The sequence below is a fragment of the Streptomyces sp. Z423-1 genome, from assembly GCF_013009255.1.
GTDB classification, from domain to species: domain Bacteria; phylum Actinomycetota; class Actinomycetes; order Streptomycetales; family Streptomycetaceae; genus Streptomyces; species Streptomyces gossypiisoli.
This window is the reverse complement of record NZ_CP053109.1, coordinates 2104368-2219710: the sequence shown is the minus strand read 5'-3', so window position 1 is coordinate 2219710 and position 115343 is coordinate 2104368. Positions and strand designations below refer to the sequence as shown.

Genomic DNA, 115343 nt, shown 5'->3' with positions numbered 1-115343 from the left:
TCGCCGGGTGCGTCCGGGCCGGCGGTGGCGGTCGGGGCGTCGGCGGGGGCGGCCGCCACGGCGAGCGGCTCGCCCTCCCCGGCGGGCTCGGCCTGGTCGGCACGGGCCTGGCGGGTCTGCTCGACGGCCGCGCGGCTGTCGCCTTGCGGCGGCGAGGAGCAGCCCCCCGCGAGCAGGAGGGCGGCTGTGGATAAGGCGGGCAGGAGGGCACGCGTGTGCCGCTTGCGTCTGCGCAAGGTGAGTCCTGGGGGTGGTGGGGGGTGACATGAGAGGATCCGGCGGGGAGATTTCCTACCCGCCGGTAACCGAGCATGAGCATGCCATGACCGCCCCGCCGGAACTCCACATTCTGGCTGTCTCTCCGAGTGACGTGGGCCACTGAGCCGGGTCTGCGGCGCTGCGGTGGACCACCCTCGGTGGCGCCCCCACCCGACAGACGACTCAGTCCCCCACCGGCGCCTCCGTCTTGACGTCCTCCTCCCTGACGTCCTCCTCCCGGCGAACCGGCCCGGACGCACCCTTCGAGCGGCCCAGCCAGCGCATCGCGAGCGGCTCGGTGTAGCGGGCCGTCATGGGGCCGAGGATGACCAGGATCAGGACGTACGCGGTGGCCAGGGGGCCCAGGGACGGTTCGATGCCGGCCGTCACCGCCAGGCCCGCGATCACGATCGAGAACTCGCCGCGGGCCACCAGCGCGCCGCCCGTGCGCCAGCGGCCCTTGACGGAGATTCCGGCGCGCCGGGCCGCCCAGTAGCCGGTGGCGATCTTGGTGAGGGCGGTGACGACGGCCAGGGCGAGGGCGGGCAGCAGGACCGGCGGGATGCTCGCCGGGTCGGTGTGCAGGCCGAAGAAGACGAAGAAGACCGCGGCGAACAGGTCGCGCAACGGGCTCAGCAGAGTGTGCGCGCCCTCCGCGACCTCCCCGGACAGCGCGATGCCGACCAGGAACGCGCCCACCGCCGCCGACACCTGCAACTGCTGGGCGATGCCCGCGACCAGGATCGTCAGCCCGAGGACGACCAGCAGCAGCTTCTCCGGGTCGTCGCTGGAGACGAACCGCGAGATGACCCGGCCGTAGCGCACCGCCGCGAACAGGACCAGCCCCGCCACGCCCAGCGCGATCGCCAGCGTCATGCTCCCCGCCGCCAGACTGACCCCGGCGACCAGCGCCGTGATGATCGGCAGGTACATGGCCATCGCCAGGTCCTCCAGGACCAGGACGCTGAGGATCACCGGCGTCTCGCGGTTGCCGATCCGGCCCAGTTCGCCGAGCACCTTGGCGATGACACCCGAGGACGAGATCCAGGTGACGCCCGCCAGGACCACGGCGGCCACCGGGCCCCAGCCCAGCAGCAGCGCGGCCGCCGCCCCCGGCAGGGCGTTGAGCGCGAAGTCGACCAGGCCCGCCGGGTAGTGGGCCTTGAGGTTGGTGACGAGGTCGCTGGCCGTGTACTCCAGGCCGAGCATCAGTAGCAGCAGAATGACGCCGATCTCGGCGCCGATGGCCACGAACTCCTCGCTCGCCCCGAGCGGCAGCAGACCGCCCTCGCCGAAGGCCAGCCCGGCGAGCAAATACAGAGGGATGGGGGAGAAGCCCAGTCGGCCCGCCACCCGGCCCAGCAGGCCGAGGCCGAGCAGGATCGAACCGAACTCGATCAACAGGACCGCGGAGTGCACCGGCTCACTCCCGCCCGAGTATCGCCGCGGCGGCGTCGACGCCCTCGCGGGTGCCGATGACGATCAGCGTGTCACCGCCCGCGAGCCGGAAGTCCGGCGCCGGGGACGGGATCGCTTCGGCCCGCCGCAGCACCGCCACGACGGACGCGCCGGTCTCGGTGCGCATCCGGGTGTCGCCGAGGACGCGGCCGTTCCAGCGCGAGGTCCCGCCGACCTCGATCCGCTCGGCCACCAGACCGAGGTCCGTCGTGGACAGCAGGTTGTTGCTGTGGTGCGACGGCTGCAGCGCGTCGATCAGCACACCGGCCTCCGGGGCGGTCAGGTGCAGCGAGTGGGCGCAGGCGTCCGGGTCGTCGGCCCGGTAGACGTTGACCGTCCGAGTGCCGTCGCGATGCGCCACTACGGACAGATGGCGGTGTTCCCGGGTGACCAGGTCGTACTGGACCCCGATGCCCGGTAGCGGCGTCGCCCTCAGGCGTGGAGCAGACACGTTTCTCCTCTTGCTGATCGTCCTGCTGATTGCTCTGCTGCTGGCTGTTCTGCCGGTTGTTCTGCCGGCTGTTCTGCTGATTGTTATGTTGCTGGATCGTTCTGCCGGTCGTCCCGGCGGCCCGTGGCCCCGCCATGCTGCCATCCGCCCATACGTTGGCGACATGGGTGTCATGACCGAGGGACGCCACAGGCGGAGGAGATCGGGCCCCCGAGGAGCTGCGGGAGGAGGTCGGGCAGGCGCAGGACGCCAACCGGGCGGGGCTCGACGAGATCGAGGCGAGGCAGGGTTCAGTCTGCGTGGCGGCCGCTCCGGCGGGCGGCGCGTGCCCTGGCCCTGTTGCCGCAGGCGATCGAGCACCATGCCTGGTCCTGTCTGCGGGCGAGGAAGAACATGCCGCAGCTGGGTGCGGGGCAGCACCGCAGCCTCGCCTGTTCCGGCCCGGCGGCCAGTACGAGGGCCTGCCGCGCCACCACCGCGGCGACCGGACCGCCGGCTTCCCGTTCCGTGAGCCGGCCGGCACCGTCGACGTGAAAGGTCACCGGCGCGCGTGCGGCGAGGGCGTTGAGGCGAGTGCGTGCCGGTCCGGGCAGCGGAGCCTGCCGTGCCGCCGCGTCCAGTGCGCCCCGCACCGGATCACGCAGATCCGTCAGCTGCCCCAGGGGCAGGTCCGCGAGTTCACGGTCGGCGGCTTTGGCCCGCCAGGACGCCAGCAGCTCCGGATCGGCCAGCAGGTCGATGTCGCCGCCCGCGGTTCCCGCGCCGAGCAGGACGGTGTTGGCCAGGTCCAGTACCGGCAGTTCTCCGATCCACGGCATCGCGCGCAGGCTTTTGAGGGTCATGGCCTCAATCTACCGGGATCACGGATTCGGGCAGTCGAATCCGTGATAGCTTCCCATCACGGTTTTCCCGTAGTGAATCCGTGACGCGCTTTCCGTCTTGAGAGACTTGAGAGGAACGTCCCCATGAGTGCCACCATCGAATACGTCCGCTTCGACACCACCGATGCCGAGAAGCTGACCGCGCAGCGCGACCGACTGGTCTCCCTCCTGCGTGAGCGCTACGCGACGGACTTCCTCGGGGCTCATCTCGCCCGGTTCGAGGACGGCTCCCTGCTCGACTTTCTGCTCTGGGCCTCGCCGGAGGCCGCCGAGCGCGCGGCGCGGGAGATGCCCGGCGATCCCGCCGCCGCCGGGTTCTTCAGCCTGATCGGCGAGGTCCACGAGATGCGGCATGCCCAGGTGCTGCACAGCGTCCAGCCGTAGCCGAAGGAGCCATGGCCGCGCCCCGGCCGAAACGGGCGGCGCGGCCATGGCCGGAACCCGACGAGGAGGGGCAGCCGTGCCCACGGCCGACGAACTGATCAACGCACGCACCACACACCAGCTGGCCTCCGTCATGGCGGAAGCGGGTGGCGGGCCGGCGTCCGCGATCCGCGACTGCGGAACCTCACTGGAGGGACTGGCCTTCAGCCGGCGCGTCACCGCCGTCAAGGAGGCCGTCCTCGCCGACCTGCCGGACGACTATCCTGCCTTCGCCGCCGTCATCCGTGCGGCGCTGCTGCAATCCGGCTTCACCGGGTGGATGACCTTCCCTGTCAACGCTGCGGTCGCTGAACGCGCCCTGACAGGTGGTGTCTTCGAACCGGCGCTCGACCTGCTCGCCGAGCTCACTCCGCGGCTCACCGCGGAGATGGCCGTGCGCCCCTTTCTCGAGGGCGATCTCCCTCGGGCCCTGCAACCGGTCCTGACGTGGACCGGCCACCCCGACCCTCACGTGCGTCGGCTGGCGAGCGAAGGCACGCGGCCTCGTCTGCCCTGGGCACCGCGTCTTGCCGCACTTGTCACCGACCCCGCCCCCGCCCTCCCCGTGCTGGACGCGCTGTACCGGGACTCATCCGAGTACGTCCGGCGATCGGTGGCCAACCATCTCAACGACATCAGCCGTGACCACCCGCGCACGGCCGTCGCCGTCGCCGCCCGCTGGCTCGCCGAGCCCGCCTCCACGACACCGTCCCTGGTCCGCCATGGTCTGCGTACGCTCGTCAAGGCCGGTCAGCCCGACGCCCTGACGCTTCTCGGCTACGATCCCGAGGCGTCCGTCCGGGTCGCCGGTCCTGACGTCCGGACACCCGAAGTGCACATCGGTGAGCACCTGGTGTTCGGCTACGAGGTGACCAACACCGGCCCCCGCACGGTCCGTGTCGTCGTCGACTACGTCGTCCACCACCGCAAGGCGAACGGCGGCCTCACCCCCAAGGTCTTCAAACTGATCACCCGGGACCTCGCCCCGGGAGAGAGCTGGTCGGGGGTCCGCCGTCACCCCCTCCAGCTGCTCAGCACACGCCGCTACCATCCAGGCGTCCACCGGGTGCACCTCCAGATCAACGGGCAGCCTCACGGGTTGGGGGACTTCATCCTCCGCGCAGGGTGAAGCCTCGGAGTGTCAGTCCGGGCCTCCTTTCGTCAGGGAGAGTGACCGGCCTCCTTCCGTCAGGAGAGTGTGTCCGTCCCGGTGCTGCGCCTGCCGGCGACGCCGGAGCGGAACAGGGCGGCCACGTGGGTGGCGTACTGGTCGTAGAAGGCGCGGACGGCCGCGGCGGCTTCCTGGTCGTGTGCGGCCAAGGCCCAGACCTCGGTGAACAGCCGTACGAGAGCGGGGTCGTCGTTGTCGGAGAGGACGCCGTCGAGGAGGGCGGAGCCACCGGACGACGTGAGGACGCGTTCGGCCGCGTCCAGCAGAGCCGTGCGCCGCTCCCTGCCCTTGGGCGTCGGCCCGGTGCTCATGCGGCGACCCCGTCCCGGGCGGGTGCTGCTCGGGGAACACCAGGCCACGAGGGGCGGGGAAGCCGTCGGCGCCGAGGACGCGGTGCAGTCCCAGCACCGCTCCGACCGCGGTCAGGTGGTGCCGTCCGCGGGGATCGGTGACGGTCGCGGAGCGGGTGCGCCCTCGCCGGGGGAGTGGAGGAGGGCCCAGCGCAGCGGGGCCCAGCGTTCCCCGGCGGCCCAGCGGAAGAACCCACTGCGCAGCGCGAGGAGTGCGAGGGTCGTGGCTGCCGAGCTGAACCCGATGATGTCGACGTAGGGCACACCCGCGGACACCGCGGCGCCCACACTCGGTCATCCGGGTCGTTGACCGAGCTGATGACGGCCCGTACGTCCGCGCGGAAGGGCGCCGGGGGAACGCCGGTGAGCAGCACCGGAGCGTCCACGGCGACCATCCGGCGATCTCGGCTCCCACGGTGCCGTATCCGCCGGTGGCGCAGGCCCGGTGCGCACCTCACCTTGCGGCATACGGGCCGGCTCCGCAGATGCACGCACGTCGCGTCAGCCGCTGTTGCCAGATGCCGATGAAGGGGGTTCCCGCGACCGCCTACCCTTGAGCCATGACCAGCAGCAGCGACCGGAGCCCGGCAGTGGACGTTCGATCATCCAGGACCTACGAAGTTCGCACCTACGGGTGCCAGATGAACGTCCACGACTCCGAGCGATTGGCCGGGCTGCTGGAGGACGCGGGGTACGTACGCGCACCGGAGGGCTCCGACGGCGAGGCGGACGTCGTCGTCTTCAACACCTGCGCGGTACGTGAGAACGCCGACAACCGGCTGTACGGCAACCTCGGCCACCTCGCGCCGAAGAAGGCCAGGCGGCCCGGCATGCAGATCGCGGTCGGCGGCTGCCTCGCGCAGAAGGACCGCGACACCATCGTGAAGAAGGCGCCCTGGGTGGACGTCGTCTTCGGCACGCACAACATCGGGAAGCTGCCCGTCCTGCTGGAACGCGCGCGCGTGCAGGAGGAGGCGCAGGTCGAGATCGCCGAGTCACTGGAGGCGTTCCCGTCGACGCTGCCGACGCGGCGCGAGAGCGCGTACGCGGCCTGGGTGTCGATCTCCGTGGGCTGCAACAACACCTGCACCTTCTGCATCGTCCCGGCCCTGCGCGGCAAGGAGAAGGACCGCCGCCCCGGCGACATCCTCGCCGAGATCGAGGCCCTGGTCGCCGAGGGCGTCTCCGAGATCACGCTGCTCGGTCAGAACGTCAACGCGTACGGCTCCGACATCGGCGACCGTGAGGCGTTCAGCAAGCTGCTGCGGGCCTGCGGGAGGATCGAGGGCCTGGAGCGCGTCCGCTTCACCTCGCCGCACCCGCGCGACTTCACCGACGACGTCATCGCCGCCATGGCCGAGACGCCGAACGTGATGCCGCAGCTGCACATGCCGCTCCAGTCCGGCTCGGACGCGGTCCTGAAGGCGATGCGCCGCTCCTACCGCCAGGAGCGCTACCTGGGGATCATCGAGAAGGTCCGCGCCGCCATCCCGCACGCGGCGATCACCACCGACATCATCGTGGGCTTCCCGGGCGAGACCGAGGAGGACTTCGAGCAGACCCTGCACGTGGTGCGCGAGGCGCGGTTCGCGCAGGCGTTCACGTTCCAGTACTCCAAGCGGCCCGGCACCCCGGCCGCCGAGATGGACCACCAGATCCCCAAGGAGGTCGTCCAGGCGCGCTACGAGCGTCTCGTCGCTCTCCAGGAGGAGATCTCCTGGGACGAGAACAAGAAGCAGGTCGGCCGCACCCTGGAGCTGATGGTCGCCGAGGGCGAGGGCCGCAAGGACGGCGCCACCCACCGTCTCTCCGGCCGCGCCCCCGACAACCGCCTGGTCCACTTCACCAAGCCGGAGCAGGAGGTACGCCCCGGCGACGTGGTCACGGTCGAGGTGACGTACGCCGCCCCGCACCACCTCCTCGCCGAGGGCACCGTCCTCGGCGTGCGCCGCACGCGCGCGGGCGACGCCTGGGAGAAGCGCAACGCCGTCGAGGCGGCCAAGCCGGCGGGCGTGCTGCTCGGCCTGCCCAAGGTGGGCGTCCCGGAGCCGTTGCCGGTGGCTTCGGGCAGCGGATGCGGCTGCGACTGAGGTCGGGGCGCTGACCGAAGGGCCTGCGGGGTTACGCTGCCGATCATGCTTGTCGCCGCCGCAGTCTGCCCCTGTCCGCCGCTGCTCGTGCCCGCGGTCGCCGCGGGTGCCGCGCCCGAGCTGGACGCCGCCCGTGCCGCGTGCACGGACGCGCTGGGAGTGCTCGCCGCCGCCCGGCCGGACCGACTGATCGTCGTCGGGCCCACGCGGCAGGGCGAGGTCGAGACCTACCCGGAGGGCACGCACGGCTCGTTCCGCGGCTTCGGCGTCGATGTCGACGTACGGCTGGGCCGGGAGAAGGCGGCCGACGCGGACGTACGGTGGGCCCTGCCGCCGTCGCTCGCCGTCGCCGCGTGGCTGCTGGACCGCACCGGGTGGTCGGATGCCCCGATCGAGGGACTCGCCGTGGGGGAACTTCTCGCGCCCGAGCGGTGTATTCGGATCGGCAGGGACCTCGCCGCCGAGGCCGAGCGGGTGGCGCTGCTGGTGATGGGCGACGCCAGCGCCTGCCGCTCGCTGAAGGCGCCGGGCTATCTCGACGAGCGGGCGGAGCCGTTCGACGCGGCGGTCGGGCGTGCGCTGGGGTCGGCGGACCTCGCGGCTCTGGAGGCACTCGATGTGGAGCCGGCGCGCCGGCTGATGGTGTCGGGGCGCGCGCCCTGGCAGGTGCTCGCAGGGGCGGCCGCGGGCGCCGGGCTCGGCGGTGCGCTGCTGTACGAGGACGCGCCGTACGGAGTGGGGTACGTGGTGGCGTCCTGGTCGTAAGGGCGGCGTCCCGGTCCGTAAGAGTGGCGTCCTGGTCGTAAGGGCGGGGCGGGGCGGCGGGGCAGGGTGCGAGGGGCTGCCGGGAACGGCGGACGGCCGGGAGCGCTGTGCTCCGCGGCCGTCCGTCGTGCCGTATGCCCTGGTCTGCGCTTGCCGTCGGCTCCGTGTCGGCTCGGCCCTCGGCTCTCTCTGCTCTGCCGTCGGCTCTCAGCTCCCGGCTGTTCAGGAGGCCGGCGGCGGGCCGCTCGGCGGCGTGGTGGTGCCGCCTCCCGTGTCCCTTTCGTCCTTGTGCGCGAGCCGGTCCATGGCGCCCTTGGCCTTGTCGGTGCCCGAATGGATCTTGTCGCTGTACTTGCCCTTGGTCCGCTCGTCGACCACCTTCGCGGCCTTGTCGATGCCGTGCTGGATCTTGTCCTCGTGCCGCTGCGCGAGGTCGGAGACCTTGCCCTTGGCCGGGGCGAGCTTGCCCTTCAGATTGTTGAAAAGACCCATGGTTCACCTTCCCTCGCGGGGCTGCTACGTCCGGGCGCTTTCATCGGCCTCACTGTCGGCGGCCTTGCCGGGGGACTGCTGCTGGGGGATCTCGACGGCCTCGGGGGCGCCGTCGTCGTCGCCCTCCTTCGCCGCGGCCGGCTCCGTCCCGGCCCCGGCGTCGGTCTCGCCGGATTCCTTCGCCTCCGCAGTCCCGTCCGCCTCGGACGCGGCCGACGGCTGGTCGGCCTGAGCCTCGGCGGTCGACGCCTCCTCCTTCTTGGTCTTCGACCTGCGGAGAAGTCGCGCAAAAACGCCCATATCAACTCCATACGTTACTCGTGCGGGCGAAATCCCGCGTCGGCTTGCGGTCCCCTTCCCGGGTGAAGCCAAGGAGCTCGGGGGAGCGTCCGTTTGCATCACCCGGGTCGCCGCTTCCGAGAACCGGCGGCGTGAACCACGCAACGGGCAACGACTCCGGGTCGCCGCCGTCACGTAACTCGTTCGTGGGCGGGGTGCGAGGTTTGCGAGACTGGTGCGGTGAGCAGCGCACTTCCCACCCCCCGAGTCATCGCCGTGGTCGGACCGACCGCGGCCGGAAAGTCCGATCTGGGCGTTTACCTGGCCCAGCAGCTCGGCGGGGAGGTCGTCAACGCGGACTCCATGCAGCTCTACCAGGGGATGGACATTGGCACCGCCAAGCTGACGCCCGAGGAGCGCGCCGGCATCCCGCACCATCTGCTGGACATCTGGGACGTGACGGTCACGGCCTCCGTCGCCGAGTACCAGCGGCTCGCCCGGGAGCGGATCGACACCCTGCTCGCGGAGGGACGCTGGCCGATCCTCGTCGGCGGCTCCGGACTGTACGTCCGCGGGGCCGTCGACAACCTGGAGTTCCCCGGCACCGACCCCGAGGTCAGGGCCCGGCTGGAGGAGGAGCTCACGCTGCGCGGCTCCGGCGCGCTGCACGCCCGCCTCGCCGCCGCCGATCCCGGGGCCGCGCGGGCGATCCTGCCCAGCAACGGCCGCCGTATCGTCCGGGCGCTGGAGGTGATCGAGATCACCGGCATGCCCTTCACCGCCAACCTCCCGGGCCACGACTCGGTGTACGACACCGTGCAGATCGGCGTCGACGTGGCGCGGCCCGAGCTCGACGAGCGCATCGCGCGCCGGGTCGACCGGATGTGGGAGGCGGGGCTCGTCGAGGAAGTGCGCGCACTTCAGGCGCAGGGGTTGCGCGAGGGGCGTACGGCGTCGCGCGCGCTCGGCTACCAGCAAGTGCTCGCGGCGCTCGCCGGTGAGTGCACGATGGAGCAGGCCCGGGCCGAGACCGTCCGGGCCACCAAACGCTTCGCGCGCCGTCAGGATTCATGGTTCAGGCGCGATCCCCGGGTGCATTGGCTCAGTGGGGCCGCGGCGGACCTCACGGAACTTCCGCGGCAGGCCCTGGCATTGGTCGAACGACCGGTTACAGCCTGATCACGTGATGGCATCGGGACGCTCCGGCCGTTATCCGGGCCCCCGGCGCCGTGCCATCATCGTGCTTCGATCGACCAAGTGGAGTCCTAGTTGGGAGGGCGCGTGGCGATGGAGGCCGGCCCTCGCGACACTGCACAAGGCGCCGAGCACGCCACCACCGGGAGTGGCGAAACGGAGCGGGACGACGAGGGTCGTCCGAGCACCGACGGGGACGCTCGTCTGAGCCCCGACGGGCCCGACGATGCGCCGGACGGTGTGACCGACGACGGTCCCGAGCCGGACGAGATGTTCGTGGGCGGCCCCGAGGTCGAGGTCGAGTTGCGCCCGCAGCGCCGACTGCGGATGTGGCAGCTGGCCCCGATCGTGGGCCTGGGCGCGCTGGGCTCCCTGATGTTCGCGTTCCCGCTGGCCTTCGACTTCGGTGACAGCGGGGCGGTGATCGCCATGCTGGGGCTGTTGATCTGCTCCTGCGCGGCGGGCTGGGGGATGATGGCCGCCCGCAAGGTCGGCTACACCTGGCCGGGGCTGCCGCAGCGGGCGTCCGGACGGCGGCCGGACTGGCGGGTGGTGCTCGCGTACGTGGTCGTGGTCGCCGCGGTGGTCGTGCTGGCGGTGTGGCGGGTGGCTCGGCTGCGCTGAGGCCGGGGCTGCGGTGGGTGGGGCAGGTGTCCGCTGACGCCCGGGCGTCAGCCGGTGCCCCGGCCGCGACGGGGTGTCGTAGCCACCCCGTACGATCGAGGAATGAGCACGCGGATCGCCTTCCTCAAGGGTCACGGCACCGAGAACGACTTCGTGATCGTCCCGGACCCCGAGAACGCCATCGACCTGACCCCGGCCGCCGTCGCCGCGCTGTGCGACCGCCGCGCGGGCATCGGCGGTGACGGCCTGCTGCACGTCGTGCGGTCCGCCGCGCACCCCGAGGCCAAGGAGCTGGCGGCCGAGGCGGAGTGGTTCATGGACTACCGCAACAGCGATGGCTCGATCGCGGAGATGTGCGGCAACGGCGTGCGGGTGTTCGCGCGCTACCTCCAGCGTGCCGGTCAGGTGGCCGAAGGGGACATCGCCATCGCCACGCGCGGGGGCGTGAAGACCGTGCACCTCGCCAAGGACGGTGACGTCACCGTCGGCATGGGCAGGGCACGGCTCCCCGAGGGAGACGTCACGGTGAGCGTCGGCGAGCGCAGCTGGCCCGCGCGGAACGTGAACATGGGCAACCCGCACGCCGTGGCGTTCGTGGACGACCTCGCGGACGCCGGCGACCTGCTCTCGCCGCCGCCGTTCAGCCCGGCCGCGGCCTACCCGGACGGGGTGAACGTCGAGTTCGTCATCGACCGCGGCCCCCGGCACGTGGCGATGCGCGTGCACGAGCGCGGCTCCGGCGAGACCCGCTCGTGCGGTACGGGCGCGTGCGCCGTCGCCGTGGCCACGGCCCGCCGCGACGGCGCCGACCCGGCCGTCACCGGCACTCCGGCGACGTACACCGTGGACGTCCCCGGCGGACGCCTGGTGATCACCGAACGACCCGACGGCGAGATCGAGATGACCGGCCCGGCGGTGATCGTCGCCGGGGGCGAGATCGACGCGGAGTGGCTTGCGGCTGTGGTCGGCTGACGGGGAATGAGCTGTTCGGGTGCACGGCCCGCTGAGTGTCGACGCCCGGCCGCCCCAGTTCATGCCGTGCCCAGGCATAAACATCCAAACCGTCGCTCGAATGGGTGATCCGTTTCACGCTGGGCGAGAGGCGGTCAGGAGCGCGTGGTCGGCTCGATAGCATCAAGCACCGGCCCGGACGGGGGAGAAGTCGCCAACCCCTGAGCCGTGTCCGCCATGGGGCACCCCGTTCGCCGGTCCACGCAGCCGGAGGTGCCCATGAGTGCGGAGGCCACGAACCCTGCGACCCCAGGCGTTGTATCGGGCCCGATGACAGGCCCATCAGGCCCGATGACAGGCCCCGCGCCCGCGTCGGCGCCCCGCAGACGGTCGCTCCCCAGGATCGACCTGCGCCGCCTGGGCCGCGCCGCACTGCTCGGCTCCGCCACCCGCGACCGGCTGCCCGACGCCATCGGCCATGTCGTCGACGCGCATCGCGCCCACCACCCCGACGCCGACCTCGAACCCCTGCGCCGCGCCTACGTCCTGGCCGAGTCCTCGCACCGCGGCCAGATGCGCAAGAGCGGTGAGCCGTACATCACGCACCCGCTCGCCGTCACCCTCATCCTCGCCGAACTCGGCGCCGAAACCACGACCTTGACGGCCTCTCTCCTCCACGACACCGTCGAGGACACCGACGTGACCCTCGCTCAGGTGCGCGAGCAGTTCGGCGAGGAGGTCCGCTACCTCGTCGACGGCGTCACCAAACTGGAGAAGGTCGACTACGGCTCCGCCGCCGAGCCCGAGACCTTCCGCAAGATGCTCGTCGCCACCGGCAACGACGTCCGGGTGATGTCGATCAAACTCGCCGACCGCCTGCACAACATGCGCACCCTCGGCGTGATGCGCCCCGAGAAACAGGCCCGCATCGCCAAGGTCACCCGGGACGTCCTCATCCCGCTCGCCGAACGGCTCGGCGTCCAGGCGCTGAAGACCGAACTGGAGGACCTGGTCTTCGCGATCCTCCACCCCGAGGAGTACGAGCACACCCGCGCGATGATCGCCGAGAACGCGGCCCGCCCCGACGACCCGCTAGCCGAGATCGCCGACGAGATGCGCGCCGTACTGAACGAGGCCGACATCCCCTCCGAAGTCCTCATCCGCCCCCGTCACTTCGTCTCCCTGCACCGCGTCTCCCGCAAGCGCGGCCGACTGCGCGGCTGCGACTTCGGCCGGCTGCTGGTGCTGGTGAACGAGGACGCGGACTGCTACGGCGTCCTGGGCGAACTGCACACCTGTATGACGCCCGTCGTCTCGGAGTTCAAGGACTTCATCGCCGTACCGAAGTTCAACCTGTACCAGTCGCTGCACACCGCCCTCGCCCGCGCGGACGGCCAGGTCGCCGAGGTCCTCATCCGCACCCACCAGATGCACAAGGTGGCGGAGGCCGGCGTCATCGCGCTCGGCAACCCCTATGCGCCGCCCGCCTCCGACGACCCGGCCGACGGCGAGCGCGCCGACCCCACCCGTCCCGGCTGGCTCTCCCGCCTCCTCGAATGGCAGCGGGCGGCGCCCGATCCCGACACCTTCTGGTCCACCCTGCGCGAGGACCTCGCCCAGGACCGTGAGATCACCGTCTTCCGCCCCGACGGCGGCACCCTCGGCCTGCCCGAGGGCGCGACCTGCGTGGATGCCGCATACGCGCAGTACGGCGAGGACGCGCACGCGTGCATCGGCGCCCGCGTCAACGGCCGCCTCGCGACGCTGAGCACCGTCCTGAAGGACGGCGACACCGTCCAGCTCCTGATGGGCCAGGACCCCGCGTCGGAGCCCTCCAGAGAGTGGCTGGAACACGCCCACACACCGGCCGCCCGGATCGCCATCCAGCGGTGGCTGGCGGCGCATCCGACAGCTGCGGAGACAGATGCGCCGGAGACGAGCTTGAGGGGCGCAGGGGAGAGGAGCCCCAGGGGCGGTGTGGAGCCGAGCCCCGGAGGTGCCGCGGAAAGCCCCGCCTCGCGGACTCCACTGGCCACTTCCGCCACTGCCGCTTCGGGAGCCTCGGCGCCCACCGACGCCGTGGTCGTCGACCGACCCGGCGCGAGCGTCCGGCTGGCCCGCTGCTGTACGCCCGTACCGCCCGACGAGGTCACCGGCTTCGCCGTGCGCGGGGGAGTGGTGACCGTCCACCGCGTGGGGTGCGCCGCGGTGGCGCGGATGAAGAGCGCGGGGCGCGCGGAGGTGGGCGTGCGCTGGGGGGAGACGACGGAATGCCGGGTCACGCTGGTCGCTGAATCGTTCGGCCGCCCACACCTCCTCGCCGACCTGACCGAGGCCATCGCCCTGGAAGGCGCCGAGATCGTCTCGGCCACCGTCGAACCCCCGACCCAGCAGCGGGTGCGGCACACCTACACCCTCCAACTGGCGGACGCCGCCCACCTGCCCGCCCTTATGCGCGCGATGCGCAATGTGGCGGGCGTGTACGACGTGAGCCGGGCGCAGCATCACGTGTCGGCGTGGTGAGCGGGGCGTGGCCTGACTTGTCGCCCTCATGAGACGCATCAGACCCGCGAGACGCACCAGACGCGTGAGACGCACCAGACAGCGTGAGCCGCACCCACGCGCGCGTGCGGCGCCCCGGGCCGCGCCCCTACCAGCGCGCGCGTGCGGCGCCCCGGGCCGCGCCCCCCTCTGGGCGGCCGCCTGTCAGACCCCGCCCGCACCCCGTTCGGGTGCGCCCGGCGCGCGTCGTCGTCGTGTGGCACGCGCGCGCTGGTAGCCGTAACCCATGCTGCTCACCTCCCACGACAGGGCTCACCGGCCCGCCGCCGACGCCCCCAGAACCCGCACCGACGCCCCCGGAACCCGCACCAGCGCCCTGAAGGCCCGCCTCGGCGCCCTGAAGGCGCCCCGTCGGCTGAAAGCGGCCCTGGTCGCCTCCGCCGCCTCCGTCTGTCTCGTCGCCGCGAGTGCGTCGCCCACCCCGCTCGGCGTCGGCGACCGCCTCTTCCCGCATCTCGGCAACCCGGGATACGACGTGACGGCATACGACCTGTCCTTCACGTATCCCGGCACCAACGACAAGCCGCTCCAGGCCGTCACCACGATCGACGCCGTAACGACCGCGCCCTTGTCGCGCGTCAACCTCGATTTCGCCCGCGGCAAGGTGTCCTCGGTCGAGGTCGACGGTGAGCCGGCGTCCTTCGCCGCGGCCGGTGAAGACCTGGTGGTCACGCCGGGCGAACAGTTGTCCCTGGGGCAGCGGGTGCGCATCACCGTGCGGCACACCAGTGACCCGCTGCCGTCCGGCGGACGGGAGGGAGGCTGGATCCGTACCGCCGACGGCCTCGCCATGGCCAACCAGGCCGACGCCGCCCACCTGGTCTTCCCGAGCAACGACCACCCGTCCGACAAGGCCCGCTTCACCTTCCGGATCACCGCCCCCAACGGCTACACGGCCGTCGCCAACGGCCTGCCCACCGACGTGCGGCCTGCCGGCGCCACGACCACATGGACGTACCGCACCCGGCACCCCATGGCCACCGAACTCGCCCAGATCTCGATCGGCCGCTCCACAGTGGTACGCCGCACAGGCCCGCACGCGCTCCCCTTGAGGGATGTCGTCCCGACCCGGCACAGGGCGGCGCTCGAAAAGTGGCTCGCCAAGACCCCCGACCAGATCGCGTGGATGGAGAGCAAGGTCGGGCGGTACCCCTTCGAGACGTACGGCATGCTCATCGCGGACGCCTCCACGGGCTTCGAGCTGGAGACGCAGACGCTCTCTCTCTTCGAGAGAGAGCTCTTCAACGACCCCGCCTTCCCCGAGTGGTACGTCGACTCGATCATGGTCCACGAGCTGGCCCACCAGTGGTTCGGCAACAGCGTCAGCCCCCGCACCTGGTCCGACCTGTGGCTCAACGAGGGGCACGCGACCTGGTACGAGGCGCTGTACGCGGAGGAGAAGTCGAACCGGCCCCTGCAGGCACGGATGCGCGCGGCGTACGGCGCCTCCGACCGCTGGCGCGCCGCCGGCGGCCCGCCCGCCGCACCCAAGGCGCCCGAGTCCGACAGCCGCCTGGGGATCTTCCGGCCGAACGTCTACGACGGCGCCGCCCTGGTCCTCTACGCCCTCCGCCAGGAGATCGGACGCCCGGCGTTCGAGGACCTGGAACGGGCCTTTGTGAAGCGCCACAAGGACGGCACGGCGACCACCGCCGACTTCGTGTCCCTGGCCTCCCAGATGGCCGGACGCGATCTGAGCGGCTTCTTCCAGGAGTGGCTGTACGGCGAGAAGACCCCGCCGATGCCGGGCCACCCGGACTGGAAACCGACGGCGGAGGAGCCCACGGCTGGGCCCAAGGCCATGGCGCCCCGGAAAACGGCGGCGGAATAACACGGTGACGAGACGGGGCGTGCCGTGCGACCATCTTCAGGTCGGCGGCACGGGTGACGGGAATCTCCCAGGACACTCGTACGTTGTGCAAGGTGACGTGGACCAGCTCCGCAAGTGGTCCGAGAACCTCTGCCTGCGGTGCGCCCCGTCGCCGCACATACGGAATCCCCAACGACGTTAAGGACCCAATGACCTCCTCTTCTTCCTTTTCCCAGGACACCAAGCGCCTCGCGCACGACTTTCCCGAAGGTCTTCGGGCCGATGCCCTGATGGAAGAGGACGTCGCCTGGAGCCACGAGATCGACGGAGAGCGGGACGGCGACCAGTTCGACCGCTCCGAGCGCGCGGCTCTGCGCCGCGTCGTGGGCCTCTCCACCGAGCTCGAGGACGTCACCGAGGTCGAGTACCGCCAGCTCCGCCTGGAGCGGGTCGTCCTCGTCGGCGTCTGGACCTCGGGGACCGTGCAGGACGCGGAGAACTCCCTCGCGGAGCTCGCCGCCCTCGCGGAGACCGCGGGCGCGCTCGTGCTCGACGGTGTGATCCAGCGCCGCGACAAGCCCGACGCGGCCACCTACATCGGCTCCGGCAAGGCCGAGGAGCTGCGCGACATCGTGCTCGAAACGGGCGCGGACACCGTCATCTGCGACGGTGAGCTCAGCCCGGGCCAGCTCATCCACCTCGAAGACGTCGTCAAGGTCAAGGTCATCGACCGCACGGCCCTGATCCTCGACATCTTCGCCCAGCACGCCAAGTCCCGGGAGGGCAAGGCGCAGGTCGCGCTCGCGCAGATGCAGTACATGCTGCCGCGGCTGCGAGGCTGGGGTCAGTCGCTGTCCCGCCAGATGGGCGGCGGCAAGGGCGGCGGCCTCGCCACCCGTGGTCCCGGTGAGACCAAGATCGAGACGGACCGGCGCCGGATCCGCGAGAAGATGGCGAAGATGCGCCGGGAGATCGCGGAGATGAAGACCGGCCGCGAGATCAAGCGCCAGGAGCGCAAGCGCCACAAGGTGCCCTCGGTCGCCATCGCCGGCTACACCAACGCGGGCAAGTCCTCCCTGCTCAACCGCCTGACCGGCGCCGGTGTCCTGGTCGAGAACGCCCTGTTCGCGACCCTGGACCCGACCGTCCGCCGGGCCGAGACCCCGAGCGGCCGGCTCTACACGCTGGCCGACACCGTCGGCTTCGTCCGGCACCTGCCGCACCACCTGGTCGAGGCGTTCCGCTCCACGATGGAGGAGGTCGGTGAGTCCGACCTGATCCTGCACGTGGTGGACGGTTCGCACCCGGACCCGGAGGAGCAGCTGGCCGCCGTGCGCGAGGTGATCAGGGACGTCGGTGCCACCGACGTTCCGGAGATCGTCGTGATCAACAAGGCGGACGCGGCCGACCCGCTGACGCTCCAGCGGCTGCTGCGGATCGAGAAGCGCTCCATCGCCGTCTCGGCCCGTACCGGCCAGGGCATCGGCGAGCTGGTCGCGCTCATCGACAACGAGCTGCCCCGCCCTTCCGTGGAGATCGAGGTGCTCGTGCCGTACACCCACGGCAAGCTGGTCGCTCGCGCCCATGACGAGGGCGAGGTGATCTCCGAGGAGCACACCCCGGAGGGCACCCTGCTCAAGGTGCGGGTGCACGAGGAGCTGGCGGCCGAACTCGCGCCGTACGCTCTGACGCCGGCGGCCTGAGCCGTCGTCATCCTGCCGTGAAGCCGTAGAAAGAGGCCCGCCCCTGGTGTGAGGGGCGGGCCTTCGCCATCGGTGCGTCACTGACCGCCGTAGGTCATGCGTGCGGTTGAACGGCGGTGCGGTGGTGAAGGTTTCCCTCACACCACCCCACCGCCGTTCCTATGGCACCGTCACTGGTCCGCGAACTTGCCGCTCGCCGCCTCGAACACGCCCTTGGCCTCATCACCCAGCCGCGGCCCCGCCAGCCAGCCCGACGTCACCGGGCCGATCGAGGTGTTGGACACCAGCGCCGGCTTCCCGTCCGAGCCCGTCGCGACCCAGCCACCGCCGGACGAACCGCCGGTCATCGTGCAGCCGATCCGGTACATCGTCGGGTCCGACGCGTTGATCGACAGGCGCCCCGGCTTGTCCTCGCACTGGTACAGCGTCTGACCGTCGTACGGCGCCCCCGCCGGGTAGCCCGTCGCCGTCAGGCTCTCCATCTCCGGCACGGCCGGAGCCGCGAAGTCCACCGGCAGCGCCGAACCCACCGTCTCCTCCAGGGACTTGCCCCCGCTGCCCTCCTCCGGCGTCACATGGAGCACGGCGAAGTCGTACGCCGCTCCGTCCCCGCCCGTCGAACTGCCCTGCTCGATCCACTGGTCAGAGGTCTGCACCCAGTCGGCCCACCAGACACCGTACGGAGCGACCTCCTCCTTCGTGGCGCTCTGCAGCTCCGCGGCCGACAGGGCGGCATCGTTGTACGACGGCACGAACGCGATGTTGCGGTACCAGCCGCCGCTCTTGCCGGCGTGCACACAGTGCCCCGCCGTCCACACCAGGTTCGACTTGCCCGGGTTGGCCGGGTCCTTCACGACCGTCGCCGAGCAGACCATCGTGCCCTCGGGCGAGTCGAAGAGCAGCTTCCCCGCCTCTGCCGCGTTCGCGTGGTACGACGCGGGCACGGCTTCCGCCTCCACCGGCTTCGGCGTCGGGTCGGTCACCCCCTGGTCTCCGGAGAGGTCACCCTCGTCGACGGCCTGCTCCGGCTCCTGGGCCTCCCGCATCCGGTCCGGATCCCACAGGTCCTCGATGATCGGGTTGATGAAGTCCTCGGCCTCGCGCAGCCAGTCGTCCCGGTCCCAGTTCTTCCAGGCGCCGTTCCGCCACTTGTCCAGGTCGATCCCGTGTTCCTTCAGCCGGTCCTTGATGTCGTCCGGGATCTGGATCTTTCCGTCGCCCTCCGCGGCCGCCGAGGCCGACGCCTGGGCGTCCGCCGCGGGGTCACCCGACTCACACGCGGTGACGGTGAGTGCCAGCGCGGAAGCCAGCGCAACGGTGGGCAGCACGGGGGAGGTTCTGCGACGCGCGCTCCTCTCCCGGCGAGCGGTGAACGACGGCCGTATGGATCGCATGGTGTTACTCCCCCTGGTGATAACGGACTTGGCGCCTGTCACACTATGCGGTCGCTGTGGGGGACTTCCCATGGAACGGCAACGGTTTCGCTACGGGCTGTCTGACCTGGCAACCGTTGGTCCAGCTGCGGGAGCACCTCACCGGCGATGAGTTCCAGGTGGTCGAGGTCGGTGAAGTCGATCAGTCCCAAGGATCCCGCGGCTGTTCGGCTTCACCTCCGCGATCTCCCGCAAGAGCCTGCGGGTACCGGGAGCTGGGGGCCTGGGGCGAGTCCGTGTCTCCGATTGCAGTACGCCAAGGCATCACTCGCTGGCCTGCCGGGCAGGCAAGACGTTGTTCAGTGCGGAACGCCTCAGGGGGAGCCATCGTGTCCACAACCCCAAGGGATGCCGCTGCTTCGGCGGGGGATGGGGACGAGACCCCGCTGCGGCGGGCCATCGGTCCCGGACTGCTGATCCTGTTCGTGATCGGCGACATCCTCGGTACCGGTATCTATGCCACCACCGGCCAGGTCGCCGGCAAGGTGGGCGGGGCCCTGTGGCTGCCGTTCGTCATCGGGTTCTTCGTAGCCATCCTGACAGCCGCCTCGTACGTCGAGCTGGTCGGCAAGTATCCGAAGGCGGCCGGCGCCGCGCTCTACACCCAGAAGGCGTTCCTCGTCCTGCGCCGCGACCGCGTCGAGCACCACCACTTCCGTACACCGACGGCCCTGCCGGTGCTGGGCGCGGTGACCGCCCTGATCCTGGCCGGCCCGCTGTCCGACCGGTCCGCGGACGTCTACATCCGGGCGGGCGTACTCCTGGCCCTCGGAATCGGGTTGTGGGCGCTCAACAAGATGGTGATGAAGGTACGCGGCGAGGCGTGAGCGGCACCGTCTTCCGGGTGGGCGCGGTGCGATCACGGCGCCACGGGCAAGGCGCTTGCGTCCATCGGTGCCCGGCACCCCTGCCTCCGCCACTCATGCCCGTGCCGACACGGCAAGGCCGTTTGGGCATCGGGCACCTGCGGAAACGACGCCCACGGAAGTGGTGGAGTGCTGCTGGCCGTTGAGGACACTCGGAGGGTCATCGCGGTGTGGCGCAGCAGCCACCCCGGCCACTCGGTATCCACACAGATCTGCACCGTCATGGCCTGCTGGCACATGTGTGGGGCCGGCACCGGTTCCGTCACGGCAAGGATCTTGGAGCAACCCGTAACCCGGTGGCCGGACCACGGTTGGTAGCGGTGGTGGTAGGGCGCGGGGCCGGTGCTGGGTGCCCGTGGTCTGCCTGCGTTGCCTCGGGAGGTGTGCTGTCGGGACTGGCCGTGCAGAGGTGCGACGCGGGCGTGGGCCCTTGAGCGGGCGAGCGGGTGTGCGAGCCCTTCGGGGGCCGGTGGCCCGGCCGCCGAGTCATGACGCACCGGGCCGCGCCGCCGTAGGCGCCGGACAGGTGCACGGCGGCCGGACGCGAGGCATTCGGCCAGTCGGCGAGTGACGCGTGCCATTCGGTCAGTCGGCGGGTGAGGGCGCGGGAAGCGGAAGCGGGCGATCGGCGGCCGGTTGTGAAGAGCGCGAGACCAACTCGTCGCCTCACACCGGCGAAAGGCCGCCCCGGAGCGGGAGGACAGGGAGCGGTGGCAGTGACCGAGGGGATCCCGCGCCGCCAGCCGGCGCGCGAGTCGGCGGCGCGGACCTACCCGCGCGCCCTGCCGATCGTGCCGGTCCGCGCCCGCGGCCTCACCGTCGAGGGCGCCGACGGGCGCCGCTACCTGGACTGCCTCTCGGGCGCCGGGACCCTCGCCCTCGGCCACAACCACCCGGTCGTCCTCGAAGCGATCCGCAAGGTCCTCGACTCGGGCGCCCCACTCAACGTCCCCGACCTGGCCACCCCCGTCGAGGACGCCTTCGTCACGGAACTGAAGCGCACCCTGCCACCCGGACTCGCCGAGGACGCACAGGTGCGGTTCTGCGGCCCTTCGGCAACGGAAGCGTTCGAGACCGCCGCCGCCCTCGTACGCGCCGCGACCGGCCGCTCCGACATCGTCGCCCTCACCGGCGCCGACCACGGGATGCCGCCCGAGGTGCCGCGGACTTCCGGCGAGGCAGGCCGGACATCGGACGCCGGTCCGCCCTCCCCGCAGGACCGCCGCTGCCCCTTCGGCACCACCGGCGCAGACGCCGCCGAACTGGCCGCCCGCTGGACCGAGGCCACCTTCTCCTCCTCGTCCGAAGCGACCAGCCCCGCCGGAATGCTCCTCGAACCCATCCATGGCGAGTGCGGGGTGATCCCCGCGCCCGACGCCTGGATGCGCGAGACGAGGCGTATCACAGCCGCCCGCTCCATCCCCCTCATCGTCGACGAGACGCAGACAGGGGTCGGCAGGACCGGTGCCTTCTGGGCCGTCGAGCACAGCGGGGTGACGCCCGACGTGATGATCCTCTCCGAGGCCATTGGCGGCAGCCTCCCGCTGGCCGCGGTGATCCACCGCGATGGCCTCGCACTCCGCCACCCCATCGCTCCGGTGGGCCCGTTCCGCGGCAACCAACTCGCCCTCGCCGCAGGCACGGCAACCCTTGCCCACGTCCGCCAACACCGCCTGGCCGAACGAGCAGCGGCCATCGGCTCCCGCATGCTGTCCCAACTCCGCACTCTTGCCCGGGAGTTCCCCTGCATCGGCGATGTGCGCGGGCGGGGACTGATGATCGGTGTCGAGCTGGTGGTGGCTTCGGACGCGGCGGGTAACCATGCCGTCCGGGATGAGGCCGGGACTCCGCGGCTCGGCGGTGCGACCGGGACGCCGCCGAGTCCGGGAGGACGCGCTCAGAGCATGCATCCCACCGCATTCGAACTCGCCGCCGCCGTTCAACGGGAGTGCCTCCAACGGGGTCTGATCGTCGGACTCGCCCGCCGGCACCCGAGTGTCGTACGGCTGCTCCCACCGCTCACCATCAGCGACGAGCAAGCCTCCGCAGTACTCGACCGCCTGGCCGACGCACTCACCGCGGCGGCCCGCGCCCACCCCTATGACGGCGACCGCCCAGCGCGCAGCTCGGAACAACAGCCTTACGACCACACCGATCACGCCGACCATGACCACGCCGACCGCGCCGAGCGGTCGCGATAGCGGGAGGGCGGACACAGATGCGCCCTCATACGTCGCGACGCGCGCCGTCGCACGAATGCCACTGCCACGACCGGGTCGGCGCCCCCTGCCAAACCAATGCCCCACCGGCTGAACCACTCCCATCACCCCTCAGTCAGAACGCCCCACTTACTCAGCCCCACCACGCCCCGCGCCTCGCGCAGCCCTGTTCGAAAGCACCACCCAGCTGTCCCACACGAGAGCACCACCCGGCTCGTCCCACCCGGGCCAGATCGACCCCAGAGGAAGCGTCTTGACCACCACCCCCACACCTGACCGCCGTTTCCGCACTCCCGCACAACGTCGCTGCGGGTCCCACACCACGCCCGCAGCGACGACCGCAACCGTCCCCGGACAACAGGGCGGTCGACAGCAGCCGGAAGGGTTGTACGGCAGCGCCGCGGACCTCCTGGACCACCCAGACGCCCATATGGTGGCCCAGGCGGCGGCCGTGGAGAATCTGCTGCGCTGCTGGGTGCGCGAGACCCGCCTTCCCGCCCCTGACCACGGCACCCTCCGCATCCCGCTCCCCGCAAGCGGCACCGTTCTGCTCGCCCCCGTGCACTACTGGTCCCGCACGGGCTGGCACCGCTTCGGCCTGCCCCATGTGGCCGACGCCCCGGAACCGTCCCAGCCCCTCGACGCGGTCACCCTCGCCGCACTGCTCGCCCGAGAGACGGCCGGGAGAGGGACGATGCGCGGACGGAGCGAAGGCACCGACCTCGTCGCGCGTGTCGCCGACTCCGTTCGCCGTGTCGCCACCTTCATCAGCGACCGCAGACAGCGCCCCGCGGACCAACCCGACCTCTTCCTGGCAGCCGAGCAGGCACTATTGCTCGGACATCCACTGCACCCCACCCCGAAGAGCCGCGACGGCCTCACCGAAGCCGAAGCGCGCATCTACTCACCCGAACTGCGCGGCTCCTTCCCCCTGCACTGGATGGCTGTCGCTCCTTCCGTCCTCGCCACCGACTCGTCCTGGACCGAGCGTGGCCGCGCCGTCCCCGCGGCCCGGCTCACCGCTCACCTGGCCGGAGCCGACCTGCCCCTGCCCGATGGCTACACCGCGCTGCCCCTGCACCCCTGGCAGCTGCGCGAGCTCCGGCACCGCAGCGATATCGCCGCCCTGCTCGACGCCGGACTCCTCCGGGATCTCGGGGCACACGGCTCCGCATGGCACCCCACCTCCTCCGTCCGAACCGTCTACCAGTCCCACGCCCCAGCCATGCTCAAGCTGTCGCTGGGCCTGCACATCACCAACTCCCGTCGTGAGAACCTCCGCAAGGAACTGCACCGTGGTGTCGAGGTCCACCGCCTGCTGCGCACCGGGCTCGCCCAGCAGTGGCGGTCCGCCCACCCCGGCTTCGACATCGTCCGCGACCCGGCCTGGCTCGCCGTCGACGGACCGGACGGCAGCCCCGTACCCGGACTCGACGTGATGATCCGGCACAACCCGTTCACGCCCACGGACGATGTCTCCTGCGTCGCCGGGCTCACGGCGCCCCGCCCCCACGCCCAACCGGGCCCGTCCACTGGCCGCCCGCAGCCCGACCGGCCGTGGCAACGGTCCCGGTTGGCCGACGTCGTCACTCGGCTCGCCGGCCGGACCTGCCGTCCGCGCGGGGCCGTCGCGGCCGAGTGGTTCCTGCGCTACCTCGAACAGGTCGTCCGTCCCGTGCTGTGGCTGGACGGCGAAGCCGGGATCGCCCTGGAGGCCCACCAGCAGAACACGCTGGTCCTGTTGGACCGCGATGGCTGGCCGACCGGCGGCCGTTACCGCGACAACCAGGGCTACTACTTCCGTGAGTCCCGGCGCGCGGAACTCACCGCCCGGCTGCCGGGCATCGGCGAGCGCAGCGACACCTTCGTCTCCGACGAGGTCACCGACGAGCGTTTCGCCTACTACCTGGCGATCAACAACGTGTTCGGCCTCATCGGTGCTTTCGGGTCACAGCAGCTGGCCGACGAACGGCTGCTGCTCGCCGCCTTCCGCCGCTTCCTCGAAAGCGCCGCCTCCGGCCCGGCGCGGCTGCGCACGTCGCTGCCCTCCTGCCTCCTCGACTCACCTGTCCTGCGCTGCAAGGCCAACCTGCTGACCCGGCTGCACGGCCTCGACGAACTCGTCGGCCCGGTTGACACCCAGTCCGTCTACGTCACCATCGCCAACCCCCTCCGCACCTGATCAACGCCAAGTCCCATCACCCGCAGTCCCTTCCACCCATCAGTCCCTTCACCCACAAGGAAGACGCCCCGACACCGCCTTTTGAGAGGAGCCCCAAGTGCCTCCGACCGACGCGAGCGCCGACGCCAGTACCGCACCCGTCACGGACAGAAGTCCCGGCCCGGGCGAGAGCAAGGCCACGCCCGAGGACACCGACGCCGAGGACACCCTGGACCTGCGTCTGCCCAGTGAGTTCATCGCGTTCCTCGCCGGAAAGGAGCCCGAAGCAGACAGCCCATCGGGTGCCTCGGCCCCACGGCTCACAGCCGTCCGGCCCGAGCCCGACGACCTGCTCGACCATGTCGGCGATTGGGGCCCGACCGACACACCCGCGGGCGTTTTCCAGCTCGTCCCCGTACGTGTCGAGCGGGACCTGCCGCTCATCGGCCGTTGGATGAACGACCCCGCCGTGGCAGCGTTCTGGCGGCTCGACGGCTCCCAGGACGTGACCGAGCAGCACCTCAAGACTCAACTGGCCGGCGACGGACGCAGCGTCCCCTGCCTCGGCGTGCTGGACGGCACGCCGATGAGCTACTGGGAGATCTACCGGGCCGACCTCGACTCACTGGCCCGCTACTATCCCGCCCGGCCTCACGACACCGGTATCCACATTCTCATCGGCGATATCGCCAAACGCGGCCAGGGACTCGGCAGCACCCTGCTCAGATCCGTCGCGAACCTTGTCCTCGACAGACGGCCCGCCTGCGCACGCGTCGTAGCGGAACCCGACATTCGCAACACCCCCTCCGTGGCCGCGTTCCTCAACGCCGGTTTCCGGTTCGCCGCCGAGGCCGACCTGCCTGCCAAACGGGCCGCCCTCATGATGCGAGACCGGTCCCTGCGCCATCTGATGTAGCGCTGTGTCACAGCGTCATCACTCTTGGAACGCGGCCGACGGCGATCCAGTTCCCACTCGGATTCATCGAGTTCGTTCCACGGCACGCGGCAACCCGGCCAACCGATCTCAACCGCCCGACCCCGCACAAGTCGATCAACAACCGCTCAACCCCGGCACAAGCTGATCCGCAACCGTCCCGCCCTGCGCAAGCCGACCCTCAACCGTCTCGCCCCACCCAAGGCCGATCCCTATCGATCTTCACCGATCCCATGCCGCACCCAACCGATCCAAAGCCCACTCCGCCGCCACCCCTGACCCCACGAACCCCTGTTCCTGATCCCACCCCGGCTCCCGCCGTGGTCACCCGTTTGTCAGTGCCGGGCCGTAGGGTGGTCGAGCTATGACGAAGCCCTCACTTCCCGAACTCCTGCATGCCGCCGTCACAGCCGTCGGCGGTACGGAGCGCCCCGGCCAGGTGACCATGGCCGAAGCCGTCACGGAGGCGATCGACGACGGCTCCCATCTGCTGGTCCAGGCCGGCACCGGCACCGGCAAGTCGCTGGGCTACCTCGTGCCGGCACTCGCGCACGGCGAGCGTGTCGTCGTAGCGACCGCCACCCTGGCGCTGCAGCGCCAGCTGGTGGAGCGGGACCTGCCGCGCACGGTCGAGGCGTTGCACCCGCTGCTGCGCCGCCGCCCGGAGTTCGCGATGCTGAAGGGCCGGTCGAACTACCTGTGTCTGCACCGCCTCCACGAGGGCGTGCCGCAGGACGAGGAGGAGGGTCTCTTCGACCAGTTCGAGGCGGCCGCACCCACCAGCAGGCTGGGCCAGGACCTGCTGCGGCTGCGGGACTGGTCGGACGAGACCGAGACCGGCGACCGGGACGATCTCACCCCGGGTGTCTCCGACCGCGCGTGGGCCCAGGTGTCGGTCTCGTCGCGGGAATGCCTGGGCGCCTCGAAGTGCGCGTACGGCGCCGAGTGCTTCGCCGAGATGGCCCGGGAGCGCGCGAAGCTCTCCGAGGTCGTCGTCACCAACCACGCCCTGCTCGCCATCGACGCCATCGAGGGCGCCCCGGTCCTTCCGCAGCACGAGGTGCTGATCGTGGACGAGGCGCACGAGCTGGTCTCCCGGGTCACTGGTGTCGCCACCGGCGAGCTGACCCCCGGCCAGGTGAACCGTGCCGTACGCCGCGCCGCCAAACTCGTCAACGAGAAGGCCGCCGACCAGCTCCAGACCGCCGCCGAGGGCTTCGAGCGGCTGATGGAGCTGGCCCTGCCCGGCCGGCTCGAAGAGATCCCGGAGGATCTCGGCTATGCGCTGACGGCGCTGCGCGACGCCTGCCGCACGGTCATCTCCGCGATCGGCGCGACCCGCGACAAGTCCGTCCAGGACGAGGATGCGGTCCGCAAGCAGGCGCTGGCCTCCGTGGAGACCGTGCACGACGTGGCGGAGCGCATCACGCACGGCTCGGAGTGGGACGTCGTCTGGTACGAGCGCCACGACCGCTTCGGCGCCTCTCTGCGCGTCGCCCCCATGTCGGTCTCCGGCCTGCTGCGCGAGAAGCTCTTCGCGGACCGCTCCGTGATCCTCACCTCCGCGACATTGAAGCTGGGCGGCGACTTCAATGGCGTCGGCGCATCCCTGGGACTCGCCCCCGAAGGCATGGAAGGCGACGACTTCCCCAAGTGGAAGGGCGTCGACGTCGGCTCGCCCTTCGACTACCCGAAGCAGGGCATTCTCTACGTCGCCAAGCACCTGTCCCGCCCCGCGCGGGACGGTGATCGCGCGGACATGCTCGACGAGCTGACGGAGCTGATCCAGGCGGCGGGCGGGCGCACCCTCGGCCTGTTCTCCTCCATGCGGGCCGCCCAGCTGGCCGCCGAGGAGCTGCGCACCCGTGTCCCGGAGTTTCCGGTCCTCCTGCAGGGCGAGGAGACCCTGGGAGAGCTGATCAAGAACTTCGCGGCCGACCCGAAGACGTGTCTCTTCGGCACGCTGTCGCTCTGGCAGGGCGTCGATGTGCCCGGCCCGAGCTGCCAGCTGGTGGTCATGGACAAGATCCCGTTCCCACGGCCCGACGACCCGCTGATGAGCGCCCGCCAGAAGGCGGTGGAGGATGCGGGTGGCAATGGCTTCATGGCGGTTGCCGCCACCCATGCGGCCCTGCTGATGGCACAGGGCGCCGGTCGCCTCGTACGGGCCTCGGGGGACCGCGGTGTGGTCGCCGTACTCGACCAGCGGCTGGCCACGGCTCGCTACGGGAGCTATCTGAAGGCGTCACTGCCCGACTTCTGGTACACCACGGACCGTAATCAGGTCCGGAGGTCACTGGCCGCGATCGACGCGGCGGCCAGGCAGCAGGAAGCACAGTCGGCCACTTAGGCCGAACGCGGTGAGAGGCGGGTTGGCATGACGCGCGATGTGTCAGGCCGACCCGCCTCTCAGAATCCGCCGGCATGGGCCCGCACAGCACAGGACCCCGGAACCGGCGCAGGGGTCCCGGGGCCCGGTCAGGGGAGGGCGGTGGCGACAGGGCCGCCCGCGGATGCCATCACACCCGCCGCAGAACAGCGACCACCTTGCCGAGGATCGTCGCGTCGTCGCCCGGAATCGGCTCGTACGCCGAGTTGTGCGGCAGCAGCCAAACGTGGCCGTCCTCGCGCTTGAAGCGCTTGACGGTGGCCTCGCCGTCGAGCATCGCGGCCACGATGTCACCGTTCTCGGCGACCGGCTGGCGGCGGACGGTGACCCAGTCGCCGTCGCAGATCGCGGCCTCGATCATCGAGTCACCGACGACCTTCAGCACGAACAGCTCACCGTCACCGACGAGCTGCCGGGGGAGCGGGAAGACGTCCTCGACCGACTCCTCGGCGAGGATCGGGCCACCGGCGGCGATGCGGCCGACCAGCGGGACGTAGGACGCGGCGGGCTTGCCGGCGGTGTCCGTGGGCTGCACGGATGCGGCCTGGTCGGAGCCGCGTACCTCGTACGCGCGCGGGCGGTGCGGGTCGCGGCGCAGGAAGCCCTTGCGCTCCAGTGCCATCAGCTGGTGCGCCACGGAGGAGGTGCTGGACAGGCCGACTGCCTGGCCGATCTCCCGCATCGACGGCGGGTAGCCGCGCCGCTGCACCGAGTCCCTGATGACCTCGATCACCCGGCGCTGCCGGTCGGTCAGCCCGGAGCTGTCCGCCCGGATGCCTGGAGGTCGGCCCGGCAGGGAGCGCTTGGGCCCCTCTGGATTCGTGGCTTCGTTCATCGCATGCACCGGCTCGAGTCGGCCCTGGGAGCGGTCCTGGGCAGTGATGGTGGCACTGTCTGCGGTGGTGGTCACGTCGGCCCCTCTCGATGGTCTCCCTGCTGGACAACGGTAGTTGCTTTCGAAAGGTTGCGCCAAACACACGTTCGAGTGAAAAAGTGCGAATCACCGGACGCGATCACGTGTCTGGGTGTATGGCCAACGCGGTGTCCCGCGGGCGAAAGCGCCCCATTGTTGTACTCTTCACCGCCGGGGTGAGCCCTCGTGGGGCGCCGCCCAGTCTGCCACCCTGCGCCCCGTCAACCGGGAACCGGCCCCCGTCTGCGCGGGAGTCCTACGTCTTCTCCCTGTGGCGCTCACGGTATCTCCCCACGTGCCGCCGCGATACGGCTGTGCGCCGACGAGTCCGCCGTGCCGCACGCGCGCGTGGCGTGGGCATGTGTCCGGCGCGCCGCACGCGCGCGTGGCGTGCGCTGATGCGCCCGCCGACACGCGAGGCTGGCTGTATGTACGAGTCAATCCCCACATCTAGTGGTTGGATGGCTACAGCAGCCCAGAAGTTGTGGTCCCCCCGGTCTTCGGCCGCGCGATCATCGCCTATGCTTGTGGTCGCTTCGAGGGGCCCACGGGTCTGTTGAGGCTATTGAGTCTGCTGTGAGGAGGGTTGGGAATTCATGCACTGCCCCTTCTGCAGGCACCCCGACAGCCGCGTGGTCGACAGTCGTACGACCGACGACGGCACGTCGATCCGCAGGCGCCGCCAGTGTCCTGACTGCTCCCGTCGTTTCACGACCGTGGAGACGTGCTCGCTCATGGTGGTCAAGCGGTCCGGAGTCACCGAGCCTTTCAGCCGTACCAAGGTCATCAACGGCGTGCGCAAGGCATGCCAGGGACGGCCTGTCACCGAGGACGCACTCGCCCAGCTCGGCCAGCGGGTCGAGGAGGCGGTGCGGGCCACCGGGAGCGCCGAGCTGACCACCCATGACGTGGGGCTGGCCATACTCGGCCCGCTGCAGGAGCTCGACCTCGTCGCCTACTTGCGATTCGCGTCCGTCTACCGGGCGTTCGAGTCGCTGGAGGACTTCGAGGCGGCGATCGCGGAACTCAGGGAACAGCCGGGACGCCCCGCCGCGGACGACGAAGACGGCGGTACGGGGAGCCAGGAAGACGACCGCGGGTCCGGAGGGGCCGGCCGGCTCCCCGAGCCCGCCCGCGCCGCCGACTGATCGGCGGGCCGGGTCCGGGGGCGGCATCCGGAGCCGGTGCGCTCGGCGGCGATCGAAGACCTGTTGCGGGCGGCAGCGAGAGGGTCCCGCAACACAAGACACAACACCGTGCCACGGGAACATCGTGGCACTTCAGGGCGTTTTAGCCCGTACAGGGAGGCGGCATGACAGAGACGGCGAGCGGTCCGGCACGAGGGTCCCGAGCAAAGGGCACCAAGGCCAAGGGGCTGCGTATCGAGCGCATCCACACCACTCCCGGCGTGCACCCGTACGACGAGGTGGCCTGGGAGCGCCGTGACGTCGTCATGACCAACTGGCGCGACGGCTCGGTCAATTTCGAGCAGCGTGGCGTCGAGTTCCCCGACTTCTGGTCGGTGAACGCGGTCAACATCGTCACCAGCAAGTACTTCCGCGGTGCCGTCGGCACCCCGCAGCGCGAGACCGGCCTCAAGCAGCTGATCGACCGCATCGTGAAGACGTACCGGAAGGCCGGCGAGGACCACAAGTACTTCGCCTCGCCCGCCGACGCCGAGATCTTCGAGCACGAGCTGGCGTACGCCCTCCTGCACCAGATCTTCAGCTTCAACAGCCCCGTCTGGTTCAACGTCGGAACCCCGCAGCCCCAGCAGGTCTCCGCCTGCTTCATCCTGTCCGTCGACGACTCCATGGAGTCGATCCTCGACTGGTACAAGGAAGAGGGCATGATCTTCAAGGGCGGCTCCGGCGCCGGCCTGAACCTCTCGCGCATCCGCTCCTCCAAGGAGCTGCTGTCCTCCGGCGGCAACGCCTCCGGCCCGGTATCCTTCATGCGGGGCGCCGACGCCTCGGCAGGAACGATCAAGTCGGGTGGCGCCACCCGCCGCGCGGCCAAGATGGTCATCCTCGACGTCGACCACCCGGACATCGAGGACTTCATCGAGACCAAGGTGAAGGAAGAGGAGAAGATCCGCGCCCTGCGCGACGCGGGCTTCGACATGGACCTGGGTGGCGAGGACATCACCTCGGTCCAGTACCAGAACGCCAACAACTCGGTCCGTGTCAACGACGAGTTCATGAAGGCGGTCGAGCAGGGCGGCAAGTTCGGCCTGCGCGCGCGTATGACCGGCGAGGTCATCGAAGAGGTCGACGCCAAGGCGCTGTTCCGCAAGATGGCCGAGGCCGCCTGGGCCTGCGCCGACCCGGGCATCCAGTACGACGACACCATCAACCACTGGCACACGTGCCCGGAGTCCGGCCGTATCAACGGCTCGAACCCCTGCAGCGAGTACATGCACCTGGACAACACGTCCTGCAACCTCGCCTCGCTGAACCTGATGAAGTTCCTCAAGGACGACGGCAAGGGCAACCAGTCCTTCGAGGTCGAGCGCTTCGCCAAGGTCGTCGAGCTGGTCATCACCGCGATGGACATCTCCATCTGCTTCGCGGACTTCCCGACCCAGAAGATCGGGGAGAACACGCGCGCGTTCCGCCAGCTCGGCATCGGCTACGCCAACCTCGGCGCCCTGCTGATGGCGACCGGCCACGCGTACGACTCGGACGGCGGCCGCGCCCTCGCCGGTGCCATTACCTCCCTGATGACCGGCACGTCGTACCGCCGCTCCGCCGAACTCGCCGCGGTCGTCGGCCCGTACGACGGCTACGCCCGCAATGCGCAGCCGCACCTTCGCGTGATGAAGCAGCACGCCGACGCCAACGACAAGGCCGTCCGCATGGACGACCTGGACACGCCGGTCTGGGCCGCCGCCACGGAGGCCTGGCAGGACGTGCTGCGCATCGGTGAGAAGAACGGTTTCCGTAACTCCCAGGCGTCCGTCATCGCCCCGACGGGCACCATCGGTCTGGCGATGTCCTGCGACACCACCGGCCTCGAGCCCGACCTCGCCCTGGTCAAGTTCAAGAAGCTGGTCGGCGGCGGCTCGATGCAGATCGTCAACGGCACCGTCCCGCAGGCCCTGCGCCGCCTGGGCTACCAGGAGGAGCAGATCGAGGCGATCGTCGCCCACATCGCCGAGCACGGCAATGTGATCGACGCCCCCGGCCTCAAGCCCGAGCACTACGAGGTGTTCGACTGCGCCATGGGCGAGCGTGCCATCTCCCCGATGGGCCACGTCCGCATGATGGCCGCGATCCAGCCGTGGATCTCCGGCGCCCTGTCCAAGACGGTCAACATGCCGGAGTCGGCGACCGTGGAGGAGGTCGAGGAGATCTACTTCGAGGCCTGGAAGATGGGCGTCAAGGCGCTCGCCATCTACCGCGACAACTGCAAGGTCGGCCAGCCGCTCTCCGCCAAGACCAAGGAGAAGGAGAAGGCCGAGATCACGGAGAAGGCCGAGGCTGCGATCCGTGAGACGGTCGAGAAGGTCGTCGAGTACCGCCCGGTCCGCAAGCGCCTCCCGAAGGGACGTCCCGGCATCACCACGTCCTTCACCGTCGGCGGCGCCGAGGGCTACATGACCGCCAACTCCTACCCGGACGACGGTCTGGGCGAGGTCTTCCTGAAGATGTCCAAGCAGGGTTCGACCCTCGCGGGCATGATGGACGCCTTCTCCATCGCGGTCTCCGTCGGCCTGCAGTACGGCGTGCCGCTGGAGACGTACGTCTCGAAGTTCACGAACATGCGCTTCGAGCCGGCGGGTATGACCGACGACCCGGACGTCCGCATGGCCCAGTCGATCGTCGACTACATCTTCCGCCGCCTGGCGCTGGACTTCCTGCCCTTCGAGACGCGCTCGGCGCTCGGCATCCACTCCGCCGAGGAGCGTCAGCGTCATCTGGAGACCGGTTCGTACGAGCCGCTGGAGGAGGACGTCGACGTCGAGGGCCTGGCCCAGTCGGCGCCGCGCGCCCAGGAGCTCAAGGCCGTCGCCGCCCCGAAGGCCGACATCGAGGCGGCCAAGCCCGCCCCGAAGCAGGCCCACACCAGCGCCGAGCTGGTGGAGATGCAGCTGGGCATCCAGGCCGACGCCCCGCTGTGCTTCTCCTGCGGTACGAAGATGCAGCGCGCCGGCTCCTGCTACATCTGCGAGGGCTGCGGCTCGACGAGCGGGTGCAGCTGACAAAGCGCGGAATCGCGTTGGCCGCACTGTCCGACGCGTTCGCTGAGCAGTGACGACGTGAGGGGCGTCAGCCTGTGGCTGATGCCCCTCGCTGTCGTCGACAACCGGCCGGGGCGCGGCGTGTGTCGCCGCAGACTTCAGCCGGCGGTGAGCAACGTTCGGGCCAGGGTGCGGAGTTCTTCGTCCTGATGGCCCTGCCCCGAGAAGGGCGAGTCACTGAGCAGGCGGAGCGGGGAGAAGGCGAAGGAGCGAAGGGTGGGGCGGAGCTCCTCGGGGACCTGGCCGGTGGTGGCGAGAGCCTTGAGGGCGCGGAGGCCGACCGGGGTCGGGCCGACCAACTCGACGAGCACGGGGACGGCGCGGTCCGTGGATCCGGTGATCCAGTGGTGGGCCTCGGCGGCCGCCATCCGGGTCCACTCGTACCCCGCTTCCAGCAGAGGCTCGATCAACGGCAGCAGCGGAGCGGCGGTGCTGCCCAGCGGCTGCAGGCTGCTCAGGTGCCAGTGGGGCTGGTTCCGGGCCGAAAGCAGCCCCTTGAACACGTCGAGCGCCGGACCGGCGTCACCGGTCAGCCGGTAGTGCGCCACGGCTGCCGCGGCACTCAGCGAGGAGTCGTTGCTCTTCGCGGCGTTGCGCAACAGGTCGGTGACTTCACGCGTCTGTATGCCGTTGAGCCCGATTTGGCGGGCGGCGACGATGGCCGCGCGGCCGGTCCGGAAGCAGTCGACCAGTTCGGGTTGGGCCTGTCGGGCGGCGGCACCGAACGGCGCCAGGGCCCCGACAAGGGCGATGCCCGCGTTCCCGGTGGCGCCCGATGCCAGCTCTCGGCGGATGACGGGTATCAGCCGGCCGGCTGCCTCGGGGAAGTGCCGCGCCGCCGCTTCGAGCAACTTGGCACTGGGCCGGCGCAGCACCAGCTCCAGGGCGCGGGGGTCGCGGGAGCGCACCAGGGCGAGGAGCGCCGGCTCGGCGGTCTCGTCGTCGGCACTCGCGTGCCGGTACAACGCGTCCCGGAGGCCGGCGCCCGGCTCGGGCAGATGCTCGATCCAGTGGCCGATGGTGCGAAGGCGGCCGGCGAGGCCGCGGATGTCCTTCTGGTGGGGCAGGGCGGACAGCAGCAGGTCCAGGACCTCGGGCTCCCGGTCGCGCCAGGTCTCGGCGATTTGCTCGGCCAGCCAGGATCCGCGCGAGCCGATGTCTCCGGCCGCGATCCAGCGGGCGGCCACGGCGAGGCCGGCGTCCGCATCCCGAGTGAGCAGGCGTGTGAGCTGCTCGTCCGAGGACGTCGCGCCCGACCACGGGAAGTCGTCGTCCCCCGGGTCGGGTTCGGCACCGTCCTCGGCGATGACCTTCACAAGCTCAGCCGGGTACGGGGGCCCGGACCGCTCGGCACCGAGCATGGCCGCGGCCAGCCTGACTTCGGGCAGTGGGCTGTCCAGTGCCGCTGCCGCCGTCTCCCGGCCGAACCGGGCCAGGACGACCATCGCGTCCGCCCGCACCGCTGGGACGGGATCGGTGGCGTAGAGCTCCTCGATCCGATGCTCGACGGAGGTCCGCAGCTCAGCCGGGAGGAGCTCGGCCACGGCCGCGACTACCCGGAGCGCTGCCCGGCGCACCACTCGCTCGGCGTCCTCCAGACAGGGCAGCAGCTCCGGGAGCACCCCGCAGAGCTCCGCGCAGACGCCGGCGACCGAGCTGCCGGGCCAGTGCGGCGATTCGATGTCAGCCGGGTCGTGGTCGGCGAGGACGGCGAGCAGCATCAGCAACTGGTCGCGCCTGCCCGGGGCGTGCCGGACGGCGTGGGCGAGGAAGGGGACGGCGGGTGCCGAAGCCGGGTAGACCGTGCCTTGGTGGTGGATGTTGCCGAAGAGCTCGTAGATCGCCTCGTCGGCCGTCTCCTCGTCGCCCTGATAGAGCGCCATGATCAGCTCGGGCACGTCCTCTGCGGAGCCGTAGGCATGGGTCAGGGCGTGCCATGGGACGGCGTCCAGCTCGGCCGGAGACTTCATGGTCAGCACTCCTCATCTGATCAGGTGCGCCGACCATATCGATCACCACTGACAGTGCCGCGGCGAGACGAAACGATCGCCGGATGTGGAGGGGGTCAGGGCAGCGAGCCGTCCGAGTTCGCGACGACCATGAGAAAGACGGCGAAGGCGATGAAGGCGGCAAGGAAGACCAGTGCGCAGCCCATGCTCGCGGCGAGTTTCCCTGGGGCCGGGACTCTGGCGGTGGCGCGTTCGGGACGGTCCGGCAGATAGTGCACGGTGACGATGTCGCCCTCGACCGTGGTCGACGGCCCGCCCTCCTCGTCGAACCGGATGACGCGCCCGTCACGGGTTGTGAACTCGTACACGTGGTGCAGCGTCGTGCGCACCATGCTGTCTCCGCCGCCGTTGGTCGTCGTGTACGACCGGACGCACCGAGCCTCGGCCGTGATTCCGCTGGACCACGCCCTGCTGACCTGGCGGGAGCGGCGGAGCACGACGACGGCACCGCACACCGCAACGGCGATCAGGAGGAGAGGTACGACGTTGAACAGAGCTTCCATGGATACCCCGAGGTCGTACGCCGGCCGTGATTGACCGGCGTGCCAGGGAGCATATCCGGACGACCGGCGGGTCCGTCTCTGGGCGGAAAAGAAATTGACGGGTGGTCAGGGCGCTGGTGGGAGCCCCATCGTCCTGGTGAAGGTGGCGGGGTCGTCCTCGAAGCCGTGGATACCGGCGTGGAAGTCCCACACCCCGGAGTCGCCGCGCACGAACTCCGCGACCTTCGCCGCCGTGGAGCTGAGGACGCTGCCGAAGTCGTCCGTGGTGAGGTCGGTGTAGCCCTCGCGGATCCGCAGGGACGGCTTGATCACGCTGACGAAGGTGCGGCGGGCGGGGCGCTGCTGGATGATGACGCCGACCACCACGCGCGCGTAGCGCGGGTCGAGCCGGTCGAGTTCGACCGTGAGGACCTCGTCCCAGCCGAAGCCCTTGCCGTCCTTGCTGTCCCGGTTGAGGGTGATGGTCCCGTCCGGGGAGCGGCTGTCGAAGTGGACCACATAGGCGGGATCGCCGTACGGATCGCTCCCCAGGTAGGTCGCGGCGACTATGTCCAGATCGGTGGGCGGCTGACCGGCCGTACTCGGGTCCCACTTCACCGCGATCTCGACCTTGCGGATCCCCTTGGTGATGTCGCTCATCGGACGTCCCCCTTCCCGTGTGACCGCAGCCCTAACTGCCAGGCGGCCCAACCCGGTTGTCCATCCTGCCACGCGCGCGGGCAGGTGTGCGCGAGTGCGCCCGCGTCCAGACGTGACCGGCGCCACGCCCGTGGCCTTACGATGGCGCGGTGCTGGTCAAGTGGATTCGCTGCACCGTGGTGGACCGCCGCGGTTTCGAGCGGGGGCAGCGAAAGTGGGCGGGGCTTCTGGGAGAGCCGGGATTTCGGGGACAGGGCGGAGGCTGGAGCCGGGGGCGGCCCTCGGTGGCGCACATTTTCGCCTTCTGGGAAAGCCGTGCCTTCTACGACTCCTTCATGGCCCGCTCCCACGACCGGCTGGCGTCGGCCCAGTCCGGCACCTTCAAGGACGCCCAGGCCAGGCTGTTCGACTACCGCTTCGACGTGAAGACGGGCTTCGAACCGCGCTTCACGGATGCCGACCTCATCAGGGTCGCCCTCTGCCGCGTCCACGAGGAGCGCGTCGAGAACTTCACGCTGATGCAGGAGAAGGTCTGGAATCCCGCGATGGCCGGCTCGCCCGGGATGATCCGCGGGCTGTTCGCCGAGGCCCCGGGGCACGAGTTCATGGTCCTGTCGATGTGGCGGTCGGCCGCCGAGCACGGCAAGTACCGCACCGAGCGCGTGGAGCGGCTCGCCCTGCGGGCCCAGACAGAGGCGGACATCGCGGCACTCACGGGCGACATCGTGGAGCTGGAGCCCACGTGGACCGTTTGATATCCGGACCCGCCAAAGGCCGAATCCGACCCGTCAAGGTTTGAAATCCGGACCCGCGAAAAGTGCGCCCCATGTGGCGCATGGTGCGGGAAGTGTGTGACCTACGCCGTAAGGAGCTCGTACGAGTGCTCGACATGCCGTCGCCCGATCTAGGGTTTTGGCATGGCACGACCACGGCGCATCGTCCTTGTCCGGCACGGCGAGTCAAGGGGCAATGTTGATGACTCCGTGTACGAGCGCGAACCCGACCACGCACTGGCACTGACCGAACGCGGCTGGCAACAGGCCGAGGAGACCGGCAAACAGCTCCGAGACATCTTCGGCCGGGAACGCGTCAGTGTGTACGTCTCCCCCTACCGCCGTACCCACGAGACGCTCCGCGCCTTCCACCTCGACCCCGACCTCATACGCGTCCGCGAGGAGCCCCGGCTGCGGGAGCAGGACTGGGGCAACTGGCAGGACCGTGACGACGTACAGCTGCAAAAGGCCTACCGCGATGCGTACGGGCACTTCTTCTACCGCTTCGCGCAGGGCGAGAGCGGCGCCGACGTGTACGACCGGGTCGGCGGCTTCCTGGAGAGCCTGTACCGCAGCTTCGAGGCGCCGGACCACCCACCGAACGTGCTGCTGGTGACGCACGGCCTGGCCATGCGGTTGTTTTGCATGCGCTGGTTCCACTGGACGGTCGCCGAGTTCGAGTCGCTGTCGAACCCGGGGAACGGGGAGATACGGATGCTCGTTCTGGGGGACAACGGCAAGTACACGCTTGACCGGCCGTTCGAACGCTGGCGCGATCCGGAACCGTACGGGATCACTGAATAGAGTGGCGGGGCAATGACTGACTCCTCTTCCGGCGGGCGCGTGGACCGCGCCCTGGCCAGCCTGCGCGGACTCGCGGTGGGGGACGCGCTGGGCTCCCAGTTCTTCGTGCCGGTGAACTATCCGCTGCTCAAGCGCCGCGAGCTGCCGCCCGGGCCCTGGCAGTGGACCGACGACACGGAAATGGCCTGCTCCGTGGTTGCCGTCCTCGCCGCCCACCAGCGCATCGACCAGGACGCCCTCGCCCGCTCCTTCGCCGAGCACCACGACTTCGACCGTGGCTACGGGCCCGCGGTCAACCGGCTGCTCCGGCTGATCCGGGAAGGCGGCGACTGGCGCGAGCTGTCCGCCGCGCTCTTCAACGGCCAGGGCTCCTGGGGCAACGGCGCGGCGATGCGTATCGCCCCGCTGGGCGCCTGGTACGCGGACGACCCCGAGCAGGCCACGCACCAGGCGGAGATCTCCGCGTACCCCACGCATCAGCACCGCGAGGCCGTGGTCGGCGCCATGGCCGTGGCCGCGGCCGCCGCGCTGATCGCGGCCCCCGGCGGACCGTCCAGCCCCGAGTCGCTGCTCGACGACGTGGTCGCGCTCGTCCCGAAGAGCGCGGTCGGTGCCGGGCTGCGCCGGGCCCGGGACATGCTCGACTACGGCGACCCGGCCACGGTCGCGGCGGTCCTGGGCTGCGGTCGGCGTACGACCGCCCATGACACCGTGCCCTTCGCCCTCTGGTCGGCCGCGCGCTCCCTGGGCGACTACGAGCAGGCGTTCTGGACGACCGCGCAGGCCGGCGGCGACGTGGACACCACCTGCGCCATCGTGGGCGGAGTGCTTGCCGCGGGGAAGGCGGGGGCGCCGCCCGCGGAGTGGGTGGGGCGGACGGAGGCGCTGCCGGACTGGGTGGGGGTGTCGGCCTAGCGCGCTGCGGTGATGTGGCGGCGTCGGGAAGCTGTGGCCTGGTCCGGGCCCCTTGACGTAGTGGCTGAGCGTGACTTCGCGAGCCCCGTTCCATCATGGCTCCGTGGATCTGCCGCTTCGCAAGCCCGCGCCGCCTTGGCTCCTGTTGCCTGTCGCTCCGCGGCCTGTGGCGCCGCCGGCCGCTCAGGCGGCCTCCTCCCGCAGGCGCGGTGCGATGGAGGGCGTGGCAACGCGTGCGCAGACCGGCAGGTCGCGATCTACCGTCCTTGGCCGTCCAACGAGGACCTCGTCGCCGACGCGCTGCGGACCGGACTGCCGCGGACAGAGTCCGCTCGCGTCCCGGCTCCGTGATTCACGAATGCGACAGCGTCCAGGCTGAGCGCTTCCGCGACGTCATCGTGCAAGGCGTGGTGGAGTCCACGGCCAAGGTGCTGCACGAGGTGATCGACCGCGGAATCGAGCGGGGAAGAGGCGCGGACCGACGCGGCGAGCGGATACGGCTACGACGCCATGCCGGCGGTGATGATGTACCGGTCGAAGGTATGCGGGAGCGAATGGTCGGACCAGGACATCGAGGAGATGGTCGACCAGTTGATGGTCCCGCTGCTGCGCCGACCCGGGTGTGATGCCGGGCCGTTGCGGTCCCGGTGGTGGCTTGGGCGAACCGGGGTGTCGCAGGGGGTAGCGGGCGGCGTAGTCTAAGGGCGCCATGCCGTACGAACCGCCTACTCACACCGTCGAGCGCTCCCTTCGCGCAACGACCGGAGCGAAGATCATTGCCGGTGTCGACGAGGTGGGGCGCGGCGCCTGGGCCGGGCCCGTCACCGTCTGTGCGGCGATCACCGGACTGCGCCGGCCTCCCACGGGCCTCACCGACTCAAAGCTGCTCACCGTGAAACGGCGGACCGAGCTTGCCGACGAGTTGCGGACCTGGGTGACGTCGTACGCCCTGGGGCACGCGTCCCCGGAGGAGATCGACGACCTCGGGATGACGGCGGCGCTGCGGATCGCGGCGGTACGTGCCCTGGAGGGCCTGCCGGTCCGCCCCGACGCGGTGATCCTCGACGGCAAGCACGACTATCTCGGGACGCCGTGGCGGGTCCGTACGGTGATCAAGGGCGATCAGTCGTGCGTGGCCGTGGCGGCGGCCTCGGTGATCGCCAAGGTTCAGCGCGACAAAATGATGGCCGAACTGGGTATCGACCATGCAGACTTCGGTTTTGCGGACAACGCCGGGTATCCCTCACCCGTGCACAAGGCCGCACTGGCGGAGCGGGGCCCCACACCCCACCACCGGTTGTCGTGGGCGTATCTTGATGCGCTGCCCCAGTGGCGGCACCTCAAGAAGGCCCGCAGCTGGGCGGACGGAAGCGTTCCGGAGATCGAGGGTCAGCTCGGCTTCGATTTCTGACGGTTCCGGTCGTACGTATGTGCCACCCACTGGCGCGAGCCGTACCAACGTTTGATAGACATCAACTCATGCCTCTCATCCCCGAGGAGCCTCAGATTCACGAGAGTGCCCAGGGTCCCCGCGCCACTCCGGCCAGCGGCCGTACCGCGCCGACCCCCCGTCCCGTACCCGGCCCCCGCCCCGCGGCCCCGCCGCGTCCTGGTCGTCCCGGCCCTCTCCGTCCCGCGCCGCCGGCGCAGCGTACGGGCGGGTCCGGGCCCAAGCCCGGGCCCGCGGGCCCGGCCCCAACTGCCGCCGCTGTGGCGTCCGCTCCGGCTTCGGCTCCGGCGACTCCGCAGATCCAGCTGATTCCGGCCCCGGCCGACGGTGCGCTCGACGCTGCCGAGGAAGCCGTGGACCTGCTGCTGGAGTCCGGCCGCGCCCCCGGTGACGTGCTGGTGATCACCACCGGCGAGCCGCACCCCTGGGCCGCTCACGAGCTGTCCTTCGGTGAGGCGTCCTACTGGGCGCAGCACGATGCCCGCGACGACGTCTTCTATGCCGACGCCGCCGTGGCCGACCGTGCCGCGTCCCGGCCCGTGGTCGTGGTCGCCGTCAACGGTGGTTCCGACACCGCTGCCGCCACCGCACTGCCCCTGGCTCTCACCCGGGCCGGCGCCCTGCTGATCGTCTGCGGCGACCCGCAGCAGATCAACTCGGTGCTGGGCGCGGGCGTCTAGCCGGTTCCAGCAGATCGGGGCGTTGGGTCGGCGAATGCGCCGTCCCGGCGGCAATTGCCCGGCGTGGCCTGTGGCATGCGCGGACGACGGGCGTGCGGGTGCCCTCCGGCCGGTGTCAGGAGAGACGCCGTGTCGGCCGTGCGTTCGTACGCTGGTGGTCTGCCGCGTTGGTCCGGTCTCGTGGTCGTGGCCCTCAGCGGGCTGCCACGCGGCTCAGCACCTCGGAGGCGGCACCCCCGGTGCGCGGCGGCGGGGGCGGTGTCTCGGACGTCGCGAACGGCTCGGGCGCCGATGCGGAGTTGGGGCGGCGGCCGCCTCGGCCCTCGCCGAGGACCTGCCAGCCGTCGCGGGTCAGCGTGATGTACGCCCCGCAGCGCAGCCCGTGCAGTGTGCAGGCGTCACGCAGGCCCCACATCCACGCGCCGTCCTCCTCCGTCCAACGCGCGTCGCCGTCACGGCAGTAGAGCAGCACGGCGGTGCGCACCGGCGTGCGGCGGCGCAGGTCGTGCGGGATGACCCGGCGCAGCTGGTCGAGCAGCGCGTTGCGGAACATCCAGCCGTCGGCGAGCACCGGACGCCTGGTGAACGAGGCACTCGCGCACAGTCGTTCGTCCACGTCGAGTACGGCCACGATCGCCGTCGACGGCTCGGGGCGGTGTCGCGCGTGCAGTCCGCTGACGACTTCCCGGGGGTTGCGCAGCAACGGGATTCCCGCGGCGGCCCACTCCGCGGGCTCCAGCACTCGGGCCACGGCGTTGGCGGATGCGGCGGAGGCCGACGTGGCCGCCGCGGAGGACGGAGCGAATCCGAAGGTCACGTTCCTCCCTTCGGCTACGCGCCCACACTGCGGGCGGGGTCTGGATCGGGGGAGCGCACACCGCAGCGGAGCCCTACCTGGTCGCGGGACGAGCCGTGCGGGGAGCGGACTTCAATTCTTCCTGTCGAACTTGGATGCGGCAACGAGCAATTGGGGCGACCAACCCTTATTGACTGGTCTGTGGCTTATATCCGTACCCGGTGGGGCGTTGCCTGATGCCGGGCGATACGGCGCAGGTAAGAGATCTCCGTCGAGTTCGGCTGAGTACTGTGCGTGAACGGTGTGTCGCCTTGAGTGAGGTGGCTGACTGTCCTTGCGATCGGGTTGCATGGGGAGCATGGACGATCTGGAGCTCCGCGCCGAAGCCGATGCCATCCTTGCCGAGCTTGTCGGTGACCCGGCGGGGTCGGCGCGGTTGCGCGAGGACCAGTGGCAGGCGGTGGCGGCACTGGTGGAGCAGCGTCGGCGCGCGCTGGTGGTGCAGCGCACCGGCTGGGGCAAGTCGGCGGTGTACTTCGTCGCCACCGCGCTGCTGCGCCGACGTGGCGCAGGCCCGACGGTGATCGTCTCGCCGTTGCTGGCGCTGATGCGCAACCAGGTCGAGTCGGCGGCACGGGCCGGTATCCGGGCGCGCACCATCAATTCGGCCAACCCTGAGGAGTGGGACATCATCCATGAGGAGGTCGAGCGCGGCGGGACCGACGTTCTCCTGGTGAGCCCGGAGCGTCTCAACTCCGTGGATTTTCGCGAGCAGATGCTGCCCAGGCTGGCGGCTACGACCGGTCTGCTGGTGGTCGACGAGGCGCACTGCATCTCCGACTGGGGGCACGACTTCCGTCCTGATTACCGCCGGCTGCGAGCGATGCTCGCCGACCTTGCGCCTGGGGTGCCGGTGCTGGCCACCACCGCGACCGCGAATGCGCGGGTGACGGCGGATGTGGCCGAGCAGTTGGGTACCGGTGTCGGCGACGCCCTGGTGCTGCGCGGCCCGCTCGACAGGGAGAGTCTGCGACTGGGTGTGGTGCGGCTGCCGGATGCCGCGCATCGCCTCGCCTGGCTGGCCGAGCACCTGGACGAGCTGCCGGGCTCGGGGATCATCTACACGCTGACGGTGGCCGCCGCGGAGGAGGCCACCGCCTTTCTGCGGCAGCGCGGCTTCCGGGTGGCCTCCTACACGGGGCGCACGGAGAACGCCGATCGGCTGCAGGGCGAAGCCGACCTGCTGGAGAACCGGGTGAAGGCGCTGGTCGCGACCTCGGCGCTGGGCATGGGCTTCGACAAGCCGGACCTGGGCTTCGTGGTCCATCTCGGTTCGCCGTCCTCGCCGATCGCCTACTACCAGCAGGTGGGGCGTGCGGGTCGCGGGGTGGAGCACGCGGACGTCCTGCTGCTGCCCGGCAAGGAGGACGAGGCCATCTGGCGCTACTTCGCCGACACCGCCTTCCCGCCCGAGGCGCAGGTCCGCCAGACCCTCTCGGCTCTCGCCGATGCGGGACGGCCGCTGTCCGTGCCCGCTCTGGAGGCCCTGGTGGACCTCCGGCGGACCCGTCTGGAGAGCATGCTGAAGGTGCTCGACGTGGACGGCGCGGTCAAGCGGGTGAAGGGCGGCTGGATCTCCACCGGGCAGCAGTGGGTCTACGACGCCGAACGGTACGCCTGGGTCGCGCGGCAGCGGGCCGCCGAGCAGCAGGCCATGCGCAATTACGTGAGCACATCCCAGTGCCGGATGGAGTTCCTGCGCCGGCAACTGGACGACGAGGGAGCGGCCCCCTGCGGCCGCTGCGACAACTGCGCCGGGGCCTGGGCCGACTCCGCTGTCTCGGCGGAGGCGCTGGCGGGAGCCGCGAAGGAACTGGACCGCCCGGGGGTGGAGGTCGAGCCGCGCCGGATGTGGCCGACGGGCATGCCCGCACTCGGTATCGACCTCAAGGGACGTATCCCGGCCAAGGAGCAGTGCTCCACCGGGCGCGCCCTGGGACGGCTCTCGGACATCGGCTGGGGCAACCGGCTGCGCCCCCTGCTGGCCGAGAACGCAGCCGACGGCCCGGTCCCCGACGATGTGCTGCAGGCCGCGGTGGCCGTCCTCGCCGACTGGGCGCGCTCTCCAGAAGGCTGGGCGTCGAATGCCGCCGACGCTGCTGCCCGGCCGGTGGGGGTCGTCGCTGTGCCGTCCCTCACCCGTCCCCAACTGGTCGGTTCACTCGCCCGGGAACTCGCGGCCATCGGCCGCCTCCCCTTCCTGGGCACTTTGACGTACACCGGATCGAACGGCGCGCACGCGGCACGACGCAGCAACTCCGCCCAACGCCTCAGGGCCCTGTCCGGCGCCTTCACCGTCTCCGAGGATCTGGCCGGTGCCCTCGCCCGCACTCCCGGACCCGTCCTGCTCGTCGACGACTACACGGACACGGGCTGGACCCTCGCGGTCGCTGCCCGCGTCCTCCGCCTGGCAGGCAGCGCACAGGTTCTCCCGCTGGTTCTCGCCGCGACAGGTTGAGGGGGCAGTGGTGGCCGGGCGTTCGCGTGTGGCGCGGGCTGGGCGGTCATGAGCCGCTGTCCGTCACCGACTCCGGTTCCTTGCCGGGCCAGACGGTGGTGACCACCGGCCAGATCAGGCTGTAGACGAGGACCTTGGTGAGCGGGTTGAGCCAGACCAGCAACGGGGCGCCCCTGTCGAGTCCGCCGACCAGCAGCACCAGCCCGAAGATCAGGCCGACGCTGATCGCATAGGCCAGCAGGAACCTGAACCAGGACTTCCACGCGTCCGCCATGGCGGCGCGACCGTAGAGCTTGGGGCGCGGCGCGGCGGCGACCCCGCCGTAGCGGCGGGCGAACTTCGCGTCGGCCCAGCGGACGGTGCGGTGGCCGTACACCACGGTCAGGCCGAGATAGGCCGCGGACAGGCCGTGCCAGACGGTCGGCTCGTGGCCGTCCCGGATGCTGAGGACGGTGGCCGTCAGCAGTACGACGTCGATCAGCGGAACGCACAGCAGCAGCGCGCCGCCCAGGGTCCGCAGGCCGGCGGCGTAGCGCGCCGCCAGACCGCCCACGAGGAAAACCCAGAACAGCACATCACAGGCGAGAACCAGATAGAGGATGGCAAACCCCCTTGCGTGAAGAATTCGATCGTCATTGTCCCGGGCGGCCATGATCCGGTGTCCGGTTCCGGCCAGGCCGATTCAGCCGGACGGTGCCGGATCCGGGGCGAGCAGCGTGGTCAGGACCGTGGCCACGATGCCGCCCCGGGCGTCGCGCAGCAGGCTGCGGAACACGACGCGGTCACGGCCGGCCCGGGTGTCCATGGTCTCCGGGGTCACCTCGGCCCACAGCGTGTCGCCCGCGTGGATCGGCCGTGCGTGCAGGAACCGCTGCGCAAGATGCACTGTCCCCTCGGGGCCGAGCCCGAAGGCGGGGTCCTCCAGCAGCGGCCAGTACGCATTGCCGGCGACCAGCGCGGCGAAGGTGGGTGGGGCAACCAGGTCCGGGTAGCCGGCCGCGCGGGCGGCGTCCGGGCTGTGGTAGACGGGATGGGGGTCGCCGATGGCGTCGGCGAACGCGCGCACCGCGGCGCGGGTGACCTCGTACGGCTCCGTCGCGGGGAAAAGTCGGCCGAGATACGTCCTGTTGAGCGCCATCGGCATCAGCTGCCGCCCACGGCGTGCGCGCCGCCGTCCACATGCAGGATCTCGCCGGTGGTGGCCGGGAACCAGTCCGACAGCAGCGCCACGCAGGCCCGCGCGGTGGGCTCCGCGTCCGCCGCGTTCCACCCCAGCGGCGCGGCCCTGTCCCAGAACTCGCCGTCGAACCCGGGGACGTTGCGGGCGGCGGTGGTCGCCAGTGGTCCGGCGGCCACCAGATTGACTCTGATGGCGCGCGACCCCAGTTCGCAGGCGAGGTACCGGGCGCAGGACTCCAGCCCCGCCTTGGCCACCCCCATCCAGTCGTAACCCGCCCACGCCCGGGAGGCATCGAAGTCCAGGCCGACGATCGAGCCGCCGGTGCCCATGAGCGGCAGCACCGCCATGGTGAGGGACTTGAGCGAGTACGCCGAGACGTGGACCGCGGTGGCGACGTCCTCCCACGGCGTCGTGAGGAAGTTGCCGCCGAGCGCGGACGGTGGCGCGTACCCGATCGAGTGCAGGATCCCGTCGAGGCCGTCGACGTGTTCCCCCACGCGGGCGGCGAGCGTCGCGAGCTGGGCGGTGTCGGTGACGTCCAGCTCGACCACCGGGGGCGGTTCGGGCAGGCGTTGTGCGATGCGGCGCACCAGACTCGGTCTGCCGTGCGCGGTGAGCACGATCCGCGCACCTTCGGTCTGGGCGACCCGCGCCACGTGGAAGGCGATGGACGCCTGGGTGAGGACGCCAGTGATCAGGATGCGCCGGCCTTCGAGGATGCCCATCAAGTCTCCCTTGCGACGGTACGGGGGCTCAGTGCCCCATCGAGGAGCCGCCGTCGACCGGGATGACGGCTCCGGTGACATAGTCAGCGGCGGGCGATGCCAGGAACCCGACGACCCGGGCGACTTCGGCGGGCCGGGCCATCCGGCCGAGCGGGATCTGCCGGACGTACTCCTCGCGCAGTTCCGGGGAGAGCTGCGCGGTCATGTCGGTGTCGGTCAGGCCGGGCGCGACGATGTTGACCGTGATGTTCCGCGGCCCCAGTTCGCGCGCCAGGCTGCGGCCGAAGCCGATCAGCCCCGCCTTGGACGCCGCGTAGTTGGCCTGTCCGGTGGCCCCTTGCAGGGCGACCACCGACGAGACGAGAACGACGCGTCCGCGGCGCAGGCGCAGCATGCCCCGGGTCGCACGCTTCACCACCCGGTAGGCGCCGGTCAGGTTGGTGTCGAGGACGTCGGCGAAGGTCTCCTCCGGCATCGCCGCCAGCAACTGGTCCCGCACGATGCCCGCGTTGACGACCAGGACCTCCACCGCGCCCTGCTCGGCCTCGACGGCACGGAAGGCCGCGTCGACCTGCGCGGTGTCGGTGACATCGCACCGTACCCCGAACGTCCCGTCGGGCGGCGAGCCCGTGCGGTAGGTGACGGCGACCCGCTCACCCGCCGCGCGGAGTTCCTCCGCCACGGCCCGGCCGATGCCCCGGCTCGCGCCCACCACCAGGCAGGAACGGGGCATCAGGCGCTCCGGACCGCTTCGGCGGCGGCGATGCGCTCCGCGACGTGGCGGTTCAGCCGGTAGGCGCGGAGCACCTCCGGGGCGGCGGCGCGCGCACCCGCGACGGTGCCCAGACATTCGGCCGCGCCGCACAGGCAGTCGAACGGGGCGACCATGTCCCATTCGGTGGAGGGGTAGAAGAAGGCCAGTTCCTCCCCGGCGGCGATCGGCCGCAAGGCGCGTACGTCCATCCGCTCGGTGTCCACGTACACGTTGGGCGTGCAGGAATGGTTGAGATAGCGCACCTGAGGGCCGTCTATGTGCCGGTCACCACCGACGTCGATCGTGTAGACGGACGGGGCCTCGGCGATTGCGCACTCGCTGAGGTCGGCGACGACCTCGCCCTCGGCCAGCGGGCGGCCGGCGACGACCCCGGCTCCGTACGGACGGTCCTGGACAATGACGAAGGCGGTCTCGGACATGGCGGTTCCCTTCTTCCCACCGCGGGCGGACGTGCCCGCGGTCTGTGTGCGAGGTGGGTGGCGGCAACGGGGCGAGCGGGGCTGCGGTTCACTCCGCCCCGGTGTCCTCCCGATGCCGGAGTACGGCGTCCGCGAGGGCCGTCACCGTTCGGTGCGGACTGATCGCGGCCAGGTTCAGCCCGGGCGCCAGTACTTTGAGGCGTCGCAGGACGGTCATGGTCATCAGCGAGTCCAGGCCGTACGCGCGGAAGTCGGCGTCCGGGTCGAGTGCCTGGGGCCCGTCGAGGTCCAGGGCGCGGGCGACGGTCGCCCGCACATGGGCCACGACGATCTCCCGGCGCCGGTCCGGGGTATGCGCGGCGGCCAGCAGCGCCGCCACCTCGTCCTCGGCCCAGGGCGCCGCCCCCTGCGCCCCGGAGTGCCCGGATCCGGCGGGAGCAGCGTCGGCGTCCTGGTGGAACTCCGCCAGGAGCGCCACCGGGGTGCGCATGGCGTAGGCGGCGGCTACGGCGGACCAGTCCGCGTCGGCGACGACGAGCTGTGCCGCGTCCCCGCCGAGGACGTGGTCCAGGGCGGCAGCGGCCCGCTCACCCGGCATCAGGCGCATGCCGGTCGCGGTGACGGCGTCGCGGACCTCGGGGGCGAGGCCGTCGCGCCAGGGCCCCCAGTTGACGACGTGGGCCGGTGTTCCGGCGCGCCTGCGCTCGTGGACGAGGGCGTCCACGTAGCAGTTCGCGGCGGCGTAGTGGGCCAGGCCCTGGGAACCGAGCAGTGCCGTGGTGGAGGAGAAGCACAGGAAGTGCTCCACCGGATGGTCGGCGCTGAGGCGATGCAGCAGGGCGGTCCCCGCCACTTTGGGTCGTAGAACGGCCGTCACCCGTTCGGGGGTGAGATCCGCGAGGAGAGCGACGTCCTCCACGAACGCCGCCTGAAAGATGCCGCGCAGCGGCGGGAGTTCGCCGCCGAAGCGGGCGAACAGCGCTTGCATGGCGTTCTCGTCCGCGACATCGGCGGCCGCCTCGTGCACCGTGACGCCCGTGGACCGCAGCCGTTCCACGGTCGGTGCCGCGCCCCGCGCCTCGCCACGCCGGGAGACCAGCACCAGATGCCGGGCGCCGAGTGCGGCGAGCCTGGTCAGCAGGGCGGGACCGGTCCGGCCGGTGGCGCCGACGACCAGATGCACGCCGTCCGGGTCCAGCCGGACGGCGGGACCACGGGTCCCGGCGAGCCGTCGCGCGGTGAGCCGGGGGACGTGGCGCACGGCGGCACGGTGTGCGCTCTGCGTCCCGGCACCGGGCCCGGCGGCAAGTTCGGCCGCCAGCGCCCTCGCCGAGCCGTCCGCGTCGTCCCGCCCGGACGGGGCTTCCAGGTCGACCAGGCCGCCCCACGCCGAGGGGTGCTCCAGGGCGGCGGTGCGGCCGATGCCCCACAGGGCGGCGTGGCCCGGGTCGAGCACGTCGCCGGTGCGCACGGACTGGGCCTGCACGGTGGCGAACCACAGCCGGGGCCCCTCGGCTCCGGCGACGGCGCGGACCAGCCGGACGGCGTCGAGGGTCAGACGGACCGCCGACTCCGGTCCCGTACCGGGAGCGGGCAGGTGGACCACGTGCCGGACGTCGCCGTCCAGGCCGAGGTGCCGGCGCAGCCCGGTGACGGTGCGGTCGGCCGCGCTCAACCCGGGCACGGACCGGCACTCCACGCCGAGCCGCCGCAGGCGCTCCGCCAGGGCGTCGGCGAGCACGCCGGTCCCCACGACGACGACCGGGCCCTCCGGCACACCGTCGGACGGAGGCGCCGGCTGCCACGTCAGCCCGTGCAGCCAGGCGGCCGGCGCTCCGCCCGCATGCGCGTCCGTACGGCGCACCCGCACGCCGCGTGCCCGGGCGACCGGCACGCCGGACCGGTACCAGTCCAGCTCCGCGACGAGCGCCGGCCCGTCCGGATCGCCGGTGATCCGGGCCCGCACCGTGAGCGGCCCGGGCGCGGTGTCCGGGCGCTGGACCAGGCTGTCGAGCCCGGTCACCGTCCAGCCCGCCGACCCCGGCAGCACGGCGGGCAGCGCCTGGAACGCCGCGTCGAGGGCGCCGAGGGAACCGGCGTCGGTGTCCGGCCGGGCCTCGGCGACGGCTTCGCCCGGGCCGCCCCGCAGCCACCGCAGGACGCGCAGGGCAGGGCCGTAGGAGAGACCGGCGGCGGCCAGCTGCGCGTAGTGTCCGGCGGCGTCGGACCGCTCGAACTCCTCGGCGGCGTCGGACCGCTCGAACTCCGCTCCGGCGTCGGACCGTTCGAACTCTTCGGCGGCGTCGGGCCGTTCCGCGCGCTCGGCGCCCGTGCCGGGCAGGGCGTGGGGATCGTCGTGCAGCCGGGCCGAAGCGTGCAGGTGCCAGTGCCCGGCCGGGTCCAGGGCGTGGATGTCCAGGTCGGCGGGCGCCCCGGGGGCGTCACCGGCGCGCAGGGTGATCTGCAGGGCGCGGACCGTCTCGTCGAGGACCAGAGCGCTGTGGACGGTCAGATCGCGTACAACCGGATCGCCGAGGCCGGCTTCCCGGGCGGCGGCCAGCGCGAGATACGCGTAGCCCGACAGGGGCACGACTTCCTGTCCGTGCAGGAGGTGTTCGCGCAGCGGGCGGAACGCGGGCCCGTCCAGCGGCGGCTGCCACAGCCGCGTGCCGGGCCAGGCGGCCGGGGTGGTGACCGGGCCGAGCAGGCCGGCGGTGGCGGGATCGGCGGTGGGCGGGGCGCCGCCCGGTGCCGGAGCCTCGGTGAGCGCGCGGCTCGCGGCCACGGCGGGGACGGCCGTCCAGTGCCGCGTCCGCCGCCAGGACATGAACGGCGGGTCGACCGTGCGGCCGTCCGGCGTGAAGCGCTCCCAGGCCGGTTCCAAACCGTGGCAGTACAGGCGCCCCAGCGCGGCCAGGAAACTCTCCTGGGCGTCCTGATCTCTGACGAGGGTGCCGGTGACCAGGACGCCGTCGCTGTCGCCCAGGGTGGCCGCCGTGTCGCGGGTGAGCACGGGATGGGCACTGACCTCGACGAACGCGGTGTGCCCCGCGCGGAAGGCGGTGCGCACGGCGTCGGCGAAACGGACGGGGGCGCTCAGGTTGTCGCACCAGTACGCCGCGTCGCAGGCGGGCGGACGGTCCTGTCGCCCGTCGACGGTGGAGAAGAAGGGAATCCGGGGCGGCCGCGGCGTGAGATCGGCGAGTTCCGCGGTGAGCGGCTCCAGCAGCACGTCCATCTGGGGCGAGTGCGATGCCACGTCGACCTGGACGAGACGGGCGTTGACCCCTTCCGTCTCGTAGGCGTTCGTCAGCTCCCGGACACCGTCGGGGTCGCCGGCGATCACGGTGGAGCGGGGGCTCGGCACGACCGCCACGGTCACCGAACCTGCCTCCGTCCTACCGCCCAGCCGCTCGGTGACCTCCTCGACAGGGCTTTCGATCACCGCCATGGCGCCCTGGCCCGCCACCTTCAGCAGCAGCCGTGACCGTCGGCAGATCACCCGGACGCCGTCGCGGACGTCGAGGGCGCCCGCGACGACGGCCGCGGCCACCTCGCCCATGGAGTGCCCGATGACGGCGGCGGGCCGCAGCCCGTGCTCGCGCCACAGCTCCGCGAGGCCGAGCTGCACCGCGAAGATCAGCGGCTGCACCACGGAGACGTCGGTGGCCACCTCCGTGGCGCCGAGCGCCTCGCGCAGGGAGAACCCCGCCTCGGCCGCGATCAACGGCTCCAGTTCGTCGATCACCCGCCCGAAGGCCGGAGCGGTGCCCAGCAGTGTCCGGCCCATACCGGCCCACTGGGAGCCTTGGCCGGAGAACAGCCAGACGGCGCCCTGCGGTTCGGCGGCGGCCCGGCCACGGGCCAGCCCCGGGACGGCGGTGCCGCTCCGGTGGGCGGCCAGCGCCCGGCGCAGACCGGGCGTGTCCCGGGCCGGGACGGCGAGCCGCTCCGGTTCGTGCGACCGGCGCAGTGCGAGGGTGTGCACCAGGTCGTCGAAGGGCACGTCGGCCCCCCGCCCGGCCAGCCAGTCCTCGAGTCGTCGCAGCCGGTCGTCCAGCGCGTCCGCCGATCCCGCGGAGACCGGTACCAGGAGGACATCGCCGGAACCGGCACGACCGGAGCCCCGGCGGGGCGCCGCGGCCGGCGCCTCCTCCACGACGGCGTGCGCGTTGGTGCCGCCGAACCCGAAGCTGCTCACGCCGGCCCGGCGGGGGCGCCAGGTGCGCGGCCACGGGGTGCGCCGCGTGACGACCCGCATGCGGAGTTCGTCGAAGGGGATGAGCGGGTTGGGGCGGTCGAAGTTCAGGCTGGCCGGCAGCGTGTCATGGCGGAGGGCCAGCACCACCTTGATCAGCCCGGCGATGCCCGCCGCCGCCTCGAGATGGCCGATGTTCGTCTTCACGGACCCGATGAGGAGGTCCCGGTCGCGTCCGTCGAGGAGGACCGCGCTCAGGGCGGCTGCCTCGATCGGGTCACCCAGGGCGGTCCCCGTTCCATGGGCCTCGACGTAGTCGATGTCCGGTGCGGACAGTCCGGCCGCGGCCAGTGCGGCGCGCAGAAGTTCTTCCTGCGCCTCGGGGTTGGGGGCGAGCAGCCCGTTGGACGCGCCGTCCTGGTTGACCGCGCTGCCGCGGATCACGGCCAGCACGCGGTCGCCGTCGCGCTGGGCTGCGGACAGCGGCTTGAGCACCACCACACCGCAGCCCTCGCCGCGGCCGTAGCCGTCCGCGCCGGCGGCGAAGGTCTTGCAGCGGCCGTCGGAGGCCATGACTCCGGCCTCTTCGAAGTTCACCGTGACCGCCGGGGAGAGCAGCAGGTTCACCCCTCCGGCCAGCGCGAGGTCGCTCTCCCCCGACCTGAGGCTCTGTACGGCCTGATGCACGGCGACCAGCGAGGAGGAGCAGGCGGTGTCGACGACCAGGCTCGGGCCGCGCAGCCCCAGGACGTACGAGACCCGGTTGGCGATGACACCGAGCGCGGAACCGGCGCCGCTCCAGGCATTGATGCCCGGCAGGTGACTCATCTGCGCCGCCCCGTAGTCGGAGACGGAGGCGCCGATGAACACCCCGGTACGGGAACGGGCGAGGGAGCGCGGGGGGACACCGGCGTGTTCCAGCGCTTCCCAGACGACCTCGAGCATGAGGCGCTGCTGTGGGTCGGTGGCCGCGGCCTCGCGGTCGGACATGCCGAAGAAGGCGGCATCGAAGGCGGCCAGGTCGTCGCTGAGATAGCCACCGCGGGCGGGTGTGCGGTCCAGCACGGCTCGGGCGGTGGGGTCCAGGCCTCCCAGCAGCTCCCAACGTCCGTGCGGCGCGTCCGAGATGGCGTCCCGGCCGGCGCTCAGGAGGTCCCAGAAGGACTCGGGAGTGGCCACGGCGCCGGGCAGGCGCATGCCGAGGCCGATGACGGCGACGGGCTCGGCCTCCGGTCCGGCGGCAGGTCCCTCCCCGGGGGTGAGCGGGGCCGGGCCCGCGTCTTCGGACGGGTCGGGCCCGACGAGCCGCCGGACGAGCGCGTGCACGGTCGGTGCCTCGTAGATGAGGGCGGGCGACAGTGGGCGGTCCAGCAGGTCCTCCAGGGTTCCGGAGAGTTCCACGACCTGACGGGAGGTGAGGCCCATACCGGCCAGGGGCCGGTCGGGAGCGATGTCGTTCTCGGCGACGCCGAGGTGCTCCGACAGCCAGGAGACGAGCCAGGCTCGCAGGCTCTGCTCGTTCACGACGTCCACCACTCCGTCTCCAGGTAGTCCAGCGTCCCGAGGCGGTGACGTTCCGCGCAGGCGTGACGCCGTACCTTGCCGCTGCTGGTCCTGGGCATGGCGCCGGGTCGCAGGAAGACGACCTCGTACGGTTCGACGCCGTGGCGCCCGCCGACGGCGCGGCGCACGGACCGGACCGCTTCCTCGCGTGTGACGGGGGCGACGGCCCCCGGGGCCCGGCGCAGTTCGACGGCGACGACCAGCCGTTCGCCCTTCTCGTCGATCAACGGGAAGGCGGCGGTGGTCGCGACCGGCATGCCGTCGAGTGCGCTCCGGACGGTGACCTCGATGTCGGACGGATAGTGGTTCCGGCCGTCGATGACCACGACGTCCTTGATCCGCCCCGTGACGAACAGCTCGCCCTCGTGCAGGAATCCCAGGTCACCGGTGCGCAGCCACACGGGAGCGGTCGGCCTGCCGTCACGGTCGAGCAGATCGGCCCCGAAGGACCGTCGCGTCTCCTCGGGGCGGCGCCAGTAGCCCGGGGAGACGTTGGGGCCGCTCACCCAGATCTCGCCGACCCGGTCCGCGGGCTGCTCGGCGCCCTGGTCGGCGATGCGCACCTGCACCCCGGGCAGCGGGGTGCCACATCCCACGAGCTGCCAGGCCTGCGGCGCGTCCGGCGGGCAGCGGCGGACGTGGCCGTCGGCCAGCTCGGCCCGGTCGAACGTGCGGATCGTGGCGCCGTCCAGGGCCGAGGTGACGCCCAGGGTCGCCTCCGCGAGGCCGTAGCCGGGGGCGTTGCCGGAGAGAGCGAAGCCGCAGGCCGCGAACTTCGCGGCGAAGGCGAGGACGCTGTCCGACCGCACCTGCTCACTGCCGTTGCACAGGGTGTGCAGGGTGTCCAGGCGCAGGGTCGCCATGTGGTCGCCGGTGATCCGGCGCACGCACAGGTCGAGGGCGAAGTTGGGGGCGGCGGTCCAGGTGCCGCCGTAGTCGCTGATCAGGCGAAGCCAGCGGTGCGGCTGCTGCACGAAGGCCATCGGGGCCAGGTGCACCGCGCGGGCGCCGGCGAGCAGGGGCATCGCGATGCCCGTGATCAGACCCATGTCGTGGAAGTACGGGAGCCAGGAGACGATGACGTCCTGCTCGGTCAGCCCCGACTGCTCGGCGCTCTGCCGGGCGGCGGCCGCAAGGTTGTCGTTGCCGATGAGCACGCCGCGCGGGGTCCGGGTGGAGCCGGAGGTGTACTGCAGGTAGGCGATGTCGCCGGGAGCCGCCGGGCCCGTGTCCGCGGCGGCCCCGTCTGCCGGGGGCGGGTCGTCCAGGCACAGCACTGTCGTGGCGTGCCCGCACGTGGCGCGGGTCAGCGCCGTGACCTCCTGGGCACCGGCCAGAGTGGTGAGCACGCACGACGGTTCGGCGTCCCGCAGGACCGCCTCCAGCCGGTCGTTGCTGCGGAAGAACTCCGGGGCGTACAACGGCACGGCGACCGTACGGGCGTACAGACAGCCGAGGAAGCCGACCACGTAGTCCAGGCCGTGCGGGGCCGTCAGCGCGACGCGGTCCCCGGGCCGGCAGTGCACGGCCAGGGCCGCCGCGACGGCGGACGCCCGCCGGTCCAGCTCGGCATAGGACAGTGTCGTGGCCACGCCCCGGCGGTCGGTGCCGTAGTCGACGAACGTCAGCGCCGGGGACGCACCGCGTAGGGACGCCCAGTGCCGGACAGCGCGTGGCAGGTCGTGGAACTCGGTGCCGCGGACGGCGGTCGCCGGTGCGTGGGAGGGCATGGGTCGGGCCTCTTTCATCCAGGATGCTGCGGTGCGCGCCTGCTGCGGCGCGGCTCAGCGGCGTTCGTAGACGTCGCGCAGGTATCGGGCGTCGGTGCGGTCGAGGTGCTCCAGGAACAGCCGCCGGGCCTCGGCTTTCTCCGTGGCCGGTACGACGTCGGCGGCCAGGCCGAGTTCGGAGGTCCGCGCCAGGGCGTAGAACTCCTCGCGCAGCAGGGAGCAGACGACGGCGTCCCAGTGCCGGCCGTCGAGGAAGAAGTAGTCCCTGAGCACCCCTTCGAGGGTGAAGCCCCCGTGCGCGATGATCTGCACCATCTGCCGGTTGTGCAGTCCCAGGGTCAGCTGGACCCGGTGCGCGTTCTTCGCGTGGAACAGGTAGTTGAGCAGCAGGACGTTGGCCTCGACTCCGTGGCCCTGCGTCCACAGCCCCGAGGCGCCGATCGCCGAACCTATGGTGTAGCTGCCCTCGTAGGCGAGGGGCCCCCAGTTGACCGCGCCGACACGAGCGCCGTCGTGCGTGGCGATCATGAGGTAGTGCATGCCGCCCTGGCGGACGGCCTGGCGCAGTTGGTCCGCGGAGAGGAACTGCGGCGATCCGGAGGAGTAGGTGCTCACCGTGCTCGCGGACCAGTCCGAGATGAGCTGGAAGTCGTCGTCGGTGCACGCCTCCAGCGAGACGAGGTCTCCGCGCATCACGGCTCCCAGCGGCGCACGGCGAGCACGGCGTTGTGGCCGCCGAATCCGAACGAGTTGGTCAGCGCGGTACGGACCTCATGGCGCTGCGCCTCGTTGGGCACGAAGTTGAGTTCCGTGTCCTCGGGGTCGTCGCAGTTGAGGGTGGGCGGCACGATCCCGGTGGCAAGGGTGCGCAGTGTTGCGATGAGTTCCACCGTGCCGGCACCGCCGATCAGGTGCCCGATCATCGACTTCTGCGAGCTGATGGGGACGCGGCGGGCGGCGTCGCCGAAGACGCGGCGTACGGCGGCGATCTCGGTGGCGTCGTTGAGCGCGGTGCCGGTGCCGTGGGCATTGATGTAGTCGACGTCCGCGGGCCCGATCCCGGCGTCGTCCAGCGCCATCCGCAGGGCGCGCTGGGCGCCCAGGCCCTCCGGGTGCGGGGCGGTGGCGTGGTAGGCGTCGGTGGTCGCGCCGTAACCGATGATCTCGCCGAGGATCGGCGCGCCGCGGCTGATGGCGTGCTCGGCCTCCTCGACGACGACGATCCCCGCGCCGGCTCCGAAGACGAATCCGTCACGGCCCCGGTCGAAGGGGCGGCTCGCGCGGGCGGGTTCCTCGTTGCGCCGGGACAGGGCGCGGACATTGGACATGGCCGCGACGTCGAGGCGGGTGATCGGGTCGTCGGTGCCACCGGCGACAACGGCGTCGACCCGGCCGGAGCGGATCATCTCCACGGCCTCGCCCACACACGTGGTGCCGGTGGCGCAGGCGGTGATGATGGCGCCGGTGGGGCCCTCGATCCCGTAGCGCATGGCGATCTCGGCGGACGGGTTGTCCGGGGAGCCGCCGATGGCGTAGCCGGTGGGCACGCCGCGAGGGCCGCGCTCACGCAGGCGGTCGACCGCGTCGATGCCGGCGACGTTCGCCCCGTACCCGGATCCGATGAGGGCACCGATCCGGGGACCGCGGCCGTCGTCGGCGGAGAGTTTGGACTGTTCCATCGCCTCCGCGGTAGCGGCAACGGCGAACCAGGCGAAGCGGTCCATGCGGCGGGCGGCGATCCCCGACATGTACCTGGTGGGGTCGAAATCCGTCACTTCCGCGGCGATGCGCGTGGGCAGGTCGGACGCGTCGAAGGCGGTGATCGGGCCGACCCCGCTGCGCCCGTCGACCAGCGCGGACCAGTACTCGTCGACCGTGCGGCCGGTCGCTGTGACGGCTCCGGCGCCGGTGACGACGACGCGCCGGCGCGGCGCACCCTCAGCGTTGCGGGACATGGGACCTTCCATTTCGTTCGTTCCGGTCCGGACGGGCCGCCGGTATTCGGATCCGGTGCTCCAGGGTTTCGACGACGTGGGCGGTCAGAGCGGGCACGTCGACCTTGCCGCGGTGGGTGACGGGGAAGTCGTCGACCACCACGAGGTGATTGGGCTGCTCGAAGGGGGCGAGCAGGGCGCAGATCCGCTCCCGCCAGTGCCGGGAGTCCCCGCCGTCCGGATCCGCGACGACGAAGACCAGCTCGTGGCCGCGCCGGGGGTCCTCCAGCGGGATGATCTTCACCGGGCGTCCGCAGGCTGCGGCGCGGTGTTCCAGCACCTCGGGGTACAGCGTGTGGCCCAGCCTGTGGACGGCGGACGCGCGGCCCAGGACGAACAGGTTGCTGGCCGTATCCAGGTAACCGAGATCGCCGGTCCGGTAGGGCCCGGCCGCGGGCGGGCTCAGGGCGCCCGACCCGGTCAGGTGGCCGACCATCAGATCCGGTGTGTCGAGCCGTATCTCGCCGATCTCGCCGGGCGGCAGCGGCGTGCCGTCGTCGCCGGTGACGAGCACCTGGATGCCCTCCAGTACGCGCCCGCAGCCGACCGGATTGCCGGGGGTCGCGAAGGCGACGTTGCCGGCCTCCGTGCTGCCGTAGCCGTCGAGCAGCGGTGCGCCGACGGTGGCCGCGAAGCGACGGCCGAGCCCGCCGTCCATGGGTGCGCCACCGGTGCACCACAGTCTGACCCGGTCCAGCGCGGCGAGGAGTCCCGGCCTGCGGTCGTCCAGGTTCAGCATGCTGAGGTAGGTGGCCGGGGTGGCGTCGACGACGGTGGCTCCGTGCGCGGCGCCGAGCCGAAGTGCCCGGTCGAGGCGGGCGTAAGGGGTGATCAGCAGCCCCGCACCGGCCAGGCGGGCGAGCAGGAGCAGCGAGAGCCCGTACTGATGTGAGAAGGGCAGCAGGGGCAGGAAGACGTCCCGCGGGCCGTACCCCATCAGGCACCGGGTGCGCTCCAGGTTCTCCAGGACGGCCCGGCCCGACTTGACGATGCCCTTGGGCTCGCCCGTGGAGCCCGAGGACCACAGGACGAGGGCGTCGGCGCGCTCCCGCCAGCGGCGATCCGACAATGCCGTCAGTGCCGTCGGGGGAGTGGCGGGCAACCGTGCGCCGGCGTCGGCCGCCAGTTCCGCCGTGGACAGGGCGGTGACTCCCGCCGGTGCCGGATCGGCACCCTCCAGCACGGCGAACCGTACCCGGGCCAGACCGGCGAACCGATCCGTGGCCTGGGGGGTGTGCTGGCCGTCGAGCAGGACGACCGAGGCGTCGAGGTGGATCAGCGCGAACAACAGTGCGGGGTACAGAGCGGAGTTGCCGGCCTTGACCAGGACCCGGTCGCCGGCCCGCACGCCCCGGTCGCGCAGTGTCCGCGCCACGGCAGCGGCGTACGCCTCGGCGTCGAGGCTTGCGGGGGACGCGAGGGGATCGACGATCCTCATGGGGGACATGCGGCTGTCGCTTCCTGGTTCAAGGGTGGTACGGGGCCGGGTCGGGGATGCGGGGCGGGTGGACGGGGTATTCCGCCCTGACGGGATGGCGTGAGCCGGAGTGCAGCCGGCTCACGCCATCCCACGCGGGTTCTGCTAGCGAGCTGTCGCTCAGCAGTTCCAGCTGGACGCGCTGGCCGCCATCAGGGCGGTCTCCTCGTCGGCGGTCTCCAGCTCCTGGAGGTCCAGAATCGACTCGGTCATGTCACACACCTCCTCTTGGGTCTCGGATGTCCGGTGCCGGGCGATGCGGCCCGGTCGGGTTCAGCACTCCCAGCTGGTGACGCTGGCGGCCATCAGGGCGGTCTCCTCGTCAGAGGTCTCCAGCTCCTGAAGGTCGAGAACCGACTCGGTCATGGTGTTGCGCCTCCCTCCGGGGGTCCGGTACTGCGGTGGGCCACCGCGGGGACTCAGCAGTTCCAGCTGGACGCGCTGGCCGCCATCAGGGCGGTCTCCTCCTCGGAGGTCTCCAGCTCCTGAAGGTCGAGAACGGACTCGGTCATGTCACACCTCCTTTCGCGTGTTCAGGGGACGCCGGGCCCGGTCGGGCGCGGCAGGACTGGGGGCGGTCGGCGGACGAGGGCGCGCTACGCGGGCCCGTCCGCCACCGGGCGGGGAGAGAAGAAGGGCAGGAAGGGCCCGCTGCCGTCCACGGCGGCCCGCAGGCCGAGGAGCACTCCCGCGTTCCCGGTCGCCAGGTCCATCGACAGGCGGTACGACTGGTCGCCGGGAAAGGCGAGCCTGCCCCGATAGGCGAGCTTGTGCCAGGTGAGCGCCCTGAGGTGGCGGCGTACCGCGTCCCGGGCCTCGGTGCCGGGGTCCCGGTGGGCCAGCCGGGCGGCGGTGGCCATCAGCCCGCTGCGGCCGTTGAGCAGATGCGGCTCGGCCACGTACTCCGTCTGACAGGCACGCCGGATGGCGGGAAGGACCTCCTCGACGCCGGAGTCGGGCCGTACGGCGAGCAGTTCGTCCGCCACCAGGGCGATGCCGCCGCTGCCCACCTCCAGGTAGGCGAGCGTGCGGATCCCGCGGTCGGCCACCTGGACGCTGCCGTTGGACCGGGTGACGCACGCCTCCAGGTCGCGGTGCAGCGCCTGGAACGCCAGGTCGAGGTGGCGCGGCTCGCCGTCGGCCTCGTACATGCGCAGCAGGAACAGCGCACAGCCGGACCAGCCGTGCATCAGGCCCGCACGGGCGGCCGAGGGAGCACCGGGGTGCTCGGGCTCGCGCAGCAGGCGCTCGATCCGCCCGGCCCGGAGCCGGGCCTGCTCCAGGTGTGCGGCGTCGGCGTGCCGGCGGGCGAAGTGGAGATGGGTCAATCCCTCTCCGGCCGTGCCGCCGTAGAGCCCGGCGTCGCCGGTGCGCGGCGGGTCGCCGGCGTCGGCCAGCAGTTTGGCCGCCTCGTCGGCGTGTCCGAACTCGTCCAGGACATAGGCGATGCCGTACCGGCCGCTGTAGAGACCCCGCCGCAGCACCGGGCCGCGGGCGAGGGCGTCCAGGAGCCAGCGCTCGTGGTGGGGGAACCGTCCTGCTCCGGTGGCGTGCAGGGCCCACAGCACTCCGGCCGCGCCGTGCGCGAGGTTGAGCCCGTCGTGCAGGAACTGCTGGACGTCGCCCGGGAACAGACGGTCCGTCCGCTCGGGAGTCGCGCTGAGCAGGATGGCCTCGGTCAGCGAGGTGCCGACGGCGTCCCAGTCCGGCTCGGGGGCGTCGAGATCCACGTCGAGCGGTGCGTCGAGCAGCTCGCTGCGGCGTCGCACCAGGGCGGCGGGCAGGGGAGAGGCGGCCGGGCGCGCGTCGGTCCCGGTAGGCGCTGCGGTGTCCTCGCGCAGCCGGGTGATGAAGCCGTCCGGCAGATCGGCGAAGCGGCGCTCGACGGTGTCGATGGTCTCCGCCAGCTTCGTCCGGGACAGCGGGAAGAGGCGGTTGACCGGGAGGAACAGCCACAGGCGGAGCAGGGCGAGCGCATAGCGGTCCACATCGGTGCCGGTGACGCCGGGGGGCGCCATGAAGCCCTGGGCGCCGAGGGCCGGGCGGGCGAACTCCTCGGACGCATCGAAGGCCGCCTCGAAATCGATGAGGGACAGGCGGCCGTCCGGGGTGATCAGAACGTTGCCCGGATGCAGGTCCCCGAAGACCACGCCGCGCTCGTGGACGGCGTCGAGGAGCGCTTGGAGCCGTTCCGCCACGCCGACCGCCTCGGCCGTGTACGTGGCCTCGTCCGCCCGGCCGGTGCCGAAGTGGACCATGGGGTGGTAGGTGGCGAGCCACAGCCAGAGCACGTCGCCTTCCATGTACTCCATGGCGATGAACTCGTGGCCGTCGGCCTGGAAGCTGTCGAAGAGCCGCGGCACGCCGGGTATGCCCGCGAGCCGCTCCAGGGCCCAGCGCTCGCGCTCCAGCCGCTCGACGGCGTCCCGGCCGGACATGTCCAGGCCGGCGCCGGGGCGCGCTTCCTTGAGTACCACCTGCCGGCCGTCCGACAGCCGCTCGGCGAGGTAGACACCGCCGCCGTTGGAGAAGTGCAGGGCCCGCAGCACGCGGTAGGGGAAGCCCGCACCGCCGGACTTGCGCCGCTCCAGGTGGGGGCGGAGGAAGCCGGGGATCTCCACCCACGGTGGGGCGTAGTGTCCGGGGCGGCGTTCGTCCGGCACCAGAGTCCCGTCGGGATCCTCGATGGCGAGGACCCGGTCACCCTTGGCATCGGTGCAGAAACGTGGTCGAAAGCCCCCGTACCGCACGTGCAGGGGACCCGCCCCCCACCGCAGGTCGCTGAGGATGTAAGGTCCAGAGGTGCCCTGGAGCAATGACGCCAGCTCCTCGAGCGTGCGCTGCAGCTGTTCGTCGCCGACCGGGTAAATGGTGACGAGTTTTCCGCTCGCCTGCCTCGGCATGTACTTCGAGTTGTACATGCGAAACAAGTGCCGGTCGCGCAGAAATTTGAAGGGTATTTCCCGCTCCGTGCAATAGGACCATGCCACATCCACGATGTGTGCGGCATCGGCGGCGACTGCGGAGATGTGGATTTTCCAGCCCTGCGCGGGCAGTTCGGTGTTGTCCGGCTTGAGCGAGACCCAGACGTCCTGCCCGGCGCGGGCCCACCCGGCCGGCGGCTCCCGGTCGGTCGCCGGGAATCTCTCCTGGTCGGCAGCCCATTCGGCGGGCGACTCGTAAAAGACGAGGTCTGCCCAGCCGTACAGCTGGCGCTGCTCGATCACTTGGCCTCCTGACAGGTCCATGACGCATCCCCGGTACGCGATGGGGCCGCGATCCGGTGCCTGTGATTTCCAGGTGGCAACAGCCTGCAGTTCGGTAGGGGTTGGGCGCGTCATTCCGGCCAGTGAACTCGGCTAATTCTTTGGTTTACATTCCAGGTCACCCGGAAGGAGGATCCCTTTACCAAAAGATCATGTTGGGATGATCGGAGATGGGCGCTCCGGACCCCTCCACCCCACAAGGGGTCGCACGGTGCGTCCACGACTCGGGGGTTTGTTCAATACATGACCATTCGCATACTTGTGGCACACGCAGAAGGACTCGCAAGGGCCGGGATCGTCCGGATCCTGCACGGTGACGAGGAGATGAGTGTCGTCGCCGAGGCCGCGTCGGGCAGTCAGGCCGTGCACCTCAGCAAGCGTCTCCAGCCGGACATCGCCATCATCGACGGCGGCCGGCAGGGACTCGGCAGCCCGGAAGTGATCAAGGACATCGCCGAACTCGGCTCCACCGATGTGCTGATGCTGACGCCACATCAGGTGGAGGACGCGCTCTTGCAGGCCCTGAGCGCCGGTGCTGTCGGGTTCCTGCCGATGGACACCGACGCCCAGCAACTGCTGCACGTCATCCGGCTCATCGCCGGCGGCCTGGGCTTCATGGATCCGACCGTCATCAGATCCCTGGTGAACGCCGCGGCCAACCTGGGGCCCGAGGAACTGGTCACCCTGGACGACCGGTTCGCCCGCGTGCTGACCCCACGCGAGCAGCAGGTTCTCGCCTACGTGAGCCAGGGCTTCTCCAACCTCGAAATCGCCGACCTCCTGACCGTGTCCGAGAACACGGTCAAGACCCATGTCAGCCGCGTCCTGGGGAAGCTCGGCCTGCGCAGCCGGGTGGAAGCGGCACTCAGCGTTCGCAACAGCTGGGTGAGGCAGCGGGCCGGCTGACCGCCCCGCAGCACCTTCAGTGCCCAAACCTACGCACACACAGATGGGAACGAACATGACCACTCACTCCGCCGACACCCTCGACCAGGAGCTGTTCGGTGCCGTCGCCGGCCTTCTCGTGGAGATAGCCGAGATCCCGGCCGAGGACATCACGCCCGAGGCCCGCTTCCGCGATGACCTCGATGTGGACTCGCTCCTGATGGTGGAGTTCGGCGTGTCCATCGAGGACCGCTTCGGAGTGGCCATCCCCGACGACGAGTTCACCCAGCTGCACACCGTCGGTGAACTCGTCGCCTTCGTTCAGCGGCACAAGTCCGCCTGACCGCGCCGACGTGGACCCGAGCCGCGGGCGCCTGCGCGGCGGGCATCCGCGGCTCGGTCGGCGAGACGGCAACGGAACCGTCCGCGGCGGGCAGGACGGCCACCGGAGATCCCGGCGGAGCGGCCACGCCGTGACCGATTCCCGGCGCCGATGGCGGGCTGGGGCCGTGCGGGGCGCTCGCCCAGGCCGTGACCGATTCCCTGTGCCGATGGCGGGCTGGGGCCGTGCGGGGCGCTTGCCCAGGCCGTGACCGATTCCCTGTGCCGATGGCGGGCTCGGACGGTGCGGGGCGCCTGCCCAGGCCGTGACCGATTCCCGGCGCCGACGGCGGGCTGAAACCGTGCAGGGCGCCCGCCCACGCTGCGACCGATTCCCAGTGCCGATGGCGGGCTCGGACGGTGCAGGGCGCCCGTGCTTCGACGCGGCCCGGCGGTCATGGCGGAGGAGCTGCGGACCAGTGCAGTCCCGCCCGTGCTGCGAGCGCGGGCAGGGTCGACGTGCATCGCGGATACGGCTCGATGCTCGCGCGCGGCCGCCTGCTGCGGCCTGTCGTTCGCATCATGCTGCGTCGCGACCCTGGCAGGCGCTCCCTCATGCTCTTTGAGCAGGGGACCCCAGCCACGCTGCCGTCGGTCGGCGACTGTCCCACGCTCGCATGCTGCCCACTCTCGGCTTCGTTCGAGCGGGGGACCCCTATGCGCCGGTGGAGCCCCAGCGCGTATGCGCAGGTTGAGCCTCATCGCGTCGCCGCCCTCCTCCGCCTTGAGCTGCACGCTCCCCACGCTCGAACCAGCTCGCGCGGGGTCACCCCCATCGCCATCGCCCCCGCTCGCAAGCCCTGGGTTCCCTGGCCGCCGGGTGTGGCTGATGGCAGGGACGCACCGTCCTCACATGACGGCATGCGCGAGCGCACGTCCCGCAGGCCGCCGGAGGCCTCCTCGGCGCGGGCCGGACCAGGCTTCGGCGCCTCAACCCGGCTGCATCGCACACCTGCTGGAGGTGCCGGCACCGGCCAACGGGAGCACCGGGCAGGCCGTCGGCACGGTGGCCGACGAGGGTCCGCCGCCGCGTGCGGTCGCCGGTCTCAGGCCGATGCGGAGGCGTCCGCATCCGCTGGTGTCTCCGGCCGCAGGACGGCTGCGGCGAAACGCAGCGTGGTGTGGATGTCGGGCATGCCCGCGGCGACCCCGACCTTCGCCTTGTGGACGGAGACGCCCGGCTGCATGGGCGCCACATGGAACCCGTCGTCCGCCAGCCGGCTCAGATTGCGCTGCACGGACGGCCGCTCGAAGGCCCCCTCGGGGATGCTCGGCGCCAGCACCACCGGCGCCCGCGTGGCCAGTACGGCGCTCAGGGCGAGGCTGTCCGGCATGCCGAGGGCACACTTGGCGACGAAGTTGGTGGTGGCCGGAGCAACGATCACGAGGTCGGCCCACTCCGCCAGTTCTTGGTGCGGCGTCACCCCGCGGGCCGTATCCCAGTCGGGTCCCTCGACCGGCGCCTGCGTGGCGGCGGCCAGCGCCTGGAGCGACACCAACTGGGCCGCGGCGTGGGTGAGGCAGGCCCGGATGTGCCAGCCGTACCACATCCTCATCAGCACCGCCCAGCTCGGCAGAGCCGTGACGCCGAACGCTCCGGAACCCACGAGCAGGAGCCGTGAGCGGGGCAGGTCGATGGCGGGGGGACCCGCCTTCGCCGTGCCGGAGCGGCTCTTTTCCGGTTCTGCGGCCATGTCACTCCTCGGGTGCTTCCTGTTTCTTCGGATCCATTCCATCGAAAGCCCGATAATCCCGGGATCCATCGCGCGTATGACTCCGGTGTCACCTTTCGAACTACCCGCCGCCAACCTTTCTATGATTCACCGCCGAAGACCCGATCTTGGGTTGCCCATGCCGCTTCGGCCCGCTTAATGTTCGAGGGCACCGGGCCAGAACGAATCCGTTCAGCACATGTCAGGAATGAGACCGGTCACCCATGAAATCCGTTGATTCCGCAGGGGATTCCCACGTCTTATGGGAGCTCGAGGAGGTAGTCGAGAGGGAGGTCAACCGGCACCTCTCGGCAACCCGGGAGTGGTTTCCGCACGAATACGTCCCATGGAGCCGCGGCCGCGATTTCGACAGCCTGCCCGGCGGTGAGCCGTGGTCCCCGGAACAGTCCCCGGTCGGCGAACTGGCTGCCATCGCCCTCAAGGTGAACCTGCTGACCGAGGACAACCTTCCGACGTATCACCACCAGTTCGCGACGCTCTTCGGGGAGGACGGCGCCTGGGGCACCTGGGTGCACCGGTGGACGGCCGAGGAGGCCCGGCACTCCGTGGTCATCCGCGACTATCTGCTCACCTCCCGCGCCATCGACCCGGTCGACCTGGAACGGGCCCGGATGGCGCACATGTCCACCGCCCCGCCCGGCAACGACGTCGGCGTGCTGGAGAACGTCGCCTACGTCGCCTTCCAGGAGCTGGCCACCAGGATCTCGCACCGCAACACCGGCCGGGTGTCGGGCGATCCGGTCTGCGAGCGGCTGCTCGCGCGGGTCGCCATGGACGAGAACCTGCACATGGTCTTCTACCGCAACGTCCTGGCCGCGGCGCTGGAGATCGCACCGGACGACACCATGCGGGCGATCACCAACGTGGTGTCGTCGTTCGCCATGCCGGGGGCCGGCATCCCGGGGTTCACCCGGGCCGCGGCACGCATGGCCGTGGGAGACATCTACAACATCCGGATCCACCACGACGAGGTGCTCCAGCCCGTACTGCGCCACCTCGACGCGCTCCACCGCTCCGGACTCGGCGCCGATGGCCGGCGCGTCCAGGACGAGCTGGGCCGCCATCTCGAGGCGGTGGGCACACAGGCGAACCGCTTCGACGAAAAGCGGGCCACGGTGCTCGCCCGCATGGCGGACCGGGAAAAGGCCCGCCCGGAAGGCCGGCCCCGTCAGACGTGAATGCCGCGCCCCTCGCGTCACGCATTCACCGTGCAGACAGCGATGTACCGCACGACGTCCGCACGACCATCCAGTCCCATTTTCCAAGGAGTAGTCCGTGAACGTAGCCACGTACCTGAACGAGCAGGCCGAGCTCCGCAGCGTCGCCATCGACAACGAGGAGGGCGTCGTTTTCAGCCACCAGGAGCCCGTTCTCGCCACCCCGACGCTCATCATGGCCGCTCGTGTCGCCGTCGCCACGGCCCTCGTCTACACGGCCCGGCGCTGACCGAAACAAGAAGGGAAAAACCCTCGTGGACAACTTCGCCGAGTACCTCAACCGGAATGCCCTGCTGAAGGGGCAGGACATCGAGTCGGAAGGCGCGATCCTGGTGGGCCGCCCCGGCAACCCGGTCCTTGCCACCCCGGCCATCACCGTCCGGGTCGCCCTGGCCACCGTGGCCGGTGCCTACACCGCTCACCGGGTGGCCAAGGCGATCAACTGACACCACCCGCGAGCCCCATGGCGGGTGAACTCCGCCGGGCCGGACGGGTGTTCCGGCCCGGCGAGGCAGCCACGGGCACCCCACTCGTTTTCCCATCCCCACCGCGCGTGGTACCGGAGGCCACCCTGTGAGAATTGCCAGAAAGATCGCTTCGGCGTTCCTCGGACCGATACCCGTGTCCCGAAGACGCGCACTGGGGACCTCGGAGCGGCTGGCCGCCGCGACGACGCTCACTTCCTCCCTGGAATACCTCTCCCAGCGCAAGGAGATCCGCAAAGGAGGGCTCAACGACTGGTCCGTGGCCCGCTCGGCCCATGTCGACTCGTCACCCGTCACCCGCAGGTTGCTGGACCTCGTCAGCGGCGAACGGACCACCACCGCGCTGCACATCGCCCGGGTGGCCGTGAGCGCCGGGATGCTCCTGCCCGGCAGCAGCAGGCTCCGTGGCCTCGGCAGCCTCTTCCTCGGCGCGACCACGCTCGCCCTGTACCCCCGGCACCGCTACGGCAGCGACGGCTCCGACCAGGTGTCCACGCTGGTGCAGACGGCCATGGGCGCCGCCCGACTGTCCCGTTCGACGCCCACACAGGACGCCCTGATGTGGTACGTCGCGCTCCAGGGCAACCTCTCGTACGTCGTCGCCGGCTGGGCCAAGCTGCTCGGTGGGTCCTGGCGGGACGGCACTGCCCTGGGCGGCATCATGCGCACCCGGACCTACGGGCACCAACCGACGTACGCGCTCACGCAGAAGTACCCCCGCGCGGCGAAGTACCTCACCCACGGAGTGCTCGCCCTGGAGTGCCTGTTCCCGGTCGCCTACCTCGCCGGCGGCCGGCTCGCGAAGCCGGTGATCGGCGCGGCGGCCGGCTTCCACCTGGCGAACGGCTTCGTCATGGGGCTCGGCAGGTTCGTCACCGCGTTCGTCGCGATGCACCCGACGATCGCCTACACATCGGCGCCGAAGAGCCATCCGTCCGTCGCCGGACGCGATGACCGGGCCCTGCAGGCCGCGGCTCTCGTACTCGCCTCGGCTGCGTCCGTGGCCGGAGCCATCGCCGTACACCGGCGGCTGCGGGTGCTGGAGGGGTGGCCGCGCTCCCTCCGTGTGACCACCCGGCACGGCAACGAGCTCCAGTACGAAACAAGCCACGGAAGCGATCCCGACCAGCCGGTCCTGGTGTTCGCCGCCGGCATGCTCTCGACCTCCGAGCACTTCGGCTGGATCACCAACGGGATCCTCGACGACAACCGTTATGGCTTCCTGACCTACGCCCGCGCCGGATACGCGGGCAGCCACTACCGGGGGCGGGGCCCCTACCGTCTCGCCGAGGCTGTCGACGACCTGGTCGACCTGGTCGACGCCGCCGTTCCGGCGGACCGCGACGTGGTGCTGGTCGGCCACTCCCTGGGCGGTGAACTCGCGCGGCGCGCGGCCGCCGAACTCGGCGACCGGGTGCGAGCCGTGGTCTACCTCGACTCCTCTCACCCGGGGGAGCTCAACCGGTCGCAACAGCAGAGCGCGTCGGCCAAGCCGATGAGCGCGTCTCTCGCCCTCATGGTGTGGTCCCTGCGATTCGGCTCGGGCATCCTGCTGTCCCGCCCCGGCTGGCTGGAGGCCCTTCCCGAGATGTTCCGCAAGCGAGTCTTCGACCAGTACGCGGATGCCCGGATGTGGGTGGCCGGTCACCGCGAGTGGAAGGCCGTGGAGCGCGAGTTCCGCGCCCACGAAGGCGACTTGGCCCCGCTGGGCACGCACGCCCTGGTGGTCTCCGCGCAGCGGACCGTCGACAAGGACCCCGAGCATCTGCTCATGCATCACGAGATCGCCGACGCGCACCGCGCCACCGGACACGCGGTCGAGACCGTCGTCATGGAAGGAGCCGACCACGACTCCCTGCTGACCGACGGCCGGTACGGCGTGGAGGCCGGCCGCCTCATCCTGGACTTCCTGGCGCGCACGGCCGAACCGGCGGACACCAAGGAGCGGAAGGCGCAGGCCGCATGAGGAAGACCCTCGCGGACGCGTTCCGCGGTCCGGGCGCGGCGGCTCGTGCCGCGGGCGCCGCGCTGCTGCTGGGAACGGTGGCGATTCAGCACCCCAACACGGCCTTCAACCGGCTGGAGGCCAGGGACAGGTTCTCCGTCCTGCCCAACTGGCGCTTCTTCGCGCCCAATCCGGCGACGTACGACTACCACTTCTTCTACCGCACCCAGGACACCGCGGGGACGACGTCCGAGTGGCGTACGGTCGATGTGATCGAGGGCCGCAGGTTCCGCCAGATCCTCTGGTTTCCGACGCGGCGGCCGGAGAAAGCGATCTTCGACATCTGCTCCGAACTGCTCGGACCCATGAACGTGGGCGTCAGCGCGATGACCGAGACCACCGGCTACGCCGTGCTCATCGCCCACCTGCGGGAGCGGATTCGCGCCGAGAACCCTCCGGGCGGCATCCGGGGTTTCCAGTTCGGGCTGGCCCGCGCGGCCGGGTTCGCCGAGACCGAGCCCGAGATGATCTTCGTATCACCGTTCACTCCGATGGATCCCGGCCCCACGCCTCCGCGCGTGCGCCGCAAGGCCGCCGCCGCGCGTGCCTGAGAGGGGAGCACTCCTTGAGCACGATCGACGACATCGGATACGGCCGGCAGTTCAGCGACTGGTACGACCGGGTCTTTCCGCGCGACGACGCGGCTCGGCTGACGGCACAGCGCCTGGCCGAGCTGCACAGCGCCCCGGGCACGGCATCCCTCGAACTGGGCGTGGGCACAGGCCGGATCGCCATTGCGCTGGCCGCGCTGGCCGGCCCCGTGACCGGCGTGGACTCCTCGCGCGAGATGCTCGATGTCCTGGCCCGGGAGGCCGAGAGCGCCGGCGTCGCGGTGACGGGCGTCCTCGGCGACATCCGCCGACGGACTGGTGAGGACACATTCGGGCTCGTCTACTGCGTCTGCGCGACCCTGTCCATGCTGCTGACCACGGAGGAACAGCGGGCGGCGGTCACGCACGCCGCCGCCCGGCTGGCCCCCGGCGGCCGGCTGGTGATCGAGACGCACAACCCGGACGCCGTCCTGGAGCTGCACGACGGACACCGGCGCACCAGCTACTTCATTCCGTACCCGGAGCCCGGCACCGGACTGCAGACCTACTCGACCCTGGTCCCGGAATCCGGTCTGTGGCAGGTATCCCACATCTGGCACGAGCAGGACGGCACCAGCCGGGTGGGGACCGAGGCGAGCCGGCTGACAACGCCGGACGAGGTGGACGCGTACGCGACGGCTGCGGGGCTCAGCCCGGTCGGCCGGTGGGCGGACTGGGCGGGAACGCCCTGGGACGCGCGCAGCGCCATGGTCGTCAGCGTCTACGAGCGCGCGGCATGAGCCTGTGGGACATCGCGCGGCGGCACCGGCGGCTGCTGGCCCTCGGTGTCGCCGTCGGCCTGCTGGGGACCGCCGCCTCGCTGGCGCAGCCGCTGGTCATCAGCGACCTGATCGACGCAGCGGGCGGCGGCAGGCCACTCGCCCCGGTGATCGCCCTGGTCGCCGCCCTCTTCTGCGCCGACGCCGCCTTGGCCGCGCTGGAGGCGTACCTCGTGGGCCGGGCGGGCGAGAACACCGTCTTCGTCATCCGCCGCACGCTGACGGCACGGCTACTGCGGGCGACCCTGTCCGGCTACGGGCGTTTCGACCCCGGCGACGTCTTCACCCGCATGGTGGCGGACACCGCCCTCGCCCGGATCGCGATCACCCAGTCGCTGTCCCAGATCACCACGAACGCCTTCATGGTCGTCGGCGGCATCGTGCTGATGGCATGGATCGACCTCCCGCTGCTGCTGCTGACCCTGCTGTGCCTCGGCGCGGCGGCCGCCGTCTCGTTGTTGCTGGCCCGCCGGGTCCGGATCGCCGCCGCGGCCAACCGGGAGGACACCTCGGGGTTCGGCGCCGGACTGCAGCGCGCTCTCGGTGCCCTGACGACCGTGAAGGCGTCACGCGCCGAAGAGCGGGAGACCGAACGCGTCGCCGGCCTGGCCCGCGACGCGCACCGCTCCGGCGTGCGGGTCGGCGCGTACTCCGCGCTGCTCACTCCGGCCATGAACGTCGGGACACAGGTGGCCCTCACCGCCGTGATCGGCTGGGGCATGACACGGGTCGCGTCCGGACACCTGTCCACGGCCGACCTCACCGCCTTCATGATGTACCTCTTCTATCTGATCTCGCCGCTGGTGACGTTGTTCATGGCGATCGGGCAGTTCCAGCAGGGGCGGGCGGCCGTCGACCGGCTCACCGAGCTGGGACGGATCGAGCAGGAGGAGGATCCGCGGCGCGGAGGCGAGAGGGGCGAGAGGGGCGAGAGGAAACGGACGGATCGGAACAGCCGGACAGCACAGCACGCCGACCGGGATGTGCCGGCGGTGGAGTTCCGTGGCGTCACGTTCGGCTACGGCGCCGAACCCGTGCTCCACGACGTGACGTTCTCGGTCCCCGCACGCGGCCTGACCGCCCTGGTGGGCCCCTCCGGCGCGGGCAAGACCACCGTGTTGCAGCTGATCGAGCGCTTCCACCGGCCCGACGCCGGAACCGTGCGCGTCGCAGGCGCGGACGTGTCCACCCTGTCCCTGGACACCCTGCGCGGAACGGTCGGGTACGTGGAGCAGGAACACGCGCTGCTCAGCGGCACCGTCCGGGAGAACCTGTGTTACGCCGCACCCGACGCCGGTGAGGAAGCGATCGCCCTGGCCCTCGACCGGGCAGGGCTCACCGAGGTCGTCTCGGCGTTGCCCGACGGGCTCGACACCGAACTCGGCGACCGCGGCGCAGGTCTCTCCGGGGGCCAGAGCCAGCGCCTCGCCATCGCCCGGACGCTGCTGCAGCAGCCCTCCGTCGTCCTGCTCGACGAGGCGTCCGCCCATCTCGACGGGGAGACGGAGAAAGCTCTGCGCCGGGCTGTCGCCGAACTCGCCCAGCAGTGCGCCGTCGTCACGATCTCCCACCGCATGTCGAGCGTGATCGACGCCGACCGGATCATCCTGCTGGAAGGCGGCCGGGTCAGGGCGGTCGGCGTGCACGATGTACTCATGGCCGAGGACCCGCTCTACCGCCGACTGGCCGGCGCGCACCCCACCGACGGCGGCGACGCGGTCATCGGCACCGGCACCGGCATCGTGGAGGCGGCCCGGTGAGCGCCGTGGACGCCGCCGTCGTGGGCACCGGCCCCAACGGGCTGGCCGCCGCCGTGACGCTGGCCCGTGCCGGGCTGCGGGTCGAGCTCTACGAGGCGGCCGACGAGATCGGCGGCGGGCTGCGGACGCGGGCACTGTTCGACTCGGATGTCGTCCATGACATCTGCTCCGCCGTCCATCCGACCGCTGCCGCCTCCGCCTTCTTCCGCGAGTTCGACCTCGCCGCCCGCGGTGTCGAACTGCTCCAGCCGGAGATCGGCTACGCTCATCCGCTGCCGGACGGGCCGCCCGGACTCGCCTATCGCGACCTGGCCCGCACGTGCGCGGGGCTCGTCCCCGACGGGCGGCGCTGGCACCGCCTCATGGCCCCCCTCGTGGCACGCAGCACCGCCATCGTCGATCTGGTCCTTGCGGGCGGCCGCGCTCTGCCGGCCGATCCGGTCGCCGGTATCCGGCTCGCCACCCGCGTCCTCGCGCACGCGAGCCGGTTCGTCCCGGACGGGTTCACCACCGAGCGGGCCGCCGCGCTGCTCACCGGGGTGGCCGCGCACGCCGTGGGCCCGCTGCCCAGCCTCGCCTCGGCGGGCGTCGCGTTGCTGCTCGGCCATCTGGCCCATGCCTCGGGGTGGCCCCTTCCGCGCGGCGGCAGCGCCTCGATCGCACACGCCCTCGCGGCCGACATCCGCGCGCACGGCGGCGTCCTCCACACCGGTACACGCGTCAACGACCTGCGGGACCTGGGCGGCGTGCCCCTAATCCTGCTCGACACGGGCCCGAAGGAGTTCCTGCGCATCGCCGGTGACCGGCTGCCGCCCGGCTACGTCCGACGGCTCCGAGCGTTCCGGTACGGACCTGCGGCGGCCAAGGTGGACTTCCTCGTCTCCGCTCCCGTTCCGTGGACCGATCCGGAGGTCGGCCGGGCAGGTACCGTCCATCTCGGGGGCACCCGCGCCGAGATGTACCGCCAGGAGACGCTCACCGCCTGCGGTACGCCGACCGGCAGTCCGTTCGTTCTCGTCGTGGAGCCCGCTGCCACGGACCCGGGGCGCGCCCGACCCGGTAAGTACCCGGTCTGGGCATACGCGCACGTGCCCCACGGCGACAGTCGGGAACCGACCGCGCTCGTCAGGAACCGGATCGAGCGCTACGCCCCGGGATTCAGCGACACTGTGATCGCCCACCGGGCGGTCTCCGGCCGGGAGTTCGAGGCGTACAACCCGAACTACGTCGGCGGCGACATCAGCGCGGGAGCCATGACGTTGCGGCAGAGCCTGCTGCGGCCCACCGCCCAACTCGACCCCTACCGGACACCACTGCCCGGCGTGTACCTCTGTTCCGCCTCCACACCGCCGGGGCCCGGAGTGCACGGGATGAGCGGCCATCTGGCAGCCCTGTCCGCGCTGCGCCGCGCATACGGCGTGTGCTCCGCACCCTCGCTGGCTCCGGTCCGGCCCGCGGCAGCGGCACGCGACGAAGGCCCCGGGCCTGGAGGTTGACGGATGTGTCGTGCCCCTGATCGGAGTTGTCCACAGGCACAAGCGGAATTTTGAGTTCCGCGAGATCGTCGACACATGACGAATCACGGGGAAACGACCGGATCCTTCGGCAACGGCAACGGCAACGACAACGAGAACGACAACGAGAACGACAACGAGGACGTGACCGGATCGGGCGGGGCGCACCTGCCCAACGGTCCCGGTCACTACGACGAGGGGCTCGCACAGGACGGGCGCGCACTGCGCGACGGCAACGCCCACAACGCCGAGTCCATCAACTGCGACGGGCCCGCCGCCACCCACCGGGTCACCCTGCGCACCCCGGCCGAGCTGGCTGACGCCCTGCCGTATCTCCTCGGGTACCGCCCCGAGGACAGCATCGTCCTCGTCGCCCTCCACGACAGGGGAGGGCGCGGACGGTTCGGTGGCCGGGCACGGCTCGGCATTCCGGCGAATCCGGACGACTGGGAGTCCGTGGCAGGGCAGTTGGCGCACGGGCTGGTGTGGGGAAGCGAGCGCAGAGGAGCCCGGCCGGAACAGATCGTGGCGTACGTCTGCCAGGAGCCGGGCCAGGGGGAAACCGGCCGGCAGGTCATGGAACGACTCCGCCCGTTGGCCCACCATCTGCGCCTCCAATGCGGTCTGCTTGACGTTCCGGTGATCGAGGCCCTGTGCATCTCGGACGGCCGCTTCTGGTCGTACTGCTGCGACAACCAGGAATGTTGCCCCGCCGAGGGCCTGCCCATGGGGCTGCCGGGCACCTCGGTCCTGGCTGCCGCGGCCACCTACGCCGGGATTCAGGTGCGCGGGACCCTGCGCGAGCTGAGGGCGAGGCTCCGACCCTGGGAGACCTCCGCGGCCCTGGAGCAGGAGGCCGCGCTGGACGCCGGCAGCATGGCGCTCGTCCCCAGGATGCTCGACAACACCGGTCGCGCGGGCGTCGCCGAGGAGACGGTGGAGCTGGCCAGGCGGGTCATGAGTCGGCTGGCCGATGCGCCGCCCGCGTCCGGTGCCTTCATGGCAGACCTGCGCGACGACGGCCTGCTCCACGACGACGAGGCCGCGACCCTGATCCTCGGCCTGCAGGACCGCACCACCCGCGACCGGGCGGCCGAGTGGATGGAGGGTGCCGAGGCAGCTCTCGCGCTACGGCTCTGGCGAGCCCTGGCCCGCCGCTGCGTCGGCTCCTACGGCGAGCATGCCGCTGCACCGCTCACCCTCGCCGGCTGGGTCGCCTGGTCGACCGGCGACGAGCTGGAAGCCCGGGAGGCGCTGGCCATGGCGCTGGGAGCCGACCCCGACTACCTCTTCGCCCGCCTGCTGCACCAGGCCGTCAACGAAGGCCTGGATCCCGAATCGATCCGCCGCTGCCTGCGCGCGGAACGGGACGGCCGTGCCCGGACCCCGGCCGAGCGGCCCGACGAGGCGCGGGGGCCCGGGGGCCTCGACACGACACAGGGCACGGAAGGCGGCGGGGCCGATGCCGACGGGTCCGAGTCGGTGGCGGGGGTGCAGCGGCCCCACCGCGGATTGCCCGCCTCCGACGACGACAACTCCCACTCCCTGACGGCACAAGAGGCGCGGAAGAGCGGGCCGCCATCCCGCAGGGTGCCGGGAGCCGGCACCGGCCCGGGCGCCGGGCGGAGCGGCGGTACGCGTCCGCCCGCGGCCGCGAAGGGCGGCGTACGGCGCCGTGGCACCTCCCGGCGGGGCGTTGCCCCTGGCGGCGGCGGAACGAAGGGGGACGTGTGAGGGGCGGCGGCGGGAGTACGGCATGGGAGACGGCCGAGTCGGGTCGGGTCGGCCGGGCAGGGGCGTGACCCCGAGGAGCCCCGTTCCGTTCACCTGAGTGGCGGAACGCCTGGACGGGTGGCGCCGCCGCAACGCCATGTCCCCACGGAGCCTCCCGCCCGGTCCCGAACAAGCCCGAGGCGCACAGAGCGCAGAGGAAGCAGCCCGATGCACCAGCCAATTCCGCCTGCCGCCGCCGACGGCTGCATGCGCGGGGCGTTTCCGCCTGCTGTCGCCGACGGCTGCGTGCGCGGGCCGTTTTCGCCTGCCGCTGCTGACGGCTGCATGCGCGGGCCGTTTCCGCCTGCCGCCGCCGACGACCGCACGCGCCGACCGCTTCCGCCTGCCGCCGACGACCGCATGCCCCGGCTGTCCCCGCCTGCCGTCGCCGACGACCGCATGCCCCAGCCGACTCCGCCCTCAGCCGACGATCGCCCCATCCGAGGCCAGCGCACTCCCCACCCTGGCCCGGGCATCCCCCACCCTGGCCCGGGCATCCCCCACCCCGGCCCGGGCACCCCCCACCCCCGCCCAGGCACCGCCCCGCCGCAGTGGACCGACGGACGGGGGTACCGCGAGCCACCCGCCTACGGCGCGGGACCGCTGCCTCGGCCACCGGGCCAGAGCTTGTCAGCTCCGCCCCCGCCAAGGGGCCAGACCTTGGGACCCCCGCCCCTCCCGACCGCACCTACGCCCACCCCAATGAACCAGAACTCAGCACCTGTGCCCAGGCGGCACAACCCGGCACCGACCCCCTCCACAGGCCGCGGCCGCCAACACCCCCCGCCCCCGATCCGCACCCCTCCTCCCGCGCCAACCCCCATCCGCACCCCTTCTCCCGGGCCACCCCCCACAGCGCCACCACCAGCCCAGCCCTCACCGTCATCCCCACCGCCAGCCCCACCCCCGCGCCGCTCCGGCGCACTGCCGCCCACCCACACCGCCATGATCTGCGTCGCCCTGCCGGGCCTCGCCGTGTCCACGGAACAGGGACAGATGACCGGCCAGGGACTGGAAGGCTTCTACCGCGCAGGTCGGCGTCTGCTCTCCCGCTGCCAGGTGCGCGTGGCCGGCCGTGAACCGCTCGCGGTGCAGGCGCGGAGGACCGGTGCCGATCGTGCCCGCTTCGTGGGCACCCTGCGCGCCTCGCCGCCCTCTGGTCCGGACCCGGACGTCGTCGTCGAACGCACCCGGCGCGCGGACGGCACCGAGCGGATCACGCTGCACAGCGCGGCGACGCGCCCCCTGCGCCTCCCCGTCGAGGTCGCCCTCGGCACGGACCTGGCGACGCTGGGCGCGATCGCGTCCGGCACCGCGGGGCCGGAGGTGCCCGCCAGCGTCCATGACGCCGGACTGCGCTGGTCGCACGGCACAGAGGCCTCGTCGGTCACGGCAGACCCGCCGCCCGCCGACGCGCTGGCCTCAGCGGGTCTGCTGCGCTGGGAGTTCGACCTGCCCCCGGGCGGCAGCGTGAGCGTGGAGCTGAGGGTGCGCCCGGACGGCGCGGGGCAGGTTCGAGCGGCCGGTCGCGTGGCGGTGAGTCCGCTCGCCCAGGCCGCCGCTTCGGGCGACGACCCCGGCGTGCGGGCGCTGCTGCGGATCAGCGTCGAGGACCTCCAGGCCCTGCTGCTGCGCGATCCCGCACACCCGGCCGACGTGTATCTCGCCGCCGGGGCACCGTGGCGTTGCGGCCTCGCCCCGGCCGACGCACTCACGGCCGCCCGGATGGCGCTGCCACTCGGCACCCGGCTTGCCACGGGCACGCTGCGTGCCCTCGCCCGAACCCAACTCGCCGGGCCCGGACGGCAGTCCGGCATGATCCCCGGGCCGCGCCGGGACGCGGGCGGTCATCTGCCGCCCGGCTGCACCGGCACTGAGGCCACGCTGCTCTTTCCCGCGCTCCTCGCGGAGGCCCGCCGTTGGGGGATGCCTGAGCAGGAGACGGAGGAGCTGCTGCCGGCCGCCGAGCGTTGTCTGACCTGGCTGCGGACCACCGTGGGCGACGGCACGTACCTGTGCGATCCGCAGCCCGGCGGCCCCGTCCGGTGCGAGACACAGGCACACGCCCACCGAGCGGCGTTGCTCGGCGCCGATCTGCTCGACGCCTGCGGCAGGCCGGGCGGGGCCGGGCTGCGGGAGTGGGCCCAGTCGTTGCGCTCGGCGTTCCGGACCGACTTCTGGGTCGACGACCTCGGAGGTGGCCGGCCGGCGGCGGCCCGTGCCCCCGACGGCCGCCCCGTGCCGCACCTCGGGGCGACCGCCGTCCATCTCCTCGACACCGGCCTGCTGGGCGGGGGCGAGTTGGCGCCCGGGCTGCTCGACCGCGTGCAGACCGAGAAACTCGCCCGGCTGCTCGGCAGCCCGGCGATGGATTCGGGCTGGGGTCTGCGTGGCCTGGGCGTCAAGGAGGCGGGATACAACCCGTTCGGCCACCGCAGCGGTGCCGTACGCGTCCAGGAGACGGCGATCGCGGTCGCGGGGCTGGCCGCCGCCGGGTACGAGAAGGAGGCGAGTGCGCTGCTGCGGGGCGTCCTGGTGGCGGCCGGGACGTTCGGTCACCGGCTGCCCGAGATGTACGCGGGGGAGCAGCGCACCGACGGGAGCGCCCCCCTTCCCCACCCGGCCGCCTGCCGCCCCGCCGCCACCGCGGCGGCCGCCGGAATCCTGCTGCTCACCACCCTCGCCGGCGTCCGCCCCGACGCGCCCGCCGGCACGGTCACACTGCGCCCCGTCCGCAGCGCACCCCTGGGCGAGATCACCCTGATCGGATTACGGGTCGCGGATGCCCCCTTCTCCGTACGAGTCAGCCGTCTCGGCCTCGCCATGGTCGAGGAGGCGGCCGAGGGACTGGAGCTCGGAAAGTGACGTGGACGGCACCTCGGGAGGCTGGTCCAGCAGACCGAATGAGGATCCAGGGACAGGAGACGCCGGTCGCATGCGGCAACCAGGACAGTGACCGCGGATGACGGGACGGCGCGCAGGGGCCGGGAGCCGCAGGTGAGACCCACACCGCTCGGACACCGACCGGCCACCGAAGCGGCCGGGGAAGGGAGTGTTTATCGTCAGGCAGACGACTATGATCGCGACATGCCCTACGACCCGTCAGCCTTTCCGCCCTTCGCCGTGACCGTGGACCTGGTCGTGCTCACCGTGCGTCGCCATGCCCTGTGCGCGCTGGCGGTACGCAGGGGCGAGCCGCCGTTCCAGGGGCGCTGGGCGCTCCCCGGAGGCTTCGTGCGGGCCGACGAGGATCTGGCACAGGCCGCCGCACGCGAACTGGCCGAGGAGACCGGACTGTGTGTCCACGATCCCTCGGTCCCCGCCCAGGACAACGGCGCCCACCTGGAGCAGCTCGCGACCTACGGCGACCCCAAGCGGGACCCCCGGATGCGCGTGGTCAGCGTGGCCCACCTCGCCCTCGCCCCCGACCTGCCCGCACCGCGCGCGGGCGGCGACGCCAGCAACGCGCGCTGGGCACCGGTCGAGGAACTGCTGCAACAGGGCGGCTACGGCCGTGACGGTGAGCCCGTGGCGCCGCTCGCCTTCGACCACGCTCAAATCCTCGCGGACGGTGTGGAGCGTGCCCGCTCCAAGATCGAGTACTCGTCGTTGGCGACGGCGTTCTGCCCGCCCGAGTTCACCGTCGGCGAGCTGCGCCGCGTCTATGAGGCGGTCTGGGCAGTGGCGCTCGACCCGCGCAACTTCCACCGCAAGGTGACGGGCACACCGGGCTTCCTGGTGCCGACGGGCGGTACGACCACACGGCAGGGCGGCCGCCCGGCGCAGCTGTTCCGCGCGGGCGGGGCCACGCTCCTGAACCCGCCGATGCTGCGGCCCGAGGTGTAACGCCGGGCCGTGTCACCCCGCTTCCGCCCCGAGCTCAGCCCGAAGACCGACCAGAAATCGGAAAGAAGACCGGCCCGGCAACGAGGCATGCGATCACACCCTGCGGAGCAAGGCGTTCAGCTACCCGAAAAAACGGACATAACGCGCTATCTTGCTACAGGTGATCCAGGCCTTCGGACTGACCAGCAACTCCCGCAAGGACCTTCGGCCCGCCGTCGACGACGTCTCCTTCGAAGCACCCGCGGGCCGCGTCACCGCGCTGCTCGGAGATCCGGGTGCCGGTAAGACGACGGCCCTCAGGCTGATGCTCGAACTCCAACAAGGCCGCGGCATCACCTACTTCAGAGGCCGCCCACTGCACCGCACCGCCCACCCCTCGCGCGAAGTCGGGGTCCTGCTGGGCGACGTGCCGGGGCACCCCGGCCGGACGGTCCGCGGTCACCTCCGCATGCTGTGCGCCGCCGCCGGGGTCTCCGCCCGCCGAGCCGACGAGATCCTGGAGGTGGTCGGCCTCGTCAGCCTCCGCGACGAACGCCTCGGCACGCTCTCCCGCGGCATGGACCGCCGCCTGGGCCTCGCCTGTGCCCTGCTGCCCGACCCGCACACGCTCGTCCTCGACGAACCAGCCGACGGACTCTCGGCCCGGGAGAGCAACTGGCTGTACGGCATGCTGCGCGCCCACGCGGCCCAGGGCGGCACGGTCCTGGTCACCACGCCGGACCCCAAGGAGGCGGCGCGCACCGCCGACCGCGTCGTCACCCTGGAACGGGGCAGCGTCGTCGCCGACCAGGAGGCCGCGGAGTTCGCCCGCACCCGGCTGCGGCCGCGCGTCGCCGTCCGCAGCCCGCACGCCGTCCGCCTCGCCGCCGTCCTCACCAAGGAGGCCCGCACCGCACACCGCTCCGTCGAGGTCGTAATGGAGAGCGGCAACCGCCTCTCCGTGTACGGCAGTACCTGTGCCGACGTCGGCGAGACGGCGTTCCGCCACGGCGTCCTCGTACTGAAACTCGCCGACGAGGTCGGTGACATGGGGCCGGGCGCGGGAGCACCGCCGCCGCAGGAGCCGCAGCCCGAGCGCGCCGACAGCGAGCCGCGCAACGCCACCGCCACCGCGCCGGAGACAGCCAACGAGGCGACCACTGGTGCGGCGACCACCGATGAAGCCACCGCCGACACCTCCACCGCCGACACCTCCACCACCGACACCTCCACCGCCGACACCTCCACCACCGAACCGATGCCGGCTCCGCCCGACACCACGCCCCCCGCCGGCGACTCAGAAGCGCCCATCGACCACAAGCCCACCGACAGCCACAACAGCCCCGCCGAGGCCCCCACGAATCCACCCAGCCCTTCCAGCCGCCCCCTGGAAGCCCTCCCCACGCTCCCACCCGCCATCTCCGTCCACCCCGCCCCCAGCCCCCTCCGCCCCCTCCGCTACGAGCTCCGCCGTGCCACCGGCATCAGCACCGGATTCGTCACCGGCGCCGTCGTGCTCGTCGTGTCCGCGCTCACCGCCGTCGTCCTCGCGCGGATCGGGCACACTCCGCAGGCGCGCCTGTTCGCCGCGTGGCCGCAGCAGCTGCCGCTGCCGCCCGCGGCGCTCGGCGCGGGGCTGCTGGGGGCGCTGGCCTTCGGGGACGAGTTCCGCTACCCCGCCCTGGCGGCGGACCGCGGCACCGTGCCCCGTCGGCTGGGGCTGCTCACGGCCAAGCTCCTCGTCGCCGCGGCCACCGCGCTCGCCCTGGCCGTCCTCACCGTGGGCTGCGACATCGAAGTGCTCTATCTCATCTACGGACGGGAACTCGCGCAGGTTCCCGGTGACTGGCTTTCGCTGAGCGCGAGTTGGCTCGGCCTGATGGTCGGGTGCGCCTGGGCCGGGGTGCTGGCCGCCGGGGTCTTCCGGTCCACCACGGCGGGGCTCGCCGCCGTTCTCGCCGTACCGATTGTCGTCGTACCCCTCGTACAGAAGGTCGTGGAGGGATCGTCCGTGCGAACCGCGGCGGGGCTCCCGATGCGGATGCGGCAGGTGTTCCTGCTGCAGTGGCCCTTCGGCGGAGAACGCTATCTGGAAGCCGTGGCGCGGGTCGTCGCCCAACCCGTCGGCAGCGCGCTGACGTTGTCGCTCAGCGCGCTGCTCTGCGCGTATCTGTTCACGAACCTGCGGAGCAGGGTCCGATGACAAGCTTCTGACACCCTCCGCGCCCTTCCGTTCTGGTGCTGCGCACAACTCCCTCGGGAAAGCCCATTTCTTTCCGATAAGGCGTCAATTGCGACGGGGTGAGCGATCACCCTTTCGTGTGCTTTTCACCAAAGACCTCAAGGGAGTTGGAGACAGCGCCGACAAAGGATCCGTGAGTACCCTTGCGCACACCATGATGACCTCCGCCCGCTCCACCGACTCCGGTCTCGTCGGCCCGGGCGAACTCGACCACTACCCCTACGCCGAGGCCCCCGGCCCCGACCGTGTGGGCGCACCCGCCTGGGAGGGCGCGGACCCCGAGCTGGGCCGTGTGGGCCGACGCGCCGCGGGCAGCCGCGGCCGCGGACTGCACGGCCAACTCGTACAGCAGTTGGGACAGATGATCGTCTCCGGCGACCTGGGCGCCGACCGCCCTCTGGTGCCCGAGGAGATCGGCCAGCGCTTCGAGGTCTCCCGCACCGTCGTCCGTGAGTCGCTCCGCGTCCTGGAGGCCAAGGGCCTGGTCAGCGCCCGCCCGAACGTCGGCACGCGCGTGCGTCCCGTCAGTGACTGGAACCTGCTCGACCCCGACATCATCGAATGGCGGGCCTTCGGTCCGCAGCGCGACGACCAGCGCCGCGAACTGAGCGAGCTGCGCTGGACCATCGAACCGCTCGCCGCCCGTCTGGCCGCCGGGCACGGACGCGAGGACGTCCAGCAGCGGCTGTCCGACATGGTCGAGATCATGGGTCACGCCATGGGGCAGGGTGACGCGATCACCTTCTCCCGCGCCGACGCGGAGTTCCACTCGCTGCTCATCCAGATCGCGGGCAACCGCATGCTGGAGCACCTCTCCGGGATCGTCTCCGCCGCCCTCCAGGTCTCCGGCGGCCCGGTCACCGGCTGTGACCGGCCGAACGAGACGACCCTGGCGCACCACGTCAGGATCGTCGACGCCCTGGCGACCGGCGACGGCGGGGCCGCCGAGTCGGCCATGCGCCAACTGCTCACGGTCCACCCCGAGGTCGAGCGCGTGGTACCGGCGCCGCGCGAGCACTGACCGCACCGCGGTTGTGTCGCGGCCGGGAGGTGTCCGAGGTGCCTCCTTCCCCGGCACCGCTCGGCCGGCCGTTCGTCCTCCGTCGGGCCCCGCAGGTTTCTTCGCGATCTGCGGGGTCCGACGGTGCGACGGACCGCTGGGACGTTCGAAACGGTATGGCTCGGAGCCCCGGGTGACCTGCTCTGCCCGTGTCTGACCGTTTTTGAATGCTTACGGGGTGTGACTCGGGCCACGCAGATTGGGCGTAACGCTCGTGGAAACTGCGCGATGACCTAAGAGGTGACAGCCGAGAAGGGAACACGGACGCCATGCAAGGCGTTGTGCTTCTTCCCGGCCCCCGCCCGCGCCGTCGGCCCATCCCCAAGTCGGCGGTCGGCTCCTGTCCGCCGTGGACGGGGCCGGAAGTCGTTTTCCAACGTTCCGAGAGGTTGTTCGTGTCGGCCAGCACATCCCGTACGCTCCCGCCGGAGATCGCCGAGTCCGTCTCTGTCATGGCGCTCATTGAGCGGGGAAAGGCTGAGGGGCAGATCGCCGGCGATGACGTGCGTCGGGCCTTCGAAGCTGACCAGATTCCGGCCACTCAGTGGAAGAACGTACTGCGCAGCCTCAACCAGATCCTCGAGGAAGAGGGTGTGACGCTGATGGTCAGTGCCGCAGAACCCAAGCGCACCCGCAAGAGCGTCGCAGCGAAGAGTCCGGCCAAGCGCACCGCCACCAAGACGGTCGCGGCGAAGACGGTGGCCACCCGTAAGGCCTCCGCCACCACGGCCGCCCCGGCCGCGCCCGCCGTCGACGATCCGGCCGAGGAAGCCGCACCCGCGAAGAAGGCCGCTGCCAAGAAGACGGCCGCCAAGAAGGCGACCGCGAAGAAGACCGTCGCGGCCAAGAAGACGGCCGCACCCAAGAAGACCGCCGCCGCCAAGAAGGACGACGCCGAGCTGCTCGACGAGGAGGTGCTGGAGGAGCCCAAGGGCGCCACGGAGGAGCCCGAGGGTGCCGAGAGCGCCGGTTTCGTGCTCTCCGACGAGGACGAGGACGACGCGCCCGCCCAGCAGGTCGCCGCGGCCGGTGCCACCGCCGACCCGGTCAAGGACTACCTGAAGCAGATCGGCAAGGTCCCCCTGCTCAACGCCGAGCAGGAGGTCGAGCTGGCCAAGCGCATCGAGGCGGGCCTGTTCGCCGAGGACAAGCTGGCCAACTCCGACAAGCTGGCGCCCAAGCTCAAGCGCGAGCTGGAGATCATCGCCGAGGACGGCCGCCGCGCCAAGAACCACCTGCTGGAGGCCAACCTCCGTCTGGTGGTCTCCCTGGCCAAGCGCTACACCGGCCGCGGCATGCTCTTCCTGGACCTGATCCAGGAGGGCAACCTCGGTCTGATCCGCGCGGTCGAGAAGTTCGACTACACCAAGGGCTACAAGTTCTCCACGTACGCCACCTGGTGGATCCGCCAGGCGATCACCCGCGCGATGGCCGACCAGGCCCGCACCATCCGTATCCCGGTGCACATGGTCGAGGTCATCAACAAGCTCGCGCGCGTGCAGCGCCAGATGCTCCAGGACCTGGGCCGCGAGCCCACCCCGGAGGAGCTGGCCAAGGAGCTCGACATGACCCCGGAGAAGGTCATCGAGGTCCAGAAGTACGGCCGCGAGCCCATCTCCCTGCACACCCCGCTGGGTGAGGACGGCGACAGCGAGTTCGGTGACCTCATCGAGGACTCCGAGGCCGTCGTCCCGGCCGACGCGGTGAGCTTCACGCTCCTGCAGGAGCAGCTGCACTCCGTCCTGGACACCCTGTCCGAGCGCGAGGCGGGCGTCGTCTCCATGCGCTTCGGTCTCACCGACGGTCAGCCGAAGACCCTCGACGAGATCGGCAAGGTATACGGCGTCACGCGCGAGCGCATCCGCCAGATCGAGTCCAAGACCATGTCGAAGCTGCGCCACCCGTCCCGATCGCAGGTGCTGCGCGACTACCTCGACTAGGTCGTCCGTACGACGACGAAGGCCCGGTCACCCGAAGGGGTGCCGGGCCTTCGCGCTGGGCGGAGCGGGGTTCGGCTGCGGGTGCGGGCCGCAGCGGCCTGAATCACCCTGGGTGTCTCACAAACCCCCCAGAGTGAGGAGCACCCATGCGTCGTCCCTTTGTGCGGGCGCTGACCCGGCCGCTGGTCCTGGCCGCCGCCGCGGCCGCGATACCGCTGGTCTCCGCCGCCCCCGCTGCCCCCGCCGTCGCAGACGGCATAGTCGTGGGCGGCTTCCCGATCGATGCCGCCGACAGTCCCTGGACGGTGGCGCTGTCCAGCCGTGACCGGTTCGGGGGTATGCGGTCGGGGCAGTTCTGCGGTGCGGTCGCGGTGGGCCGGACCACGGTCCTCACCGCGGCGCACTGTGTGGGCGAGGACGTCCTCGGGTCGCCGCCGGGCGAGGTGCGCGACCTCAAAGTCATCGCGGGCCGTACGGATCTGCGCTCGGCCGAGGGCATGGAGATACCCGTCCGTGAGACATGGGTGAATCCCGAGTACGACGGGATCAGCAATGCCGGGGACTTCGCGGTGCTCACCCTCGCCGAGAAGCTGCCGGAGAACGCGGTGATCGCAATGGCCGCGGCGGGCGATCCCGCGTACGCGGCGGACACGAAGGCCACGGTCTACGGCTGGGGCGATGTCACCGGGGCCGGCGACTACCCGCACAGCCTGCGAGCGGCACGTATGCGCGTGCTGCCGGACGCGCTGTGCGAGGAGGCGTATCCGGGCGGTGCCGACGGCACGTATCGCGCGGACGTCATGCTGTGTGCGGGGGAGCGGGTGGGTGGCCGGGACGCCTGCCAGGGCGACAGCGGAGGCCCGCTGGTCGCCCAGGGGCGGCTGATCGGCCTGGTGTCATGGGGGAGCGGCTGCGGGCGGCCGGGCAGCCCCGGTGTCTACGTACGTGTGTCCGACGTCATTCAGAAGCTGGGCTGGGAGCGCGCCGCATGAGGGCCACAAGCGTGCCCGAGCGAGGGTAGGTGACGAGGACGGGCGGCCGACCCTGAGAGCAGGGCGGCCGCCCGTTCACCGGTCTGGACCGGGCTCGTCGTGGACGCGAGGCGTCAGCGCTCTTCTTCGGAAGCCGTGTTGGGAACGGCCGTCAGCCGCTCCGTCTCGTCCTGTATCTCAGCGGCGATCTTCTTGAGTTCCGGCTCGAACTTGCGGCCATGGTGCGCGCAGAAGAGCAGCTCTCCGCCGCTGAGCAGGACGACGCGCAGGTATGCCTGGGCGCCGCAGCGGTCGCAGCGATCAGCGGCCGTCAGCGGGCTCGCGGGGGTCAGAACAGTAGTCACGTCGCCTCTTCTCTAGCTCGACGAGCTGTCGTACCAGGGTCAACATCCAACCAGCCCGAAAACGTTCCCGCTCGTGGCTTTCCTCGAAAAAAATCTTCGAGGTGGCTGTCTGCTGCCGGTTGGCGGCGAATGTGCCGTATTACGTATCTATGTGTCTTACGGGTTCGCGCATCTGTCGGTGTCGGTCCTCCCCGGCCGGGTTGCCGGTTGTTCATGAGGACGTGCCCGGAGCCTAAATGGTTCATGCCTCGAAGGGAACGTGATATGTGCTTCACTCCAACGAGGGATCGAACACGCATGCGACCCTGGACTAGTCTGAGTTCCGGAAGAGGGTGGCGTTACAACGGCTCTACCAGGCCTCGGTACCCTCTGAGCGGCTACCGGAGCCGCGCCCTTACCCAGATGGGCCCCACATGAAATTCAGCGAGGAGCGAACCGCGTGACCGCCGAGACGTCCGTGCCGTCCACAGCGCTGCTGGCAGGAGCAGACCGGGACGGTTCCAACTACACCGCGCGGCACCTGCTCGTCCTGGAGGGGCTGGAGGCCGTCCGCAAGCGCCCTGGCATGTACATCGGCTCGACGGACAGTCGCGGCCTGATGCACTGCCTGTGGGAGATCATCGACAACTCCGTGGACGAGGCCCTCGGCGGGTACTGCGACCACATCGAGGTGATCCTGCACGACGACGGCTCGGTGGAGGTGCGTGACAACGGCCGGGGCATCCCGGTCGACGTCGAGCCCAAGACCGGCCTGTCCGGCGTCGAGGTCGTGATGACCAAGCTGCACGCCGGCGGCAAGTTCGGCGGCGGCTCGTACGCCGCTTCCGGCGGCCTGCACGGCGTGGGCGCCTCCGTCGTGAACGCCCTGTCCGCCCGGCTGGACGTCGAGGTCGACCGCGGCGGCCACACCCACGCCATCAGCTTCCGGCGCGGCGTCCCCGGCGCCTTCGCCGCGCTGGGACCCGACGCGAAGTTCGAGGCCGAGGGCGGCCTGCGCAAGGCCAAGAAGATCCCCAAGACCCGCACCGGCACGCGCGTGCGGTACTGGGCCGACCGTCAGATCTTCCTCAAGGACGCCAAGCTCTCCCTGGAGAACCTGCACCAGCGCGCCCGCCAGACCGCGTTTCTCGTCCCCGGCCTGACCATCGTCGTCCGCGACGAGTACGGCCTCGGCGAGGGCGGCAGCAAGGGCGAGGAGTCCTTCCGCTTCGACGGCGGCATCAGCGAGTTCTGCGAGTTCCTGGCCACCGACAGGCCGGTCTGCGACATCCTGAGGCTCTCCGGCCAGGGCACCTTCAAGGAGACCGTCCCCGTCCTGGACGAGCACGGGCAGATGACCCCCACCCAGGTCACCCGTGAGCTCGACGTCGATGTCGCGCTGCGGTGGGGCACGGGATACGACACGACCCTGAAGTCGTTCGTGAACATCATCGCCACCCCCAAGGGCGGTACCCACGTCGCGGGCTTCGAGCAGGCCGTGGCCGGCACGCTCAACGAGGTGCTGCGCGCCAAGAAGCTGCTGCGCGTCGCCGAGGACGACATCGTCAAGGACGACGCCCTGGAGGGCCTCACGGCGGTCGTCACCGTGCGTCTCGCCGAGCCGCAGTTCGAGGGCCAGACCAAGGAGGTCCTCGGCACCTCGGCGGCCCGCCGTATCGTGAACTCGGTCGTGTCCAAGGAAATGAAGGCGTTCCTGACCTCGACCAAGCGGGACGCCGCCCAGCAGGCACGGGTCGTCCTGGAGAAGGCCGTCGCCGCGGCCCGTACGCGCATCGCCGCCCGTCAGCACAAGGACGCGCAGCGCCGGAAGACCGCGCTGGAGTCCTCGTCGCTGCCGGCCAAGCTCGCCGACTGCCGCAGCGACGATGTGGACCGCAGCGAGCTGTTCATCGTGGAGGGAGACTCCGCGCTCGGCACCGCCAAGCTCGCCCGGAACTCCGAGTTCCAGGCACTGCTGCCGATCCGCGGCAAGATCCTCAACGTCCAGAAGTCGTCCGTGACGGACATGCTCAAGAACGCCGAGTGCGGCGCGATCATCCAGGTCATAGGGGCGGGCTCGGGCCGGACCTTCGACCTGGACGCGGCCCGCTACGGCAAGATCATCATGATGACCGACGCCGATGTGGACGGTTCCCACATCCGCTGTCTGCTCCTGACGCTGTTCCAGCGCTACATGCGCCCCATGGTCGAGGCCGGCCGGGTGTTCGCCGCGGTGCCGCCGCTGCACCGGATCGAGATCATCCAGCCCAAGAAGGGCCAGGACAAGTACGTCTACACGTACTCGGACCGGGAACTGCGTGACAAGCTCCTGGAGTTCCAGAGCAAGGGCATCCGCTACAAGGACTCGATCCAGCGCTACAAGGGCCTCGGCGAGATGGACGCCGACCAGCTGGCCGAGACGACCATGGACCCGCGCCACCGCACCCTGCGCCGCATCAACCTCGCCGATCTGGAGGCCGCGGAGCAGGTCTTCGACCTCCTGATGGGCAACGACGTCGCCCCGCGCAAGGAGTTCATCTCCAACTCGGCGGCGACCCTGGACCGCTCACGCATCGACGCATAAGCGCGGGGCTCGGGCCGCGGGCGCGGCCACCAGCGGTTCCGGTCACCTGATGGGGTGAAGGGCGGGAAGAAGAAGAGTCCGGATCTTCCCGCTCTGTCCATCCTTGGGCATGCACTCAAGCAACGGTCGCCCCGTGCAGTACGACGACCCCTGGTACGACGCCGTGGCCTCCGGATGGGGCGAGTCGGCCGGCCCGAAGGCGCCCGTGGGCCCCGCTCGCAACGAGGCCGGCGACGTCTACCTCGCAGTGCAGCGCAGCGCGGCCTTCCAGGAGGTGCGCAGCCGGTACCTGCGGTTCGTGGTGCCGGCGGTCACCGGCTTCTTCGTCTGGTACGTGGCGTACGTCGTCGCCGCCACGACCGCGCCCGGGCTGATGGCGCGGCCCGTGCTGGGCGCGGTGAACGTGGCGATGCTGGCCGGGCTCGGGCAGTTCCTCACCACCTTCGTCCTCACCTGGGCGTACGCGCGGCACGCACGGTTGCGCCGTGACCGGGCAGCGCTCGAACTGCGCTGGGACACCCAGGAATTGACGCGGGGCGTCCGCGGCGGTGCCTCGTGAGCGGCGACCACCAGACGCCGGCACTGCTGCTGTTCAGCGCGTTCGTCGCCGTCACCCTCGGCATCACGACATGGGTGAGCCGCAACCGGCAGGGTTCGGCGGAGGAGTTCTACGCGGGCGGACGGCTCTTCTCGCCCATGGAGAATGGTTTTGCCATCGCGGGCGACTACATGTCGGCGGCCTCGTTCCTCGGCATCTCCGGGCTCATCGCGCTGTTCGGCTACGACGGGATGCTGTACGCGGTGGGCTTCCTGGTGGCCTGGCTCGTCGTTCTGCTGCTGGTCGCCGAACTGGTCCGCAACTGCGGCAGGTTCACGCTGGCCGACATCGTGGCCGCGCGGATGCGGGAACGGCCGGTGCGGATCGCGGCGGGAACCTCCTCGGTCACCGTGTCCGTTCTGTATCTGGTGGCGCAGATGGTGGGTGCGGGCAGCCTGGTCGCGCTGCTGCTGGGCGGGACGAGCGAGGCGGCGCGGTCCTGGACGGTCATCGGCGTCGGTGCGCTGATGGTGATCTATGTGTCGTGGGGAGGGATGCGGGCCACCACGTGGATTCAGATTGTGAAGGCGGTCCTGCTGACGGGCGGGGCGATCGCCCTGACCGTGCTCGTCCTGGTGCGGTTCCACGGAGACGTCGACCAGCTGCTGCGCACCGCGGCCGCGCGCAGTGGCCACGGTGAGGCGTTCCTCGCACCGGGACTGACATACGGCGGGGACTGGACCGCCCGTTTCGACTTCATCAGCCTCGCGCTCGCCCTGGTGCTGGGGACGGCCGGGCTGCCGCACATCCTGTCCCGGTTCTACACCGTGCCGACCGCGCGGGCCGCACGGCGTTCGGTGGTGTGGGCGATCGGGCTGATCGGCGGTTTCTACCTGATGACGATCGTCCTCGGGTTCGGCGCGGCCGCCATCGTCGGCCCGGGTGCCGTACGGGCGTCGAACGCGGCCGGGAACACGGCGGTTCCGCTGCTGGCGCTCGACCTGGGCGGCGGGGCCGGTTCCACGGGAGGAACGGTTCTCTTCGCGATCGTCGCCGCCATCGCCTTCGCCACCATCCTCGCGGTGGTCGCAGGCATCACCCTGGCCTCCTCGGCGTCCGTGGCGCACGATCTGTACGCGTCACTGCGGCGCCGGACGTCCGAGCCGCGCAGCGAGGTGACCATGGCCCGCGCCGCCGCGGTCGGCATCGGCGTCGTCGCCATCGCCCTCGGCCTGCTCGCACGCGACCTCAACGTCGCCTTCCTGGTGGGTCTGGCCTTCGCCGTCGCCGCGTCGGCGAATCTGCCCGTGCTGCTCTACTCACTGTTCTGGCGCGGTTTCACCACCCGCGGCGCCGTGTGGGCCGTCTACGGCGGGCTGCTCCCGGCCGTGGCGCTCCTCGCGCTGTCGCCCGTCGTGTCGGGCAGCCCCGAATCGCTCTTCCCCGGCGTCGACTTCCAGTACTTCCCGCTGCAGAACCCCGGCCTCGTCTCGATCCCGCTGGGCTTCCTGGCGGGCTGGCTCGGCACGGTCACCTCCGCGGAGCCACCGGACGCCGCCAAGCACGCCGAGACGCAGGTGCGGGCGCTGACGGGGGCGGGAGCCGTGTAGCGGCGCCGCGGCTCAGGTGCGGGTCGCCCACACATAACGGTGTTCCGGGCGGCCCGCGTCGCCGTACTTGAGGGTCAGCGTGGCCCGTCCTGTGCGCTCCAGGAGCTTCAGATAGCGCTGGGCGGTCTGGCGGCTCACCCCGGTCCGTTCGGCGATCTCCTGGGCCGACAGGGGGCCTTCCGCGTTCATCAGGGACTGCCGTACGAGCTCGGCGGTGGTGGGCGAGTGCCCTTTGGGCAGGTCCGGCTCCGACGTCGCGGACAGCGCGCCGAAGATGCGGTCCACCTCCGCCTGCTCCGCCTCGCCGCCGCCGTCGAGGGTGCGGCGCAGCTCGGCGTACGCCTCCAGCTTGGCGCGCAGCCCCGCGAAGGCGAACGGCTTGACCAGGTACTGCAGCGCGCCCTGCCGCATCGCCGCCTGCACCGTCGAGATGTCGCGCGCCGCCGTGACCATGATCACATCGGTCTGGCGGCCGCGCCGGCGCATCTCCTGCACCACCGCGAGGCCCGTCTCGTCGGGCAGGTAGTGGTCCATGAGCACCAGGTCCACATGCGGCAGCACCTCCAGCTGACGCAGCGCCTCGGCCGCGCTGTGCGCCTCACCGGCGACATGGAAGCCCTGCACCTTCTCGACGTACGCGGCGTTCACGCGCGCGACCCTGGTGTCGTCGTCCACGACCAGGACCTCGATCATCGCGACTCCTCCTGGGCTGCCTGCTGAGTCGACGGCACGGTGAGGGCCGGTTCCACGCCCGGTTCGGCCAGGGCCTCGGGCAGGACGACGGTGAACTCCGCGCCGCCCCCGGCGGCTTCGCCGACCGTCGCGGTGCCGCCCTGCCGTTCCGCCAGCCTGCGCACCATCGCGAGCCCTATGCCGCGCTCCCGGTGTGCGGGCGGCTTCTTGGTGGACCACCCGTCGGTGAAGATCAACTCTCGTAGCTCCGCCGGGATTCCGGGACCGGTGTCCCGTACCGCGAGCACTGCGGTACGACCCTTGGTGGACAACTCCACCTCCACGCGCGCGTGCGGCGTGCCCGCGGCCGCGTCCAGCGCGTTGTCCACCAGGTTGCCCACGATGGTGACCAGCCCCCGGGCGTCGACCAGGCGGTCCGGGAGGCTCGTGCGGCCCGACAGGCGCAGCGCGACGCCCCGCTCGGCCGCGACGGTCGCCTTGCCGACCAGCAGCGCGGCGAGCAGCGGGTCCTGGATCTTCTCGGTGACCTGTTCCGCGGTGGCCCGGTGATCGCCGACCACCTCGCCCACGAACTCCACCGCGTCGTCGTACATCTCCAGCTCCAGCAGCCCCAGGAGCGTGTGCATCCGGTTGGCGTGCTCATGGTCCTGGGCGCGCAGGGCGTCGATCAGGCCGCGGGTCGAGTCCAGCTCCCGCCCGAGCTGTTCCAGCTCGGTACGGTCACGCAGGGTGGCGACGGCGCCGCCGTCGTCGGTGGGCATGCGGTTGGCGACCAGGACGCGCTGGCCGCGGACCGTGAGCAGGTCGGTGCCGGTCACCCGGCCGGCCAGGACGTCGGCCGTACGTCCCTCGCCGAGCGCCTCGTCGGGGGAGCGGCCCACGGCCTCGTGCCCGATGCCCAGCAGGCGCTGCGCCTCGTCGTTGAGCAGCCGGACACGGCCCGTGCGGTCCAGCGCGACGACGCCCTCCCGGATGCCGTGCAGCATCGCCTCGCGCTCCGCGAGCAGACCCGCGATGTCGGAGAACGCCAGGTCCCGGGTCTGCCGCTGCACCCGCCGGGAGATCAGCCAGGCGGCCAGCGCACCGACGGCCAGGGCGCCGCCGGCGTAGGCCAGCAGCTCCGGGATCGCGTGGATCAGCCGCGCGCGGACACTGTCGTACGCGATCCCGACCGAGACCGCCCCGACGATCTCCCCGTCGGCGTCCAGCAGCGGCACCTTCCCGCGCGCGGAGCGGCCCAGGGTGCCCTCGTCGATCTCCATGACCTCCCGGCCGGCGAGCGCGTCGCTGGGGTCCGTCGAGACGTGCTTGCCGATCTGCGACGGCTCGGTGTGCGACCAGCGCACGCCCCGGCGGTCCATCACCACGACGTACTCGGCCTGCGTGGCCCGCCGGATCCGCTCCGCCTCCCGCTGGACGGGGCCGTCGGCCGTGGCGGGCGTGGTCCGCAGTTCCTCGGCGAGCTGCGGCTGCGCCGCGGTGGTCTGCGCGATGGCGAGCGCGCGCCGCATCGCCTGGTCGTCCAGCTGATCGCTCAAAGGCGCGAGGAACAGCCCGGTCGCGAGCACCGCGACTCCCGCGGCGATCGCCACCTGCATCATCAGCACCTGCGAGAACACCCGGCGGGGCAGACCGAGGCGCAGGCGGCGTGCGGGGGGAGTGGAGCTCATACCCATGAAGGTACGTGGGGGAGCGGGGTGTGCCGTAGAGGGGTGGGCCGGATCTCGTGGCGGGAGCCGGTGCTCCACGCCGGGTGGCGTCAGCTCGCGAGTGCCGCAGGCCTGAGTTCGCGTACCGCCACGACGTCCATCCGTGCCGGGGCGCCCAGGATCGACGTGCCGCAGCTCTCCGCGCGCGGGGGCAGCGACGCACCCTGGGCGACGATCACGCGCCAATGGCGGCCGTCCGCATGGGCGACGATCACCTCCCAGCGGGGTGCGGCACCGTCCGTCCGTACGGCGTCCTCGGTCCGTACGACGCTCAGCGCGTCCGCCGCGTACTCGCCGACCGCCGTGCGCACGGCCAGCTCGGCCGCCTGACCGGGCCGCTCCCAGGCCGAACGGCCGCGGCACCCCTCCAGGACGATCCGGCCTTCCCGGACGCCGTGCAGGACGTCCTTGATGGTGTGGGCCTCGGCGCGGCCGTACGCGTAGCCGTACGGCAGCACGAGCACCGTCGGCGAGAAGCGATGACCTCCCAAATGGGTGACCTCCCAGATGCCTCCCGGCCCCGACGCGGCGAGCTCGGTCGCCAGCGGGCGGCCGAGGAGGGCGCAGCAGCGGTCGCGCTTGCCGTTGGTGCAGACGAGGGCGAGCGGGGCACCGGTGTGGGGGCGGCCCTGCAGTGTGGCGTCGAAGGTGTGGTGGTCACCCATGCCGAGGGCCGTGAAGTCGAGGTCGAGCAGCTGCGACGGGTCGTCGGTCGTGGCGGCGTGCAGCCATGCGTTGCCGGGCATGGTGTGCGCCGCGTACACCTGGCGTACCGCGGGCCTGCCGCAGTCGGCGTGGCGCCCGGGGCGGCGGATGAGCGCGACGCGTACGCCCGTGCCCTTCGCGGCCGCCTCCAGGGCCCGGCCCAGCGCGGGGTCCAGATGGCTCGAAGTGAGCGCCTTGGCGCCCCACGGACCCGGCTGTTCCACCAGGAGCCAGGTCCTGGCGTTCGCAGCGGTTCCGGAAACGGGCTCGTCAAGGTCCCGCGAGACGGTTGCACACCTACTCACAGAGGTGAGCCTAACCTGACTTGGTCCACGGTGACTTCCGGACGTCCCCGTGTCCTACTCCGGCAGGGGCTGCGGCGGCCGCGGGCCCACGTAGTGGCCGCTGGGGCGCATCCGCAGGGGCCGCTCGCCGTACTCCTCCAGGGCGTGGGCGATCCAGCCGGCCGTACGGGCCACCGCGAAGATCGTCTCGCCTGCGGTGGCGGGCATCCCGCAGGACGCGGTGAGTACGGCGAGCGCCAGGTCGACGTTGGCGTGCAGCGGGGTGTGCCGGGCGGCGGTGACCACGACGTCCCGGGCGGCGGCCAGGGCGGGCTCGGCGTCGGGCATCTCCTCCAGGAGGGCGAACAGGGCACGCGCGCGGGGGTCCTCACCGGAGTACAGCCGGTGGCCGAGGCCCGGGATACGGCGGCCGGCCCGTAGCTCCGCCGCGATCACGGGCGCCGCGTCGCCCTGCTCCAGGACCTCCATGAGCATCCGGTGGGCGAGCCCGCTGGCCGCGCCGTGCAGCGGGCCCTCGATCACGCCGAGCCCGGCCGAGACGGCCGCGTAGGCGTGCGCCCGGGCGGACGCCGCGACGCGCACCGCGAGGGTCGAGGCGGCCAGGTCGTGGTCGACGAGCAGGCCGAGAGCCGTGTCCAGGGCGCGCAGCGAGGCCTCGTCGGGGTCGCGCCCGCTGAGCCGCCCCCAGAGGTGCTGGGCCAGACAGCCCTCGTCGCGGTGGGTGTACCGCACCGGGGGCAGGGCGGCGACGAGGGTGGGGATGAGCACGCGCGCGGTGCCCAGGACGGCCTCCTCGGAGAGGTCGAAACGCAGCGGGTCCGCGCTGGCGGCGGCGACCGCGGCGACGCGCAGCCGGTCGGTGGGGGCGCTGTGCTCGGGCAGCGCGTCGACCGCGCGCCGGGCGACGGCGACGGAGTCCTTGGGCGCGGTGAAGGTGATCCCGGGGCGCAGCTGCCCGGTCCACAGCCACTCGGCGATCTCCTCGTAGCTGTGGCGCGCGGCCAGGTCGGTCGCGTCGACGCCCCGGAAGTAGTACCGGTCCTTGTCGATCAGCGTGATGCGGGTGCGTACGGCCATGTCGGTGCCCGGGGCCGGACTCCCGCCGCTCTCCCGCCTGTTGCGCCGGGCGAGCGCTTCCACCTCCTCGGCGTCGAAGGTGCTGCCCCGGCCGCCGGGCGTGCGGTGGCTGCTGAGCTGGCCCCGGCTCACGTACGCGTACACGGTCTCCGCCTTCACGCCGAGCAGCTCGGCGGCCTCCTTGGTGCTCAGCCGCCGCCCCGGTGGGACGGGGCCAGGTTCTTGATCGCGCATGGGGGTCACCGTAGCGGCCTGGACGACATATTGATCCAATCAATATTGACAGATATCCAGTCAATCATGGACAGTCAAATCAAGTCCAGGGAGGAAATCATGTCCGTCAATAGGTCCGCATCCACTCCTGTCGGCGTACCGCGGGGACTCGCGGGCGTCGTCGTGACCGACACCGAGATCGGTGACGTACGGGGTCTTGAGGGCTTCTACCACTACCGCCAGTACTCGGCCGTCGAACTCGCGCAGACCCGCACCTTCGAGGACGTCTGGCATCTCCTGGTCCACGGCGAACTGCCGGACGCCGCGAGCGCGGCCGCCTTCGCCGCCGAGACCGCGGCGCTGCGGCGGCTGCCCGACGAGGTGGCGGCGGCGCTGCCCGCCATCGCGGCGGCCGGCGGCCGCTCCGGCCCGCTCGCCGGGCTGCGCACGGCGCTCTCGCTGCTGGGCGCCGCGCAAGGCTTCCGTCCGCTGTACGACATCGACGCGGACCGGCGGCGCCAGGACACGCTCGTGGCGACCGCGGCCGTACCGGCCGTGCTCACCGCGCTGCACCGGCTGGGACGGGGGCTGGCTCCGGTGCCGCCGCGCGAGGACCTCTCGTACGCGGCGAACTATCTGTACATGTTGACAGGTGAGGAGCCGGATCCGAGGCACGCCCGTGCAGTCGAGCAATACTTGATCTCGACCATTGATCATGGATTCAATGCATCAACCTTCACGGCGCGGGTCATCGCGTCCACCGGCGCCGATGTGGCCGCGTGCCTCGTGGGCGCGGTCGGAGCGCTCTCGGGGCCGCTGCACGGGGGTGCCCCGAGCCGGGCGCTGGACACCCTGGACGCGATCGGCACGGTGGACCGCATCGACCCCTGGATCCGGGAACGCGTCCTCGCCCGCGACCGCATCATGGGCTTCGGCCACCCCGTCTACCGCACGGAGGACCCCCGCTCCCGCATGCTGCGCGGCATCGCCCAGCAGTTCGGCGGGCCGCTCGTCGACTTCGCGATGGAGGTTGAGCGCAGGGTGGAGGCGATCCTCGCCGAGCTCAAGCCCGGCCGCGAACTGCACACCAACGTCGAGTTCTACGCCGGCGTGGTCATGGAACTGTGCGGCCTGCCCCGCGAGATGTTCACCCCGACCTTCGCCGCGGCGCGGGTGGTCGGCTGGAGCGCCAACATCCTGGAGCAGTCGCAGGACTCGAAGATCATCCGCCCGGCGGCGCGGTATGTGGGGCCGGAGCCGCGGAGGGCGGTGGCAGAGGTGGTCTGACGTCAGGAGGCACCTGCGGTCCCGTGGCGGCGCTTGCCGTCTCCCAGGTGCCGAGCGGCTCTGATCGGCTGGGAGGCGGAGACGGGGTGCACGGAAGGAAGTGAGGGTCGCACGGACCGGCGCCATGCCGAGCGTCTGCCCCGCTCGCACTGCTGACAGTCGTTCACTTCGCGGAGATTCCGCGTGCTCGTATCCTGGCCCGGCATGCAAGTTCCGTAGGTGCGCCGGGTCGTGGACCGGTGTGCGTGTCGGTGTGAGAGAGGTCGCACGGTGGGCCAGAGCCCGACTCCCCAGCAGATCCCGGTCGTCGTGCTCGCCGGATTCCTGGGCTCCGGCAAGACGACCTTGCTCAACCACCTCCTGCACCGCAGCGCAGGCAGCCGTATCGGCGCCATCGTGAACGACTTCGGGGCCATCGAGATCGACGCCATGGCCGTGGCGGGGGCGCTGGGGGACTCCACCGTCTCCCTCGGCAACGGCTGCCTCTGCTGTGCCGTCGACGCCAGTGAGCTGGACGGCTACCTCGAACGGCTGGCCCGCCCCGGCACCGGCATCGACGTCATCGTCATCGAGGCCAGCGGACTCGCCGAACCCCAGGAACTGGTGCGGATGGTGCTGGCCAGCGAGCATCCGGGCATCGTGTACGGCGGGCTCGTCGAGGTCATCGACGCCGCCGAGTTCGACGGCACCCGCGCGAAGCATCCCGAGATCGACCGGCACCTCGCCCTCGCCGACCTCGTCGTGGTCAACAAGATCGACCGGGCGGCGGACGCCGAGCACGTCCTCGCCCTCGTCCGCTCCCTCGCCGACCGCGCCGCCGTCGTCCCGGCGACATACGGCCGTATCGACCCCGAGTTCCTCTTCGACTGCCGGCCCTCCCGGGAGCGCATCGGGCAGTTGTCCTTCGACGACCTGCACGATGATCACGGTGATCATGAGGGGCACGACCACGGCGGTCATCTGCACACCGCCTACGACAGCCTCTCCTTCGTCTCCGAAGTGCCGCTCGATCCGCGCCGGTTGATGGCGTTTCTCGACAGCCGGCCCGAGGGGCTCTACCGGATCAAGGGGTACGTCGACTTCGGTCCGCACGATCCGCGCAACCGGTATGCCGTGCACGCCGTCGGGCGGTTCCTCCGCTTCTACCCGGAGCCCTGGGGCCGGGACGGTGAACGCCTCACCCAGCTCGTCCTCATCGGCTCCGGCATCGAGGCCCCCGCCCTCGACAAGGAGCTGGCGGCGTGCAAGAGCGACGCCCCACACGCCGATGAGCACGGCATGTGGGGCGTCCTGCGCTACGTACCGGATGCGCGGGATGCACGGGATCCGGACGGCCTGGGCCCCGAGGAGCCTCCGGCCTAGACCGGCCCCGCCACCGCCGCCACCGGCTTCGCCAGGGACACGCCCGAGCCGTCACGGCGCGGGTCCATCTCGGGCAGGGCGGTCGGCGAGCCGTTCTTCTGCGCGGCCCGGGCCGGAGTGGCGCCCGCCCAGGCGAAGGACAGGCAGTCCTCGCCCTTCAGGAACCGCTGGCAGCGCACCCCGCCGGTCGCGCGGCCCTTGCGCGGGTACTGGTCGAACGGGGTCAGCTTGGCGGTTGTCTGCACGGAGTCGTCCAGCGTGCCGCGCGAGCCCGCCACCGTGAAGACGACCGCGTCCGCCGCCGGGTCCACCGCCGTGAAGGAGATGACCTTGGCGCCCTCGGCGAGCTTGATGCCCGCCACACCGCCCGCCGGACGGCCCTGGGGGCGGACCTGCGCGGCCTGGTAGCGCAGCAACTGCGCGTCGTCCGTGATGAAGACCAGGTCCTCCTCACCCGTGCGCAGTTCGACCGCGCCGACGATCCGGTCGCCCTCCTTGAGGGTGATGACCTCCAGCTCGTCCTTGTTGGCCGGGTAGTCGGGCACCACCCGCTTGACGACGCCCTGTTCCGTGCCCAGCGCGAGCCCCGGAGAGGACTCGTCGAGCGTGGTCAGGCAGATCACCGTCTCGTCGTCCTCCAGGGAGACGAACTCGGCGAGCGGCGCGCCCCCCGAGAGGTTCGGCGCCGACGTGGTCTCCGGGAGCTGCGGGAGGTCGATGACGTTGATCCTCAGCAGCCGGCCCGCCGAGGTCACCGCGCCGACCTCGCCGCGGGCCGTGGCCGGCACCGCCGAGACGATCACGTCGTGCTTGGTGCGCTTGGCGGCTGCGTCCTCCGGGAACGGCTCGGCGTTCGCCGTACGGGCCAGCAGCCCCGTCGACGACAGCAGCACCCGGCACGGGTCGTCGGCCACCTGGAGCGGAACGGTGGCCACCGAAGCGGCTGCCGACTCCAGCAGGACCGTACGCCGCTCGGTGCCGAACTTCTTGGCCACCGCCGCCAGTTCGGAGGAGACCAGCTTGCGCAGCTCGGCGTCCGACTCCAGGATCCGGGTCAGCTCCGCGATCTCCGCGGTGAGCCGGTCCTTCTCGGCCTCCAGCTCGATGCGGTCGTACTTGGTCAGGCGGCGCAGCGGCGTGTCCAGGATGTACTGCGTCTGGACCTCGCTCAGGCCGAAGCGCGCCATCAGGCGCTCCTTGGCCTGCGCGGAGTTCTCGCTGGAGCGGATCAGGCGGATCACCTCGTCGATGTCCACCAGGGCCGTGAGCAGGCCCTCGACCAGGTGCAGCCGGTCGCGCTTCTTGCCGCGGCGGTATTCCGAGCGGCGGCGCACGACCTCGAAGCGGTGGTCGAGGTAGACCTCCAGGAGTTCCTTCAGGCCCAGGGTGAGGGGCTGTCCGTCGACCAGGGCGACGTTGTTGATGCCGAAGGACTCCTCCATCGGCGTCAGCTTGTAGAGCTGCTCCAGGACTGCCTCCGGCACGAAGCCGTTCTTGATCTCGATGACCAGGCGCAGCCCGTGCTCACGGTCCGTGAGGTCCTTGACGTCGGCGATGCCCTGCAGCTTCTTCGAACCGACCAGGTCCTTGATCTTGGCGATCACCTTCTCCGGGCCGACCGCGAAGGGCAGCTCGGTGACGATCAGGCCCTTGCGGCGCGCCGTCACGTCCTCCACGGACACCGTCGCCCTGATCTTGAACGTGCCGCGGCCCGTCTCGTACGCGTCGCGGATCCCGGAGAGGCCGACGATCCGGCCGCCGGTGGGCAGGTCGGGGCCCGGGACGTGCCGCATCAGGGCGTCGAGATCGGCGTTCGGGTGCTTGATCAGGTGGCGGGCGGCCGCGATCACCTCGCGCAGGTTGTGCGGCGGCATGTTCGTGGCCATGCCGACCGCGATCCCGGACGAGCCGTTGACCAGCAGGTTCGGGAAGGCGGCGGGCAGGGCCACCGGCTCCTGCTCCTGGCCGTCGTAGTTGGGCGCGAAGTCGACCGTGTCCTCGTCGATCGACTCCGTCATCAGGCTCGTGGCCTCGGCCATCCGGCACTCGGTGTACCGCATGGCGGCGGGCGGGTCGTCGTTGCCCAGCGAGCCGAAGTTGCCGTGGCCGTCGACCAGGGGCACGCGCATGGAGAACGGCTGGGCCATGCGCACCAGGGCGTCGTAGATCGACGAGTCGCCGTGCGGGTGCAACTTACCCATGACCTCGCCGACCACTCGGGCGCACTTCACATAGCCGCGGTCGGGGCGGACGCCCATCTCGTTCATCTGGTAGACGATGCGGCGGTGCACCGGCTTGAGACCGTCACGGGCGTCCGGCAGGGCTCGGGAGTAGATGACCGAGTACGCGTACTCGAGGAAGGAGCCCTGCATTTCGTCCACGACGTCGATGTCGAGGATCCGCTCCTCGTACGAGTCGTCGGGCGGCGGGGTCTTCGTGCTGCGGCGGGCCATCGCTGCCGGCTCCTCCTGTTTTCTGGTCGTTCGCCCACGGGGCGCTCAGGTCCCTGCGGCTCACTCTCGCTGAAGCGTGAACCACATCTGACGCGGTCCATTGTGGACCGCGCCACTGACAACGCGGACCCTGGATCCGACGTCGGCCGCCCGGCCCCGCGCTGCCCCGCAGGCTACGCCCTCGTGGCGGGGCACCCGGATCTCGCTCTGGGCGGACGCGGTCCGGGAACTTCACACCAGGTCCGCGCGCTTGCATACAGTGGCAGGACTGGCAGGAAATCCGCGGTTTGACGACCGCACCGCGATCGAAGGGACGTACATGCCCATGGGTCACACGGCCACAGCCGAGGCAGGCTCCGGCGGCCTGACAGCGACCGAGCACCGCCTGGAGAACGGCCTGCGCGTGGTGCTCTCCGAGGATCACCTGACCCCGGTCGCGGCGGTGTGCCTCTGGTACGACGTCGGCTCGCGGCACGAGGTCAAGGGACGTACCGGCCTGGCTCACCTTTTCGAGCACTTGATGTTCCAGGGCTCCGCCCAGGTCAAGGGCAACGGTCACTTCGAGCTGGTGCAGGGCGCGGGCGGCTCCCTCAACGGCACCACCAGCTTCGAGCGCACCAACTACTTCGAGACCATGCCCGCCCACCAGCTGGAACTCGCCCTCTGGCTGGAGGCCGACCGCATGGGCTCCCTGCTCGCGGCCCTGGACGACGAGTCCATGGAGAACCAGCGGGACGTCGTCAAGAACGAGCGTCGGCAGCGCTACGACAACGTGCCCTACGGGACCGCTTTCGAAAAGCTCACCGCCCTCGTCTACCCCGAGGGCCACCCCTACCACCACACGCCGATCGGCTCGATGGCCGACCTGGACGCGGCGACCCTGGAGGACGCGCGCGCGTTCTTCCGGACCTACTACGCGCCCAACAACGCCGTGCTGTCGGTCGTCGGCGACATCGACCCGGAGCAGACGCTCGTCTGGATCGAGAAGTACTTCGGCTCCATCGCCTCGCACGACGGCAAGCCCGCCCCGCGCGACGGCTCGCTGCCCGAGGTCATCGGCGGGCAGGTGCGCGAGATCGTCGAGGAGGAGGTCCCGGCGCGCGCCCTGATGGCCGCCTACCGGCTCCCGCACGACGGCACGCGCGCGTGCGACGCGGCCGACCTCGCGCTGACCATCCTCGGCGGCGGCGAGTCGTCCCGCCTGTACAACCGGCTCGTCCGACGGGACCGCACGGCGGTCGCGGCCGGGTTCGGCCTGCTGCGGCTGGCCGGCGCGCCCTCCCTGGGCTGGCTGGACGTGAAGACGTCCGGGGACGTCGAGGTGCCGGTGATCGAGGCCGCCATCGACGAGGAGCTCGCCCGGTTCGCCGAGGAGGGCCCGACGGCCGAGGAAATGGAGCGCGCCCAGGCCCAGTTGGAGCGTGAGTGGCTGGACCGGCTCGGCACGGTCGCCGGCCGCGCCGACGAACTGTGCCGGTACGCCGTGCTGTTCGGCGACCCGAAGCTCGCCCTCACCGCCGTCCAGCGCGTCCTCGAAGTGACGGCCGAGGAGGTCCAGGAGGTCGCCAAGGGCCGCCTGCGTCCCGACAACCGCGCGGTGCTCGTCTACGAGCCGACCGCCCCCCAAGCCACCGACGAAACCGACGGCGCGGAAGCCGCCGCCACCGACGACACCGAGGAGGCGGCCCAGTGACCGAGCTCGCCACGATGGACTTCCACCCCCAGCCGCAGGCGGGCGAGGCCCGCCCCTGGGCGTTCCCGGCGCCCACGCGCGGGACGCTGGACAACGGCCTGACGGTGCTGCGCTGCCACCGCCCCGGCCAGCAGGTCGTCGCCGTGGAGGTGCTCCTGGGTGCGCCCCTGGACGCCGAGCCGGCCGGCCTCGACGGCGTCGCCACGATCATGGCGCGGGCCTTCTCCGAGGGCACCGACAAGCACTCCGCCGAGGAGTTCGCCGCCGAGCTGGAGCGCTGCGGCGCCACCCTCGACTCGCACGCCGACCACCCCGGCGTCCGGCTGAGCCTGGAGGTCCCGGTCTCCCGGCTGCCCAAGGCCCTCGGTCTGCTCGCCGACGCCCTCAGGGCGCCCGCGTTCGCCGACAGCGAGGTCGAGCGGCTGGTCCGCAACCGCCTCGACGAGATCCCGCACGAGCTGGCCAACCCGGCCCGGCGGGCCGCCAAGGAGCTCTCCAAGGAGCTGTTCCCGGCGTCCTCGCGCATGTCGCGCCCGCGCCAGGGCACCGAGGAGACGGTCCAGAAGATCGACTCCGCGGCCGTACGCGCCTTCCACGAGCGGCACGTCCGCCCCGCCACGGCCACCGCCGTGGTCGTCGGCGACCTCACCGGCGTCGACCTCGACGCGCTGCTCGGCGACACCCTGGGCGGCTGGACCGGCTCCCCGGCGCAGCCGCGGCCCGTGCCGCCGGTGACCGCCGACGACACCGGCCGCGTGGTCATCGTGGACCGCCCCGGCGCCGTCCAGACCCAGCTGCTGATCGGCCGCGTCGGCCCCGACCGGCACGACCGCGTGTGGCCCGCCCAGGTGCTCGGCACGTACTGCCTGGGCGGCACCCTCACCTCCCGCCTGGACCGCGTCCTGCGCGAGGAGAAGGGCTACACCTACGGGGTGCGCGCGTTCGGCCAGGTGCTGCGCTCCGCCCCCGACGGCAGCGGCGCCGCGATGCTCGCCATCAGCGGTTCCGTCGACACGCCGAACACCGGCCCCGCGCTGGAGGACCTCTGGACGGTGCTGCGCACGCTCGCCGCGGAGGGCCTCACGGACGCCGAGCGGGACGTCGCCGTGCAGAACCTCGTCGGGGTGGCGCCGCTCAAGTACGAGACCGCGGCGGCCGTGGCGGGCACCCTGGCCGACCAGGTCGAGCAGCACCTGCCCGACGACTACCAGGCGACGCTGTATCAGCAGCTCGCGGCGACCGGCACGGTGGAGGCCACCGCGGCGGCCGTGAGCGCCTTCCCGGTGGACCGTCTGGTGACGGTGCTCGTCGGTGACGCGGCGCAGATCAAGGCACCCGTCGAGGCCCTCGGCATCGGCGAAGTCACCGTCGTGGCGGCCGAGTAGAGGCCGCCGGACGGCACGCGTGCGTAGGGGCCCTGGTGACGGATCCGTCACCAGGGCCCCTTTATGTCCTAATTGGGGGAGAGGTTGCCTGTCTGACCTGTGGGATGCGCTACAAACGCCCAGTTGCGTTTGGGGATTGAAAGATGTCCCGCTTAGCGTCATCCGGGCTGTCCGTCAGGCAGTGCGCCGCACCCGCGGCACCGGACAGCCATCGCCGAGTCCCCGTACGGCGCGAGCCAGGGGAGCCGGGGACCCAACCACGCAGTCCCTGGGGTGAATCGGACGCCCGCGCGCAGCGAGGGAGCCCGTAGGAGACCTTCCTGCTCCGAACCCGTCAGCTAACCCGGTAGGCGAGAGGGAAGGAAAGGACCAGCCACCACATGGCGTTCACGCGCGCCACCGGGAAGCATCGTCGTCCCAGCCGGATGAAGCGCACCGCCGCCCACGCGACGGGCGTCGCGGCGCTCACCACCACCGGAGCCATCGGCACCCTGGCCGCTCCCGCGCTCGCCGCCGAGCCCGCGGCCGAGCAGACCGGCCTGCTCCCGGTCATCACCATCGGCGACGCGGTCGCCGAGCAGATAGACGCCCAGGCCGCCGCCCAGAAGCAGGCCGCCGCGGAGGCCGCCGCCGAGAAGAAGGCCGAGGCGGCCGCCCAGAAGCGCGCGGAGGAACGGGCCAAGGAGGCACGGGAGGCCAAGGAGCGCGCCGCCCGCGAGGCCGAGCGCAAGCGCCTCAACACCTACGTGCCGCCGATCAGCGGCTCCTACGTCTCCACCGGTTACCAGGCCGGCGGCTCCCTGTGGTCCTCCGGCAGCCACACCGGTGTCGACTTCCACGCCGCGAGCGGCACGCCCGTGCACGCGGTCGGCTCCGGCACCGTGGTCGAGGCCGGCTGGGGTGGGGCGTACGGCAATCAAGTCGTGATCAAGATGAACGATGGTACGTACACCCAGTACGGTCACCTGTCGTCCATCGGGGTCTCGGTGGGCCAGACGGTCACCCCGGGGCAGCGGATCGCCCTGTCCGGTGCCACCGGCAACGTCACCGGAGCGCATCTGCACTTCGAGGCCCGGACGACCGCGGAGTACGGTTCGGACATCGACCCGGTCGCCTACCTCCGCTCGCACGGCGTCACCGTCTGACAGCGGATCGCCCCGCTTCCCGTGGCCCCGGCTCCCGAGCCGGGGCTTTCGGCGTGTCGTACGCTGTTTGTCCAAAAAATATCCATGGATTCCGACCCGCCATCGGAAATTCCGGCTCATTGCAATAGAGTCACGGAACACACGTCAATCGTCGACGTTTCACGGGGATTAAGGCGGAGGTCGGTCATGCGTATTCCGGCGCATTCGGTGTGCACGGCGATCCGGGACGACATCGTCGCGGGTGTCTACGAGCGTGGCGGCCGGCTCACCGAGGAACTCCTCGCACGCCGCTACGGCGTCTCGCGCGTCCCCGTCCGGGAGGCCCTGCGCACCCTGGAGGCCGAGGGCTTCGTGGTGACCCGGCGGCACGCGGGCGCGTGCGTGGCGGAACCGACCGAGCAGGAGGCCGCCGACCTGATGGAGATGCGCATGCTGCTGGAGCCGCTCGGCGCCTCCCGGGCCGCCCAGCGGCGCACCGAGGCCCATCTGAAGGTGCTGCGCGGCCTGGTCCGGCTGGGCCAGGAGCGGGCCAGGCGGGGCAACAGCGAGGACCTGCGATCCCTCGGCGGCTGGTTCCACGAGACGCTCGCCCAGGCCTCCGGCAGCCCCGCCCTGATCGCGATGCTGACCCAGCTGCGGCACAAGATCGCCTGGATGTACGCCGTGGAGGCGCCCGTCAGTCCGGCGGAGTCCTGGACGGAGCACGGCGCGATCGTGGACGCCGTGGCGCGCGGCGACAGCGAGCGCGCGCGGGCCATCACGGCGCTGCACACCGAGCGCGCGACCGGTGCGCACCGGCTCCGCTTCTCCGGCAACGGCGACCGCGCGGACCGTGTGAGGACTTCGCAACAAGCCGTAAACATGTCGGGCCTGCGGCATTAACACGAGCACCGTATACAAAGAAGAGATATTCGGCGGCGGTGTATTTCCGCTGCCCTTTTCGGCATGCCGGGAATTCCCGCGACCCCGGCCGTGAAAACGCGGCCGAGGGCTCCGTGGAAAACGGCGAAACCGCGCCGCCCGGAAAGGGCGACGCGGCCTCAGGTGTGCCGTGCGCGGGCTCAGAAGTGCCCGGCGCGGGCTCAGACGGTCTCGGGAAGCTCCTCAAGCCCCTCGGCGACCAGCTTGGCCAGACGGTCGAGCGCGGCGTCGGCGCCGTCGGCGTCGGAGGCCAGGACGATCTCCTCGCCACCCTGGGCGCCCAGACCCAGGACGGCCAGCATGGAGGCCGCGTTGACGGGGTTGCCGCCCGCCTTGGCGATCGTCACCGGGACGCCTGCGGCCGTGGCGGCTCGGACGAAGATGGAGGCGGGGCGGGCGTGGAGGCCCTCGGCCCAGCCGACGTTGACGCGGCGCTCAGCCATGTGATGCTGCCCTTCAGTGTTCAGGGTTGTCTAGACCAGTTTCCCATATCGTGAAGCACGTCCGGACGGGTCCTTCGTCCCCGACCGGAGGTGGCACCGGACCGCGGCCTCGGTCCGGCGTTCGTCCTTCCACAGACTGCCTCGCGCCGTTGTCGGACGCGAGCCGTACTCTGGGCCCCATGCAGAGCCCGTCGGACCGGCACGAGTACCCCGCCCACTGGGAGGCCGACGTGGTGCTGCGCGACGGCGGCACCGCACGCATCCGGCCCATCACCATTGATGACGCCGAGCGCCTGGTCAGCTTCTACGAGCAGGTCTCGGACGAGTCGAAGTACTACCGCTTCTTCGCGCCCTACCCGCGCCTGTCCGCCAAGGACGTCCACCGCTTCACGCACCACGACTTTGTGGACCGGGTGGGACTCGCGGCCACCATCGGCGGCGAGTTCATCGCCACCGTACGCTATGACCGCATCGGCATCGACGGGCTGCCCGCGTCCGCGCCTGCCGACGAGGCCGAGGTCGCCTTCCTGGTGCAGGACGCCCACCAGGGGCGCGGTGTCGCCTCCACCCTCCTCGAGCACATCGCCGCCGTCGCCCGGGAGCGCGGCATCCGCCGCTTCGCCGCGGAGGTGCTGCCCGCCAACACCAAGATGATCAAGGTGTTCACGGACGCGGGGTACACCCAGAAGCGCAGCTTCGAGGACGGTGTCGTACGCCTGGAGTTCGACCTCGAACCCACCGACCGCTCGCTCGCCGTGCAACGCGCGCGTGAGCAGCGCGCCGAGGCCCGGTCGGTACGGCGGCTGCTGGCCCCCGGCTCGATCGCCGTCGTCGGCGCGGGGCGCACGCCCGGCGGCGTGGGCCGGAGCGTGCTCGGCAACATCCGGGAGGCCGGCTTCACCGGCCGTCTCCACGCCGTGAACAGGGCGCTTCCCGAGGGACAGGGGGAACTCGGCGGGGTGCCGGCGTACCGGTCGGTGCGGGACATCGACGGGCCCGTCGACCTCGCGGTCGTGGCGGTGCCCGCGGAGCACGTGCCCGAGGTGGTCACCGAGTGCGGGGAGCACGGGGTGCAGGGCCTCGTGGTGCTCTCCGCCGGGTACGCCGAGAGCGGGCCCGAGGGGCGCGAGCGCCAGCGTGAACTCGTGCGGCACGCGCGCGCGTACGGCATGCGGATCATCGGGCCGAACGCCTTCGGGATCATCAACACCTCCCCGGAGGTGCGGCTCAACGCCTCACTGGCCCCTCGGATGCCGCGTCCCGGGCGGATCGGGCTGTTCGCGCAGTCCGGGGCCATCGGCATCGCGCTGCTGTCCCGGCTGCACCGGCGCGGGGGCGGGGTCACCGGCGTCACGGGCGTGTCGACGTTCGTCTCGTCCGGCAACCGCGCGGACGTCTCCGGCAACGACGTACTCCAGTACTGGTACGACGATCCGGACACCGACGTCGTCCTGATGTACCTGGAGTCCATCGGCAACCCGCGCAAGTTCACCCGCCTCGCCCGGCGGACCGCGGCGGCGAAGCCGCTGGTCGTGGTGCAGGGCGCACGCCATGGCGGCGCGGCACCGCAGGGACACGCCGTACGGGCGACGCGGCTGCCGCACGCCACGGTGTCCGCGCTGCTGCGGCAGGCCGGGGTGATCCGGGTGGACACGATCACCGAGCTGGTGGACGCCGGGCTGCTGCTCGCGCGCCAGCCGCTGCCGGACGGGCCGCGCGTGGCCATCCTCGGGAACTCCGAGTCGCTCGGACTGCTGACGTACGACGCCTGTCTGGCCGAGGGATTGCGGCCGCAGACTCCGCTGGACCTCACGACGGCCGCTTCACCGGAGGACTTCCGGGAGGCGCTCGCGCGGGCGCTGGCCGACGAGACGTGTGACGCCGTCGTGGTGACCGCGATACCGATGGTGGGGGAGGGATCGGCGGGGGACGCGGCGCTGGCTGAGGCCCTGAGGTCGGCCGCGGCGGCGGTTCCCGCCAAGCCGGTCCTGGTTGTGCACGTGGAGCTGGGCGGGCTCGCGGACGCGCTCTCCGTCGCGGCGAGCACGGCACCACAGGCGGGGCCGAGGGTGCGACCGGCCCCCGAATCGGAGGTGCGCACCGTCCCCGCGCCGCCCCCCGCCGGCTCGCACCTCATCCCCGCCTACCCCGCCGCCGAACGCGCTGTCCGTGCCCTCGCCGAAGCCGTCAAGTACGCGCAGTGGCGGCGCGAGGCCGCCGACCCCGGGAAGGTGCCCGAGTACGACGACATCGACGAGAAGGGCGCCGCGCAGCTGATCGGCGGGCTGCTCGCGCGCGGGCAGGGCCTCACGCTCGGCACGGAGGAGACCTGCGAGCTGCTGGGCCGCTACGGCATCCACGTCCACCGCGCCCTGCCCGCGCCGACCCCCGACGACGCCGCGCAAGCCGCCCGCGCCCTCGGCTTCCCGGTCGCCCTCAAGGCCACCGCCCCGCACCTGCGCCACCGCGCCGACCTCGGCGGCGTACGGCTCGACCTCGCGGACGAGGAGCAACTGCAGCGGGCGTACACCGAGTTGACGGAGCTGTTCGGGAAGCCCGAGGAGCTGCGGCCGGTCGTGCAGCGGATGGCTCCGCGCGGGGTGGACACCGTCGTACGCGCCGTGATCGACCCGGCCGCGGGAGCGGTGCTCTCCTTCGGGCTCGCCGGAGCCGCCTCCCAGCTGCTCGGCGACACCGCGCACCGGCTGATCCCGGTCACCGACCGCGAGGCGACCTCGCTGATCCGGTCGATCCGGACCGCGCCGCTCCTGTTCGGCTGGCGCGGCTCCACACCCGTCGACACCCCCGCCCTCGAACAGCTGCTTCTGCGCGTGTCCCGCCTCGTCGACGACCACCCGGAGGTGGTGGCGGTCACCCTGGAGCCGGTCGTCGTCGCCCCCCACGGCCTGAGCGTCCTCGGTGCCTCCGTCCGCCTGGCCCCGCCCCCCGTCCGCGACGACCTGGGCCCACGGACCCTGCCGACGTACTGACCCCGGGCCCGGACCGCCTGAGCGGTGCCTCGCAGTCAGTGGGCCCCCGTAGGATGGACGGCATGGCCAAGACCAGTACGACGACCCAGGGGCTGCGTGCGGCGATCGAGCGCAGCGGCTACTACCCGGCCCTCGTGGCCGAGGCGGTGGAGACCGCTGTGGGCGGCGAGCCCATCCGGTCGTACCTGGTCCATCAGGAGACGACGTTCGACCAGAACGAGGTGCGGCGGCACGTGACCGTGCTGGTCCTCACCGACCACCGCTTCATCGTCAGCCACACCGACGAGCAGGCCGCCGACAGCACCTCCCCGACGCCGTACGCCACGACGTCCACGGAGTCGGTGAAGCTCGACCGGATCTCCTCGGTCGTGGTCAGCCGGGTGGTCGCCAACCCGGAGTCGTACACGCCGGGCACCCTCCCGCGCGAGGTCGTGCTGACCATCGGCTGGGGTGCCGTCTCCCGCATCGACCTGGAGCCCGCCGCCTGCGGTGACCCCAACTGCGAGGCCGACCACGGCTACACGGGCAGCTCGACGGCCGACGACCTCAGCCTGCGCGTCAGCGAGGCCGGGGACGGCCCGGAGACGGTCCGCCAGGCGCTCGCCTTCGCGCAGGCCATCTCCGAGGCGACCGCGGACCCCGAACGCTGATGGCCCAGCCCGCCCACGCCTGGGCCGACCACCCCGAGCCCCTCGCCGTCGACTCCGCCCCCCGCCCCGAGTACGGCACGGGCTCGCTCGCCGACCTGCTGCCGACGCTGGCCGCGGGCATGGGCGTACCCGGCATGCCCGCCGCGATCACCGAGCTGACCCCCGCCGACCGGGTCTGCGTGTTCCTGATCGACGGGCTCGGCTGGGAGCAGCTGAAGGCGCACCCCGAGGAAGCGCCCTTCATGACTTCGCTCCTCGCCACCTCACGCGGCGGCACGGGCCGCCCCCTCACCGCCGGCTACCCGGCGACCACCGCGACCTCCCTCGCATCCGTCGGCACCGGCCTCCCGCCGGGCGCGCACGGCCTGCCGGGCTACACCGTGCGCAACCCGGCCACCGGCGAGCTGATGAACCAGCTGCGCTGGCAGCCGTGGACCGAGCCGCGCGCCTGGCAGCCGTACCCCACGGTCTTCGAGCTGGCCGACCGCGCCGGGGTGCACGCCGCCCAGGTCTCGTCGCCCGCCTTCCAGCACACCCCGCTGACCAAGGTCGCGCTCAGCGGCGGAACGTTCCAGGGGCGGCTGACCGGTGAGGAGCGCATGGACCTCGCCGCCGAGCAGCTCGCCGCCGGGGACCGCAGCCTCGTCTACACGTACTACGCCGAACTCGACGGCGCCGGGCACCGCTTCGGCCTCGCCTCCGACACCTGGGTCGGCCAGCTCATGTACGTCGACCGTCTGGTCCAGCGGCTGACCGAACAGCTGCCGCCGCGCAGCGCGTTCTATGTCACCGCCGACCACGGCATGGTCGACGTGCCCTTCGACGAACAGCACCGCATCGACTTCGACGAGGACTGGGAGCTGCGCGCGGGCGTCGCCCTGCTGGGCGGCGAGGGCCGCGCCCGGCATGTGTACGCGGTGCCGGGCGCCGAGGACGACGTACTGACCTGCTGGCGCGAGGTGCTCGGCGAGCAGTTCTGGGTGGCCTCGCGGGACGAGGCGATCGCGGCGGGCTGGTTCGGCCCGCAGATCGACGAGCGGGTGTACGCGCGCATCGGCGACGTGGTCGCGGCCGCGTGTGACGACGTCCTGCTCATCGCCTCCGAGCGGGAGCCCAAGGAGTCGTCGATGGTCGGCAACCACGGCTCGATGACCCCTGCCGAGCAGCTGGTCCCGCTGCTCGAAGTACGCTCCTGACACCCGCCCCCTCGTGATCCTTCGCCGAAAGGTGCTCAACTTCCCATGTCCGAGCTGGTGTTCTTCTCGGGAACGATGGACTGCGGGAAGTCGACGCTGGCTCTCCAGATCGAGCACAACCGCTCCGCGCGCGGACTCCAGGGCATGATCTTCACCCGCGACGACCGCGCCGGTGAGGGCAAGCTGTCCTCCCGGCTCGGCCTGGTGACGGACGCGGTGGAGGTCACCGACGGCATGGACCTGTACGGGTACCTCGTCGAGCATCTCTCGCAGGGCGGGCGCGCGGACTATGTGATCGCTGACGAGGCGCAGTTCCTGGCGCCGGAGCAGATAGACCAACTCGCGCGCGTGGTCGACGATCTGGGCCTGGACGTCTACGCCTTCGGCATCACGACCGACTTCCGCACCAAGCTCTTCCCCGGCTCCCAGCGGCTGGTGGAGCTGGCCGACCGGGTCGAGGTGCTCCAAGTGGAGGCCCTGTGCTGGTGCGGGGCGCGGGCCACGCACAACGCCCGTACGGTGGGCGGCCAGATGGTCGTCGAGGGCGCGCAGGTGGTCGTCGGCGACGTCAACCAGGCGGACACCGTCGGGTACGAGGTGCTGTGCCGCCGGCATCACCGGCGCCGCATGACGGCCGCTTCGGCGCACGCGGCGGCACTGTCGCCCGACGTGCTGCCGGTGTCACCGGGCTGAGCGGTCAGCGTCGGTCTGCCTGAATCAGTCGGTCCGTCTGAATCAGGGAGAAGCGCGCGCCCTCGGGGTCGGCCACCGTGGCCACGCGCCCGCGCGCGCTGTCGTGCGCCGGTTTGAGGACATGTCCGCCCAGGTCGACGACATGGTCCAGCGCCTCGTCCGTGTCGGCGACTTCGAAGTACGTGAGCCAGTGCGGGCCCCGGTCGCGCGGCAGCGACGTGCCCACGCCGTGCAGGCCGGCGACCGGGCGGCCGTCGAGGTGCAGGGTGAGGTAGTCGATGTCGGCGGAGACGACGGGCTCCTCCTCGTAGCGGAAGACGCTCCCGTAGAACTTGGCGACGCTCTCCGACTCGAAGGTGAGGAGTTCGTGCCAGGCCGGTGCCCCGTGCACCCCGGCGATGCCGGTGCCACGGTGGGCCGCGGCCTGCCAGACGCCGAAGACGGCGCCCGAGGGGTCCGAGCAGATGGCGAGGCGCCCGGCCTCCTCCGCGTCGAGCGGGCCCACGCCGACCGTGCCGCCGCACAGGCGGATCGTCTCAGCGCTCTGGCCGACGTCGTCGGAGGCCAGGTACGGCGTCCAGGCGATGGGGAGGTGCCGGTCCGGGGGCAGCCGGCCGATGCCCGCCACATCGCGGCCGTCGAGCAGGGCCCGCACATAGGGGCCGAGCTGCTGGGGGCCGGGGCGGAACTCCCAGCCGAACAGGGTCCCGTAGAACTCCTGGGTCGCGGCCAGGCCGTGCACCATCAGGCTCACCCAGCAGGGTGTGCCTGGCGTGTACCGGGCGTGCGCTTCGCCGTTGCGGCCTGCCGACCCCCGTGCCTCGGTCATCGTCACTCTCTCCTCGGCCCCTCGCGGTGGCCGCGTCGATTCCGCTCTCGAAACCCCGTGCCGATGCTCGCACCACCCTCATGGTCCCGCCCTCCGGGCGCGCCGCCGCATTCCGCCCCGCGCCCGGCAGTTGCCCGATCTGCGGTTTCCTGCCCGTTTCGCGGCGATTGCTCTCAGGTGTCGATCGGCTCTACGGCATGTGCCCGATCCCGTACGCCTCGTGATCGGGGCTGTCCGGCCGAGCAGAGTAGTCGGACCTGGACGAAGCGGCCACCCCGTGCGCAAGGATGGTGGCCATGAACGCCATCATCACCGCATCCGAACTCGCGAGCGACCTGGCGGGGCCCCGTCCGCCCGTACTGCTCGACGTCCGCTGGCAGCTGACTGTGGCCAAGGCCGCCGGTGAGCCGCCGTTCGACGGCCGGGCCGAGTACGCGGCCGGGCACATCCCCGGCGCGGTCTTCGTCGACCTGGACCGCGAACTGGCCTCCGCGCCGGGCGCGAACGGGCGCCATCCGCTGCCGGACCTGGCGGAGTTCGGCGCCGCGATGCGCCGGGCGGGCGTGTCGTCCGGGCGGCGGGTCGTTGTGTACGACGGCGGCCAGGGCTGGGCCGCGGCCCGCGCCTGGTGGCTGTTGCGCTGGACGGGTCACCCGGATGTGCGGGTGCTCGACGGGGGACTGCCGGCGTGGGACGGCGCGCTGTCGGTGGAGGAGCCGACGCCGGAGGAGGGCGACTTCAGGCCGGTGGCCGGCGCCGAGGGGCTCCTGGACGCGGATACGGCCGCGGCGCTGGCCCGTTCGGGGGTGCTGCTCGACGCGCGGGCGGCGGAGCGGTACCGGGGTGACGTGGAGCCGATCGACCGGGTGGGTGGGCACATCCCCGGGGCGGTGTCCGCGCCGACGAACGAGAACGTGGGGGCGGACGGGCGCTTCCTGCCCGCAGAGGAACTCCGGGCGCGCTTCAAGGCGCTGGGGGCGCACGACGGGGCGACGGTGGGCGTGTACTGCGGTTCCGGGGTCTCCGCGGCGCATGAGGTGCTGGCGCTGGCGGTCGCGGGGATCCCGGCGGCGCTGTATGTGGGCTCGTGGTCGGAGTGGTCGTCGGACCCGTCAAGGCCGGTCGCGGTGGGGCCGGATCCGCAGTAACCCCCGTGCTGCCAGGGCCGAGGGGCCCGCACCTGGTCAGCTGGTCAGGTGCGGGCCCCTCGTTGTCGTACCGTCGCTCGGGAACTACTCCTGCTTCTTCCGGCGCGTCCCGAACACGATTTCGTCCCAGCTCGGGACCGCCGCTCTGCGGCCGGGGCGGACGCCGTCGGCCTCGGCCTGGCGGTCGGTGGCGCCGACGAGGCGGTCGCGGTGGCTGCCGACGGAGCGCGGCATCAGGACGTCCGCGTAGGCGGAACCGGCCGAGGCCGCGGGCGCCGGGGGCTCCTCGGCCTCGGGTTCGGCGGCGGGCTCCTCCACCGGCTCGGGCGCCGGACGCTCCGGGACCACCAGGTCGCCCCGGAAGCTCGGCACCGCCTCCAGCAGGCTGGTCAGCGAGTCCCGCTCACCCGCGCTCTCCTCGGCGGGCTCCGCCGGGGGCGCCGGCAGGCTCGGCCGCTCCCGGTCGGCGGCCCGGTCCAGCGTGCGCTCGCGCGGCAGCCGGGCGATACGCGGGACGAAGGGAAAGCTGGGCTCGGGCGCGCCGAGGTCGTCGGCCTCGCCGATCAGCGAGCGGGCCTCGTCGTCGACGGCCTGGACGAGCCGCCGGGGCGGGTCGTACGTCCAGCTCGCCGAGTGCGGCTCGCCCGCGACGCGGTAGACCAGCAGCACCTCCCAGGTGCCGTCGTCGCGGCGCCAGGAGTCCCACTGCACGGTGTCCTTCTCGGCGCCGCGCAGCACCAGCCGCTCCTGCACGGCCTCGCCGAGCAGCGGCCCGGAGTTCTCGCCGGGGCGGCGGACCGGGGTCTTGCGGGCCCGCTCGGCCATGAAGGCGCGCTCGGCCAGCACGGGACCCTCGAAGCGGCGTACGCGATCGACGGGGATGCCCGCCATTTGGGCGACCTCTTCCGCGGTCGCGCCCGCGCGTATACGCGCCTGGATGTCTCGGGGGCGGAGATGGCTCTCCACCTCGATCTCGATCTGGCCGAGGCGGGGACGGTCGCCGCGCACGGCGGCGCGGAGCCGTTCGTCGATCGGAAGCGTGTACTCCGTGCTGTCCGCAGCCTTCAGCACCAGCCGTGTGCCGTCATTGGAGACGGCCACGACACGCAGTTCGGGCATGGGGACCTCCCGGGTGGTGCCTGCCGACGTCACGTGCGTCGCTGCTTCCGCTAGTCGAGTGTGGCCTGCCCGGGTGCAGCCTGCCACAACCTTGCCGAGTTGCCCGGCGTGTCGGGCACGGGCCCTGGATCGCCGTTATGGCACGGTTACCTATTCGCAACGCTAAGTGACCAACTCCGTCACCCTGTGCAACAAGCCCCCTCCCGGCGGTCCTTCACGGATCCGGACGCCCTGGCGGGAGACCGGACCCAGGGCTCGCAACAGTACTCCATTTGGGCCACGTGCGTGGATTGGCGCGCCGCTGAACTTCTCCCGGGGGGCGGTACTTGGCCGCCGCTGACGGATTTTCCCGATCACGCAGGTGGCGTACTTCACGGAATCACCGGAAACGGAACTGCCGGTTTCGACCGTACGTGCCCCTCTCGTGCGCCCCAGGGGAGTTCATGCTCCGCTACGACCCCAGCACCCTCCGCAAGTAGTCGTTCTGGAACAGCCGTTCCGGATCCAGCCGGTCCCGCAGCGCCGTGAACTCCCCGAAGCGCGGATAGACCCCGGCGAAGTACTCCGCGTCCCGCGTGTGCACCTTGCCCCAGTGCGGCCGCCCCTCGTGCGCGGTGAAGATCCGCTCGGCGGCGGTGAAGTACGCCTGATAGGGGGTGCCTTGGAACATGTGGACGGCGATGTACGCGGTGTCCCGGCCGGATGCCGTGGACAGCGTGATGTCGTCGCCCGGGGCGGTGCGCACCTCGACGGGGAAGCTGATCCGCAGCCGGGACCGGTCGACCGTCGCCTTCAGCTCGCGCAGCGTCGCCACGACGGCCTCGCGCGGGACGGCGTACTCCATCTCCACGAAACGCACCCGACGCGGAGACGTGAAGACCTTGTACGGGATGTCCGTGTACGTGCGCGCGGACAGGGCCTTGCTGGAGATCTGGGCGATCGTCGGGATGGCGGCGGGCACCGCGCGGCCGACCCAGTTGGCCACCTGGAAGACGCCGTTGGAGAGAAACTCGTCCTCGAACCAGCCCTTGAGCTGCCCCACCGGCCGCTCCGGGCCGGCGCTGCGGTTGTTGCGCTTGGTGTTGGTGTTTCCGGTGTGCGGAAACCAGTAGAACTCGAAGTGTTCGTTCTCGGCCCAGAGTTCGTCGAAGGAGCTGGTGACCCGGTCGAAGGTCATCGGCTCCTCGCGCGCGGTGAGCAGGAAGATCGGCTCGACCGCGAAGGTGATCGCGGTGACGATGCCCAGGGCGCCGAGTCCGATCCGGGCGGCCGCGAACACGTCCGGGTTCTCCTTCTCGGAGCAGGTGAGCACCGAGCCGTCGGCGGTGACCAGCTCCAGGCCCCGGATCTGGGCGGCGATCGAGCCCGAGTCGCGGCCCGTGCCGTGGGTGCCGGTGCTGGTGGCCCCGGAGACGGTCTGCTCCATGATGTCGCCCATGTTGGTCAGCGACAGCCCCTCGCGCGCGAGGGCCACATTGAGTCTCTTGAGCGGGGTGCCGGCCTCGACCGTGACCGTGCCGGCCTCGCGGTCAATGTGGCGTATGCCCGTCAACAGTTGAGGGCGGATCAACACACCGTCGGTCGCCGCTATGGACGTGAAGGAGTGCCCGGATCCGACGGGCTTCACCTTCAGGCCGTCCTCCGCCGCCCGCCGTACCGCCTCGGTCAGCTCCTCCACGGAGGCGGGCGTGACCTCCCGCGCCGGGCGGGCGGCGACATTGCCGCCCCAGTTACGCCACGTGCCGTTCTTCCCGCTCGCTGTGCTGCTCAACGGTGCCTCCCCGACCCGGAGCCGGCCGCTTGAGCCGGCGGTACCCGAGGAAACCGACCGCGACCGCGACGGCCCCGGACACCGCCGGAACCCCGTACGCGGCGCGCGCACCGGCGGCGTCGATCACCCAGCCGGCCACGGAGGAGCCGAGTGCGACCCCCACCGCGAGCCCGGTGCTCACCCAGGTCATGCCCTCGGTCAGTTGCGCGCGTGGTACGTGCTCTTCGATCAGGGACATCGTCGTGATCATCGTGGGAGCGATGGACAGGCCCGCGACGAAGAGCGC

Annotated in this window: 93 protein-coding genes, 1 pseudogene and 1 riboswitch (2 of these 95 cut by a window edge); of the genes and pseudogenes, 55 read left to right on the top strand and 39 right to left on the bottom strand. The window is 71.5% G+C overall.

Going from position 1 to position 115343, the window contains the following annotated elements; all coding sequences use genetic code 11:
- The 4 genes from HJD23_RS10070 to HJD23_RS10055 form a co-directional block, all read right to left on the bottom strand.
- Positions 1-236: the 5' portion of a hypothetical protein gene (locus HJD23_RS10070; protein ID WP_171112923.1), read on the bottom strand. Its footprint begins 1141 nt before the window's first position; 236 of the gene's 1377 nt are visible here — the first part of the coding sequence; its start codon is at positions 234-236; its stop codon lies beyond the left edge, outside the window.
- 205 nt (positions 237-441) lie between these two features.
- Positions 442-1677: a cation:proton antiporter gene (locus HJD23_RS10065; protein WP_240980679.1), complete on the bottom strand. Its 1236-nt coding sequence runs from the start codon at positions 1675-1677 to the stop codon at positions 442-444.
- 4 nt (positions 1678-1681) lie between these two features.
- Positions 1682-2167 carry a cation:proton antiporter regulatory subunit gene (locus tag HJD23_RS10060; RefSeq protein WP_171112924.1) on the bottom strand — a complete coding sequence of 162 codons (486 nt, stop codon included), beginning with the start codon at positions 2165-2167 and terminating at the stop codon, positions 1682-1684.
- 290 nt (positions 2168-2457) lie between these two features.
- Positions 2458-3009: an ABATE domain-containing protein gene (locus HJD23_RS10055; RefSeq protein WP_171112926.1), complete on the bottom strand. Its 552-nt coding sequence runs from the start codon at positions 3007-3009 to the stop codon at positions 2458-2460.
- A gap of 123 nt (positions 3010-3132) precedes the next feature.
- On the opposite strand from HJD23_RS10055, the gene HJD23_RS10050 reads away from it, so the two are divergent.
- Both HJD23_RS10050 and HJD23_RS10045 read left to right on the top strand, forming a co-directional pair.
- Entirely contained in the window at positions 3133-3432 is a 300-nt protein-coding gene (locus tag HJD23_RS10050) for a hypothetical protein (protein WP_171112928.1), read from the top strand.
- 76 nt (positions 3433-3508) lie between these two features.
- Positions 3509-4600 carry a DNA alkylation repair protein gene (locus HJD23_RS10045; RefSeq protein WP_171112930.1) on the top strand — a complete coding sequence of 364 codons (1092 nt, stop codon included), beginning with the start codon at positions 3509-3511 and terminating at the stop codon, positions 4598-4600.
- Positions 4601-4659: 59 nt separating this feature from the next.
- Here HJD23_RS10045 and HJD23_RS10040 read toward each other — a convergent pair whose 3' ends face one another.
- Positions 4660-4953 (bottom strand): TetR family transcriptional regulator C-terminal domain-containing protein, encoded by a 294-nt coding sequence (locus tag HJD23_RS10040; RefSeq protein WP_171112933.1) that lies wholly within the window; start codon positions 4951-4953, stop codon positions 4660-4662.
- A 111-nt stretch (positions 4954-5064) separates the two neighbouring features.
- The gene (locus HJD23_RS43680) at positions 5065-5268 is read right to left on the bottom strand and encodes a hypothetical protein (protein WP_240980678.1); all 204 of its coding nucleotides are present in this window, start codon (positions 5266-5268) and stop codon (positions 5065-5067) included.
- Positions 5269-5552: 284 nt separating this feature from the next.
- Between HJD23_RS43680 and miaB the strand changes: the two genes are divergently transcribed.
- Both miaB and HJD23_RS10025 read left to right on the top strand, forming a co-directional pair.
- Entirely contained in the window at positions 5553-7082 is a 1530-nt protein-coding gene (miaB, locus tag HJD23_RS10030; RefSeq protein ID WP_171112935.1) for a tRNA (N6-isopentenyl adenosine(37)-C2)-methylthiotransferase MiaB, read from the top strand.
- A gap of 45 nt (positions 7083-7127) precedes the next feature.
- Complete coding sequence (locus HJD23_RS10025; RefSeq protein WP_171112937.1) at positions 7128-7847, top strand: class III extradiol dioxygenase subunit B-like domain-containing protein; 720 nt, start codon at positions 7128-7130, stop codon at positions 7845-7847.
- A 222-nt stretch (positions 7848-8069) separates the two neighbouring features.
- On the opposite strand, the gene HJD23_RS10020 is transcribed toward HJD23_RS10025, so the two are convergent.
- Both HJD23_RS10020 and HJD23_RS10015 read right to left on the bottom strand, forming a co-directional pair.
- Positions 8070-8339: an antitoxin gene (locus tag HJD23_RS10020; protein ID WP_171112939.1), complete on the bottom strand. Its 270-nt coding sequence runs from the start codon at positions 8337-8339 to the stop codon at positions 8070-8072.
- Between the two features lie 24 nt (positions 8340-8363).
- A complete protein-coding gene (locus HJD23_RS10015; RefSeq protein ID WP_171112941.1) occupies positions 8364-8639 on the bottom strand; it encodes a hypothetical protein in 276 nt (91 codons plus the stop codon).
- Positions 8640-8858: 219 nt separating this feature from the next.
- Here HJD23_RS10015 and miaA point away from each other — a divergent pair, with 219 nt between their 5' ends.
- The 6 genes from miaA (at position 8859) to hflX (ending at position 17462) form a co-directional block, all read left to right on the top strand.
- Entirely contained in the window at positions 8859-9797 is a 939-nt protein-coding gene (gene miaA / locus HJD23_RS10010) for a tRNA (adenosine(37)-N6)-dimethylallyltransferase MiaA (protein WP_171112943.1), read from the top strand.
- Between the two features lie 108 nt (positions 9798-9905).
- Entirely contained in the window at positions 9906-10436 is a 531-nt protein-coding gene (locus HJD23_RS10005) for a hypothetical protein (protein WP_171118609.1), read from the top strand.
- Positions 10437-10538: 102 nt separating this feature from the next.
- Complete coding sequence (gene dapF / locus HJD23_RS10000; RefSeq protein WP_171112944.1) at positions 10539-11408, top strand: diaminopimelate epimerase; 870 nt, start codon at positions 10539-10541, stop codon at positions 11406-11408.
- A gap of 258 nt (positions 11409-11666) precedes the next feature.
- Positions 11667-13910 (top strand): HD domain-containing protein, encoded by a 2244-nt coding sequence (locus tag HJD23_RS09995; protein WP_171112946.1) that lies wholly within the window; start codon positions 11667-11669, stop codon positions 13908-13910.
- A 265-nt stretch (positions 13911-14175) separates the two neighbouring features.
- On the top strand, positions 14176-15780 hold the full coding sequence (locus HJD23_RS09990; protein ID WP_171112947.1) for a M1 family metallopeptidase: 1605 nt from the start codon (positions 14176-14178) through the stop codon (positions 15778-15780).
- A 188-nt stretch (positions 15781-15968) separates the two neighbouring features.
- Positions 15969-17462: a GTPase HflX gene (hflX, locus tag HJD23_RS09985; protein ID WP_171112949.1), complete on the top strand. Its 1494-nt coding sequence runs from the start codon at positions 15969-15971 to the stop codon at positions 17460-17462.
- A gap of 170 nt (positions 17463-17632) precedes the next feature.
- Here hflX and HJD23_RS09980 read toward each other — a convergent pair whose 3' ends face one another.
- Complete coding sequence (locus HJD23_RS09980) at positions 17633-18856, bottom strand: hypothetical protein (RefSeq protein WP_171112951.1); 1224 nt, start codon at positions 18854-18856, stop codon at positions 17633-17635.
- A 368-nt stretch (positions 18857-19224) separates the two neighbouring features.
- Between HJD23_RS09980 and HJD23_RS09975 the strand changes: the two genes are divergently transcribed.
- The 5 genes from HJD23_RS09975 to HJD23_RS09955 all read left to right on the top strand — a co-directional run bounded on the left by HJD23_RS09975 (position 19225) and on the right by HJD23_RS09955 (position 27425).
- Positions 19225-19722: an amino acid permease gene (locus tag HJD23_RS09975; RefSeq protein ID WP_171112953.1), complete on the top strand. Its 498-nt coding sequence runs from the start codon at positions 19225-19227 to the stop codon at positions 19720-19722.
- A gap of 755 nt (positions 19723-20477) precedes the next feature.
- Positions 20478-21962, top strand: coding sequence for an aminotransferase class III-fold pyridoxal phosphate-dependent enzyme (locus HJD23_RS09970; protein WP_332109214.1), 1485 nt, complete (start codon positions 20478-20480; stop codon positions 21960-21962).
- Between the two features lie 403 nt (positions 21963-22365).
- A complete protein-coding gene (locus HJD23_RS09965; RefSeq protein ID WP_240980676.1) occupies positions 22366-24162 on the top strand; it encodes an IucA/IucC family protein in 1797 nt (598 codons plus the stop codon).
- Between the two features lie 97 nt (positions 24163-24259).
- A complete protein-coding gene (locus HJD23_RS09960; RefSeq protein WP_171112959.1) occupies positions 24260-25057 on the top strand; it encodes a GNAT family N-acetyltransferase in 798 nt (265 codons plus the stop codon).
- A 382-nt stretch (positions 25058-25439) separates the two neighbouring features.
- On the top strand, positions 25440-27425 hold the full coding sequence (locus HJD23_RS09955; protein WP_171112961.1) for an ATP-dependent DNA helicase: 1986 nt from the start codon (positions 25440-25442) through the stop codon (positions 27423-27425).
- Between the two features lie 169 nt (positions 27426-27594).
- Here the strand turns inward: HJD23_RS09955 and lexA are convergent, their stop codons facing one another.
- A complete protein-coding gene (gene lexA, locus HJD23_RS09950; RefSeq protein WP_129801080.1) occupies positions 27595-28374 on the bottom strand; it encodes a transcriptional repressor LexA in 780 nt (259 codons plus the stop codon).
- 599 nt (positions 28375-28973) lie between these two features.
- On the opposite strand from lexA, the gene nrdR reads away from it, so the two are divergent.
- Together nrdR and HJD23_RS09940 are read left to right on the top strand one after the other, a co-directional pair.
- Positions 28974-29525: a transcriptional regulator NrdR gene (gene nrdR / locus HJD23_RS09945; protein WP_171112963.1), complete on the top strand. Its 552-nt coding sequence runs from the start codon at positions 28974-28976 to the stop codon at positions 29523-29525.
- A 164-nt stretch (positions 29526-29689) separates the two neighbouring features.
- Entirely contained in the window at positions 29690-32581 is a 2892-nt protein-coding gene (locus tag HJD23_RS09940; protein WP_171112965.1) for a vitamin B12-dependent ribonucleotide reductase, read from the top strand.
- A 137-nt stretch (positions 32582-32718) separates the two neighbouring features.
- Here HJD23_RS09940 and HJD23_RS09935 read toward each other — a convergent pair whose 3' ends face one another.
- The 3 genes from HJD23_RS09935 to HJD23_RS09925 all read right to left on the bottom strand — a co-directional run bounded on the left by HJD23_RS09935 (position 32719) and on the right by HJD23_RS09925 (position 35771).
- On the bottom strand, positions 32719-34590 hold the full coding sequence (locus HJD23_RS09935; RefSeq protein ID WP_171112967.1) for a hypothetical protein: 1872 nt from the start codon (positions 34588-34590) through the stop codon (positions 32719-32721).
- A 95-nt stretch (positions 34591-34685) separates the two neighbouring features.
- On the bottom strand, positions 34686-35132 hold the full coding sequence (locus tag HJD23_RS09930; RefSeq protein ID WP_171112969.1) for a DUF3592 domain-containing protein: 447 nt from the start codon (positions 35130-35132) through the stop codon (positions 34686-34688).
- Between the two features lie 105 nt (positions 35133-35237).
- On the bottom strand, positions 35238-35771 hold the full coding sequence (locus HJD23_RS09925; protein WP_171112971.1) for a TerD family protein: 534 nt from the start codon (positions 35769-35771) through the stop codon (positions 35238-35240).
- A gap of 149 nt (positions 35772-35920) precedes the next feature.
- Between HJD23_RS09925 and HJD23_RS09920 the strand changes: the two genes are divergently transcribed.
- The 6 genes and pseudogenes from HJD23_RS09920 to HJD23_RS09900 all read left to right on the top strand — a co-directional run bounded on the left by HJD23_RS09920 (position 35921) and on the right by HJD23_RS09900 (position 40393).
- Positions 35921-36526, top strand: a complete 606-nt coding sequence (locus HJD23_RS09920) for a YdbC family protein (RefSeq protein WP_171112973.1) — start codon at positions 35921-35923, stop codon at positions 36524-36526.
- Between the two features lie 162 nt (positions 36527-36688).
- Positions 36689-37348 (top strand): histidine phosphatase family protein, encoded by a 660-nt coding sequence (locus HJD23_RS09915; RefSeq protein WP_171112975.1) that lies wholly within the window; start codon positions 36689-36691, stop codon positions 37346-37348.
- A gap of 12 nt (positions 37349-37360) precedes the next feature.
- Positions 37361-38263: an ADP-ribosylglycohydrolase family protein gene (locus HJD23_RS09910; RefSeq protein ID WP_171112977.1), complete on the top strand. Its 903-nt coding sequence runs from the start codon at positions 37361-37363 to the stop codon at positions 38261-38263.
- Positions 38264-38477: 214 nt separating this feature from the next.
- A pseudogene (locus HJD23_RS43675) lies at positions 38478-38875 on the top strand (TetR-like C-terminal domain-containing protein); the annotation flags it as partial.
- A 97-nt stretch (positions 38876-38972) separates the two neighbouring features.
- Positions 38973-39674, top strand: a complete 702-nt coding sequence (locus HJD23_RS09905) for a ribonuclease HII (protein WP_171112979.1) — start codon at positions 38973-38975, stop codon at positions 39672-39674.
- Between the two features lie 68 nt (positions 39675-39742).
- On the top strand, positions 39743-40393 hold the full coding sequence (locus HJD23_RS09900; protein ID WP_171112981.1) for a hypothetical protein: 651 nt from the start codon (positions 39743-39745) through the stop codon (positions 40391-40393).
- A gap of 193 nt (positions 40394-40586) precedes the next feature.
- On the opposite strand, the gene HJD23_RS09895 is transcribed toward HJD23_RS09900, so the two are convergent.
- Positions 40587-41210 carry a hypothetical protein gene (locus tag HJD23_RS09895; RefSeq protein WP_171112983.1) on the bottom strand — a complete coding sequence of 208 codons (624 nt, stop codon included), beginning with the start codon at positions 41208-41210 and terminating at the stop codon, positions 40587-40589.
- 337 nt (positions 41211-41547) lie between these two features.
- Between HJD23_RS09895 and HJD23_RS09890 the strand changes: the two genes are divergently transcribed.
- On the top strand, positions 41548-43707 hold the full coding sequence (locus HJD23_RS09890) for a DEAD/DEAH box helicase (protein ID WP_171112985.1): 2160 nt from the start codon (positions 41548-41550) through the stop codon (positions 43705-43707).
- Between the two features lie 46 nt (positions 43708-43753).
- On the opposite strand, the gene HJD23_RS09885 is transcribed toward HJD23_RS09890, so the two are convergent.
- The 13 genes from HJD23_RS09885 to lanKC form a co-directional block, all read right to left on the bottom strand.
- Positions 43754-44281 (bottom strand): hypothetical protein, encoded by a 528-nt coding sequence (locus HJD23_RS09885; protein WP_171112987.1) that lies wholly within the window; start codon positions 44279-44281, stop codon positions 43754-43756.
- Positions 44282-44389: 108 nt separating this feature from the next.
- A complete protein-coding gene (locus tag HJD23_RS09880; RefSeq protein ID WP_171112989.1) occupies positions 44390-44845 on the bottom strand; it encodes a MaoC family dehydratase N-terminal domain-containing protein in 456 nt (151 codons plus the stop codon).
- 5 nt (positions 44846-44850) lie between these two features.
- Positions 44851-45615, bottom strand: a complete 765-nt coding sequence (gene fabI, locus HJD23_RS09875) for an enoyl-ACP reductase FabI (RefSeq protein ID WP_197972670.1) — start codon at positions 45613-45615, stop codon at positions 44851-44853.
- A gap of 25 nt (positions 45616-45640) precedes the next feature.
- Positions 45641-46345 (bottom strand): 3-oxoacyl-ACP reductase FabG, encoded by a 705-nt coding sequence (fabG, locus tag HJD23_RS09870; RefSeq protein WP_171112993.1) that lies wholly within the window; start codon positions 46343-46345, stop codon positions 45641-45643.
- Entirely contained in the window at positions 46345-46806 is a 462-nt protein-coding gene (locus tag HJD23_RS09865; protein ID WP_171112995.1) for an SET domain-containing methyltransferase, read from the bottom strand. The genes fabG and HJD23_RS09865 overlap by 1 nt, the downstream gene beginning before the upstream one ends.
- Positions 46807-46894: 88 nt before the next feature.
- The gene (locus HJD23_RS09860) at positions 46895-52528 is read right to left on the bottom strand and encodes a type I polyketide synthase (RefSeq protein WP_171112997.1); all 5634 of its coding nucleotides are present in this window, start codon (positions 52526-52528) and stop codon (positions 46895-46897) included.
- On the bottom strand, positions 52525-54297 hold the full coding sequence (locus tag HJD23_RS09855; protein ID WP_171112999.1) for a fatty acyl-AMP ligase: 1773 nt from the start codon (positions 54295-54297) through the stop codon (positions 52525-52527). Before HJD23_RS09855 ends, HJD23_RS09860 begins: the two co-directional genes overlap by 4 nt.
- Before the next feature lie 54 nt (positions 54298-54351).
- Entirely contained in the window at positions 54352-54990 is a 639-nt protein-coding gene (locus tag HJD23_RS09850) for a GNAT family protein (RefSeq protein WP_171113001.1), read from the bottom strand.
- Entirely contained in the window at positions 54990-56252 is a 1263-nt protein-coding gene (gene fabF / locus HJD23_RS09845; protein ID WP_171113002.1) for a beta-ketoacyl-ACP synthase II, read from the bottom strand. Before fabF ends, HJD23_RS09850 begins: the two co-directional genes overlap by 1 nt.
- Complete coding sequence (locus HJD23_RS09840; protein ID WP_171113004.1) at positions 56236-57738, bottom strand: AMP-binding protein; 1503 nt, start codon at positions 57736-57738, stop codon at positions 56236-56238. The genes fabF and HJD23_RS09840 overlap by 17 nt, the downstream gene beginning before the upstream one ends.
- A 150-nt stretch (positions 57739-57888) precedes the next feature.
- Complete coding sequence (locus HJD23_RS43025; protein ID WP_197972668.1) at positions 57889-57981, bottom strand: class III lanthipeptide; 93 nt, start codon at positions 57979-57981, stop codon at positions 57889-57891.
- 206 nt (positions 57982-58187) lie between these two features.
- Positions 58188-58280, bottom strand: a complete 93-nt coding sequence (locus HJD23_RS43020) for a class III lanthipeptide (protein ID WP_197972667.1) — start codon at positions 58278-58280, stop codon at positions 58188-58190.
- 84 nt (positions 58281-58364) lie between these two features.
- A complete protein-coding gene (gene lanKC / locus HJD23_RS09835; protein ID WP_197972666.1) occupies positions 58365-60995 on the bottom strand; it encodes a class III lanthionine synthetase LanKC in 2631 nt (876 codons plus the stop codon).
- Between the two features lie 300 nt (positions 60996-61295).
- Between lanKC and HJD23_RS09830 the strand changes: the two genes are divergently transcribed.
- On the top strand, positions 61296-61940 hold the full coding sequence (locus HJD23_RS09830) for a response regulator transcription factor (RefSeq protein WP_171113008.1): 645 nt from the start codon (positions 61296-61298) through the stop codon (positions 61938-61940).
- A 55-nt stretch (positions 61941-61995) separates the two neighbouring features.
- Positions 61996-62262, top strand: coding sequence for an acyl carrier protein (locus HJD23_RS09825; protein WP_171113010.1), 267 nt, complete (start codon positions 61996-61998; stop codon positions 62260-62262).
- A 1084-nt stretch (positions 62263-63346) separates the two neighbouring features.
- On the opposite strand, the gene HJD23_RS09820 is transcribed toward HJD23_RS09825, so the two are convergent.
- Positions 63347-63994: a flavoprotein gene (locus HJD23_RS09820; protein WP_171113012.1), complete on the bottom strand. Its 648-nt coding sequence runs from the start codon at positions 63992-63994 to the stop codon at positions 63347-63349.
- 242 nt (positions 63995-64236) lie between these two features.
- Between HJD23_RS09820 and HJD23_RS09815 the strand changes: the two genes are divergently transcribed.
- The 15 genes from HJD23_RS09815 to HJD23_RS09740 all read left to right on the top strand — a co-directional run bounded on the left by HJD23_RS09815 (position 64237) and on the right by HJD23_RS09740 (position 84215).
- Positions 64237-65211, top strand: coding sequence for an acyl-ACP desaturase (locus HJD23_RS09815; RefSeq protein WP_171113014.1), 975 nt, complete (start codon positions 64237-64239; stop codon positions 65209-65211).
- 97 nt (positions 65212-65308) lie between these two features.
- Positions 65309-65479, top strand: a complete 171-nt coding sequence (locus HJD23_RS09810) for a hypothetical protein (protein WP_171113016.1) — start codon at positions 65309-65311, stop codon at positions 65477-65479.
- 25 nt (positions 65480-65504) lie between these two features.
- Positions 65505-65696, top strand: a complete 192-nt coding sequence (locus HJD23_RS09805) for a hypothetical protein (protein WP_171113018.1) — start codon at positions 65505-65507, stop codon at positions 65694-65696.
- A 175-nt stretch (positions 65697-65871) separates the two neighbouring features.
- Positions 65872-67701, top strand: coding sequence for an alpha/beta fold hydrolase (locus tag HJD23_RS09800; RefSeq protein ID WP_240980675.1), 1830 nt, complete (start codon positions 65872-65874; stop codon positions 67699-67701).
- On the top strand, positions 67698-68291 hold the full coding sequence (locus tag HJD23_RS09795) for a hypothetical protein (protein WP_171113019.1): 594 nt from the start codon (positions 67698-67700) through the stop codon (positions 68289-68291). The genes HJD23_RS09800 and HJD23_RS09795 overlap by 4 nt, the downstream gene beginning before the upstream one ends.
- Before the next feature lie 14 nt (positions 68292-68305).
- Positions 68306-69070 carry a class I SAM-dependent methyltransferase gene (locus HJD23_RS09790; RefSeq protein WP_171113021.1) on the top strand — a complete coding sequence of 255 codons (765 nt, stop codon included), beginning with the start codon at positions 68306-68308 and terminating at the stop codon, positions 69068-69070.
- The gene (locus HJD23_RS09785) at positions 69067-70869 is read left to right on the top strand and encodes an ABC transporter ATP-binding protein (RefSeq protein ID WP_171113023.1); all 1803 of its coding nucleotides are present in this window, start codon (positions 69067-69069) and stop codon (positions 70867-70869) included. Before HJD23_RS09790 ends, HJD23_RS09785 begins: the two co-directional genes overlap by 4 nt.
- The gene (locus HJD23_RS09780; protein WP_171113025.1) at positions 70866-72365 is read left to right on the top strand and encodes an NAD(P)/FAD-dependent oxidoreductase; all 1500 of its coding nucleotides are present in this window, start codon (positions 70866-70868) and stop codon (positions 72363-72365) included. The genes HJD23_RS09785 and HJD23_RS09780 overlap by 4 nt, the downstream gene beginning before the upstream one ends.
- Positions 72366-72440: 75 nt before the next feature.
- On the top strand, positions 72441-74117 hold the full coding sequence (locus tag HJD23_RS09775; RefSeq protein WP_240980674.1) for a DUF4192 domain-containing protein: 1677 nt from the start codon (positions 72441-72443) through the stop codon (positions 74115-74117).
- Positions 74118-75101: 984 nt separating this feature from the next.
- Entirely contained in the window at positions 75102-77021 is a 1920-nt protein-coding gene (locus tag HJD23_RS09770; protein ID WP_171114497.1) for a glycogen debranching N-terminal domain-containing protein, read from the top strand.
- A 222-nt stretch (positions 77022-77243) separates the two neighbouring features.
- A complete protein-coding gene (locus HJD23_RS09765; protein WP_171114498.1) occupies positions 77244-78002 on the top strand; it encodes an NUDIX hydrolase in 759 nt (252 codons plus the stop codon).
- 160 nt (positions 78003-78162) lie between these two features.
- On the top strand, positions 78163-80184 hold the full coding sequence (locus tag HJD23_RS09760) for an ABC transporter ATP-binding protein (RefSeq protein ID WP_171114499.1): 2022 nt from the start codon (positions 78163-78165) through the stop codon (positions 80182-80184).
- A gap of 172 nt (positions 80185-80356) precedes the next feature.
- The gene (locus tag HJD23_RS09755) at positions 80357-81244 is read left to right on the top strand and encodes a FadR/GntR family transcriptional regulator (RefSeq protein WP_141313035.1); all 888 of its coding nucleotides are present in this window, start codon (positions 80357-80359) and stop codon (positions 81242-81244) included.
- A 434-nt stretch (positions 81245-81678) separates the two neighbouring features.
- Positions 81679-83223 carry an RNA polymerase sigma factor gene (locus HJD23_RS43670; RefSeq protein ID WP_277347774.1) on the top strand — a complete coding sequence of 515 codons (1545 nt, stop codon included), beginning with the start codon at positions 81679-81681 and terminating at the stop codon, positions 83221-83223.
- A gap of 146 nt (positions 83224-83369) precedes the next feature.
- The gene (locus HJD23_RS09740) at positions 83370-84215 is read left to right on the top strand and encodes a serine protease (protein WP_171114501.1); all 846 of its coding nucleotides are present in this window, start codon (positions 83370-83372) and stop codon (positions 84213-84215) included.
- 113 nt (positions 84216-84328) lie between these two features.
- Here HJD23_RS09740 and HJD23_RS09735 read toward each other — a convergent pair whose 3' ends face one another.
- Positions 84329-84559: a hypothetical protein gene (locus tag HJD23_RS09735; protein WP_171114502.1), complete on the bottom strand. Its 231-nt coding sequence runs from the start codon at positions 84557-84559 to the stop codon at positions 84329-84331.
- A 439-nt stretch (positions 84560-84998) separates the two neighbouring features.
- Here HJD23_RS09735 and HJD23_RS09730 point away from each other — a divergent pair, with 439 nt between their 5' ends.
- The 3 genes from HJD23_RS09730 (at position 84999) to HJD23_RS09720 (ending at position 89270) form a co-directional block, all read left to right on the top strand.
- Positions 84999-87122, top strand: a complete 2124-nt coding sequence (locus HJD23_RS09730; RefSeq protein ID WP_171114503.1) for a DNA topoisomerase IV subunit B — start codon at positions 84999-85001, stop codon at positions 87120-87122.
- 109 nt (positions 87123-87231) lie between these two features.
- On the top strand, positions 87232-87681 hold the full coding sequence (locus HJD23_RS09725) for a DUF485 domain-containing protein (protein ID WP_171114504.1): 450 nt from the start codon (positions 87232-87234) through the stop codon (positions 87679-87681).
- Positions 87678-89270 carry a cation acetate symporter gene (locus HJD23_RS09720; protein ID WP_171114505.1) on the top strand — a complete coding sequence of 531 codons (1593 nt, stop codon included), beginning with the start codon at positions 87678-87680 and terminating at the stop codon, positions 89268-89270. Before HJD23_RS09725 ends, HJD23_RS09720 begins: the two co-directional genes overlap by 4 nt.
- A gap of 12 nt (positions 89271-89282) precedes the next feature.
- Here the strand turns inward: HJD23_RS09720 and HJD23_RS09715 are convergent, their stop codons facing one another.
- The 4 genes from HJD23_RS09715 to HJD23_RS09700 form a co-directional block, all read right to left on the bottom strand.
- Positions 89283-89963, bottom strand: a complete 681-nt coding sequence (locus HJD23_RS09715) for a response regulator (RefSeq protein ID WP_171114506.1) — start codon at positions 89961-89963, stop codon at positions 89283-89285.
- Entirely contained in the window at positions 89960-91633 is a 1674-nt protein-coding gene (locus HJD23_RS09710) for a sensor histidine kinase (protein ID WP_171114507.1), read from the bottom strand. The genes HJD23_RS09715 and HJD23_RS09710 overlap by 4 nt, the downstream gene beginning before the upstream one ends.
- Positions 91634-91722: 89 nt before the next feature.
- Positions 91723-92682, bottom strand: a complete 960-nt coding sequence (locus HJD23_RS09705; RefSeq protein ID WP_171114508.1) for a sucrase ferredoxin — start codon at positions 92680-92682, stop codon at positions 91723-91725.
- 54 nt (positions 92683-92736) lie between these two features.
- Positions 92737-93993 (bottom strand): citrate synthase, encoded by a 1257-nt coding sequence (locus tag HJD23_RS09700; RefSeq protein WP_171114509.1) that lies wholly within the window; start codon positions 93991-93993, stop codon positions 92737-92739.
- A gap of 99 nt (positions 93994-94092) precedes the next feature.
- Here HJD23_RS09700 and HJD23_RS09695 point away from each other — a divergent pair, with 99 nt between their 5' ends.
- Positions 94093-95259, top strand: a complete 1167-nt coding sequence (locus HJD23_RS09695; protein ID WP_171134008.1) for a citrate synthase/methylcitrate synthase — start codon at positions 94093-94095, stop codon at positions 95257-95259.
- A 270-nt stretch (positions 95260-95529) separates the two neighbouring features.
- Positions 95530-96621 carry a GTP-binding protein gene (locus HJD23_RS09690; RefSeq protein WP_171114510.1) on the top strand — a complete coding sequence of 364 codons (1092 nt, stop codon included), beginning with the start codon at positions 95530-95532 and terminating at the stop codon, positions 96619-96621.
- On the opposite strand, the gene HJD23_RS09685 is transcribed toward HJD23_RS09690, so the two are convergent.
- On the bottom strand, positions 96618-99074 hold the full coding sequence (locus HJD23_RS09685) for a DNA topoisomerase IV subunit A (protein ID WP_171114511.1): 2457 nt from the start codon (positions 99072-99074) through the stop codon (positions 96618-96620). The genes HJD23_RS09690 and HJD23_RS09685 overlap by 4 nt on opposite strands.
- Positions 99075-99393: 319 nt before the next feature.
- Here HJD23_RS09685 and HJD23_RS09680 point away from each other — a divergent pair, with 319 nt between their 5' ends.
- From HJD23_RS09680 to HJD23_RS09665, 4 genes are all read left to right on the top strand, one after another.
- Positions 99394-100767 (top strand): pitrilysin family protein, encoded by a 1374-nt coding sequence (locus HJD23_RS09680; protein WP_171114512.1) that lies wholly within the window; start codon positions 99394-99396, stop codon positions 100765-100767.
- Positions 100764-102152, top strand: a complete 1389-nt coding sequence (locus HJD23_RS09675) for a pitrilysin family protein (RefSeq protein ID WP_171114513.1) — start codon at positions 100764-100766, stop codon at positions 102150-102152. Before HJD23_RS09680 ends, HJD23_RS09675 begins: the two co-directional genes overlap by 4 nt.
- 202 nt (positions 102153-102354) lie before the next feature.
- A riboswitch (cyclic di-AMP (ydaO/yuaA leader) is annotated at positions 102355-102520 on the top strand.
- Positions 102521-102532: 12 nt separating this feature from the next.
- Entirely contained in the window at positions 102533-103297 is a 765-nt protein-coding gene (locus HJD23_RS09670) for a M23 family metallopeptidase (protein WP_171114514.1), read from the top strand.
- A gap of 186 nt (positions 103298-103483) precedes the next feature.
- On the top strand, positions 103484-104179 hold the full coding sequence (locus tag HJD23_RS09665; protein ID WP_171114515.1) for a GntR family transcriptional regulator: 696 nt from the start codon (positions 103484-103486) through the stop codon (positions 104177-104179).
- A gap of 200 nt (positions 104180-104379) precedes the next feature.
- Here HJD23_RS09665 and HJD23_RS09660 read toward each other — a convergent pair whose 3' ends face one another.
- Positions 104380-104661 carry an HPr family phosphocarrier protein gene (locus HJD23_RS09660; RefSeq protein WP_171114516.1) on the bottom strand — a complete coding sequence of 94 codons (282 nt, stop codon included), beginning with the start codon at positions 104659-104661 and terminating at the stop codon, positions 104380-104382.
- Between the two features lie 179 nt (positions 104662-104840).
- Between HJD23_RS09660 and HJD23_RS09655 the strand changes: the two genes are divergently transcribed.
- Genes HJD23_RS09655 through HJD23_RS09640 form a run of 4 tightly spaced genes read left to right on the top strand, consistent with a single transcriptional unit; the run spans position 104841 to position 110190 of the window.
- The gene (locus HJD23_RS09655; protein WP_171114517.1) at positions 104841-107651 is read left to right on the top strand and encodes a bifunctional GNAT family N-acetyltransferase/acetate--CoA ligase family protein; all 2811 of its coding nucleotides are present in this window, start codon (positions 104841-104843) and stop codon (positions 107649-107651) included.
- A 53-nt stretch (positions 107652-107704) separates the two neighbouring features.
- Complete coding sequence (locus HJD23_RS09650) at positions 107705-108301, top strand: DUF5998 family protein (RefSeq protein WP_171118825.1); 597 nt, start codon at positions 107705-107707, stop codon at positions 108299-108301.
- On the top strand, positions 108301-109497 hold the full coding sequence (locus HJD23_RS09645; RefSeq protein ID WP_171114518.1) for a nucleotide pyrophosphatase/phosphodiesterase family protein: 1197 nt from the start codon (positions 108301-108303) through the stop codon (positions 109495-109497). The genes HJD23_RS09650 and HJD23_RS09645 overlap by 1 nt, the downstream gene beginning before the upstream one ends.
- 45 nt (positions 109498-109542) lie before the next feature.
- On the top strand, positions 109543-110190 hold the full coding sequence (locus tag HJD23_RS09640) for a thymidine kinase (RefSeq protein WP_171114519.1): 648 nt from the start codon (positions 109543-109545) through the stop codon (positions 110188-110190).
- 4 nt (positions 110191-110194) lie between these two features.
- Here the strand turns inward: HJD23_RS09640 and HJD23_RS09635 are convergent, their stop codons facing one another.
- Entirely contained in the window at positions 110195-111019 is an 825-nt protein-coding gene (locus tag HJD23_RS09635; RefSeq protein WP_171114520.1) for a VOC family protein, read from the bottom strand.
- A gap of 296 nt (positions 111020-111315) precedes the next feature.
- On the opposite strand from HJD23_RS09635, the gene HJD23_RS09630 reads away from it, so the two are divergent.
- Positions 111316-112167, top strand: a complete 852-nt coding sequence (locus HJD23_RS09630) for a sulfurtransferase (RefSeq protein ID WP_171114521.1) — start codon at positions 111316-111318, stop codon at positions 112165-112167.
- 84 nt (positions 112168-112251) lie between these two features.
- Here the strand turns inward: HJD23_RS09630 and sepH are convergent, their stop codons facing one another.
- The 3 genes from sepH to HJD23_RS09615 all read right to left on the bottom strand — a co-directional run.
- Positions 112252-113286 (bottom strand): septation protein SepH, encoded by a 1035-nt coding sequence (sepH, locus tag HJD23_RS09625; protein WP_171114522.1) that lies wholly within the window; start codon positions 113284-113286, stop codon positions 112252-112254.
- A gap of 451 nt (positions 113287-113737) precedes the next feature.
- Positions 113738-115057: a D-arabinono-1,4-lactone oxidase gene (locus HJD23_RS09620; RefSeq protein WP_171114523.1), complete on the bottom strand. Its 1320-nt coding sequence runs from the start codon at positions 115055-115057 to the stop codon at positions 113738-113740.
- A protein-coding gene (locus HJD23_RS09615) for an MFS transporter (RefSeq protein WP_171114524.1) crosses the window boundary here: on the bottom strand, positions 115017-115343 show its end. Its footprint extends 912 nt past the window's final position; 327 of the gene's 1239 nt are visible here — the last part of the coding sequence; its start codon lies beyond the right edge, outside the window; it ends in the stop codon at positions 115017-115019. The genes HJD23_RS09620 and HJD23_RS09615 overlap by 41 nt, the downstream gene beginning before the upstream one ends.

Excerpts from the sequence above, each read along its gene's own strand:
- HJD23_RS09820 (WP_171113012.1), bottom strand. The coding sequence starts at position 63,994 with ATGGCCGCAGAACCGGAAAAGAGCCGCTCCGGCACGGCGAAGGCGGGT.
- HJD23_RS09785 (WP_171113023.1), top strand. The coding sequence starts at position 69,067 with ATGAGCCTGTGGGACATCGCGCGGCGGCACCGGCGGCTGCTGGCCCTC.
- HJD23_RS09930 (WP_171112969.1), bottom strand. The coding sequence starts at position 35,132 with ATGGAAGCTCTGTTCAACGTCGTACCTCTCCTCCTGATCGCCGTTGCG.
- HJD23_RS10050 (WP_171112928.1), top strand. The coding sequence starts at position 3,133 with ATGAGTGCCACCATCGAATACGTCCGCTTCGACACCACCGATGCCGAG.
- HJD23_RS09630 (WP_171114521.1), top strand. The coding sequence starts at position 111,316 with ATGAACGCCATCATCACCGCATCCGAACTCGCGAGCGACCTGGCGGGG.
- HJD23_RS09685 (WP_171114511.1), bottom strand. The coding sequence starts at position 99,074 with ATGGCCCGCCGCAGCACGAAGACCCCGCCGCCCGACGACTCGTACGAG.
- fabF (WP_171113002.1), bottom strand. The coding sequence starts at position 56,252 with ATGTCCCGCAACGCTGAGGGTGCGCCGCGCCGGCGCGTCGTCGTCACC.
- HJD23_RS09640 (WP_171114519.1), top strand. The coding sequence starts at position 109,543 with ATGTCCGAGCTGGTGTTCTTCTCGGGAACGATGGACTGCGGGAAGTCG.
- HJD23_RS09865 (WP_171112995.1), bottom strand. The coding sequence starts at position 46,806 with ATGTCCGAGACCGCCTTCGTCATTGTCCAGGACCGTCCGTACGGAGCC.
- HJD23_RS09740 (WP_171114501.1), top strand. The coding sequence starts at position 83,370 with ATGCGTCGTCCCTTTGTGCGGGCGCTGACCCGGCCGCTGGTCCTGGCC.
- HJD23_RS09775 (WP_240980674.1), top strand. The coding sequence starts at position 72,441 with ATGACGAATCACGGGGAAACGACCGGATCCTTCGGCAACGGCAACGGC.
- HJD23_RS09770 (WP_171114497.1), top strand. The coding sequence starts at position 75,102 with ATGATCTGCGTCGCCCTGCCGGGCCTCGCCGTGTCCACGGAACAGGGA.
- HJD23_RS09880 (WP_171112989.1), bottom strand. The coding sequence starts at position 44,845 with ATGGCGCTCAACAGGACGTATCTCGGCCGACTTTTCCCCGCGACGGAG.
- HJD23_RS09765 (WP_171114498.1), top strand. The coding sequence starts at position 77,244 with ATGCCCTACGACCCGTCAGCCTTTCCGCCCTTCGCCGTGACCGTGGAC.
- nrdR (WP_171112963.1), top strand. The coding sequence starts at position 28,974 with ATGCACTGCCCCTTCTGCAGGCACCCCGACAGCCGCGTGGTCGACAGT.
- HJD23_RS10005 (WP_171118609.1), top strand. The coding sequence starts at position 9,906 with ATGGAGGCCGGCCCTCGCGACACTGCACAAGGCGCCGAGCACGCCACC.
- HJD23_RS09635 (WP_171114520.1), bottom strand. The coding sequence starts at position 111,019 with ATGACCGAGGCACGGGGGTCGGCAGGCCGCAACGGCGAAGCGCACGCC.
- HJD23_RS43020 (WP_197972667.1), bottom strand. The coding sequence starts at position 58,280 with ATGACCGAGTCCGTTCTCGACCTTCAGGAGCTGGAGACCTCCGAGGAG.
- HJD23_RS09850 (WP_171113001.1), bottom strand. The coding sequence starts at position 54,990 with ATGCGCGGAGACCTCGTCTCGCTGGAGGCGTGCACCGACGACGACTTC.
- HJD23_RS09665 (WP_171114515.1), top strand. The coding sequence starts at position 103,484 with ATGCGTATTCCGGCGCATTCGGTGTGCACGGCGATCCGGGACGACATC.
- HJD23_RS09980 (WP_171112951.1), bottom strand. The coding sequence starts at position 18,856 with ATGCGATCCATACGGCCGTCGTTCACCGCTCGCCGGGAGAGGAGCGCG.
- HJD23_RS09940 (WP_171112965.1), top strand. The coding sequence starts at position 29,690 with ATGACAGAGACGGCGAGCGGTCCGGCACGAGGGTCCCGAGCAAAGGGC.
- HJD23_RS09910 (WP_171112977.1), top strand. The coding sequence starts at position 37,361 with ATGACTGACTCCTCTTCCGGCGGGCGCGTGGACCGCGCCCTGGCCAGC.
- HJD23_RS09650 (WP_171118825.1), top strand. The coding sequence starts at position 107,705 with ATGGACGGCATGGCCAAGACCAGTACGACGACCCAGGGGCTGCGTGCG.
- HJD23_RS09990 (WP_171112947.1), top strand. The coding sequence starts at position 14,176 with ATGCTGCTCACCTCCCACGACAGGGCTCACCGGCCCGCCGCCGACGCC.
- HJD23_RS09700 (WP_171114509.1), bottom strand. The coding sequence starts at position 93,993 with ATGCGCGATCAAGAACCTGGCCCCGTCCCACCGGGGCGGCGGCTGAGC.
- HJD23_RS09645 (WP_171114518.1), top strand. The coding sequence starts at position 108,301 with ATGGCCCAGCCCGCCCACGCCTGGGCCGACCACCCCGAGCCCCTCGCC.
- HJD23_RS09715 (WP_171114506.1), bottom strand. The coding sequence starts at position 89,963 with ATGATCGAGGTCCTGGTCGTGGACGACGACACCAGGGTCGCGCGCGTG.
- miaB (WP_171112935.1), top strand. The coding sequence starts at position 5,553 with ATGACCAGCAGCAGCGACCGGAGCCCGGCAGTGGACGTTCGATCATCC.
- HJD23_RS09670 (WP_171114514.1), top strand. The coding sequence starts at position 102,533 with ATGGCGTTCACGCGCGCCACCGGGAAGCATCGTCGTCCCAGCCGGATG.
- HJD23_RS10020 (WP_171112939.1), bottom strand. The coding sequence starts at position 8,339 with ATGGGTCTTTTCAACAATCTGAAGGGCAAGCTCGCCCCGGCCAAGGGC.
- HJD23_RS10015 (WP_171112941.1), bottom strand. The coding sequence starts at position 8,639 with ATGGGCGTTTTTGCGCGACTTCTCCGCAGGTCGAAGACCAAGAAGGAG.
- fabG (WP_171112993.1), bottom strand. The coding sequence starts at position 46,345 with ATGCCCCGTTCCTGCCTGGTGGTGGGCGCGAGCCGGGGCATCGGCCGG.
- HJD23_RS09680 (WP_171114512.1), top strand. The coding sequence starts at position 99,394 with ATGCCCATGGGTCACACGGCCACAGCCGAGGCAGGCTCCGGCGGCCTG.
- HJD23_RS43025 (WP_197972668.1), bottom strand. The coding sequence starts at position 57,981 with ATGACCGAGTCGATTCTGGACCTCCAGGAGCTGGAGACCGCCGACGAG.
- HJD23_RS09925 (WP_171112971.1), bottom strand. The coding sequence starts at position 35,771 with ATGAGCGACATCACCAAGGGGATCCGCAAGGTCGAGATCGCGGTGAAG.
- HJD23_RS09935 (WP_171112967.1), bottom strand. The coding sequence starts at position 34,590 with ATGAAGTCTCCGGCCGAGCTGGACGCCGTCCCATGGCACGCCCTGACC.
- HJD23_RS09995 (WP_171112946.1), top strand. The coding sequence starts at position 11,667 with ATGAGTGCGGAGGCCACGAACCCTGCGACCCCAGGCGTTGTATCGGGC.
- HJD23_RS09725 (WP_171114504.1), top strand. The coding sequence starts at position 87,232 with ATGCACTCAAGCAACGGTCGCCCCGTGCAGTACGACGACCCCTGGTAC.
- HJD23_RS10055 (WP_171112926.1), bottom strand. The coding sequence starts at position 3,009 with ATGACCCTCAAAAGCCTGCGCGCGATGCCGTGGATCGGAGAACTGCCG.
- HJD23_RS09900 (WP_171112981.1), top strand. The coding sequence starts at position 39,743 with ATGCCTCTCATCCCCGAGGAGCCTCAGATTCACGAGAGTGCCCAGGGT.
- HJD23_RS09825 (WP_171113010.1), top strand. The coding sequence starts at position 61,996 with ATGACCACTCACTCCGCCGACACCCTCGACCAGGAGCTGTTCGGTGCC.
- HJD23_RS09660 (WP_171114516.1), bottom strand. The coding sequence starts at position 104,661 with ATGGCTGAGCGCCGCGTCAACGTCGGCTGGGCCGAGGGCCTCCACGCC.
- HJD23_RS09695 (WP_171134008.1), top strand. The coding sequence starts at position 94,093 with ATGTCCGTCAATAGGTCCGCATCCACTCCTGTCGGCGTACCGCGGGGA.
- hflX (WP_171112949.1), top strand. The coding sequence starts at position 15,969 with ATGACCTCCTCTTCTTCCTTTTCCCAGGACACCAAGCGCCTCGCGCAC.
- HJD23_RS09840 (WP_171113004.1), bottom strand. The coding sequence starts at position 57,738 with ATGTCCCCCATGAGGATCGTCGATCCCCTCGCGTCCCCCGCAAGCCTC.
- HJD23_RS09815 (WP_171113014.1), top strand. The coding sequence starts at position 64,237 with ATGAAATCCGTTGATTCCGCAGGGGATTCCCACGTCTTATGGGAGCTC.
- HJD23_RS09655 (WP_171114517.1), top strand. The coding sequence starts at position 104,841 with ATGCAGAGCCCGTCGGACCGGCACGAGTACCCCGCCCACTGGGAGGCC.
- sepH (WP_171114522.1), bottom strand. The coding sequence starts at position 113,286 with ATGCCCGAACTGCGTGTCGTGGCCGTCTCCAATGACGGCACACGGCTG.
- HJD23_RS09915 (WP_171112975.1), top strand. The coding sequence starts at position 36,689 with ATGGCACGACCACGGCGCATCGTCCTTGTCCGGCACGGCGAGTCAAGG.
- HJD23_RS09710 (WP_171114507.1), bottom strand. The coding sequence starts at position 91,633 with ATGAGCTCCACTCCCCCCGCACGCCGCCTGCGCCTCGGTCTGCCCCGC.
- HJD23_RS09955 (WP_171112961.1), top strand. The coding sequence starts at position 25,440 with ATGACGAAGCCCTCACTTCCCGAACTCCTGCATGCCGCCGTCACAGCC.
- HJD23_RS09795 (WP_171113019.1), top strand. The coding sequence starts at position 67,698 with ATGAGGAAGACCCTCGCGGACGCGTTCCGCGGTCCGGGCGCGGCGGCT.
- HJD23_RS09855 (WP_171112999.1), bottom strand. The coding sequence starts at position 54,297 with ATGCCCTCCCACGCACCGGCGACCGCCGTCCGCGGCACCGAGTTCCAC.
- HJD23_RS09905 (WP_171112979.1), top strand. The coding sequence starts at position 38,973 with ATGCCGTACGAACCGCCTACTCACACCGTCGAGCGCTCCCTTCGCGCA.
- dapF (WP_171112944.1), top strand. The coding sequence starts at position 10,539 with ATGAGCACGCGGATCGCCTTCCTCAAGGGTCACGGCACCGAGAACGAC.
- HJD23_RS10040 (WP_171112933.1), bottom strand. The coding sequence starts at position 4,953 with ATGAGCACCGGGCCGACGCCCAAGGGCAGGGAGCGGCGCACGGCTCTG.
- HJD23_RS10025 (WP_171112937.1), top strand. The coding sequence starts at position 7,128 with ATGCTTGTCGCCGCCGCAGTCTGCCCCTGTCCGCCGCTGCTCGTGCCC.
- HJD23_RS09890 (WP_171112985.1), top strand. The coding sequence starts at position 41,548 with ATGGACGATCTGGAGCTCCGCGCCGAAGCCGATGCCATCCTTGCCGAG.